This window comes from Bradyrhizobium sp. SZCCHNS30572 (genome assembly GCF_032484415.1).
Classification (GTDB): Bacteria; Pseudomonadota; Alphaproteobacteria; order Rhizobiales; family Xanthobacteraceae; genus Bradyrhizobium.
This window is the reverse complement of record NZ_JAUESY010000012.1, coordinates 161,965-277,307: the sequence shown is the minus strand read 5'-3', so window position 1 is coordinate 277,307 and position 115,343 is coordinate 161,965. Positions and strand designations below refer to the sequence as shown.

The 115,343-nt window shown below is 65.7% G+C and carries 96 protein-coding genes (2 of these 96 only partly in view); 56 read left to right on the top strand and 40 right to left on the bottom strand.

Features of this window, described 5'->3' with window-relative positions:
• The 10 genes from QX048_RS32030 to QX048_RS31985 form a co-directional block, all read left to right on the top strand.
• Positions 1 to 4, top strand: the 3' end of a protein-coding gene (locus QX048_RS32030) for an SDR family oxidoreductase (protein ID WP_315712830.1). The gene continues 737 nt to the left of window position 1, outside the view; 4 of the gene's 741 nt are visible here — the last part of the coding sequence; its start codon lies beyond the left edge, outside the window; the stop codon is at positions 2 to 4.
• Between the two features lie 69 nt (positions 5 to 73).
• Positions 74 to 1,339: a class I SAM-dependent methyltransferase gene (locus tag QX048_RS32025; protein ID WP_315753257.1), complete on the top strand. Its 1,266-nt coding sequence runs from the start codon at positions 74 to 76 to the stop codon at positions 1,337 to 1,339.
• A gap of 145 nt (positions 1,340 to 1,484) precedes the next feature.
• Complete coding sequence (locus tag QX048_RS32020) at positions 1,485 to 2,327, top strand: ABC transporter permease (protein ID WP_315712833.1); 843 nt, start codon at positions 1,485 to 1,487, stop codon at positions 2,325 to 2,327.
• 32 nt (positions 2,328 to 2,359) lie between these two features.
• Positions 2,360 to 3,109 carry an ABC transporter ATP-binding protein gene (locus tag QX048_RS32015; RefSeq protein ID WP_315712834.1) on the top strand — a complete coding sequence of 250 codons (750 nt, stop codon included), beginning with the start codon at positions 2,360 to 2,362 and terminating at the stop codon, positions 3,107 to 3,109.
• Positions 3,110 to 3,151: 42 nt separating this feature from the next.
• Positions 3,152 to 4,219 (top strand): glycosyltransferase family A protein, encoded by a 1,068-nt coding sequence (locus QX048_RS32010; protein WP_315825079.1) that lies wholly within the window; start codon positions 3,152 to 3,154, stop codon positions 4,217 to 4,219.
• Entirely contained in the window at positions 4,216 to 6,324 is a 2,109-nt protein-coding gene (locus QX048_RS32005; RefSeq protein WP_315825080.1) for a TIGR04372 family glycosyltransferase, read from the top strand. Before QX048_RS32010 ends, QX048_RS32005 begins: the two co-directional genes overlap by 4 nt.
• A 192-nt stretch (positions 6,325 to 6,516) precedes the next feature.
• Entirely contained in the window at positions 6,517 to 9,408 is a 2,892-nt protein-coding gene (locus QX048_RS32000; RefSeq protein WP_315825081.1) for an NF038122 family metalloprotease, read from the top strand.
• A 365-nt stretch (positions 9,409 to 9,773) separates the two neighbouring features.
• Positions 9,774 to 13,565, top strand: coding sequence for a S8 family serine peptidase (locus QX048_RS31995; RefSeq protein WP_315825082.1), 3,792 nt, complete (start codon positions 9,774 to 9,776; stop codon positions 13,563 to 13,565).
• 150 nt (positions 13,566 to 13,715) lie between these two features.
• Positions 13,716 to 14,873, top strand: a complete 1,158-nt coding sequence (locus tag QX048_RS31990) for a glycosyltransferase family 4 protein (RefSeq protein ID WP_315825083.1) — start codon at positions 13,716 to 13,718, stop codon at positions 14,871 to 14,873.
• Positions 14,870 to 15,871 (top strand): glycosyl transferase, encoded by a 1,002-nt coding sequence (locus QX048_RS31985; RefSeq protein WP_315825084.1) that lies wholly within the window; start codon positions 14,870 to 14,872, stop codon positions 15,869 to 15,871. The genes QX048_RS31990 and QX048_RS31985 overlap by 4 nt, the downstream gene beginning before the upstream one ends.
• A 4-nt stretch (positions 15,872 to 15,875) precedes the next feature.
• On the opposite strand, the gene QX048_RS31980 is transcribed toward QX048_RS31985, so the two are convergent.
• The 4 genes from QX048_RS31980 to rfaD are packed head-to-tail and all read right to left on the bottom strand — an operon-like array spanning position 15,876 to position 21,557.
• On the bottom strand, positions 15,876 to 17,789 hold the full coding sequence (locus QX048_RS31980; protein ID WP_315825085.1) for a nucleoside-diphosphate sugar epimerase/dehydratase: 1,914 nt from the start codon (positions 17,787 to 17,789) through the stop codon (positions 15,876 to 15,878).
• Positions 17,786 to 19,069 (bottom strand): O-antigen ligase family protein, encoded by a 1,284-nt coding sequence (locus QX048_RS31975; RefSeq protein WP_315753270.1) that lies wholly within the window; start codon positions 19,067 to 19,069, stop codon positions 17,786 to 17,788. Before QX048_RS31975 ends, QX048_RS31980 begins: the two co-directional genes overlap by 4 nt.
• The gene (gene rfaE1 / locus QX048_RS31970) at positions 19,066 to 20,538 is read right to left on the bottom strand and encodes a D-glycero-beta-D-manno-heptose-7-phosphate kinase (RefSeq protein ID WP_315825086.1); all 1,473 of its coding nucleotides are present in this window, start codon (positions 20,536 to 20,538) and stop codon (positions 19,066 to 19,068) included. The genes QX048_RS31975 and rfaE1 overlap by 4 nt, the downstream gene beginning before the upstream one ends.
• 38 nt (positions 20,539 to 20,576) lie before the next feature.
• Positions 20,577 to 21,557, bottom strand: a complete 981-nt coding sequence (gene rfaD, locus QX048_RS31965) for an ADP-glyceromanno-heptose 6-epimerase (protein WP_315753274.1) — start codon at positions 21,555 to 21,557, stop codon at positions 20,577 to 20,579.
• Positions 21,558 to 21,705: 148 nt separating this feature from the next.
• Here rfaD and waaF point away from each other — a divergent pair, with 148 nt between their 5' ends.
• From waaF to QX048_RS31950, 3 genes are all read left to right on the top strand, one after another.
• Entirely contained in the window at positions 21,706 to 22,818 is a 1,113-nt protein-coding gene (gene waaF, locus QX048_RS31960) for a lipopolysaccharide heptosyltransferase II (RefSeq protein ID WP_315825087.1), read from the top strand.
• A 63-nt stretch (positions 22,819 to 22,881) separates the two neighbouring features.
• Complete coding sequence (locus QX048_RS31955) at positions 22,882 to 23,421, top strand: D-sedoheptulose 7-phosphate isomerase (protein ID WP_409998677.1); 540 nt, start codon at positions 22,882 to 22,884, stop codon at positions 23,419 to 23,421.
• Positions 23,422 to 23,949: an HAD family hydrolase gene (locus tag QX048_RS31950; protein ID WP_315825089.1), complete on the top strand. Its 528-nt coding sequence runs from the start codon at positions 23,422 to 23,424 to the stop codon at positions 23,947 to 23,949.
• On the opposite strand, the gene QX048_RS31945 is transcribed toward QX048_RS31950, so the two are convergent.
• Positions 23,931 to 24,977, bottom strand: a complete 1,047-nt coding sequence (locus QX048_RS31945) for a glycosyltransferase family 4 protein (protein ID WP_315825090.1) — start codon at positions 24,975 to 24,977, stop codon at positions 23,931 to 23,933. The genes QX048_RS31950 and QX048_RS31945 overlap by 19 nt on opposite strands.
• Positions 24,978 to 25,106: 129 nt before the next feature.
• Here QX048_RS31945 and galE point away from each other — a divergent pair, with 129 nt between their 5' ends.
• From galE to QX048_RS31925, 4 genes are all read left to right on the top strand, one after another.
• The gene (gene galE, locus QX048_RS31940) at positions 25,107 to 26,120 is read left to right on the top strand and encodes a UDP-glucose 4-epimerase GalE (RefSeq protein WP_315753283.1); all 1,014 of its coding nucleotides are present in this window, start codon (positions 25,107 to 25,109) and stop codon (positions 26,118 to 26,120) included.
• 102 nt (positions 26,121 to 26,222) lie between these two features.
• Positions 26,223 to 28,028, top strand: coding sequence for an ABC transporter ATP-binding protein (locus tag QX048_RS31935; protein ID WP_315825091.1), 1,806 nt, complete (start codon positions 26,223 to 26,225; stop codon positions 28,026 to 28,028).
• 33 nt (positions 28,029 to 28,061) lie between these two features.
• Positions 28,062 to 28,763: a fumarylacetoacetate hydrolase family protein gene (locus QX048_RS31930; RefSeq protein ID WP_315825092.1), complete on the top strand. Its 702-nt coding sequence runs from the start codon at positions 28,062 to 28,064 to the stop codon at positions 28,761 to 28,763.
• Between the two features lie 1,288 nt (positions 28,764 to 30,051).
• The gene (locus QX048_RS31925; protein WP_315771443.1) at positions 30,052 to 30,456 is read left to right on the top strand and encodes a hypothetical protein; all 405 of its coding nucleotides are present in this window, start codon (positions 30,052 to 30,054) and stop codon (positions 30,454 to 30,456) included.
• 142 nt (positions 30,457 to 30,598) lie between these two features.
• Here the strand turns inward: QX048_RS31925 and QX048_RS31920 are convergent, their stop codons facing one another.
• The 3 genes from QX048_RS31920 to QX048_RS31910 form a co-directional block, all read right to left on the bottom strand.
• Positions 30,599 to 31,528: an aspartyl/asparaginyl beta-hydroxylase domain-containing protein gene (locus QX048_RS31920; RefSeq protein ID WP_315825093.1), complete on the bottom strand. Its 930-nt coding sequence runs from the start codon at positions 31,526 to 31,528 to the stop codon at positions 30,599 to 30,601.
• A 220-nt stretch (positions 31,529 to 31,748) separates the two neighbouring features.
• Positions 31,749 to 31,904 (bottom strand): hypothetical protein, encoded by a 156-nt coding sequence (locus QX048_RS31915; protein WP_315712861.1) that lies wholly within the window; start codon positions 31,902 to 31,904, stop codon positions 31,749 to 31,751.
• Between the two features lie 176 nt (positions 31,905 to 32,080).
• Complete coding sequence (locus tag QX048_RS31910) at positions 32,081 to 32,773, bottom strand: PilZ domain-containing protein (protein WP_315768732.1); 693 nt, start codon at positions 32,771 to 32,773, stop codon at positions 32,081 to 32,083.
• Positions 32,774 to 33,443: 670 nt separating this feature from the next.
• Between QX048_RS31910 and cpaB the strand changes: the two genes are divergently transcribed.
• The 4 genes from cpaB to QX048_RS31890 are packed head-to-tail and all read left to right on the top strand — an operon-like array spanning position 33,444 to position 37,782.
• Complete coding sequence (cpaB, locus tag QX048_RS31905; RefSeq protein ID WP_315825094.1) at positions 33,444 to 34,259, top strand: Flp pilus assembly protein CpaB; 816 nt, start codon at positions 33,444 to 33,446, stop codon at positions 34,257 to 34,259.
• Positions 34,260 to 34,276: 17 nt separating this feature from the next.
• Positions 34,277 to 35,746 carry a type II and III secretion system protein family protein gene (locus QX048_RS31900; protein ID WP_315712866.1) on the top strand — a complete coding sequence of 490 codons (1,470 nt, stop codon included), beginning with the start codon at positions 34,277 to 34,279 and terminating at the stop codon, positions 35,744 to 35,746.
• Between the two features lie 33 nt (positions 35,747 to 35,779).
• Positions 35,780 to 36,517 (top strand): CpaD family pilus assembly protein, encoded by a 738-nt coding sequence (locus tag QX048_RS31895; protein WP_315712867.1) that lies wholly within the window; start codon positions 35,780 to 35,782, stop codon positions 36,515 to 36,517.
• Entirely contained in the window at positions 36,514 to 37,782 is a 1,269-nt protein-coding gene (locus tag QX048_RS31890) for a CpaE family protein (protein WP_315712868.1), read from the top strand. Before QX048_RS31895 ends, QX048_RS31890 begins: the two co-directional genes overlap by 4 nt.
• A 132-nt stretch (positions 37,783 to 37,914) precedes the next feature.
• On the opposite strand, the gene QX048_RS31885 is transcribed toward QX048_RS31890, so the two are convergent.
• The 3 genes from QX048_RS31885 to QX048_RS31875 form a co-directional block, all read right to left on the bottom strand.
• Positions 37,915 to 38,784: a tetratricopeptide repeat protein gene (locus QX048_RS31885; RefSeq protein ID WP_315712870.1), complete on the bottom strand. Its 870-nt coding sequence runs from the start codon at positions 38,782 to 38,784 to the stop codon at positions 37,915 to 37,917.
• 84 nt (positions 38,785 to 38,868) lie between these two features.
• Positions 38,869 to 39,114: a PilZ domain-containing protein gene (locus QX048_RS31880; protein WP_315712872.1), complete on the bottom strand. Its 246-nt coding sequence runs from the start codon at positions 39,112 to 39,114 to the stop codon at positions 38,869 to 38,871.
• Between the two features lie 136 nt (positions 39,115 to 39,250).
• Complete coding sequence (locus QX048_RS31875) at positions 39,251 to 41,173, bottom strand: FAD-binding monooxygenase (protein WP_315825095.1); 1,923 nt, start codon at positions 41,171 to 41,173, stop codon at positions 39,251 to 39,253.
• 100 nt (positions 41,174 to 41,273) lie between these two features.
• Between QX048_RS31875 and QX048_RS31870 the strand changes: the two genes are divergently transcribed.
• The gene (locus QX048_RS31870) at positions 41,274 to 41,726 is read left to right on the top strand and encodes a MarR family winged helix-turn-helix transcriptional regulator (protein ID WP_315825457.1); all 453 of its coding nucleotides are present in this window, start codon (positions 41,274 to 41,276) and stop codon (positions 41,724 to 41,726) included.
• A 174-nt stretch (positions 41,727 to 41,900) separates the two neighbouring features.
• On the opposite strand, the gene QX048_RS31865 is transcribed toward QX048_RS31870, so the two are convergent.
• The gene (locus QX048_RS31865; protein ID WP_409998680.1) at positions 41,901 to 43,451 is read right to left on the bottom strand and encodes a flavin-containing monooxygenase; all 1,551 of its coding nucleotides are present in this window, start codon (positions 43,449 to 43,451) and stop codon (positions 41,901 to 41,903) included.
• Between the two features lie 60 nt (positions 43,452 to 43,511).
• Here QX048_RS31865 and QX048_RS31860 point away from each other — a divergent pair, with 60 nt between their 5' ends.
• The gene (locus tag QX048_RS31860; protein WP_315753612.1) at positions 43,512 to 44,237 is read left to right on the top strand and encodes a hypothetical protein; all 726 of its coding nucleotides are present in this window, start codon (positions 43,512 to 43,514) and stop codon (positions 44,235 to 44,237) included.
• 175 nt (positions 44,238 to 44,412) lie between these two features.
• The gene (locus QX048_RS31855) at positions 44,413 to 45,144 is read left to right on the top strand and encodes an alanyl-tRNA editing protein (protein ID WP_315825096.1); all 732 of its coding nucleotides are present in this window, start codon (positions 44,413 to 44,415) and stop codon (positions 45,142 to 45,144) included.
• Positions 45,145 to 45,262: 118 nt separating this feature from the next.
• Here QX048_RS31855 and QX048_RS31850 read toward each other — a convergent pair whose 3' ends face one another.
• Positions 45,263 to 46,231, bottom strand: a complete 969-nt coding sequence (locus QX048_RS31850) for an AraC family transcriptional regulator (RefSeq protein ID WP_316172207.1) — start codon at positions 46,229 to 46,231, stop codon at positions 45,263 to 45,265.
• A gap of 494 nt (positions 46,232 to 46,725) precedes the next feature.
• Between QX048_RS31850 and QX048_RS31845 the strand changes: the two genes are divergently transcribed.
• Together QX048_RS31845 and QX048_RS31840 are read left to right on the top strand one after the other, a co-directional pair.
• The gene (locus QX048_RS31845; protein WP_315712876.1) at positions 46,726 to 48,411 is read left to right on the top strand and encodes a PAS domain-containing methyl-accepting chemotaxis protein; all 1,686 of its coding nucleotides are present in this window, start codon (positions 46,726 to 46,728) and stop codon (positions 48,409 to 48,411) included.
• A gap of 92 nt (positions 48,412 to 48,503) precedes the next feature.
• Positions 48,504 to 48,758 (top strand): hypothetical protein, encoded by a 255-nt coding sequence (locus tag QX048_RS31840; RefSeq protein WP_315825097.1) that lies wholly within the window; start codon positions 48,504 to 48,506, stop codon positions 48,756 to 48,758.
• Positions 48,759 to 48,870: 112 nt separating this feature from the next.
• Here the strand turns inward: QX048_RS31840 and QX048_RS31835 are convergent, their stop codons facing one another.
• The gene (locus QX048_RS31835) at positions 48,871 to 49,362 is read right to left on the bottom strand and encodes an ATP-binding protein (protein WP_315825098.1); all 492 of its coding nucleotides are present in this window, start codon (positions 49,360 to 49,362) and stop codon (positions 48,871 to 48,873) included.
• Between the two features lie 466 nt (positions 49,363 to 49,828).
• Here QX048_RS31835 and QX048_RS31830 point away from each other — a divergent pair, with 466 nt between their 5' ends.
• From QX048_RS31830 to QX048_RS31815, 4 genes are all read left to right on the top strand, one after another.
• Positions 49,829 to 50,209, top strand: coding sequence for a hypothetical protein (locus QX048_RS31830; RefSeq protein WP_315825099.1), 381 nt, complete (start codon positions 49,829 to 49,831; stop codon positions 50,207 to 50,209).
• A gap of 179 nt (positions 50,210 to 50,388) precedes the next feature.
• The gene (locus tag QX048_RS31825; protein ID WP_316200834.1) at positions 50,389 to 52,887 is read left to right on the top strand and encodes a TonB-dependent receptor; all 2,499 of its coding nucleotides are present in this window, start codon (positions 50,389 to 50,391) and stop codon (positions 52,885 to 52,887) included.
• Positions 52,888 to 53,154: 267 nt separating this feature from the next.
• Entirely contained in the window at positions 53,155 to 53,433 is a 279-nt protein-coding gene (locus QX048_RS31820; protein ID WP_315825101.1) for a PepSY domain-containing protein, read from the top strand.
• Between the two features lie 47 nt (positions 53,434 to 53,480).
• Positions 53,481 to 54,056, top strand: coding sequence for a cytochrome b/b6 domain-containing protein (locus tag QX048_RS31815; RefSeq protein WP_316159257.1), 576 nt, complete (start codon positions 53,481 to 53,483; stop codon positions 54,054 to 54,056).
• A 9-nt stretch (positions 54,057 to 54,065) separates the two neighbouring features.
• Here QX048_RS31815 and QX048_RS31810 read toward each other — a convergent pair whose 3' ends face one another.
• The gene (locus tag QX048_RS31810; RefSeq protein WP_315753598.1) at positions 54,066 to 54,245 is read right to left on the bottom strand and encodes a hypothetical protein; all 180 of its coding nucleotides are present in this window, start codon (positions 54,243 to 54,245) and stop codon (positions 54,066 to 54,068) included.
• Between the two features lie 294 nt (positions 54,246 to 54,539).
• On the opposite strand from QX048_RS31810, the gene QX048_RS31805 reads away from it, so the two are divergent.
• On the top strand, positions 54,540 to 55,562 hold the full coding sequence (locus QX048_RS31805; protein WP_315712887.1) for a hypothetical protein: 1,023 nt from the start codon (positions 54,540 to 54,542) through the stop codon (positions 55,560 to 55,562).
• 282 nt (positions 55,563 to 55,844) lie between these two features.
• Here the strand turns inward: QX048_RS31805 and ahcY are convergent, their stop codons facing one another.
• From ahcY to QX048_RS31790, 3 genes are all read right to left on the bottom strand, one after another.
• Positions 55,845 to 57,266 carry an adenosylhomocysteinase gene (gene ahcY / locus QX048_RS31800; RefSeq protein WP_315712889.1) on the bottom strand — a complete coding sequence of 474 codons (1,422 nt, stop codon included), beginning with the start codon at positions 57,264 to 57,266 and terminating at the stop codon, positions 55,845 to 55,847.
• 121 nt (positions 57,267 to 57,387) lie between these two features.
• The gene (gene metK / locus QX048_RS31795; RefSeq protein WP_315712890.1) at positions 57,388 to 58,584 is read right to left on the bottom strand and encodes a methionine adenosyltransferase; all 1,197 of its coding nucleotides are present in this window, start codon (positions 58,582 to 58,584) and stop codon (positions 57,388 to 57,390) included.
• Positions 58,585 to 58,641: 57 nt separating this feature from the next.
• Positions 58,642 to 59,991, bottom strand: coding sequence for a hypothetical protein (locus QX048_RS31790; RefSeq protein ID WP_315712892.1), 1,350 nt, complete (start codon positions 59,989 to 59,991; stop codon positions 58,642 to 58,644).
• A 155-nt stretch (positions 59,992 to 60,146) separates the two neighbouring features.
• Between QX048_RS31790 and QX048_RS31785 the strand changes: the two genes are divergently transcribed.
• The 4 genes from QX048_RS31785 to QX048_RS31770 all read left to right on the top strand — a co-directional run bounded on the left by QX048_RS31785 (position 60,147) and on the right by QX048_RS31770 (position 64,341).
• The gene (locus QX048_RS31785; protein ID WP_315825103.1) at positions 60,147 to 61,814 is read left to right on the top strand and encodes a caspase family protein; all 1,668 of its coding nucleotides are present in this window, start codon (positions 60,147 to 60,149) and stop codon (positions 61,812 to 61,814) included.
• A gap of 183 nt (positions 61,815 to 61,997) precedes the next feature.
• Positions 61,998 to 62,375, top strand: a complete 378-nt coding sequence (locus QX048_RS31780; RefSeq protein ID WP_315712895.1) for a DUF2147 domain-containing protein — start codon at positions 61,998 to 62,000, stop codon at positions 62,373 to 62,375.
• A gap of 57 nt (positions 62,376 to 62,432) precedes the next feature.
• Positions 62,433 to 63,125 carry an SGNH/GDSL hydrolase family protein gene (locus tag QX048_RS31775; protein ID WP_315825104.1) on the top strand — a complete coding sequence of 231 codons (693 nt, stop codon included), beginning with the start codon at positions 62,433 to 62,435 and terminating at the stop codon, positions 63,123 to 63,125.
• 85 nt (positions 63,126 to 63,210) lie between these two features.
• A complete protein-coding gene (locus QX048_RS31770) occupies positions 63,211 to 64,341 on the top strand; it encodes an acyltransferase (protein ID WP_315825105.1) in 1,131 nt (376 codons plus the stop codon).
• A 42-nt stretch (positions 64,342 to 64,383) separates the two neighbouring features.
• Here the strand turns inward: QX048_RS31770 and QX048_RS31765 are convergent, their stop codons facing one another.
• From QX048_RS31765 to QX048_RS31740, 6 genes are all read right to left on the bottom strand, one after another.
• The gene (locus tag QX048_RS31765) at positions 64,384 to 65,502 is read right to left on the bottom strand and encodes a cobalamin-independent methionine synthase II family protein (RefSeq protein WP_316200833.1); all 1,119 of its coding nucleotides are present in this window, start codon (positions 65,500 to 65,502) and stop codon (positions 64,384 to 64,386) included.
• A 448-nt stretch (positions 65,503 to 65,950) separates the two neighbouring features.
• Complete coding sequence (locus QX048_RS31760; protein WP_315825106.1) at positions 65,951 to 66,667, bottom strand: ABC transporter ATP-binding protein; 717 nt, start codon at positions 66,665 to 66,667, stop codon at positions 65,951 to 65,953.
• Positions 66,667 to 67,413, bottom strand: coding sequence for an ABC transporter ATP-binding protein (locus QX048_RS31755; RefSeq protein WP_315712902.1), 747 nt, complete (start codon positions 67,411 to 67,413; stop codon positions 66,667 to 66,669). Before QX048_RS31755 ends, QX048_RS31760 begins: the two co-directional genes overlap by 1 nt.
• Positions 67,410 to 68,447, bottom strand: coding sequence for a branched-chain amino acid ABC transporter permease (locus tag QX048_RS31750; RefSeq protein ID WP_315825107.1), 1,038 nt, complete (start codon positions 68,445 to 68,447; stop codon positions 67,410 to 67,412). The genes QX048_RS31755 and QX048_RS31750 overlap by 4 nt, the downstream gene beginning before the upstream one ends.
• Positions 68,448 to 68,454: 7 nt before the next feature.
• The gene (locus QX048_RS31745; RefSeq protein ID WP_315825108.1) at positions 68,455 to 69,324 is read right to left on the bottom strand and encodes a branched-chain amino acid ABC transporter permease; all 870 of its coding nucleotides are present in this window, start codon (positions 69,322 to 69,324) and stop codon (positions 68,455 to 68,457) included.
• Positions 69,325 to 69,563: 239 nt separating this feature from the next.
• Positions 69,564 to 70,742, bottom strand: a complete 1,179-nt coding sequence (locus QX048_RS31740) for an ABC transporter substrate-binding protein (RefSeq protein WP_315768767.1) — start codon at positions 70,740 to 70,742, stop codon at positions 69,564 to 69,566.
• A 344-nt stretch (positions 70,743 to 71,086) separates the two neighbouring features.
• On the opposite strand from QX048_RS31740, the gene QX048_RS31735 reads away from it, so the two are divergent.
• The gene (locus tag QX048_RS31735; protein ID WP_315825109.1) at positions 71,087 to 71,326 is read left to right on the top strand and encodes a hypothetical protein; all 240 of its coding nucleotides are present in this window, start codon (positions 71,087 to 71,089) and stop codon (positions 71,324 to 71,326) included.
• A 15-nt stretch (positions 71,327 to 71,341) separates the two neighbouring features.
• On the opposite strand, the gene purU is transcribed toward QX048_RS31735, so the two are convergent.
• On the bottom strand, positions 71,342 to 72,205 hold the full coding sequence (purU, locus tag QX048_RS31730) for a formyltetrahydrofolate deformylase (protein WP_315825110.1): 864 nt from the start codon (positions 72,203 to 72,205) through the stop codon (positions 71,342 to 71,344).
• A 155-nt stretch (positions 72,206 to 72,360) separates the two neighbouring features.
• On the opposite strand from purU, the gene QX048_RS31725 reads away from it, so the two are divergent.
• Positions 72,361 to 73,194: a uroporphyrinogen-III synthase gene (locus QX048_RS31725; protein WP_315768773.1), complete on the top strand. Its 834-nt coding sequence runs from the start codon at positions 72,361 to 72,363 to the stop codon at positions 73,192 to 73,194.
• 58 nt (positions 73,195 to 73,252) lie between these two features.
• Here QX048_RS31725 and QX048_RS31720 read toward each other — a convergent pair whose 3' ends face one another.
• The 3 genes from QX048_RS31720 to QX048_RS31710 all read right to left on the bottom strand — a co-directional run bounded on the left by QX048_RS31720 (position 73,253) and on the right by QX048_RS31710 (position 76,073).
• Positions 73,253 to 74,200: a GDP-L-fucose synthase family protein gene (locus tag QX048_RS31720; protein WP_409999193.1), complete on the bottom strand. Its 948-nt coding sequence runs from the start codon at positions 74,198 to 74,200 to the stop codon at positions 73,253 to 73,255.
• Positions 74,184 to 75,266, bottom strand: coding sequence for a GDP-mannose 4,6-dehydratase (gene gmd, locus QX048_RS31715; RefSeq protein ID WP_315825111.1), 1,083 nt, complete (start codon positions 75,264 to 75,266; stop codon positions 74,184 to 74,186). The genes QX048_RS31720 and gmd overlap by 17 nt, the downstream gene beginning before the upstream one ends.
• Positions 75,267 to 75,398: 132 nt before the next feature.
• On the bottom strand, positions 75,399 to 76,073 hold the full coding sequence (locus QX048_RS31710) for a Crp/Fnr family transcriptional regulator (protein WP_315753574.1): 675 nt from the start codon (positions 76,071 to 76,073) through the stop codon (positions 75,399 to 75,401).
• Positions 76,074 to 76,402: 329 nt separating this feature from the next.
• Between QX048_RS31710 and QX048_RS31705 the strand changes: the two genes are divergently transcribed.
• The 9 genes from QX048_RS31705 to QX048_RS31665 all read left to right on the top strand — a co-directional run bounded on the left by QX048_RS31705 (position 76,403) and on the right by QX048_RS31665 (position 86,596).
• Positions 76,403 to 77,224 (top strand): ABC transporter ATP-binding protein, encoded by an 822-nt coding sequence (locus QX048_RS31705; protein WP_315712912.1) that lies wholly within the window; start codon positions 76,403 to 76,405, stop codon positions 77,222 to 77,224.
• Positions 77,221 to 79,152 (top strand): long-chain fatty acid--CoA ligase, encoded by a 1,932-nt coding sequence (locus QX048_RS31700; protein WP_315825112.1) that lies wholly within the window; start codon positions 77,221 to 77,223, stop codon positions 79,150 to 79,152. Before QX048_RS31705 ends, QX048_RS31700 begins: the two co-directional genes overlap by 4 nt.
• Before the next feature lie 121 nt (positions 79,153 to 79,273).
• The gene (locus QX048_RS31695; protein WP_315753570.1) at positions 79,274 to 80,167 is read left to right on the top strand and encodes a branched-chain amino acid ABC transporter permease; all 894 of its coding nucleotides are present in this window, start codon (positions 79,274 to 79,276) and stop codon (positions 80,165 to 80,167) included.
• Positions 80,168 to 80,170: 3 nt separating this feature from the next.
• A complete protein-coding gene (locus QX048_RS31690) occupies positions 80,171 to 81,244 on the top strand; it encodes a branched-chain amino acid ABC transporter permease (protein ID WP_315825113.1) in 1,074 nt (357 codons plus the stop codon).
• A 58-nt stretch (positions 81,245 to 81,302) separates the two neighbouring features.
• Complete coding sequence (locus QX048_RS31685) at positions 81,303 to 82,589, top strand: ABC transporter substrate-binding protein (protein WP_315753568.1); 1,287 nt, start codon at positions 81,303 to 81,305, stop codon at positions 82,587 to 82,589.
• 166 nt (positions 82,590 to 82,755) lie between these two features.
• Positions 82,756 to 83,592: an ABC transporter ATP-binding protein gene (locus QX048_RS31680; RefSeq protein ID WP_315753566.1), complete on the top strand. Its 837-nt coding sequence runs from the start codon at positions 82,756 to 82,758 to the stop codon at positions 83,590 to 83,592.
• A 126-nt stretch (positions 83,593 to 83,718) separates the two neighbouring features.
• On the top strand, positions 83,719 to 84,939 hold the full coding sequence (locus tag QX048_RS31675) for a phenylacetate--CoA ligase family protein (protein WP_315825114.1): 1,221 nt from the start codon (positions 83,719 to 83,721) through the stop codon (positions 84,937 to 84,939).
• A gap of 137 nt (positions 84,940 to 85,076) precedes the next feature.
• Positions 85,077 to 86,267: a CaiB/BaiF CoA-transferase family protein gene (locus QX048_RS31670; RefSeq protein WP_315753562.1), complete on the top strand. Its 1,191-nt coding sequence runs from the start codon at positions 85,077 to 85,079 to the stop codon at positions 86,265 to 86,267.
• Between the two features lie 167 nt (positions 86,268 to 86,434).
• Complete coding sequence (locus tag QX048_RS31665) at positions 86,435 to 86,596, top strand: hypothetical protein (RefSeq protein ID WP_315712919.1); 162 nt, start codon at positions 86,435 to 86,437, stop codon at positions 86,594 to 86,596.
• A gap of 39 nt (positions 86,597 to 86,635) precedes the next feature.
• On the opposite strand, the gene QX048_RS31660 is transcribed toward QX048_RS31665, so the two are convergent.
• Entirely contained in the window at positions 86,636 to 86,842 is a 207-nt protein-coding gene (locus tag QX048_RS31660; RefSeq protein WP_316186983.1) for a hypothetical protein, read from the bottom strand.
• A gap of 650 nt (positions 86,843 to 87,492) precedes the next feature.
• Between QX048_RS31660 and QX048_RS31655 the strand changes: the two genes are divergently transcribed.
• Positions 87,493 to 90,552, top strand: a complete 3,060-nt coding sequence (locus QX048_RS31655) for an autotransporter domain-containing protein (protein ID WP_315753560.1) — start codon at positions 87,493 to 87,495, stop codon at positions 90,550 to 90,552.
• Positions 90,553 to 90,618: 66 nt separating this feature from the next.
• Here the strand turns inward: QX048_RS31655 and QX048_RS31650 are convergent, their stop codons facing one another.
• The 6 genes from QX048_RS31650 to QX048_RS31625 all read right to left on the bottom strand — a co-directional run bounded on the left by QX048_RS31650 (position 90,619) and on the right by QX048_RS31625 (position 97,357).
• Complete coding sequence (locus QX048_RS31650) at positions 90,619 to 92,139, bottom strand: tripartite tricarboxylate transporter permease (RefSeq protein WP_315712921.1); 1,521 nt, start codon at positions 92,137 to 92,139, stop codon at positions 90,619 to 90,621.
• Positions 92,140 to 92,258: 119 nt separating this feature from the next.
• Entirely contained in the window at positions 92,259 to 92,801 is a 543-nt protein-coding gene (locus QX048_RS31645; RefSeq protein ID WP_315712922.1) for a tripartite tricarboxylate transporter TctB family protein, read from the bottom strand.
• Between the two features lie 32 nt (positions 92,802 to 92,833).
• Positions 92,834 to 93,820 (bottom strand): tripartite tricarboxylate transporter substrate binding protein, encoded by a 987-nt coding sequence (locus QX048_RS31640; RefSeq protein ID WP_315825115.1) that lies wholly within the window; start codon positions 93,818 to 93,820, stop codon positions 92,834 to 92,836.
• Between the two features lie 132 nt (positions 93,821 to 93,952).
• The gene (locus QX048_RS31635) at positions 93,953 to 94,750 is read right to left on the bottom strand and encodes an enoyl-CoA hydratase/isomerase family protein (RefSeq protein WP_315753554.1); all 798 of its coding nucleotides are present in this window, start codon (positions 94,748 to 94,750) and stop codon (positions 93,953 to 93,955) included.
• On the bottom strand, positions 94,750 to 95,943 hold the full coding sequence (locus QX048_RS31630) for a pyridoxal-phosphate-dependent aminotransferase family protein (RefSeq protein ID WP_315753552.1): 1,194 nt from the start codon (positions 95,941 to 95,943) through the stop codon (positions 94,750 to 94,752). The genes QX048_RS31635 and QX048_RS31630 overlap by 1 nt, the downstream gene beginning before the upstream one ends.
• Positions 95,944 to 96,151: 208 nt before the next feature.
• A complete protein-coding gene (locus QX048_RS31625; protein WP_315753550.1) occupies positions 96,152 to 97,357 on the bottom strand; it encodes an alanine--glyoxylate aminotransferase family protein in 1,206 nt (401 codons plus the stop codon).
• Positions 97,358 to 97,484: 127 nt separating this feature from the next.
• On the opposite strand from QX048_RS31625, the gene QX048_RS31620 reads away from it, so the two are divergent.
• The 5 genes from QX048_RS31620 (at position 97,485) to QX048_RS31600 (ending at position 103,571) form a co-directional block, all read left to right on the top strand.
• Positions 97,485 to 98,243 (top strand): GntR family transcriptional regulator, encoded by a 759-nt coding sequence (locus QX048_RS31620; protein ID WP_315825116.1) that lies wholly within the window; start codon positions 97,485 to 97,487, stop codon positions 98,241 to 98,243.
• Between the two features lie 113 nt (positions 98,244 to 98,356).
• Entirely contained in the window at positions 98,357 to 101,314 is a 2,958-nt protein-coding gene (locus QX048_RS31615) for an FAD-binding and (Fe-S)-binding domain-containing protein (RefSeq protein ID WP_315825117.1), read from the top strand.
• A 167-nt stretch (positions 101,315 to 101,481) separates the two neighbouring features.
• Positions 101,482 to 101,910, top strand: a complete 429-nt coding sequence (locus tag QX048_RS31610) for a GlcG/HbpS family heme-binding protein (RefSeq protein ID WP_315753544.1) — start codon at positions 101,482 to 101,484, stop codon at positions 101,908 to 101,910.
• 206 nt (positions 101,911 to 102,116) lie between these two features.
• On the top strand, positions 102,117 to 103,121 hold the full coding sequence (locus tag QX048_RS31605) for an SDR family oxidoreductase (protein ID WP_315753542.1): 1,005 nt from the start codon (positions 102,117 to 102,119) through the stop codon (positions 103,119 to 103,121).
• Positions 103,122 to 103,208: 87 nt separating this feature from the next.
• A complete protein-coding gene (locus tag QX048_RS31600) occupies positions 103,209 to 103,571 on the top strand; it encodes a VOC family protein (protein ID WP_315753540.1) in 363 nt (120 codons plus the stop codon).
• Position 103,572: 1 nt separating this feature from the next.
• Here the strand turns inward: QX048_RS31600 and QX048_RS31595 are convergent, their stop codons facing one another.
• Positions 103,573 to 104,397 carry a GNAT family N-acetyltransferase gene (locus QX048_RS31595; protein WP_316172206.1) on the bottom strand — a complete coding sequence of 275 codons (825 nt, stop codon included), beginning with the start codon at positions 104,395 to 104,397 and terminating at the stop codon, positions 103,573 to 103,575.
• A 211-nt stretch (positions 104,398 to 104,608) separates the two neighbouring features.
• Between QX048_RS31595 and QX048_RS31590 the strand changes: the two genes are divergently transcribed.
• Both QX048_RS31590 and QX048_RS31585 read left to right on the top strand, forming a co-directional pair.
• The gene (locus QX048_RS31590) at positions 104,609 to 105,094 is read left to right on the top strand and encodes a hypothetical protein (RefSeq protein ID WP_315753536.1); all 486 of its coding nucleotides are present in this window, start codon (positions 104,609 to 104,611) and stop codon (positions 105,092 to 105,094) included.
• 145 nt (positions 105,095 to 105,239) lie between these two features.
• Positions 105,240 to 106,349 carry a DUF418 domain-containing protein gene (locus QX048_RS31585; RefSeq protein WP_316200832.1) on the top strand — a complete coding sequence of 370 codons (1,110 nt, stop codon included), beginning with the start codon at positions 105,240 to 105,242 and terminating at the stop codon, positions 106,347 to 106,349.
• 697 nt (positions 106,350 to 107,046) lie between these two features.
• Here the strand turns inward: QX048_RS31585 and QX048_RS31580 are convergent.
• From QX048_RS31580 to QX048_RS31570, 3 genes are all read right to left on the bottom strand, one after another.
• Entirely contained in the window at positions 107,047 to 107,826 is a 780-nt protein-coding gene (locus QX048_RS31580; protein WP_315753532.1) for an enoyl-CoA hydratase/isomerase family protein, read from the bottom strand.
• Positions 107,827 to 107,898: 72 nt separating this feature from the next.
• Positions 107,899 to 108,636 (bottom strand): esterase/lipase family protein, encoded by a 738-nt coding sequence (locus QX048_RS31575; protein WP_315753624.1) that lies wholly within the window; start codon positions 108,634 to 108,636, stop codon positions 107,899 to 107,901.
• Positions 108,636 to 112,061 (bottom strand): acyl-[ACP]--phospholipid O-acyltransferase, encoded by a 3,426-nt coding sequence (locus tag QX048_RS31570; RefSeq protein ID WP_315825120.1) that lies wholly within the window; start codon positions 112,059 to 112,061, stop codon positions 108,636 to 108,638. The genes QX048_RS31575 and QX048_RS31570 overlap by 1 nt, the downstream gene beginning before the upstream one ends.
• A 292-nt stretch (positions 112,062 to 112,353) precedes the next feature.
• Here QX048_RS31570 and QX048_RS31565 point away from each other — a divergent pair, with 292 nt between their 5' ends.
• On the top strand, positions 112,354 to 112,773 hold the full coding sequence (locus tag QX048_RS31565) for a hypothetical protein (RefSeq protein WP_315825121.1): 420 nt from the start codon (positions 112,354 to 112,356) through the stop codon (positions 112,771 to 112,773).
• A 16-nt stretch (positions 112,774 to 112,789) separates the two neighbouring features.
• Here QX048_RS31565 and QX048_RS31560 read toward each other — a convergent pair whose 3' ends face one another.
• The gene (locus tag QX048_RS31560; RefSeq protein WP_315825122.1) at positions 112,790 to 114,877 is read right to left on the bottom strand and encodes a molybdopterin oxidoreductase family protein; all 2,088 of its coding nucleotides are present in this window, start codon (positions 114,875 to 114,877) and stop codon (positions 112,790 to 112,792) included.
• Between the two features lie 361 nt (positions 114,878 to 115,238).
• Between QX048_RS31560 and QX048_RS31555 the strand changes: the two genes are divergently transcribed.
• Positions 115,239 to 115,343 carry the start of a GntR family transcriptional regulator gene (locus QX048_RS31555; RefSeq protein ID WP_315713634.1) on the top strand. Its footprint extends 582 nt past the window's final position, so only the first 105 of its 687 coding nucleotides appear in the window; it begins with the start codon at positions 115,239 to 115,241; its stop codon lies beyond the right edge, outside the window.

Sequence of the window (115,343 nt, the reverse complement as noted above, 5' to 3'; positions counted from 1 at the left end):
GTAAAACCCGCCGCAAATTCCTCTTCGGCCGACCGTCCCGCCTGCGGGATCGCCAACCCAGGATCGACACCTCATGCAGCACGTCAAGCACAAGACCGATTGCCGCCTTTGCGGCTCGACCTCGCTCGATCACGTGCTGCCGATCAGGCCTTCGGCGATCGGCGACGCGTTCGTGACGGCGGACCGGCTGGGCGAGAAGCAGGACCTCTACCCGCTCGACTGCTATCTTTGCCTCGACTGCGGCCATCTGCAGAATCTCGACGTCGTCGATCCCGACATCCTGTTCCGCGACTACACCTACCGCACCTCGGTCTCGCTCGGCCTCGTCGAGCATTTCAAGCGCTATGCGCAATCGGTGGTGTCCTCGCTCGCCATCCCCAAGGGCAGCCTGGTCGCCGAGATGGGCAGCAATGACGGCTCGCTGCTCAAGGCGTTCAAGAACGAGGGCATGCGCGTGCAGGGCATCGACCCCGCCCGCGACATCGCGGCGACCGCCACCAAGGAAGGCGTGCCGACGATCCCGGATTTCTTCACCAGCGCGCTGGCGGCCCGCATCAAGTCGGAGCAGGGCGAAGCCAAGCTGTTCTGCGCCAACAACGTGTTTGCGCATATCGACAACATGTCCGACGTCGTGAAGGGCATCCGCCTCCTGCTCGCCGACGACGGCGCCTTCGTGTTCGAGGTCTCCTACATCGTCGACATGATCGACAACATGGTGTTCGACACGATCTACCACGAGCACGTCTCGCATCACGCGCTGATCCCGCTCGAGACCTTCCTGAACCGGCACGACATGACGCTGTTCCACGTCGAACGCACCGGCACCAAGGGCGGCTCGATCCGCGCCTTTGCGCAGCCGAAATCGACCGGCAAGCGGCCGCGCTCCGCGGAGCTGTCGACGCTGATCGCCGAGGAGGAACGGCGCGGCGTCACCAAGCCGCAGATCTACCGTGACTGGTTCGTCGCCATCGAGAACTGCAAGCGCCGGGTGCTCGCTACTCTCGACGAGGCCATCGCCGCGGGCAAGCTGGTCGCGGCCTACGGCGCCTCGACCACCACCACCACCCTGCTCTACCATTTCGAGCTGGAGAACCGGATCAAGTTCATCGTCGACGACAACCAGCTCAAGCACGGCCGCTTCAGCCCGGGCGCCCACATCCCCGTGCTGCCCTCCAGCGAGCTCGCGACGCGAAAGCCCGACATCGTCGTCGTCCTCGCCTGGATCTATGCGGACCCGATCCTGAAGCGCAACCAGGCCTACCTGGACGCAGGCGGTCGATTCCTGGTGCCGCTGCCGGAGCCGCGGATCGTCGACGCCTCGGGCTCGGTCGCGATCTGAGCCGCGGCGGCGGCCTGAGCTGACCGGTTGACAGTGCCCTCGTAACATGGTCCAGCAAGCCCCGGCGATGGGCCGCCGGCGCGGCGGGGGTCCAACCGCATTCAGCTGGTAAGACAAACACTTACGGCTCTCGCGAGGTACAAGGATGACCACCCTGACCGATGGACAGGTCGAGCGGTTCGTGGTTGCGGATCGGCGTCGCATCTCCTGGGCGCGCTGCCGCGAGGACATCGCGCCTTTCATCACCCGTCACGTCACCTGGCGCGCGCTCGCTGCGGGTGACATCCGATCGAAATACCGCCGCACCATGCTGGGCCCGTGGTGGATCACAGCCACCAACGCGATCACCGCCCTGATCATGGGCACGGTGGCTGGCCGCTTCCTCGGCGCCGACATGAAGACCTACCTGCCCCACTTCATGGTCAGCATGACCATCTGGAGCTTCATCTCGTCCTCGCTCAGCGAGGCCTGCTACACGATGATCAATGCAGGCGGCATGATCAAAGCCGTCGACATGCCGATCCTGATCCATGTCATGCGCATGGTTCAGCGCAACCTGATCATCTTCCTGCACAACATCGCGGTGATCCCGTTCATCTGGCTCGTCTATCCATGGTCGGTCGGGTTCGGAATGGTCCTCGCCATCCTCGGCCTGATGATCGTCTACGTCTTCGTCGTCAGCGCCTCGGTGATCGTCTCGATGATCTGCGTGCGCTATCGCGACGTGCCGCCCGTCATGGCGGCGGTGCTGCAGCTCCTGTTCTTCATCTCTCCGATCATCTGGGAACCGTCGAGTATCCGCGGCGGCGAGCTCATCGTCACGCTCAATCCGATCGCCTATCTCTTGTCGGTCACGCGCGGTCCGCTGATGGGCGACGTTCCCGGCCTTGCGACCTGGGCCGGTGCCATTGGATCGGTCGCGGTCCTGACCGCCGCCATGATCTATATCTACACGCGCTATCGGTCGCGCGTCGTGTATTGGGCCTGACATCATGGCCGGGAGCTCTGGATCCGCCTCGAATGACTCTCATTGAAGCCAAGCAAATCGGCATCGAATTTCCGGTCGCGCCGCCGAACGCACGATCATTCCGGCATCTGGCCATCAAGGCGGCCTCGCGCGTCGGCGGCCGGGTCTCGAAGAGCGACGGCTCGTTCCAGTTCGTCCAGGCGCTCGATGACATCAGCTTCACCCTGAAGCAGGGCGACCGGCTCGGCCTGATCGGCCACAACGGCGCCGGCAAGACCACGCTGATCCGCGTGCTCGCCGGCATCTACGAGCCGACGCGCGGCTCGCTGCGGACCGTAGGGCGTAACGTTCCGATGTTCGACATCGGTCTCGGCATGGACGAAGAGGCCTCGGGCTACGAGAACATTCGCACCCGCGGCCTCATCCTCGGGCTCTCGCCCGAGGAGATCGAGCAGCGCGTGCCCGAGATCGCCGAATTTGCCGAGCTCGGCGACTATCTGGAGCTGCCGATCCGGACCTATTCCTCGGGCATGCTGCTGCGTCTCGTGTTCTCGATCGCAGCCTCGATTCACGGCGACATCATCCTGATGGACGAGTGGATCGCGGTCGGTGACGCGCAGTTCCGCAAGAAGACTCACGGCCGGCTGCAGGACATCACGATGCGCTCGGGAATCGTCGTGCTCGCCACCCATGATCATGGCCTGCTGCGCGACACCTGCAATCTCGGGCTCTATCTCGATGGCGGCCGCGTGCGGGCCTTCGGCGCCCTGGACGACGTTCTGAAAGAGCTGCCCAAGGTTTGAGCGGCCGGGCTCGACAGCATGCGGCAGGAAGCTCGCTGAACCATGACCACGACGCCCGCCCGCGCTGCCTCCCCGACCGTTACGCTGGTCGTCCCGAACTTCAACCACGCCCACTACCTGCCCGAGTCGCTCGGCAGCATCGCGAACCAAACCCGCGCCCCCGACCGCGTCATCATCATCGACGACTGCTCGACGGATGACAGCATCGCGGTCATTTCACGCTTCGTGGCGGAACGGCCGAGCTGGCGACTGATCCGCCACGAGACCAACCAGGGTGTCGTGCGCGGTCAGAACGAGGCCCTGGCGATCGCGGACACCGAATGGATCGGTTTTCTCGGGGCCGACGATGCGCTGCATCCGGCTTATCTCGAAAAGGCGATGGCGCAGGCGACCACCCATCCCGAAGCCGGTCTGGTCTTCGCCTGCTGCGAGATCATCGGCCCTCAGGGACCGTCCGCAAAACGGATGCTGCGGCCGGTGATGCTGCCGGCTTCCGCATCGGCGATGCTGACGCCGGCCGACGTTCGCCACGCGCTGCGTTTTGGCGACAACTACTTTTCGGGCACCACCTCGCTCTACCGCCGCACGGCCTTGCAGGCGCTCGGCGGATTCGACGTCAAGCTCGGCTCGTTCTCGGACGCGTTTCTCGCCCGGCGGCTGGCATTGACCTATGGCTGCTGCTTCATCGCCGAGGCGCTCGGCTACTGGCGCATTCACGGCCAGAACTATTCGACGGCGACCGCAACCGATCCGGCTTCGCTCAACGCCAAGCTCGCGGAGATCGGCGCGCTGATTGCGCAAAGCAGGCTGTTCCCAAAGGGGTATGAGGATGTGTTCGCCCGGCGCAATCGCTTCGGCGCCGCGCGGATGGTACTGGGCGGCGATACGGCAGCGTCGGCCAAGGCAGCGCGCGTATCCGCCTTGCTCGACGGCAATGCGCTCGATACGCACCTGCTTGGGCTGATGTTGAGCCTCGGCGCAAGCGGCCGCCTTGCTGCGCTGGCTTGGATCACCTTGCGGACGCGGCCGATGTCGCTGTCTCGCCTGCTCGCCCAGGCCGCCACGCGACGGGCGATCTTGTCCACCACGCCCGGCTATCGCGCGCCATGACGGTCCGCGCCCCCTTCGGCTCTCTCCGGCGCCGCCTCGGCGCGAAGGCGGCGCCTGCGCCGATCCGCGCGATGCCGACGGCGCAACCATCGCCGCAGGCGCCGCGCAGCCGCTGGTCGCCGCGGACGTGGCTGACGACATCCGCATTTCGTCTCTACGCGTTCCTGAGCGCGCGGCGCCGGCAATTGCTGCCGCTGACCACTCGCGCCGCGAACATCTTCGACAGCAGGCTCATCGTTGCGCCGGCCGGGGCGACGCTGCTCCGGCTGATGGACCGGCAACTGGCAAGGGGATCGCGCCTTGGCCGTTTGCTGGCGCTGACGACCTCGACCACGTTGGCCGCCGCCGCGCAGGTTCATCTGGCCGCAAGCCGCAAGCCGAGCGCGCTGCGTGCGGTGCGGATCTTGAACCTGATCTTCCGCAGCAACGTGCGTGCGCGAGCCGGTGTGGGCGCGCAGGCCTATTTCACCACGCTGGCGCTGTGCAGCGCCTATGACCGGATCGTGCGCGACGTGCCACGGCCCGAGACGATCGACAGCTTCGCGATCAATTTCGCGGTCGGCGTCGCCCACATGTATCGCGACAATCTGCCGGTCGCGGCCCATTTCCTGACAGCGGCTGCGGCCTCCGGCGACGGCAACGCGCTGCGCAAGCTCGGCGCCGTCCACGCCTTGGCCGGCGACCACGTCCGGGCCGCCGCCTGCTTCAGGGCGTCGGTCGCGCGCGATCCCCGCTCGGTGATGGCGCACCAGAACTATGCCGGCGGCTATGATCCGTCGACCTACACGCCGAGCGCCTGGGAGCTGGAGCATGCCGGCGAGCTCCTGATCTACGACAATCTGATCCAGCTCGGCGAGAACTTCTATCACCAGGGCCGTTACGAGGACACGTTCCGCTGCTATCAGGCCGCGCTCGACCATCAGGACGCCTTGGCGGCCAAATGGTCGATTCCCGGCGCGCTGATCGATCGGATTGCCGGCGCCAGCAGCATCTTCGATCCCGCGCTCCCGGTCCGGCTGCTCGGCTACGAATGGGTGACGCTGATCGGCCACATCGGCTTCATCGACTGCCATTTGCGCATGGCCGCGCTCGGCATGCTGCCGCGCGCCAACTACGTCCTGCTTGCTCCGGCGAGCAAGGTGGTCAACCAACCGTTCCTCAGGCTGTTCGCGCCGCATGTCACGATCGTCGAGGACCCCGCTCTCGTCGACGACCTGCTGCCCTATCAGCGGCTGGTCGGCGACCAGTTCATCGCCGTCCGCGGCCAGGACGGCCTGGCCGAGCCATGGGCCCACGCGGCGTCGCGCGCGCAGGTCGCCTGGGCCGAACAGCGGCGGCTGCCGATCGTGAAGGTCCCATCGGAGCTGATGGACACCGGGGCTGCCAGGTTGCGCGCCGCAGGTGTCACCGCGGACTGGTTCGTCGCGATGCACATCCGCGAGGGCGGCTATCATGGCGACGGACCCGGCACCACGCGCCAGCATCGCTCCGCCAATGTCGGCGACTACCTGGACGCCATCGCCGCGATCACCTCACGCGGCGGCGCCGTGGTCAGGCTCGGCGATCGCAGCATGACGCCGCTGCGCGGCATGGCCGGCGTGTTCGACTACGCGCACAGCGACATCAAATCGGCGGAGATGGACCTCTATCTCTGCGCCGCAGCTCGTCTGTTCGTCGGCACGACATCGGGCCTGACCACGGCCGTGCAGGCGCTGGGAACGCCGATGCTGCTGGTCAACTGCATCTCCAACGACTGCCAGTTCTGGCATGACCGCACCGACTTCACCGTGCGGCCGGTCTATGACCGGCGTGGACGGCGCTACCTCTCGCTGCGAGAGACCTACCGCCAGCCGCTGCAGGCGCTGCTGATCGACACCGCCGTGCTGGCCCGTCACGGGCTCGAAATCCACCCCAATACCGCACAGGACATCACGGCAGCCGTCCGCTACAAGCTCGATTGCCTGGACGGAACCGGCATATCCCTGGGTGAGGGAGGCCCGCAGCTCGATCGCTATCGCGCAGCGCTCAGCAGCAACCCCTACAATTTTGGTGCTGCGCTACCGGTCCCCGCGTTCCTGGACCGTCTGCCCGAGCTGCTGCATTGAACGCGTAACCCGGCCTCGGTTCGATCAACGCCCGCGACGGCCATCGCGGGTCGTTTTCCAGTGCTTCGGGGCTCCCGTTAACCTCCGAGCAAGATCGATGCCCTGTAACTTGGGATGGTCGCGATTCGGCTCGGCAGCGCGTCGATACGGTCGAGCCATGCGCCGCTCATGCGATTAGCCGGAACTGAGGCAATGCCCGGAGTGTCCACCTTACAGTCGGTCACGACCTCACCTCCGTACGACGCGGGGGTCCCTCCGCCGTCGAATCCCGTGGAGCTGCCCGACGAGGCGGTCCAGGCCCAGCTCGCGCAGGGCGACTTCGGCGGGATCGGCGCGGTCACCGCGGTGAGCGCCGGCGGACTGACAATCAATCTGCTGTTCGACACGGCGGCGATGAATGCACCGGCAAGCTTTCGCGCCGGCATTCAGCAGGCCGCCGCGATCCTCACCTCGATGATCTCGGATCATATCACCGTCAACATCAAGATCGACTATAGCGGCGTCGGCGGCGGCGCGGCGGCCGGTCCTGACGGCGGCCAGTGGATGAGCTATTCGAGCGTCAGGTCCAACCTGATCAACTATGCCAGCCCAGGCGATACCACCTTCAATGCCCTGCCGGCGGGATCCAGCATCCAGGGACAGTCCTACGTCGCGGTGTGGAATTCGCAGCTGAAGCTGTGGGGCGGCCTCGGCGCCAACGATGCAACCACGGACGACGGCAGCGCGACCTTCGCGACTGACATCAATTCAAACCTGCTGGTCGGCGTGGCGCTGCACGAATTGACGCACGCGTTCGGCCGCGTGCCCTACGGGCCGCAGCCGGACGTGTTCGACCTGTTCCGCTTCTCCAGCCCGGGCGTCCGGCTGATGACCGGCGGCGCGACGGCGGGGACCGCGTATTTCTCGGTCGACGGCGGCTATACGAAGCTCGCGGATTACGGCCAGTCCTCGGACCCCAGCGACTTCCTGAACAGCGGCGTGCAGGGCGGCAACGATCCGTTCAACGAATTCTACACCTACAGCACGCTGCAGACGCTGACGGCCGTGGATCTCAAGCAGATGGACGCGCTCGGCTTCCATCTCGTTTCCGCAACGCCGGTGACGATCGAGGCGCTGGGATCGACCAGCCTGGTGCAGCTCGGACTGAGCTACTTCCTCAATCCGGTCGGCGGCGGTACCGGACCGCAGATCAAGTTCGGCGGCAGCGTCGTCCAGCCCGGACAAATGGGCGGCTGGACCCCGATCGCGGGCGAGACCAGCGGCAGCGGCTATCAGGTCGCCTGGAAGATGTCGGGGGCGGATCTCTACACGGTGTGGAATGTCGACAGCAGCGGCAACTACACCGGCAATGCCATCGGCGCCGTCTCGGGAGGCACGGCTGCATTCGAGGCGTTCGAGACGTCGTTCCATGAGGACTTGAACGGCGACGGCATGATCGGCATTCCCACGACGGTCATCGAGGCCGTGGGATCGACGAGTCTCGTCCAGGCCGGCAACGGCTATTTCCTCAATCCCGTCGGCGGCGGCACCGGCCCGCAGGTCAAGTTCGGCGGCGCCAACCTGGTGGTCGGTCAGCTCGGAGGCTGGACGCCGATCGCAGCCGACGTCGTGGGCAGCGGCTATCAGATCGCCTGGAAGATAGCCGGCGCCGACCTCTACACGGTCTGGAATACCGACAGCAGCGGTGCCTATACGACGAATGCAATCGGCGCGGTCAGCGGGACCAACAGTGCGCTGGAAGCGCTGGAAACCAACCTCCACCAGGACCTGAACGGCGACGGCACGATCGGCATTCCGACCACCGTCATCGAAGCCCTGGGATCGACCAGCCTCGTCCAATCCGGATCCAGCTACTATCTGAACCCGGTCGGCGGCGGCACCGGTCCGCAGGTCACGTTCGGCGGCTCCGTTCTCGTCGTCGGTCAGCTCGGCGGCTGGATGCCGATCGCGGCGGACACCGTCGGTGGCGGCTATCAGATCGCCTGGAAGATGACGGGCGCGGACCTGTATACGGTCTGGAATACCGATAGCAGCGGCGCCTATACGAGCAACGCGATCGGCGCCGTGAACGGCAACAACAGCGCGCTGGAAGCATTGGAGACGAACCTCCATCAGGATCTGAACGGGGATGGCACGATCGGCATCCCCTCGGCCGTGATCGAAGCGCTGGGATCGACGAGCTTGGTGCAATCCGGTTCGACCTACTTCCTCAATCCGGTCGGCGGCGGCACCGGGCCACAGATCGTGTTCGGCGGCAGCGTCGTTACCGTTGGTCAGCTCGGCGGCTGGAACCCGATCGGCGCAGAGAGCTCCGGCGGCGGCTACCTGGTCGCCTGGAAGATGGCGGGAGTCGACCTCTACACGGTCTGGAATACCGACAGCGGCGGCGCTTACGTCAGCAATGCAATCGGCGCCGTTCCGGGCGGCTCGGCGGCGCTGGAGACGCTGGAGACCAGCTTTCATCAGGATCTGAACGGCGACGGCACCATCGGTGTGCCCGCGCACGTCGCGGCGAGCACGCAAGCCGTGACGCTGGCCGGTGGCCCGGACGTGGTCCTGACGGTGCCCGGCAGCTTCGGCGGCTCTCTGATCGGGTTCGGCAGCAGCGGCGATCAGATCGACCTCAACGGCATCGCCTTTCATTCGCTGCAGGCGCATTTCGACGACAGCAGCGGGCTGCTGTCGCTCAGCGACGGCGCGAGCAGCACCTCGTTGCATTTCCTCGGACCGCTGTCGCAGGACAGTTTCCGCTTCGCCAATGACGGCCAGGGCGGCACGATGATCTCGGCGGCCGCGGGTCCGGCGAGCGGCCCCGCTCCGCAGGCCGTCTCCCTGGCAGGACACGACACCTTCGTCTTCGCCGAGCATTTCGGCCAGGTCAGCGTCGCCGACTTCCATCTGGGCAGCGACGCGATCGTCATCAGCCACGACCTTTTCGCAAGTCAGGCGGCGCTGCTGGCGTCGATTCACGACGATGCGGCCGGCAACGCCGTGATCACCGATGCCGCGCAGGACACGATCACCGTCCAGCACGTCACGACGGCAGACCTGCTGAGCCATTTGTCCAGCTTCCACCTGGTCTGATCGGCGCGCCAGCGGTCTTCGGGGCAGGCTGGCGGGAGCGATTCGCTGCAGCGCACGCTCCGATCCCCGCGACTGTCCGGAGCTGCCGCCCCCGAACACAATCGGGGGTTGAAATCGATCGAACAGATCGAACAATGACGTATGGCCGGAGCCGCCATTCTTCGGTACCATTTTATACAAGATCGAGGGGCATCACTGCGCGATGCTTCAATCCCATTTCGCCTGTCGGCCTCGAGGACAGGATCACCATCGCTGCATGCATGCTTTACGAATCTGGCCGTACCGAAGACATTCCTGACCGTTGGCGAGAAGCTGCCGAGTCCCTCATTTTCGATCCTGTTGCTGGCGGCCGTCACGAGTCGCATGTGCAGCAGCCTGCCGCGCCCGCCGAGTACGAATTCAAGCCGGCCTCCGCCATCGCGCAGACGCCGCTTGGCCCGGCCGGGCAGATCGATCCTGCCCCCCCTGCGCCGAGCGCCGATGCTCCGAGCGAGGCGCCCGGCCTCCTCGCGCACGGCGACGGCGAGGCAACGGTGGTCGCACAACTCTTCGACGTGAGCGCGCGGGCCCAGACGTCGGCCCAGGAGACGGCCGAGCTAACGGCTCGGACGGTAGTCGCCGGCTCGACCTGGCAAGTCGCCGAGACGTCCTTCCATCCGGCCCCCGCGATTGCGGGCAACGTCTCCGTCGAACCGGCGTATGCCGGGCCGAGCACCAACGAGAGCGGATTCGTCCTCTCGATCAGCGTCGAGATGTGGTCGAGCGCCAGCGCATCGCTGCAGACATGGTCGTTCAGCAGCCTCGGAAAGCCCGCGACAGCGCAGGCCGGACCGAGCGGCGCGCCCGCGCCGTCGCTTCAGGACGCGGTGACGGAAGCCATCGCCTCGGCGGTCAGTGCACAAGGTGCGACCAGCGCCCAGGTCGTTCAGGCGCTCGGCGGCAACTCCACGGGCGTGACGGGAGCCGGCATCAAGATCGGCGTCCTCTCCAGCAGCTTCAACAATCTCGGCGGCGCCGCTGCGGACGAAGCCAGCGGAGCCTTGCCTTCGGCCTCCAAGATTCAGATCCTCAAGGATATGCCATCGGGCGGGACGGACGAAGGCCGTGCGATGATGCAGGTCATCCACGACATTGCGCCTGACGCCAGTCTCGCCTTCTATACCGCGTTCCAGAGCGAACAGGACTTCGCCGACGGCATCATCGCGCTCGCCAATGCCGGCTGCAAGGTCATCGTCGACGATGTGAGCTATTCGGACGAGCCGTTCTTCCAGAACGGCGTTGTCGCCCAGGCCATTCAGACCGTTCAGGCCATGGGCGTGACCTATGTGACGTCGGCCGGCAACAACGGCAGCACGGCCTATCAGACGTCGTGGACCTCGATCTCCGGCAGCATCGGAGGAATGTACTACGATGGCAATGCGCTGAGCTTCGGCGGCAACATCGCGCAAACCATCACCGTGACCGCGGGCGCCAACCTGCTCGTGCAATGGGACGAGGCTTGGGGTCAAGCCGCATCGCATCTCTCGGTCAACGTGTACCAGAATGGACAATATCTCGGACACGTTCCCAACAGTTATCAGAACCCGTGGATCGGCCTGCATTTCGCGGTCTCCGGCACCTACCAGATCGTCATTGCGGACGTTTCCGGCCCCACGCCATCGACGATCAAGGAGATCCTGGCAGGCAACGGCCTCCCGGTCTCCATCAGCGGCGCCAATATCGGAACTGTCTTCGGTCACGCGATGACCCCGGGGGTCATCACCGTCGGAGCCGTCGATGCCGCCAACACGCCTGCCTTTGGCGCAACACCGGTCTCGGAAAGCTTTTCATCGTCCGGCGCCGGGACCGAGATCCTGTTCGCCAACGACGGCACGCGCCTTACGACGCCGCTCCAGCTCAGCCCAGTCGTGGTCTCCGGCATCGACAACATCTCGACGACCGTCACCGGAATGACCGACTTCTACGGCACCTCCGCAGCCGCACCGAGCGTTGCCGCGATCGCGGCCTTGATCCTGACGGCCAACCCGACGCTGAGCTACGCCAACGTCTCGGAGATCCTGCAGCAGACGGCGGTGCCGATGGCCAATCCGGCGGTCGCCGGCGCGGGTCTCGCCCAGATCAATCCTGCCGTCGGATCGGCCCCCTATTTCGCCAACACCATCGTCGAGGCGCTCGGATCGATCAGCCTCGCCCAGGTCGGCGTCATCTACGATCTCAACACCATCGGTGCGAGCACATCGGTGGCGCTGCGGTTCAACGGCGCCAACGTCGTCGTTCACCAGCTCAGCAACTGGACGCCGATCGGCGTCGAAGCCAATGGAAGCGGCGGCTACGAAGTCGCCTGGACATTCCAGGGGCAGGATCTCTACACCGTCTGGAACGTGGACAGCAGCGGCAACTACATCGGCAACGCGATCGGCGCCGTCTCCGGAAGCTCGTCCGCTTTCGAAACATTCGAGACGGCGTTCCATCAGGATTTGAACGGCGACGGCACGATCGGCATTGTCAGCACGGTCATCGAGGCCGCGGGGGCCACGAGCCTGGTCCAGTCCGGCAACGGCTATTTCCTCAATCCGGTCGCGGGCGGGACAGGACCGCAGATCAGCTTCAACGGCAGCACCGTCAGCCCCGGGCAGCTGGGCGGCTGGACTCCGATCGCTGCAGAGGCCGTCGGCGGCGGCTATCAGATCGCCTGGAAGATGGCGGGCAGCGACCTCTACACCGTCTGGAACGTCGACAGCAGCGGCAACTACACGGGCAACGCCATCGGCGCGGTCAATGGCGCCAGCAGCGCGCTCGAGGCGCTGGAGCCGAACTTTCACCAGGACCTGAACGGCGACGGCACGATCGGCGTTCCGAGCACGGTCATCGAGGCCGCGGGATCGACAAGCCTGGTGCTGGCCGGGTCGAGCTATTTCCTCAATCCCGTCGGCGGCGGCACTGGTCCGCAGATCATGTTCGGCGGCAGCATCGTGACCGTCGGTCAGCTCGGCGGCTGGGCGCCGATCGCCGCGGAGCCGTCCGGCAGCGGCTATGAGATCGCCTGGAAAATGGCGGGCGCCGATCTCTACACCGTCTGGAACACCGACAGCAGCGGCAACTATACCGGCAACGTCATCGGCGCGGTTGCGGGAAGCTCCGCAGCCCTGGAAGCGCTGGAGCCCAGCTTCCACCAGGATCTGAACGGCGACGGCACCATCGGCGCCCCAAGCGTGACACCGAGCGGCAGCGTGATCGAAGCGCTCGGGTCTACCAGCCTGTCGCTGTCGGGCACGACCTACCTGATGGCGCCGGTGTCGGGAGGCACCGCAACGCAGGTCATGTTCGGCGGCAACGTCATCGTTGCCGGCCAGCTCGGCGGCTGGGCGGCGATCGCTGCGGAGGTCTCGGGCGGCGGCTATCAGGTCGCCTGGAAGATGGCCGGCGCCGACCTCTACACGGTCTGGAACACCGATAGCAGCGGCAACTACACCGGCAACGCCATCGGCGCCGTTTCCGGCAGCTCGACGTCCCTTGAAGCCCTCGAGAGCAGCTTCCATCAGGATCTGAATGGCGACGGCACGATCGGGATCCCGACCGTCAGCTCGGTGACGGCGAGCGCAGAGACGGCCACGACGTCGGGTGCGACCGACCTGGTCCTCGCCGCGCCTTCCTTCAGCGGCAATCTCATCGGATTCGGCGGCACCGCCGCTCAGATCGATCTCAAGAGCATCGCATTCACATCGCTTCAGATGCATTTCGACGAGACGAGCGGAATGCTGTCGCTGGGCGACGGGTCCAACAGCGCGTCGCTGCACTTCGTCGGCCCATTGTCGCAGGACAGCTTTCACTTCGCAGCGGACGGCCAGGGCGGCACTCTGATCTCCGGGACCTCGATCTCCGGCGCGGCATCCTCATCGGTGTCGCTGCAGGGACACGACACCTTCGTGTTCGCTGAGCATTTCGGTCAGGTGAACATCGCCGACTTTGCGGTCGGCACCGACAAGATCGTGTTCAGCCAGAGCATCTTCGCGGACCCGTCCACGCTGCAGGCCGCCATCCATGACGACGCCGCGGGCAACGCCGTCATCACCGATCCGGCACTCGACACCATCACGATTCAGCACGTGTCGACGGCCGAGCTGCTGTCTCATCTGTCGAGCTTCCATCTGGTCTGAGACCGGCGGCATTCGAGGCGTCGTCTCCGCCATTCGGCGGGCGAAGGGTGCCCGGCGGGCGGTTTCCGCCCGCCGCAGGACAGATAACGGCTCGCGCGAGGGCCGCTCTTGCCCTATACGGCGCTTCGATCATCCTACACCGTGAGTTTGATGCCCCCGCCCCGCTCCGCTTCGCCGCGCCGCCTGCTCTATGTGGCCAACGAGGATTACGCCTTCCTGATGCATCGCCTGCCGATGGCGCGCGCGGCGCGCGAGGCCGGCTACGAGGTGCATGTCGCGACCAACGTCAATGCCGGCGCCGCCGCGATCGCCGCCGAGCGGTTCGTGCTGCATCCGATCCCGTTCCAACGCGGCGGGCTGTCACCGTCATCAGCCCTGCCCACGATCCGCGCGATCCGCGCCGTCGAGGCTGCGATCAGCCCCGACGTGGTGCATCATTCCGGATTGCAGTCGAGCGTGCTCGGCTCGCTCGCCGCGCTTGGACGCACCACTCCGGTCGTCAACGCCATGACCGGCCTCGGCTATGTGTTCACATCGGCGAGCTGGCGCTCGCGTCTGCTCAAGCAGGGCCTGCTGTGGCTGCTGCCGCAGCTCATGAACCGGACACCGAGCTGCGTGCTGGTCCAGAATCCCGACGATCGAGAGGCGCTTCAAGCCATGGGCGTCCGGGGCGACAAGATCACGCTGATCCCGGGCTCGGGCGTCGACACCGACCGCTTCCAGCCGCTGCCAGAACCGGACGGGCCGATCACCTTCGGCTTCGCAGGACGGCTGCTGACCGACAAGGGCGTCCGCGCCCTGGTCGCCGCGCACCGCATGCTGCGCCAGCAGGGCCGCGACGACCAGTTGCTGATCGCCGGCTCGCCCGATCCGGCCAATCCCGCCTCGGTCTCGGCCGAGGAGGTCGAGGCCTGGCGGAAGGAACCCGGCATCATCCTGCTCGGCCAGATCAAGGACATCACCGAGCTCTGGCGCCGCTGCCACGTCGCCGTGCTGCCGTCGCATCGCGAAGGACTTCCGGTCAGCCTGCTGGAGGCCGCCGCCTGCGCCCGGCCGCTGATCTCCACCAATGCACCCGGCTGCCGCGAGATTGCGATCCACGACCAGACCGGACTCACCGTGCCGGTCGAGGATGCGGCGGCGCTCGCGCAGGCGATGGCGCAGCTGGCGGCGTCGCCCGAGATGCGCGCACGTTATGGCGCGGCGGCCCGTCAACTGGTCGAGGACAAGCTCTCGGCCAGGATCATTGGCCGTTCGGTGGTGGCGCTCTATGATCGCCTCATCTCGGCCGCAGAGGTCTGCGGATGATCGCCGATCCCACCGCGGTCCTTGCCGCCATCGCCGTGCTCGCGGCCGCGATGTGCGCCATCCTGATCGTGCTGTTGCGTCCAGTGCTCCAACGCTACGCGCTGGCGCGGCCGAATGCGCGCTCGTCGCACAAGATCCCGACGCCGCAGGGGGCCGGCATTGCCGTGATCGGCGCCACGATCGTTGTCGGCGGCGCGTTCGCCTCCGTGGCCGGTTTCGCGCCGCTGCTGATGCTGTTCATCGCCGTGCCGATGCTGGCGCTGGTCGGCCTGATCGACGACATCAGGCCGATCCCGGTGCTGCCGCGCCTGGTCCTGCAGGGATTGGCCGTCGGCCTCGTCGTATTCACCGCGCCTGACGATCTCAGGCTGTTTCCGATCCCGCTGGCGGTCGAGCGCACGCTGCTGCTGATCGCCGGCCTGTGGTTCGTCAACCTCGTCAACTTCATGGACGGGCTCGATTTGATGACCGTGGCCGAGGCAGTGCCGATCACGGCGACGCTCGTCCTGTTTGGCCTCTCCGGTGAACTGCCCTGGCCGGCGACCGCCATCGCTGCGGCGCTGGGTGGCGCCATGCTCGGCTTTGCGCCCTTCAACCGTCCCGTCGCAAAGGTCTTTCTCGGGGATGTCGGCAGCCTGCCGATCGGGCTGCTGCTCGGCTGGGGCCTGCTCCATCTTGCCTGGCAGGGCGACGTCGCAGCGGCGCTGCTGCTGCCGCTGTATTATCTGATCGACGCCACTTTCACCCTGTTGCGACGGATGGCACAGCGCGAGCCGTTCTGGGCGGCGCACCGCACGCATTTCTATCAACAGGCCACCGATAACGGCTTCACCGTCTGGCGCGTCGTCAGCGAGGTGTTCATCCTCAACGTCGTGCTTGCGACGCTCGCAGCCATCTCGGTCGCGCAGCGTTCCATGACGGCCGACGCCATCCTGCTCGTCTTCGGTCTCGGCGCCGTCACCTGGGTGCTGAGCCGCTTCTCGCGGCGGCGCCATTGAAGACTCAGGCCGCGCTCGAGCCGAATTCCGGCACCGCATCCTTCAGCACCGACTTGATCGTCACCGGATCATTGCGCGCGATCGCCTGATCGAGCGCCGCGATCCAGGCCTTCAGCGTCGGCATCGGCGGCTCGTTCGGGTTGGCGGCCATGATGCCGGCGACACCGATCTCGACCGGCGGCTCCTCGCTCGCAAACAGGATCTCGTTGAGGCGCTCGCCGGGCCGGATGCCCGTGAACACGATCTCGACGTCGTAGCCCGGCTGCAGGCCGGACAGGCGAATCATGCGTTCGGCCAGTTCGACGATACGGACCGGCTGGCCCATGTTCAGCACATAGACCGAGACGTCCGGGCGCTGCGGCGCCAGCGCATGCGAGGCCGCAGTGATCACGAGATCGCAGGCCTCGCGGATGGTCATGAAATAGCGCACCATGTCCGGGTGTGTCACCGTGACAGGACCGCCCGCCTCGATCTGGGCCTTGAACTTCGGCACCACCGAGCCGTTCGACGCCAAAACGTTGCCGAAGCGCACCGAGATCAGCCGCATCGGCGGCCGTCCCACCGGCCGGTCGGCGAGCTGGCGATCGAGCGCCTGGCAGTACATCTCGGCGAAGCGCTTGGTGAGGCCGAGCATCGACACCGGCTCGATCGCCTTGTCGGTCGAGATCATCACCATGGCCTCGGCCCCTGAGGCCACCGCGGCATCGGCCACGTTGATCGAGCCGAAGATGTTGGTCTTGACGCCCTCGCTCCAGTCGCGCTCGAGGATCGGCACATGCTTCAGGGCGGCGGCATGGAAGACCAGATCCGGCTTGAACTCGCCGATCAGCGCGAACACCCGGTCGCGATCGCGGATGTCGGCGATGCGCCCCTCGACGGCGACGGCAGCCTCGGGATCGGCCGCGAGCACCTCGGTGATCGCGTAGAGCGCCGGCTCGGAATTCTCCAGAATGAGCAGCCGCGCCGCGCCGAATGCCACGACGCGCTGGCAGATCTCGGCCCCGATCGAGCCGCCGCCGCCGGTGACGACCACCGCCTTGCCACGCACCAGCGCTTCGAGACGTCCGTAATCGATCTTCTCGCTCGGCCGCAGCAGGAGGTCCTCGACCGCGACCGGCGCGAGCCTCGGCGCATCGCCGCTCTCCAGCGACGGCAGGCGGCTCACGATCAGGCGCAACCGGCGCGCCCGCATCAGGAAGGTTTCCGGATGACAGTCCGGATCGAACGCCGTCGGCATCATCAGGGCGCGCGCGATCGGCCGGTCGCGGCGGGCGAAGTCGGCCGCGACATCCTCGACATCGTCGATGCCGCCCAGCACCGGCACGCCGCGGATCAACTGCCCCCGGTCGGCGGCCGATGGCGAGAGAATGCCGATCGGCCAGATCCGCTTGACCGCGCCGCTCTCGATGCCGCGCAGCACGACCTCGGCGTCGGCAGCACGGCCGATCAGGAGCGCGGGGGCAGCGTCCTCGGACCGAGCGTGCCGTCGCACCCGCGTGTAGCGGAAGTAGCGATAGGCGAAACGCAGCGCGCTCAACGCAAAGATCTCCAGGAACCAATAGAGAATGATCGTGAGCTTGCCGAAGAAGAAGGTGCCGCGGACGTTCGGCGCAACGATGATGTAGTCGAGAACCAGCAGCGCCAGCGTCAGCACGGTCGCGACGCGGACGATGTTCAGCGCGTCCGGCAGCGAGATGAACCGCCACTTCGTCGTCAGAAGGCTCGAGAAGTAGAAGACGACGAAGCTGAAGGCGATGAAGTACGGCAGGATCTGCAAGAGCAGCGGCACCCGCTCCCAGAAGGTGCTGGCGCCTTCGAAGCGGATATAGAACGCCGCGAACAGCGCGACGACGCTGACCAGGAGGTCATGCGCGGCAATCAGCATATTCCGGTAGGTCAGTTGAGACGGACGCGTCATGGTTCGAGCGTCCCCTGCCCAGCATCAGGCGGCGTCCGCGATCGCCACACCATTCCGCCGGCCACGCCGACGCCGATCACGTACATCCACCCCTCGTGGAAATCGAAGATGTGGGAATTGAACAACGAGGTGAAGATGTTCTGCACGACGACGAGCAGCCCGATCCAGGGCACCAGCCCGTCGCCGCGGAACAACAGAAGGTGCACGGCCCACATCGCGTAGAGAATCACGATCCCGAGCGCCCCCCATTGGACCGCCACGTAGAGCGTCTGATTGTGCGGATTGCTGACGACCTGGCTCGAGGAGAGGTCGCGCGACCCGCTCGCGGCCAGCTCGAACAGATGACGCGTCGAGCCCGAGCCGTGCCCGATCAGCGGCGCGTCGGCCAGGAACCGCAACGACTTGCGCCAGAACTCGAGCCGCTCGCCGATCGACGTCACCGCGCGATCGTTCCTGTAGTCCTGATATTGGCTCGTGAACGTCGCCACCTTGCCCTGCAATTGCGGGGACACGGTCCATGCCGCAAGGCCCAGCGCAAGGGCAACGGCCGCGATCAGCAGGTTGGCACGCCATTTCAAGTGGATCAGCCCGAACACCGCAAGCAGGATCGGGATCGTCACCAGCGCGGTACGCGAGACAACGATGAAGATCATGTTGGCGAGGAACGCGATCATGATCGCAGTGAGCAGGCCGGCCGGAAGGAAGCGGCGGGCGCGCAGCAACTGGGCGATCGGATAGGCCAGCGCCACGGCGCAGAGCGAGAACTCCTGGCCCTGGTCGATGTAGTTCTTCACGAAGATGCCGCGATCGGCATTGGCCTTGAGCGCGAGCGCAGGATTGAACGCGACCGCGGTCGACACCACGACCATCAGCACGCAGGAGGCGAGAAACGCGGTGAAGACCCACAGGCCGCGCTCCGACCGCTGGAAATGGTAGAGCAGCGCGGGCAGCACCAGAAGCTTGGCCGCAGGTCCCACCGCGTAGAACCGCGCGCCCCATGCGACGTCCGACCACAGCGTTCCCACCAGCGCCAGCAGGAACAGCGCGATCGGCGCCAGCGCGATCGGCCGCTTCAGGACCTGCAGCAGACGCTCGACATCGAGAAACGGCACCATCGTGATCAGCATGACGACGCCGAGGATCGACACCAGCGAGGTCGACCACGGCAGCGAGGCCGCCAGCAGAATCGCCACGACATCGACCGTCGTCCGCCACGCCGCCGGATCGCGCCAGCGGCGCGCCAGCAGCGCCGGGCCGGGATGACCTGCCAGCGCGCTCATCGCGCCTCGCTCCGGGCGCGATCGACCAGCGCGGTCGTGCTGTGCCCTTTCAGGATGTCGATCAGGATCACCTCGCCGCCGCCGGCCTCGACGACCTCATGCCCCACCACCTGCTCGCGCGTATAGTCGCCGCCCTTGACCAGGACGCTCGGCCGGACCAGCTCGATCAAGCGGAGCGGCGTGTCCTCGGCGAAGATGGCGACGAGGTCCACCGCCTCGAGCGCGGCCAGGACCTCGGCGCGCGCGCGCTCGTCCTGCACGGGCCGGCTTTCGCCCTTCAGCCGCTTGACGGAGGCATCGCTGTTCAGCCCGACCACGAGCCGGTCGCAGGCGGCGCGCGCCGCGGTCAGCACCTTGACGTGGCCGGGATGCAGAATGTCGAAGCAGCCATTGGTAAAGCCCACGCGCAGGCCCTCTCCCCGCCAGACCTCGACGCGGGCGGCGAGCTCGTCATCGCTCTCGATGATCTTCTCCTCAGCGGCACGATAGGCATGCGGCAGGATCTTTCGGCGCAGCTCGGCCGATGTCACGCTGGCGGTGCCGTGCTTGCTGACGGCCACCGCCGCCGCGGCGCTCGCCATCCGCAACGCATCCGCCCAGGCGGCGCCCGCCGCGAGCGTCGCGGCAAGCACGGCAACAACCGTGTCGCCGGCGCCGGAGACGTCGCGCACCTTCACGGGATAGGCCGGCACGTGAATCGGATCGCCCTCGCGCGGGACCAGCGTCATGCCGCGCTCGCTCTGCGTCACCAGGATCGCCTCGCAGTCCGCGAGATAGATCGCGTCCTGCGCGGCCGCGGCGATCTCCTGTTCGGTCTCGGCGCGGCTGCGGGTCGCTTCCGAAAACTCCTTGCGGTTCGGCGTCAGCACGCTCGCGCCGCGATAGATCGCGAGATTCGCGCTCTTGGGATCGACGATGACGCGCTTGCCGGCCTTGCGCGTCGCGTCGATCACGTTGCGCAACACGCGCGCCGTGAGCACGCCCTTGGCGTAGTCCGACAGCAGCACGATATCGGCCCGCGCGATCAGTGGCAGGATGGCCTCGATCAGCTTCTGCTCGATCTCGCCGGCCGCCGGTGCGGCGCGCTCCCAGTCGGCGCGGAGCATGTGGGTGGAGAAATGCTCGGAGACGAAGCGCACCTTGCGCGTCGTCGGCCGCGAAGGATCACGGACAAGCACGCTCTCGATGCCGCCCTCCTTGGCGAGCTCGGCCTCCAGCTGGTCGCCGGCCGCATCCTGCCCGACGAGACCGACGAAGATGCAGCGGGCGCCGAGCGCGGCGATGTTGCGCGCGACGTTGCCGGCACCGCCGATATTGGTCTCGCTTCGCTGGACCGCGATGACCGGCGCCGGCGCCTCGGGGGAAATCCGCGACACCTCGCCATAGACGAACTCGTCCAGCATCAGGTCGCCGATGCACAGCACCGTCTGGCGGGCGATCGCTTGCGAGAGATCGTCAAAGTCGAACATCAGCGGCAGTCTCGGTGCAATGGTCGGAACCAGATCGTCTAGCGGAAGCGGTCGGCGGAATCGAGATAGTTCCGGATATAGCCAGCGACCGCATCCTCGAGCGACGTGAAGCCGCCGTTGTAGCCGGCCGCCAACAGCCGGTCGACCTTGCTCTGGGTGAAATACTGGTAGCTGCCGCGAATCGCTTCGGGCATGTCGATGTACTCGATCCGCGGCGTCGCACCGAGCGTAGCATAGGCCGCCAGCATCATGTCCTTGAAGCTGCGCGCCTGGCCCGTGCCGACGTTGAACAGGCCCGAGACGGAGGGAGAGGCCAACAGCCACAGCATCACGCGGACGACGTCGTCGACATGGATGAAGTCGCGGCGCTGGTCGCCGTCGGCGATGCCTTCGCGGTGCGACTTGAACAGTTGCAGGGTGTGTCCGGCCTTGATGTCGTCGAAGCGACGGGTCAGCACGCTCATCATCGATCCCTTGTGGTACTCGTTGGGACCGAACACGTTGAAGAACTTCAACCCGGCATATTGCGGCGGCAGCCTCTCGCCGCGCTCGGCGCGCGCAGCCACCGCCATGTCGAACAGATGCTTGCTCCATCCATAGAGATTCATCGGCCGCAACGTCTTCAGCGCCGCCAGCGACGGCTCATCGACGAAGCCCTGCGCGCCGTCGCCATAGGTCGCCGCCGACGAGGCGTAGATGAACGGCGTGGTGTTGGCCGTACACCAGTCGAGCAGGCGCAAGGAACTGCGGAAGTTGCGCTCCATCACGAGATCGCCGTCGACCACCGTGGTCGCGGAGATCGCGCCCATGTGCAGGACGGCCTCGAGCCGGCGACCCTTCAACCAGGCGTCCAGATCGGAAGGCGGCACGACGTCGGCCAGCTGCCGCTTGGCCAGGTTGCGCCACTTGCCCTCGCTGCCGAGCGTGTCACAGACCACGACATCGGTCCGGCCGGCGTCGTTCAGCGCCGCGACCAGATTCGATCCGATAAACCCGGCGCCGCCGGTCACCAGCAACATTCCGCAACCCGTCCTGATCCCGAAAACCCCGGCCCTCGCGTAGCGCATGCGGCGGCAAAGTGTAAGCGCTTTGGTGACGGCCCGCTCGGCCCACTTTACCTGCGGCGGCCGAGCGGCTACCAGCGCGCCTGAGCTAGGCAGACAAAGAATGAATTCGAATTCGGCCAAGGTCGAGGTGGACGCGGCGGACACCAGCCCGATCCTGATCATCCCCTATATGTGGATCGGCGATTTCGTGCGCGGCCACACCGTGGTGCGGGTGCTCAAGGAGCGCTGGCCGAATCGGCCGGTCGACCTGCTGGTGACGTCGCTGTGCGCGCCGCTGGTCGATTACATGCCCGGGGTCCGCTCCGGCATCGTCTGGGACCTGCCGCGCAGCCGGCTGGCGCTCGGCCGGCAATGGCAGCTCGCCGCGATGTTGCGCGAACGTCGCTATCGGACCGCCCTGGTGATGCCGCGGACCTGGAAATCGGCGCTGGCACCGGCGCTGGCCGGCATCCCCGAGCGGGTGGGCTTCGTCGGCGAGGTCCGCTTCGGCCTGCTCAACCGCTGGCGCTGGGGCGAGAAGGCGCTGCCCCGCTTCATCGACAAGAATGCCGCGCTGGCGCTGCCCGACGGGGCGCCGCTGCCGCCGGAATGGCCGGTCCCGCAGCTGCGGGTGCCGCCTGAGGACGTCGCGCGCTGGCGCGAGGCCAATGGCCTGGGGACCCGCCCGGCCGTGGCGCTGGCACCGGGATCGGTGGGTGCCGCCAAGCGCTGGCCCTATTACGGCGACGCGGCCCGGCTGCTGCGCGAGGCCGGCCTCGACGTCTGGGTGGTCGGCGGCCCCGGCGAGAAGGCGCTCGCCGCCGAGATCGTCGCCGCCGGCGGCCCGGACGTCCGCGACCTCACCGGAACCGACCTGCGCAACGGTATCCTGGCCATGGCGACGGCCAGCGTCGCCATCTCCAATGATTCGGGGCTCATGCACATCGCCGCGGCGCTGGGGACGCCGACCATGGGCATCTTCGGTCCGACCAGCCCATACCATTGGGCGCCGCTGAACGGCCTCGCGGCGACGGTCCAGACCAGGACTCATATCCCCTGCCAGCCCTGCCACCGGCCGGTCTGCCGGATGAACGACCACCGCTGCATGCGCGACATTCCGGCGACCGATGTCGCCGCCATCGCCCAGCAGGTCCTTGCCGACGCGGCAATACCGGTCGTGCACCAGCTTGCGAAGCGACACCGCGCCCCATACACCGACCCTGACGTAACCTGAGCCGCCCGCGTGACCCGCGCCCTCAACCCGATCGCCAACCATCTCGCCCGCTCCCGCGCCGCCATGGAACGCGCGGCCGACGATGCCGCGATGCTCGCCAGCGCCGGGCGGATCGCAACGAAAATCATCTCTGCGCTGCGTCGCGGCCACAAGCTGCTGATCGTCGGCAATGGCGGCAGCGCGGCGGACGCGCAGCACATCGCCGCCGAGATCGTCGGCCGCTACAGGCAGGAGCGGCCCGCCTATGCCGCGATCGCGCTGACGACCGATACCTCGGCGCTGACGGCGATCGGCAACGACTACGGCTTCGATCACGTCTTCGCCCGCCAGGTCGAAGGGCTCGGTACACCGGGCGACGTGCTGCTGGCGATCTCGACCTCCGGTCGATCGCCGAGCATCCTCAACGCGCTGCGCAAGGCGCGCGAGCGCGGACTGGTCACGGTCGGCTTCACCGGCGCCAAGGGCCTCCCGATGGGCGAATTGTGTGACGAGCTGCTGGTGGCGCCGAGCGACGACACGCCGCTGATCCAGCAGATCCATCTCGCGACGGCGCATGGCATCTGCGAGATGATCGAGGCGGCGCTGATGCAGGACGAGGGCTAGATGACGACCGCTCAGCTCAAGCCGGCGGCGTTTCTCGACCGCGACGGCGTCATCAATCACGACGACAACTACATCGGCTCGCCGGATCGCATCCGCTGGATGCCGAACGTGGCGCAGGCGATCCGGCGGCTCAACGACTCCGGCTATCACGTGTTCCTGTTCACCAACCAGTCCGGCGTGGCGCGCGGGCTGTTCTCGGAGGATGACGTCACGGACCTGCACGACTGGATGCGGGCCGAGCTCGCGGCGCAGGGGGCTGTGATCGACGACGTCCGCTATTGCCCCTACCACACCGAAGGCTCGGTCGAGCGCTATCTGCGCGAGCATCCCTGGCGCAAGCCGGCGCCCGGCATGATCCTCGACCTGATGCAGCACTGGCCCATCAGGCGCGAGGGCAGCTTCGTGATCGGCGACCGCGCCTCGGACATCGCGGCGGCCGAAGCCGCCGGCCTGCCCGGCTTCCTGTTCGCCGGCGGCGATCTCGATGCGTTCGTCGCCGACATCATCGCTCAGACCAGTTCGCGATAGACGGCTGCGATCTTGTCGGCCTCGGCCTCGAGGCTGAACCTCTCCACCACCCGCTGCCGCGCCCGCGCGCCCATCGCCAGTGCGGCATCCGGATCCCGCATCAACGGCTCGAGCGCTGCGACCAGCGCATCGACGTCGCCGGGCGGGACCAGCACGCCTGTGACGCCATCCTCGACCACGATCTCCGCCGCGCCGGCGCGCGCCGCGACCAGCGCCGCTCCTGCCGCCATTGCCTCGATCAGCGTGAGACCAAAGCCTTCGTTGCGCGAGGTGAAGGCGTAGATCGTGAGACGCTGGTACCAGCGCTGCACGTCGGCGATGTCGAGCTCGCCGGTGATGACGATGCGCTGCTCCAGGCCCGCGGCGGCGATCTGCTTCTTCAGCTCGCTCGCGAACGGCATCTGCTCGGGCGTCACGGCGCCGACCAGCACCGCGGAAAAATCCGGAAAACGCGGCAGCAGCCGGCACATCGCCGCGACGAACACGTCGCTGCCCTTCTGCGCGCGGACGCGGCCGAAGCAGCCGATGGCATATTTGCCCGGCAGTCCGCTCTCGGCGAAGGCCGCGGCGCGATCCGCCGGCGGGGAATACACGTCGGTGTCGACGCCATGCGTCACCACCGTCGCTTCGCGTTTCAGATAGGACGCCGAGATGTCGCTGGTCGCGATGATCGCGTCCATGCGGCGGATCAGCCAGCGCGTGATCCAGCTGTGATGGCGCTGCGCGGCCGAGGTGAACACCAGCTTCAACGGCCAGCCGAGCGCCCGCATGATCACGCCGACGATCATCTCGTCGTTGCGGCGGGCATGCCAGATCAGCGGCCGCCGCCGGCCCCACAATTTGAACAGATCGCTCGCGCGCATCCGCGCGATCCCTTCGGGCGCGTAGGAGCCGAGCCACGCCGCGCGCACCAGCCTCGCCAGCTTCGGCGCCACCATCCGGTTGGTCGCGGTCACGCCGGAATAGCGCCGGTGCAGGTTGGGCACGATCACGTCGAGATCTGCGGCGGAAAACGGCTCGGCTTGCACACTCAACTCCAATTGCAGCGGTTCCCTATACGCAACATTAAGCATCGCCGCCAGTTCGCTATGCACGCAACAGGTCGTTCATTTCGCGGGCGTTAGTCTGCCGGAAACAAACAGGGATCGCGTCAAACAATGACCGTGCTCGTGACCGGCGGCGCCGGCTATATCGGCAGCCACATGGTGCTCGCGCTGGCGGAAGCCGGCGAAAGCGTCGTGGTGATCGACAACCTTTCGAGCGGCTTTTCCGCCTTCGTGCCCGACGGCGTGCCGCTGTTCATCGGCGATGCCGGCGATGAAAATCTCGTCGACGGCGTCATCGGCCAGCACGGCGTCGACAGCATCATCCATCTGGCGGGCTCGGTCGTGGTGCCGGAATCGGTGCGCGATCCGCTGCTCTACTATCGCAACAACACCATGACCACGCGCAGCCTGTTGAATGCGGCGGTCAAGCGCGGCGTCAGCCGCTTCGTGTTCTCCTCGACCGCGGCCGTCTACGGCAATCCGAACGAGGTGCCGGTGCCCGAGAGCGCGCCGACCCGTCCGACCTCGCCCTACGGCACCTCGAAGCTGATGGCCGAGATCATACTGCACGACGTGGCCTCGGCACATGACCTCAACTACGTGGTGCTGCGCTACTTCAACGTCGCCGGCGCCGATCCGTTCGGACGAGCCGGGCTTGCCACCGTCGGCGCGACGCACCTGATGAAGATCGCGATGGAGGTCGCCACCGGCCAGCGCGCCAAGATCGACGTCTACGGCACCGATTATCCGACCCCCGACGGCACCTGCATCCGCGATTTCATCCATGTCTGCGATCTCGCCCAGGTGCACCGCTCCGCGCTGGCCTATCTGCGCGCCGGCGGCAGCTCGGTCACGCTGAATTGTGGGTACGGCCGCGGCTATTCCGTGCTCGAGACCATCGAGGCCGTCCGGCGCGTCTCCGGCCGCGCCATTCCCGTCCAATACGCGCCGCGGCGCCCCGGCGACATCATGAGCATGGTCGCCGACACCAGCCGTCTGAAGGCGCTGCTCGACTGGACGCCGATCTATGACGATCTGGAAACGATCGCCGCCCATGCGCTGGCCTGGGAGGAGAAACTGTTCCTGGAACGCCACAGCGGCACGCTGCAGCGGGCCTCGGCCTAGAATCAACGACTTAGCCGGACGCCGGGGGGCTTGAAAAAGCCGCCCCGAGCGGGCAAGCACTGCTGTCCGCCCGGCGATTTGTCCCGGCGGCCAGGGACCAGAATGGCCGAATTTCCGAAGAAGATCACCGACGATCCCTATGGCGCCGCGATCCTGATCCGCCGCCTCGTGATGGAACAGGGCATCCTCTACTGGCGCCGCTATCTCACCGCCTTCGCGCTGATGGCGGTCTCGGCCGGCGCCAGCGCCGGCGCCGCCTACATCCTCGGCCAGGTCATCAACAAGGCCTATGTCGACAAGAGCATCCCCGGCATCGCGGTGCTCTCCGGCGTCACCGTGCTGCTGCTGTTCGTCAAGGGCGTCTCGACCTACGGCTACGCGGTGATCCTGTCGAAGATCTCGAACGCGATCCTCGCCAACAACCAGCGCGCGCTGTTCGCGAAGCTGATGAGCGAGAGCATCGGCTTCTTCTCCGAGCGGCACTCGTCGGAGTTCCTGGCACGCCTCACCGCCGGCGCCAAGTCCATCACCGACGTCCTGACCATGCTGATCAACGCGATCGGCCGCGACCTGCTGCTCTTGATCAGCATGATCGCCGTGATGGTCGCGCAGGACCCCTGGATGTCGCTGCTCGGCCTCGTCGTCGTGCCGCCGGCCATGCTGGTGCTGCGCAAGCTGGTCAAGCGCATCAAGGGCCTCGCCCACAGCCAGTTCACCGGCAATGCCGACATCCTGGAGACCATGCAGGAATCGCTGCAGGGCATCCGCACCGTCAAGGCGTTCACGCTCGAGGACGCGATGCGCGCGCGCATCGACGAGAACATCGCGGTGGTCGAGCGCAACGCCAACAAGATGGCCCGCGTCTCCAACCGCTCCAACCCGCTGATGGAGATGCTCGGCGGCTTCGCGGTCGCCGGCTGCCTGATGTATGGCGGCTATGCCGTGGTCGCGCTCAACGCCACGCCCGGCCAGTTCTTCTCCTTCATGACCGCCTTCCTGATGGCGACCGAGCCGGCCAAGCGGCTGGCGCGGCTCAACATCGATCTCAACAGCCAGCTCGTCGGCGCCCGCATGCTGCTCGAAGTGGTCGACAGCCCCGCCAGCGAGCAGCCCGACGACGACAAGCCGGCGCTGAAGCTGACGCAGGCCAGGATCGAGCTGCGCGACGTCTCCTTCGCCTATCGCGACAACGAGCCGGTGCTCAACCGCATGAGCTTCACAGCCGAGCCCGGCAAGGTCACCGCGCTGGTCGGCCCGTCCGGGGGCGGCAAGTCGACGGTGCTGGCGCTGCTGCTGCGCTTCTACGAGGCGACCGCGGGCGACATCCTGATCGACGGTCAGTCGATCTCGAACGTGTCGCGCCGCTCCCTGCGCGAGCAGGCCGCCTATGTCGGCCAGGACGTCTATCTGTTCCGCGACTCGATCCGCGCCAACATCGCCTTCGGCAAGCCCGGCGCGACCGAGGCCGAGATCATCGAGGCGGCGAAGGCCGCTTGCGCGCACGACTTCATCATGAGCTTCCCGCTCGGCTACGACACGCCGGTCGGCGAGCACGGCACCCAGCTCTCCGGCGGCCAGCGCCAGCGCATCGCGGTCGCCCGCGCGCTGATCCGCAACGCGCCGATCATCCTGCTCGACGAGGCCACCGCGGCGCTGGATTCCGAATCCGAGCGCCAGGTGCAGGAGGCGATCGAGCATCTCTGCCAGAACCGCACCACCATCGTCATCGCGCATCGCCTGCACACCATCATGAACGCCGACGCCATCCTGGTGGTCGAGGCCGGCGACATCGTCGAGCGCGGCCGGCATGACGATCTGTTGCGCCGTGGCGGCCGCTATGCTTCGTTCTTCCGCCTGCAACAGCGCGACATGGGGCCGAACGTCATCCCCATGACCGCGACGTCCTGACCCGCTTATTTCACCGCACCCGAGATCCATTTCATGAGCGCCTCCACCGTCATCCCGGCCTTCCCGCAGCCTTCGCTTCCCGTCGTCGGCGAAGCCGGCGTCTTTCCGGTCCGCCGCATCTGGTGCGTCGGCCGCAACTATCTCGAGCACATCCGCGAGATGGGCAATGACGAGCGCGACCCGCCGTTCTTCTTTGCGAAGCATGCCGACATGCTGGCGCCGGACGGCGCCGTGATCCCCTACCCGCCGCTGACCACGGACATGCATCACGAGGTCGAGCTGGTGGTCGCGCTGAAGAGCGGCGGCCTCAACATTCCGACCGACAAGGCGCTCGACCACGTCTACGGCTACGCCGTCGGCATCGACCTCACCCGCCGCGACCTGCAGCTCGCCTCCCGCAAGATGCAGCGCCCCTGGGAGGTCGGCAAGTCGTTCGACCATTCCGCGCCCTGCTCGTCGGTGGTGCCCGCGGCCAAGATCGGCCACCCGTCGAAGGGCAAGATCTGGCTGTCGGTCAACGGCACCGAGCGCCAGAGCGGCGACCTCTCCGAGCTGATCTGGAACGTGCCGGAGATCATCTGGAAGCTCTCCCAGCAGGTCGAGCTCGCCGCCGGCGACATCATCATGACCGGCACGCCCGCCGGCGTCGCGGCGGTCGTCCCCGGCGACAAGATCGAATGCGGCGTGGACGGCGTGGGCACGCTGAAGGTCTCGATCGGGCCTGCGGCGGCGTAAGCGGCGCCCACGGTCCCTCGCAACACTTCCAAAAAGGCCGCGCTCTGCGCGGCTTTTTTCGGTCTGGCGCCCGATCGCAGCCAAGCACCGGGGTCACCCTCCCCTGGAGGGGGAGGGTCGCCTCACGAGGAGCGCAGCGACACGTGAGGCGGGGTGGGGTGATCTCTCCGCTCGCACCGGCGTCCGCTGAGAGATCACCCCACCCCGCTCGCCCGCTTCGCGCGCGAGCGACCCTCCCCCTCCAGGGGAGGGTCAGACCTGCTTTGCGACATCATCTGATCCACAATCTCAAACAGCGTTCAGGCTGAGACGAGCATCCACGCTCTCGCGACGCAGTCCGCGCCCTGAACGGCTTTCCTTCATTGAAGCCCAATCGCAGCCGAGGACTGGTTCACCCTCCCCTGGAGGGGGAGGGTCGCCTCACGAGGAGCGAAGCGACACGTGAGGCGGGGTGGGGTGATCTCTCCTCTGGCACCGGTGCGCGTGGAGAGATCACCCCACCCCGCTCGCCCGCTTCGCGCGCGAGCGACCCTCCCCCTCCAGGGGAGGGTGGGCACCGGCCGAGCGGCAACGCTGATCCACAATCTCAAACAGCATCAAGGAAGAGACGAGCACCCACCTTCTCGCGACGCATTCCGCGCCCGAGTGATGCTCCAATTCCCGCCCTCTCCAGATGGAGGGCGCAGGGAAGGCCGGGCGCTGGCCGCGCCCGTGGCCCGCCTCCAGAAAAAAAGCAGGCGGCAGTCACCACAGGTCTGGCCGAACACACCCGGCCTTCCCCGCGCGATGGTTTTAACGGGCTATAGCGCGCTCTTCCTGGTGCACCGGGCTTTCTGGCCACCATCCGCTGCGCAAAGCGAAGCTTTGTCGCAACGTTGATACTAGCGTCGGAGTATCAGAACCACACGCCTTCACCGTCCGCGAGGCAAACGTTCGTCCGTGCTCATCACACGCCGCCGCCCCGCGTCCACCGCTCCCCGCTGCCAACGTCCGTGACGACCGCGAACCGTCCCCTACCGTGCAACGGGATGGGGCGGACCATAATGCTGATTTGGCGAAATTGTCAAGCAGCTCGTATCTTTTTAGAAGAGGTCGGCAGTCCCCTGATGGTGATCCGCACAGCGGACAGTTCTTAGCTCCGTTAGATTCCGCTTAACGAACCATCGCTGCGCCGATAGCGGCCGGGCTTGACGTAGGCAATAACACAATCATCGAGATCTCAACGTCTTGGCCATCCATTTGCCGTTCGCGTCGATTGCGGCAAGGTACCTGAGCCCAGGTGGAGTAGATGCAGAGAAAATTGATAGTGGCGTTGGCAGCAGCACTCGTTGGCGTCTCGGGTGGCACGCCCTCAACCAACGCGCAAGATGCCGGGCGCGCTAACTGTGAAAGCCAACTTTCCACGTTCGTCTTGAAGATCGACAATCTACTGGCGCAGCACCCTCGAGACTTGAATGAAGTTCTTTCGGTCGTGCACCGTCACCTTCCCGCGGAAGGTTGTACGGCCGACGTGGCGTCGAAGGCGATGAAGACTTCGGCGTTCTTCAAGGGAGAGGAACGAAATGACCACAGCATCCAGTTCTCGCTCTTCAATGGGACCTCGGCGGCGCGTGGCGCTGCGGTCCTGCTCGTACTGAACGATTCCGGCCAATGGAGCCCGCCATTTGCGATTTGGCACCCGCCATACCCCTGACCACGGCAGAGTGACCGCGAACGTCCGTTCCGAACCCATCTTTGGAACGCGTAGGGCGGATTAGCCGAAGGCGTAATCCGCCGTCCCTCCGCGGAGAAGAAGCGGCGGATTACGCTCCGCTAATCCGCCCTACTCCCCAATCTCACCGAAACGCCGACACCACGATGGCGCCGACGATCGCCACCGTCAACGTGTACTTCGCCGCATAATACACCGTCCTGTTCCACGCCTTCACCTTCCGCGTGGCCAGATGAAGCTCATACAGCTTGCCGAACACCTTGTTCAGCACGCCGACGTGCTCGCCGTCGACGTTCTGCGTCGCCGAGGCCTTGACGATGTGGTGGCTGACCCAGCGGTTGATGGCGGCGATGAAGCCGAGCTTCATCGGGCGCTCGACGTCGCAGAACAGGATGATGCGGTTGACGTCGGTGGCGTTCTCGGCGCTGTGGATGAAGGTCTCGTCGAACATGAAGGCTTCGCCGTCCCGCCAGACGCAGGGCACGCCGTCGACCAGGATGCGGCACTTGTCGGAGTTCGGCGTGACGAGCCCCAAGTGATAGCGCAGCGAGCCGGCGAAGGGATCGCGGTGGGCGCCGAGCTTGCCGCCGGGCGGCAGCATCGCGAACATCGCGCCATGCACGTTCGGGATGGAGTTCAAAAGCTCGACCGTCTTCGGACACAGCGTACGCGCCGACGGTAGGAAGTCGTCGTACCATTTCAGATAGAAGCGCTTCCAGCCGCTCTTGAAGAACGAGTAGAAGCCCCAGTCGTTGTTGGCGGCGGCGGCGCGGATGAAGCCCTCGTCGAACAGGCGTACCGCTTCCTCGCGGATGGTCTGCCAGTTGTCGGTGAGCCTCGAGAGCTCCGGAAACTGCTCCACCGGGATCACCGGCGTGTTGGGCACAGCCGAGCCGGCATACATCAGCACATTGTAGGGGGCGAGATAGGTGGAGTGGTCGCCGAGCTGGCGGGCGAAGCGCAGCCGCTGCTTGCCGCGGAAGTGGACGTAGATGGTGGCCCCGATCAGGATGTAGAGGCCGATGAGCTGTGGCGCGAAGAGCTGTCTGAGCATGTCCGGGACCCATGATCCGGCCGCTCAGAGCTTGTTGCGCAGATGTGTCGCCTTCTGGGCGAGATCGAAGGGGTGCTCTGATGCCGGCCAAGGGCCTCAATTTAGCCGCAAGCGCGACCGGCCGCATCCCTTCGCACGAGGGTTGTGAACGGGAATCGGGGTTGAAAGTTCTGCGGCGTGACCCGGCTGCAACAGCCGCCGGCCCCGGCTCGCGATCGCGCTAAGCCCGCGTCAGCTCCTGCAGGCCCTTGAAGGTCAGCCGCTTGGGGTCCCGGACGCCGGCCAGATACATGCGGCGGATGAAGGCGGCCACCGCGTCGCGGTCGCAGCCGGTGAGGACGACGATGGCATCCACCGCGGTCTTCTGGGCCTCCATGGGACTGGTCCTCCTGGCAATGCACCCGGCACGCGCAAGCTGTCACGATGCCGATTAACATCGCGTTAACCGTGCGGACGGCCGCCGGTTCCCATGCCGCGATTCCTGCCGCCGCTCCATACGCGAAACCGCGCAGGCCGGAGCGGCCGCCGTCGAGCGCCGCAGGAGCGCCGCCGTCACACCAGGAAGAAGTCCTCCGGCGCCCCGATCAGGCGGTCATCGCCGTGGACCACGAGCTTCCGCCGCATCGGGCGCACCGGCGGCGTGATGACCCGCCGTTCGAGCTCGTTGGCGCCTGGCAACTGGTCGACGAAGCGGACGGCGAAGCCGTCGGGGAAATGCCTGATGACACGGCCGATGCAACTGCCCACCGCCAGCGGCGTGCCGATCTCCGGCTGGATCTCCGCCGAGACCGCGGCGCCGGACATCGAGGCATCAATCACGAAGCACGGGATGCATCTGCCGTCGGCGAGCGTCAGCGCCGAATGCGGCGAGTTCGGCACGAAGCGCGCATCGCGGCGGGAATCGCGGATCGACGGATCCTTCTGCTTCTTCTCCAGCCAGACCAGCTTCTCGGCGAGCTTGGCGCGCTCGGCGCGCGTCATCTCCAGCTCGAGCAGAAAGCCGCCATGCACGGTGTCGCTGATCTCGCCTTCGAACTTGCCGAAGTCGCGGAAATACGAGGTCAGGCGATCGCCGACCTTGCCGACCACGGGCACCTCGAGCAGCGCGCGGAACGGCGACACCCGCGTGGTGCGGCAGGCGAAGGATCGCAGCCGTCCTTCCGGCGAATACCAGTTCGGAAGCGTGTAGGACCCGACCGTCTGAATCCTGACCGCGCGCTGCTTCAGGAATCGAGCAACCGACATTGCACGTCTCCCCTCGAACCCATGATGTCCCCGATGGCCCGGCCCCCGCCGAGGCACGATATGCCTGTTACAATTTCTGCGTGCATTTTCGGTCGAACTAACTCGAAATGGGCAAAGCCGCCATGGCCCGGACCGTGCGCGCAAATTCTTGAGGAAATCTGAATCCGAAACGGAAATCCCGCTCAACGGAATCGTATGTCCAACCCGTTTCTGCTTTCTGAAAATGTCGACCCGTCGGATTACGGTGCGGCGCGGCACTTGTTCGTCCGGGCACGAGCGGCTGATCGCATCAGCCGCGGCGCCATCGCGCCACGACGCACACCGTCTCACGATGAGCGTGCGTTCGCGTCCAACGCGATTAGTCAATGATTCACTCTGACGCGCGGCCACTGAGGCGCAGCTGCAACTCACAATTTCATTCAATCAGATGAGCAACTATCAGCGCGCGCAACCGCGCTGCCAGCAAACAGCTAACACGTTCGTGTCGTTTCGCTATTTGCTCGCTAACAACCTGTTCACCACTTGCGCAATCGGTCCGCACGGCAGCGGCTGCCGCCTATGCTGTTCAATTTCGCATATACTATTGCCGCTTAGTCGTAAGTGAGGGGGACGGCTGTCAGTCGGCTCGCGCGTCGCCCCGGGCGTATGAGTAAGCAAAGTAGTCACGCGTATGATGACCGCACGCATCGTGGTGTTAACCATCGCTCTCGGCGCGGGCGGCGTTGCGGCCTATCTGGTCAGCAATTCCGACGGCCAGCGGCAGGCGCCCGTGGCGCCGGTCGTGCAGTTGCCGACGGTCGAGGTGCTGGTCGCCAAGACCGACATCGGGCTCGGACAGGCGATCAAGCCCGGCGACCTGATCTGGCAGACCTGGCCCGAGGCCGCGAGCAACATCTTCATCCGGCGCGGCGATCGTCCCGAGGCGGCCAATCAGCTGGTCGGCACCATCGCCCGTTCGCCGTTCGTGATCGGCGAGCCGATCCGCGAGCAGAAGCTGGTGAAGGCGGACGGCTCCGGCTTCATGGCGGCGATCCTGCCCGCGGGCATGCGCGCGATCTCCACCGAGATATCGCCCGAGACCGGCGCCGGCGGCTTCATCCTGCCGAACGACCGCGTCGACGTCATCCTGTCGAAGCGCGACAAGAACCCGGACAAGCCCGGCGCCGCCGACTTCGTCAGCTCCGAGATCATTCTCTCCAACGTCCGCGTGCTCGCGATCGACCAGGCGCCGAAGGAGAAGGAAGGCCAGAACACCGTCGTCGGCAAGACGGTGACGCTCGAGCTCAGGCCCGAGCAGGCTGAGACTTTGGCACGCGCGCGACAGGCCGGCTCGCTGGCGCTGGCGCTGCGCAGCATCGCCGACGTGAACGCCGCCGACGGCAACAAGACCGAGACGCAGCAACAGCAGCAGCAGATGGCGCGACGGGGCAGCGCCATCGAGATCATTCGCTATGGGGTCACGAGCTCGCTCACGGCGCAGAAGTGACCGAAAGGACGAGGAAGATGATGGGTGGGCATCAACGCGCAAAATTCGGGACGTGGGTCGTCCGCGCGCTATCGACATCGGCCGTGATCGGGCTTGCGCTCAATCCGGCGCTGACGCCGGTGAAGGCGGCTGACGACAGGCTGGAGACGCCGGTGGTGTCGGTCGGCTCGTCGAAGGTGCGTTTCCTCTCGCTCGGCATCGGCAAGTCGGTGGTCGTCGACTTCCCGCAGGACGTCAAGGACGTGCTGGTCGCCGATCCCAAGGTCGCCAACGCGGTCGTCCGTTCGGCCCGGCGCGCCTACATCATCGGCGCCGCAGTCGGCCAGACCAACGTCGTGTTCTTCGACGGCGAGGGACAGCAGGTCGCGGCCTATGACATCGCGATCAAGCGCGACCTCAACGGCGTGCGCCAGGCGCTGAGCCAGAGCATTCCCGGCGTCAAGATCGACGGCGTCGGCGAAGGCGTGATCCTGACCGGATCGGTGTCGAGCCCGGTCGAGGCGCAGCAGGCCGGCGAGATCGCCGCACGCCTCGTCGGCGGTGCCGACAAGGTGGTCAACTCGATCGTCGTGCGCGGCCGCGATCAGGTGATGCTGAAGGTCAACGTGTCGGAGGTCCGGCGCGAGATCGTCAAGCAGCTCGGCATCGATCTCAGCGCCAGCCTGAACTACGGCACCGCGGTGGTGAACTTCAACAACACGAACCCGTTCACCGCCTATGGCAAGTCGCTGGTCGGCCCCAACGGCCTTTCCGCCACCGGCGGCGGCTTGTCGTCGGTCTCGGCGACGCTGCGCGCCATGGAGACGGCCGGTGTCGTCAAGACGCTCGCCGAGCCAAACCTGACCGCGATCTCCGGCGAATCCGCGACCTTCATCGCGGGCGGCGAATTCCCGATTCCCGGCGGCTATTCCTGCGATCCCACCACGCGGGTCTGCAGCACGTCGATCACCTACAAGAAGTTCGGCATCTCGCTCAACTTCACGCCCGTCGTGCTCGGCGAAGGCCGCATCAGCCTCCGGGTGATGACGGAGGTGTCGGAGCTGTCGAACGACAACGCGATCACGGTGTCCTATGCGCTGACCTCGGCCTCGACCTCGTCGGTGACGATCCCCGCGATCCGCACCCGCCGCGCCGAGACCACGGTCGAGATCCCCTCCGGTGGCTCGATGGCGATGGCCGGCCTGATCCAGAACCAGACCAAGCAGGCGATCAACGGCCTGCCCGGGCTCAACCAGCTGCCGGTGCTCGGCCAGCTGTTCCGCAGCCAGGACTACGTCAACAACGAGACCGAGCTGATGGTGCTGGTGACGCCCTATGTCGTGCGCGCCGTCGCCCAGAAGGAGCTGTCGCGTCCGGACGACGGCTTCGCGCCGGCCACCGACTCGGAGTCGGCGCTGCTCGGCCGCATGAACCGGCTGTACGGCATCGCCGCCAGGGTCGACGCGGCCACGGGGCAGCCGGCCGGCTTCGGCTTCATCATCGACTGAGATTGCGGGACGACGGGGCACGGGGGAACGATCATGTCGGCAACATCCATACCAGACGGCAGGCGCGCGCTGCGCCGGATCGTCGCCATCGCGGGGCTGGCGCTCACGCTCGGCGCCTGCAACACCACCACCGGTGAGGTCGTCGCGACGATCCCGGACGACTACAAGATCCGCCATCCGATCGCGATCGAGGAAGGCCGGCAGTCGACCGTCGTCTTCATCGGCAGCGGCCGCGGCGGCCTGACCTACCAGCAGCGCGTGGATGTCGCGGGGCTCGCGCGCTCATGGCTGCGCGAAGGCACCGGCGGGATCATGGCGGAGGTGCCGACGGGCACGTCGAATGCGCGCGCCGCGGCCGACGCCTACCGCGAGATCCGCGCCGTGCTGACCGCCGGCGGCGTTCCCTCGCACGCGATCACCCTGCGCAACACCATGCCCGACGATCCGCGGCAGCTCGCCGTCATCCGGCTGAGCTATCCGAAGATCGCCGCCGTCGCCGGTCCCTGCGGGCTGTGGCCCGACGACCTCGGGCCGAACTTCAGCAATCCCGGCTACAGCAGCAACCAGCACTATCAGAATTTCGGCTGCGCCACGCAGCGCAACCTCGCTGCGATGATCGACAACCCGGCCGATCTCGAGCAGCCGCGCTCGGAGATGGCCGCCTACACGCCGCGCCGCTCCGCGCTGTTCGAGAAGTACCGCAAGGGCGAGTCGACGGCGGTGGCGTATCCGGAGTCCGACAAGGCCAAGCTCAGCGATACAGGCAAATGATCAACGCGTCCCGTCAGAGCCAGGATGAGCAGCCCGGCCCCACCGGCCCGGCCCTCGACGATCACATCGCGCCGGTCCCGCGCGTCTCGGTGCAGGCATTCTGCGAAACCGACCAGACCTCGGCCGCGATCCTCGCCGCGAGCCAGGACCGCCGGCTCGGCAAGGCGCACATCACGATCAAGGCGGGCGGCATGCCGCGCGCCATCGAGACCTATCATTCGCAGCCGACGCCGAACGTCATCGTGATCGAGACCAGGCCCGGCGGCGACATTCTCGGCGGCCTCGACGATCTCGCCAGCGTCTGCGATCCCGGCACCCGCGTGGTGCTGATCGGCAGCCCGTCCGACGGCGTCGCCTATCGCGAGCTGGTCCGGCGCGGCGTCAACGACTACGTGCTCGGCCCGGTCGAGACCATCGACGTGATCCGCTCGGTCTGCAGCCTGTTCTCGGCCTCGGAGGCCGTCATCACCGGCCGCATCATCGCCGTGGTCGGCGCCAAGGGCGGCGTCGGCGCCTCCACCGTCGCCCACAACGTCGCCTGGAGCATGGCGCGCGACCTGACGCTGGATTCGGTCGTGATCGATCTCGACATGGCGTTCGGCACCGCGGGGCTGGACTACAACCAGGATCCGCTGCAGGGCATCGCCAACGCCGTGTTCCAGCCGGACCGGCCGGATACGGCGCTGATGGAGCGCCTGCTCGCCAAATGCACCGAAAATCTCAACCTGCTCGCCGCGCCCGCGACGCTCGACCGCGTCTATGATTTCGGCGCCGACGCGTTCGACGCGATCTTCGACACCCTGCGCATGACCCAGCAATGCATCGTGCTCGACGTGCCGCACCAATGGTCGGCCTGGACGCGGCATGCGCTGATCAATGCCGACGACATCCTCGTGGTCGCCGAGCCCGATCTGGCGAACCTGCGCAACGCCAAGAACCTGCTCGGCGTGCTCAAGGCCTCGCGTCCCAACGACCGGCCGCCGCTGTACTGCCTGAACCAGGTCGGCATGCCCAAGCGGCCGGAGATCGACCTGAAGCGCTTCGCCAAGACCGTCGAGGCCGAGCCGGTCGCGGTCATCCCGTTCGACTGCAAGCTGTTCGGCACCGCCGCCAACAACGGCCAGATGATCGCGGAGATATCGGGGCTGAGCCGCACGCCAAAACTGTTCCAGGACATCGCGAACCGGCTCACCGGACGGATCGACCACAAGCCGCAGCGCGGCTCGCTGCTGGCGCCGATCGCGAAACTGCTCGGCGCGAAATAGCGCCTGAGATCATGATGCGATTCCAGGGACTCGCATCATGATCTCATCTCCGTGTTTGAGCATGATCTCCGCGCAAACGCCTTTGGCGTTTGTCGCGAGGGAAAACCGGTTTCAACCTTTCCGGATCATGCTCTAGTCGTCGGACCGGCTGAGTGCCCGCGCCAGCGCCTTGTCGGGCTCGCCGGCCACCGGACGGTCGCGACGCGGCGACAGCTCGCGCTGCGCGATCTTGCGGCGCTCCAGGATGCGCTTGACATAGGCGACGCTGGCGCTGGCCTGCTCCGGCGGCAGCCCCGAACGCGCGATGCTCTCGGCCTCGCTCATCCGGCCCTGCAGGCCGACGATGACGGCGAGATTGGTCCGGACCCGCGGGCTGGCATCGGGGTGCGCGCTGGCCTTGCGCAACTGCTCCTCGGCCTTCGGCAGTTCGTTCGAGAGCGCATAGGAGAGACCGAGATTGGACAGCACGGAAGGATCGTCAGGGGCGATCTTCAGCGCCGTCATGTAGTATTGCCGGGCCTCCTCGTTGCGCCCCATCTGGTCGAGCGTGGCGCCCTGCGCCGACAGGATGCGCCAGTCGGGATCCTCGGGCGAATGCGCGCGGCTGAGCACGTCGAACGCCTGCTGGAAATTGCCGTTGTCGGCAAGCGCGCGGCCAAAGGCCGCCAGCAGCGCCTTGTTGCCGGGATTGGCGATCGTCGCCTGCTCGAGCACGGCGACCGCCTGCGAGCGCTGGCCGGTGCCGCGCAGGGCGCTGCCATAGCGCAGCGCCACCTCGGGATCGTTGGGATTGGCGCGGAAGCGCTCGCGGAGCTGGTCGATCTCGGCGCGCGGGTCGGCGGCGGCCGCGCGGCTCTTTTCGGGATTGCCGCCCAGTGCCCCCGTGACCTCGCTGAGATCGGTGGTCTGGCAGGCGCCGAGACCGAGCAGCACGGCCGTGAACGACAGCGCGAACGCGGCCGGCCGGAGCAGAGGGAGAGAGCGAAGGGGCCGCGTACGCATGCAACTGAACTACTTCGGGACCAGATGATCTGCACGCTGGCAGATTAACCCTAAGGTCCCGTTAAGCGGGCGCGGCCGGCCCGCTCAATCGATGAATTCGGCGCCGAACTCGCAGCCGATGCGCCAGGCCAGCCGGCACTTGCGCTGGTGGTCGGGCGCGAAGACGATGGTGAACTGCGGGGGAATCTCGACGAATTCGGCGATCACCTTGACGCCGCCGTCGGAAATATCCGTGACCGTGCAGTCCCGCGGCAGGCTGCCGTTGCCATAGTGAATCTTCGCGATCCTCCTGCACAGCCGACGTTCACTCTTGCGACGGTTCGCCAACATCAACATTTCGACGTCTCACCCACTCAATCGTCCAATCCGGAGACCTCGTTTGTAGCGAGGAAACCTTGGGATCTGGCTAGCGCCAAGCCCGGAAATCCGGCGACCGGATTTGGGTTTCGTTTACCCTCTGCATCCCTCAGCGGACCGGCAGCAGCACACGATCGAAATACGCCGACAGCCTCCCGACGTCGTCGAGCGGCAGGACGTCGGCGACATACTGATCGGGCCGCACGATCACGATGCAGCCCGCGGCGCGATCGATGCCGCGCATCGCAAAGATGTCCTGGCCGCTCTTCAGATCGGCACAGAACATCTTCTCGTAGTCGATAAGACCGTAACGGCCCTTCCGCGGCAGCAGCAGCTCCGGCATTCGTTCGAGCGCGAGTTCGCGATGCCCCTGCTGGAACACCGCGCGCAGATCGATCACGGAGTCGATGTCGGCGCCCACCTGGGTGTGGCGGCGCACGGGCGAGGCCGAATCCTCGCTGAGGAATGTGCACAGGCGGCGGATCGCGGACCCCGGCGCGGCCGGATCCTCCGCGGCCGCGAAAGCGAAGATGCGGAAGCGGCCGTCGGCTTGCACGACATGTCCGAGCTGCGCCGGCTTGGCGTCGCCGAGCCGGATGACCGGCGCCGAGTGAAAGCGCTTGCCGATGACGAAGCCGGTGGCGAGCGGCTGGAAGGTGTCGTCGCCGGTGAGGACGGAGGGCCGATAGTGCGTGGCGGTGCCCGCCGTGTAGCGGCCGTGACGGACGAAATAGTCCTGCGTCTTGGCCGCGTCGGCGCCGCCCTGCTTGGCGGCGGAGGCAAGAATTCCTGACCATTCGCGATCGAAATCGATCAGCTCCTGGGCGATGGCCCGCCGTTCGGCCGAATAGCTGTGCAGGAGCTGCGGCGCGCAACGCCTGCCCAGCACGGCGGCGAGCTTCCAGCCGAGATTGAACGTGTCCTGCATCGACACGTTCATGCCCTGCCCCGCCTTCGGGCTGTGGGTGTGGCAGGCGTCACCGGCGATGAAGACGCGCGGCAGCCGCGTTGCCACCTCGGCCTCCGGCACGTCGTCGAACTTGTCGGTGATGCGCTGGCCGATCTCGTAGACCGACCACCACGCGACCTCCTTCACCTCAAGCGTATACGGCGCGAGAATGCGCTGCGCCTTGGCGATCACCTCGTCGACGGTGATGTTGCGCCCGGCCACGCGCTCGCCGACCTCGAGCTTGGCGAGCTCGACATACAGCCGGACGAGATAGCCGCCCTCGCGCGGGATCACCAGCAGGCTGCCGTCCTTGGCGGACTGGATCAGCGATTTGAAGCGGATGTCGGGAAAATCGGTCACGGCGAGCACGTCCATGACGCCCCAGGCGTGGTTGGCGGAATCCCCGTGCAGTTCGCGGCCGATCGCCTTGCGCACGACGCTGCGCGCGCCATCGCAGCCGACGACGTAGCGCGCGCGCACCGTCTCCACCTGGCCTTCATGCTCCGGGTCTATGCGATCGAAGCTGACGGTCACGCCGTGCGCGTCGACGCCTGCGGCCGGATCGATCCGCAGATCACGCAGTCGCCGCGCGTAGTGCGGCTCGAGCTTCGCGGCCGAACGGCGCATCACGTCCAGGAAGAAATCGTGGACCCGAGCCTGGTTGAGCACGACATGCGGCATCTCCGACAGGCCATCCTCGACGTCCTGCACGCGACCGCTGCGCGCGATATGCTTGCTGTCCTGGTCGCTCGGCTTCCAGAACGTGGTCTCGTTGATCCAGCACGCTTCCCTCAGCACTTTCTCGGCAAAACCATAGGCCTGGAACATCTCCATGGTGCGGCAGGCGATGCCGTCGGCCTGGCCGAGCAGCAGCCGGCCCGGCTTCTGCTCGACGATGCAGGTCCTGATGTCCGGAAAAGCGGAAAGCTGGGCAGCGAGGTTCAACCCGGCGGGGCCACAGCCGACGATGAGGACATCGGCCTCGGGCGGCAGCGGGCCGGTCGCGCCGGCGCTCGCCACACGTTCGGCCGCGTCGAAGATCTCGGGATCGCCCGGCTGGAAGCCGTTGAGATGAAACTGCACGTGACCACCTTCCCTCGCCATTCTTATTGATCAGTATGCTGATCATCAGTATGCTTGTCAAGCTGGTGACAGGAGATTCGAATTGACCGAGATGCGGGACATGCCGGGGCACCTGGCGCGCCGGTTTCAGCAGATCGCCGTGGCGGTGTTCCTGGCGGAGGTGGAAGCGGCCGGCTTCGACCTGACGCCGGTGCAATATGCGGCGCTGGCGGCGATCGCGGCCAACCCGGCCATCGACCAGATCACGCTCGCTGGCCTGATCGCCTATGACCGCACCACGATCACCGGAGTGATCGACCGGCTCGCACAGAAGGGCCTCGTCGTCCGCCGTGCGAGCGCGCGCGACCGCCGGTCACGGGAGCTGTTGATCACCGATGAGGGGAGAAGGACGCTGGAGGCGATCACGCCGGCGGTCGAGGCAGCGCAGCGGCTGATGGTGCGCGGCCTCAGCGAGGCCGAGGCGAAGGAGTTGGTCCGCCTCATGCAGAAGGCGATCGCCGCCGGCAACGATCTCAGCCGCGCGCCGCTGCGGGAGGGGGCGGCGGAGCGGTAAGCCCAAGCAAAACTGCTGGTTGCTTACCCGTCATGCCCCGGACCGGTTCCGGGCATCCGCGTTCTTCCAAGCCCAACGACATCGATGGCCGGATCCAGCCCGGCCATGACGATGTGGAGAGAGCCGCCCCAAGCTGACGTCATAGAGGCGAGCGCCGCTCGTGCCCCCCTGCCCTCACGAATACCGCATCACGCCGTCGTCGACCTTGCCGAAGCGCAGCGAGACGATATCCAGCGCGTAGTTCTGGTACAGCCGCCACGGCCGCTTGGAGCCCTGTTTCGGCAGGTCGGCGACCGCGCGCTGCACATAGCCGGAGCTGAAGCTCAGCGACGGCAGCGGCGTAACGGTGGAATCGTCATTGTGCGGCACGCATTGGCGATAGCCGTGCCGGTCCATGTAGTTCAGGAGACGGCAGACATATTCGCAGGTGAGGTCGCATTTCAGCGTCCACGACGCGTTGGTGTAGCCGAGCGTCGCCGCCAGATTCGGCACGTCGGAATACATCATGCCCTTGTAGTTGAGCGTCTTGGCGAAATCGACGGTGCGGCCATCCACGACGACCTCGATGCCGCCGAGCACCTGCAGCACCAGCCCGGTCGCGGTGACCACGATATCGGCCTCGATTTCGCGGCCGTCGGTGAGGCGCAAGCCGCGCTCGGTGAAGGTCTCGATCCCGGCCGTCACCACCGAGGCGCGCTGCTCGCGAATGGTCTTGAACAGGTCGCCATCCGGCACCAGGCACAACCGCTGGTCCCACGGGTTGTAGCGCGGCGTGAAATGGGTGGCGACGTCGTAATCGGGACCCAGCGCGGCGCGCACCCCGCCCAGGATCAGCTGCTTGACCCGCTGCGGCTTGCGCCGGCTGAGCTGGAAGAAGTACATCCCGAACAGCACGTTGCGCCAGCGGATCAGGTGATAGGCGAGGCCAGCGGGCAGATGCCGGCGCAGCTTGTTGGCGAGCGCGTCCTGCGCCGGGCGCGACACCACATAGGTCGGTGAGCGCTGCAGCATCGTCACATGCGCGGCGGACTTGGCCATCGCCGGCACCAATGTGACCGCGGTCGCGCCGGAGCCGATCACGACGACGCGCTTGCCGGCATAGTCGAGATCCTCCGGCCAGGCCTGCGGATGCACGATGCGGCCCTTGAAATCGGCCATGCCCTTGAAGTCCGGCAGATAGCCCGACTCGTAGCGGTAGTAGCCGGAGCACATGAACAGAAAGCCGCAGGTCATCGACACTGTCTCGACCGTGCCCTGCTCCGTCCGGCGCTCGGCCTCGACGGTCCAGCGTGCGTCCGCGCTCGACCACGACGCGCGCCGGACCCGATGGTTGAACCGGATGTGGCGGTCGATGCCGTTCTCGGTCGCGGTGTCCTGGACGTATTTCAGGATCTGCGGCCCGTCGGCGATCGCCTTCGGATCGGTCCACGGCTTGAACGAATAGCCGAGCGTGTACATGTCGCTGTCGGAGCGGATGCCGGGATAGCGGAACAGGTCCCATGTGCCGCCGATCGCGCCTCGCCCCTCCAGGATCGCGAAGCGCTTGCTCGGGCACTTGTGCTGCAGATGATAGGCGGCGGCGATGCCGGACAGCCCGGCGCCGACGATCAGCACGTCGACATGCTCTGTTGACATGAGGTGTTCCTGGCGTTTCCTGGTGCGGCTTTCTTGCTCTGGCTGCGGACAGTCGCAACCCGGCTCGTCGCTGTCAAATCGCCGGCGCATTCGTCGTCGGTCAACCCTCCTCCGCTATCAGCGGGAAACACCCTCGATACGGATCTGGTGATGAACGCTCCCCACCCGCGCGACGACAGGCCCGGCGACAGCGACAGCCGGGACGGCAGTGGTGCGCCGTCGCAGCGCATCGCCCTGGGCTTTTCGCTGTTCGCAATCGGGCTCGCAGCCTGGTCGCTCTTCCCGAGCTTTCCGGCCGGCCAGCTGATCGCGGTCGTCACCGTCATCCCGCTGGTGGCGCTCATCCTCACCTTGCGCTTTCCCGGGCGGTTCCGCATCGGCCTCGGCTCCGGCTACGGCGCCAATCTCGGCACCGGTTGCATCGTGGCGGCCGGCACGCTTGCCGCGCGCACGCTGTCGGACATCAATCTCGTCGACTGGCTGCCGCTGACAGCCTTCGCGACCGCGGTCGCGATCATTTTCCTCATCGTCGCCGCGCGGTTCGAAACCCAGCTCCGCCGCCGCGGCTGGCGGCTGCTGCTCGCCGCTCTCTTCGTCGCTGCCTATGCGTTCGGGACGCTTGGCCAGTTCAACACCGCGCTCGACCACTCGGCGCCGGCGCTGCTGCGCAGCCGCGTGCTCGCCAAGCATCTCGGCCACAGCCGGCTCGCCACGCATCAGGTGACGCTCGAGCCGTGGGGCCCGTTCGCGCGAGCCACCGATGCCCATGTTGCGCAGGCGCTGTACGAAAGGTTGCAGCCGGGCGACACCGTGTGCCTGCGCCTGGGCGATGGCGCGTTTCGCATGGCGTGGTTCACGGTGGCCGCATGCCGTTGAGACCCGGCGCTGCGGCCGAGACAAGAACGGCCATTTGCGCAGCGCGGCGATGCTGCGTATCGTCGTAGCTTCGTGGCCCGCATGAGCGCAGCGATATGCGGGGCCTCACGCGCCGTCTCGATGAACCCGGACGTCGCTCCGCTCATCCGGGCGATGCGATTGCGAGCCGTTCTGCATGACCGACTTCCTGCCCCGCCCTTTCGCTGTCGATCGTCCCGACGTGCTGGAGCTCGACATCACCGCGCTCGACGCGCGACCCGGCGCGGTGCTGGTGGCGCGCTCGCCGTTCTATCCCGGCGGTGGCGGACAATTGCCGGACCGCGGCACGATCACGTGGAACGGGATCGTCCGCGTCGTCACCGGGTTCGAGCCGACCGCCGACGGCATCTGGCACCTGATCGGTGATGACGCCATCCCGGACGGGGCGATCGAACTGCACGTCGATCCGGCGTTCCGGCAGCGCATGAGCGAGCAGCACACGGTGGCGCATCTCGTCAACAGCGCCGTCTACACCCTGTTCGACGGCGCGCTGCTGACCGGCGTCCGCATGACCGAGACCGACGAGTTCAGCGTCGACTTCGACCTGCCCAAGTTGGCGCCGGAGCAGCTGCGCGCGGTGGAGGACGCGGTCAACGCGGCGATCTCGGACGATCGCCCGGTACGCGCCTTCGACATGCCCTATGACGACGCGCAGGCGACCGCGGGCCTGTTTCGCGCCAAATCGGTCGCCCCGCCGCGCCAGGCCGACGGCCTGATCCGCATCGTCGACATCGACGGCCTCGACCGCCAGGCCTGCGGCGGCACGCACCTGGTCTCGACGGCGCAGGCGCGGCGGATCCGCATTCTCAAGGTCGACAACAAGGGCCGGCAGAACCGGCGGTTGAGGATCGGATTCGTCACGGCTTGAGAATCGCGCGGCTCGCGATGAAACGGCCGGCGTCGCAATGCACATTGTCAAACGCGTATATCATCGCTCGACGTCCGATACGATTGTAACGCAGGCGCGTCCGTGATCCCATGGAAGCTCACGTCTTCCTTGCGTTCCGCAACGTCTCCGAGGGCAACTCACCCATCATCTGGCGGTACTCGCTGGCAAAGCGGCCCAGATTGCCAAAGCCGCATTTGAAGGCGATCGACACGACGCTTGTGTTGGCATCGGGCCGTCGCAGAAGTTCAGATGCCCGCTGAAGTCGGACGCGCTTGGCAAACTGGCCGGGTGATCCGCGTCCCGACTCCGAGAACTCGCGGAAAATCGACCGGACGCTGACCCCCGCGATCGCGGCAATCTTCTCGAGGTCCAGAGGCTCGTCCCAATGTGCCTCGATATAGGACTCGACGGTATCGACAACCATACGGTTGACTCGCTGGGGCGCATTCAGCAGGCGGCTGCTAAAGCTGTGCCGATTTGCAAGCAGGAGCCGGATCATCAAGCTCCGCTCGAGCTCTGCGATGGCTATCGGCGAGTAGTCCGCTCCGAACATCTGCAACTCACCGGCAAGCCTGAAAACGTCCTGGCGGACGAGAGCCATGACAGCAGGATCGGTTGGGCCTTCGTCAAAGGTCAGATTCGTGTCTCTGTCATCGCCGAGCATGGCTCTCAACAGCTGGTGCAGAGGCGCGCTTTCGACCCTGACCACCAGTTGGCAGTAGCCGGCAGGAAATTCGAGATCCAGTCTTGAATCCCCGGATATCAGGGGACTCCAGGCGACGATCGCCTGGTGGCCTCGCGCAGTCCTGTATCCGGCAGTGCCCTGGATCGAGAAGAACTGTCTGTAGATCGTCGATTCCGGAAACGACACCGACGCCGCGCCCGCATATGAGCAGAACGCCAGCCCCGCGGTGCTGAGCCGCGCAAGATTGGCCTCGATGCCGAAGCTGGAGTCGGAGCTGTCGAAACGATCGACGGCGTAGATGCTGAACAAGCGATCGCGCGCGAACTCGCGATCACGCGAGCGAAACAGCGGATATCGATCGAGATATGAGATTTGACCCAAACAGCTCCTCCGCCCGATCGGCATCACCACCTGGTCAACCCTTGTGCAATCGTCAGGCGCGTGAGCACAAGGCCGTGCGTTAGGGCACGTGGCAAGCACGAATTTCATTCAGTTCCACGGTTCGGACAACGTCCCGGCGCGAGGGGGCGTACGATTTTCGCGGTGATAACCGAACACCCCGTATTGTTACGGACAGAATGCGGCCTCGCGGGGCTGGCCGTGGTCTGCGCCGGGTCGTCCAATGGCTCGCTCGGAACAACGGCGTACCAAGCGGCCAAATGCGATGGGTATCGGGGTCATCGGAGCGGCAGCATACGGCCGATCTGTCGGGGATCGGACAAATACTTGGATAATTCGATTCGACTACGATCCGCTCACTCTGGACCAGAGTCGGGCCTCGCGGCGGCGTTTGGCCCCAGCGAACCAAGGTCCTGGAAATCGACAGACGTGCATGTGCCGAAACCCCGGCAGAGCAGACCTAGAGAGGAAAGAGAATGTTCGGCCGCAGACACGCCAAGGGTGACGCACAGGCCATGCTCGACGCGATCAGCCGCTCGCAGGCCGTGATCGAGTTCAACATGGACGGCACGATCATCACGGCAAACAAGAACTTCCTCGATACGCTCGGATACCGGCTGGATGAGATCCAGGGCAAGCATCACAGCATGTTCGTGGCGCCGGCCGAGCGGGACAGCGCGGCCTATCGCGAATTCTGGGCGGCTCTCAACCGCGGCGAATTCCAGGCCGCAGAATTCAAGCGGATCACCAAAGGCGGCGGCGAGGTCTGGATCGAGGCGTCCTACAATCCGGTTCTCGACGGCAACCGCCGACCGGTGAAGGTGGTGAAGTTCGCGACCGACATTACCGCGAAAAAGCTGCGCAGCATGGCGGACGGCTCCAAGATCGCTGCCATCGATCGCGCCCAGGCCGTGATCGAGTTCAAGCTGGACGGAACGGTCGTGACGGCGAACCAGAACTTTTGCGACGTTCTGGGTTATCGGCTCGACGAGATCCAGGGCCGGCATCACAGCATGTTCGTCGAGCCGTCACAGCGCGACAGCGCGGCGTATCGCGAGTTCTGGACGGCCCTCAATCGCGGCGAATATCAAGGCGGCGAATACAAGCGCATCGGCAAGGGAGGCAAGGAGGTCTGGATTCTCGCCACCTACAATCCCATGCTCGATACCGCCGGCAAGCCGTTCGGCGTGGTCAAGTTCGCGACCGACGTCACCGCGCAGAAGCTCAGGAACGCGGATCTGGCCGGCCAGATCGATGCGATCGGCAAGTCGCAGGCTGTGATCGAGTTCAACATGGACGGCACGATCATCACCGCGAATGACAATTTCCTGCATGTGCTCGGCTACACCCTGGCCGAGGTCAAAGGCAAACATCATAGCATGTTCGTGGAGCCTTCGGAGCGCGATGGTGCCGCATATCGCGAGTTTTGGGCCGACCTGAACCGGGGGCAGTATCAGGCGGCGGAATACAAACGCATCGGCAAGGGCGGCAAGGAGGTCTACATCCAGGCCTCGTACAATCCGATCCTCGATCTCAACGGCAAGCCGTTCAAGGTCGTGAAGTATGCGACCGACGTCACCAGGCAGGTGCTGGTGCGCATAGGCAACGAGCGCGTCCGTGCGATGATGGAATCCGTCGCAGCAGGCTCCGAGGAGTTGAACGCGTCTGTGCGGGAGATTTCCGAAGCCATGACCAAGTCCCGCGAGACGGCGATGGGCGCCGTCGGTCAGGTGGCATCCGCCGACGGCCAGGCGCAACGGCTGTCCGAAGCCACGCAGGCGATGAGCGGCATCGTCGAGATGATCAACAACATCACCGGGCAGATCAACCTGCTCGCGCTCAACGCCACCATCGAATCCGCCCGCGCCGGCGAAGCCGGGCGTGGCTTTGCGGTCGTCGCCGCCGAGGTCAAGAACCTCGCCAACCAGGCCAAGCAGGCCACCGACAAGATCGCCCAGGAAATCGAGAACCTCAACGGCATCTCGGGCGACGTCGTGACGGCGCTCAACTCGATCAAGCAGGCGATCAACAGCGTCAGCGAATACGTCACCTCGACGGCGGCGGCGGTGGAAGAGCAGAGCACGGTGACGAACGAGATGTCGTCCAGCATGGCCCGCGCCGCAGCCGAAGCTCAGGCCTTGGCCGCCCGGACCGCGGCTTAGCTGCGCGCGACCAGGGCGGCGAAGCCCGGCGGGCCGCCGCCCCATTAGCGATCGAATGCGGGCGTTCACAAGAAGGCGCTGACGAGAAGACCGTGGCCGACATCATTCATTTTCCTGCCCCCGATTCCTCGCGATTCGTCGAACAGCACGCCGTGGCGGCTTGTCGGGCGCTCCTGCGTCCCCAGACCGAACGCCTCCAGCAAGAGTTGCAGCAGTGGCGCAACGCCTTGGATGAGTTGGATCAGCACATCGGCGCGGCCCCGTCATTCGCCGCGCTGCTGTCTGAGAGCGCAAAGGTGCGCGAGCTCATCTCCGCTGCCGAAAGCGCGCTGGACGCAATCTTCTGAGACCAGGCGGTGATCGCCGCGGCACGGCTGACGGTTGCGCGGCGACGCGCACCGCCAGGATTGCCGCCAACAAGCCAGCGGGACGACAGCAGTCCCGGTCGCCGCCGCAAGGTCACGGCCGATGCAAGATCACGTCGAATCCTTCCTCCGCGGTCGGCGCCACGAAGTATGAAGTGAACAGGTCGAACTCCTCGTCGGTCACGGTGAAGGCGTGGCGGCCTTCTGCGTTGCGCGCGCGCAGCCGTGCCTTGCAGACCTCGTCGGGGACGTCGAGGTGATGCAGCTGGTGCGGCACGCCCGCGGCTTCGAACAGGCCGCGCATCCAGGCCCGGCTCGCCGGCGTGTTGGCGGGGAAGTCGAGCACGACCGAAACGCCGGCCCGCAACAGCGCGACGACGTGCGGCCCCATCACGCTGCGCAGCCGTGACGAATTGCGCACGTAGTCCGCCAGGCTGCTCTGCTCGCCAGGATAGAGCCGCGACAGCCAGTCGTCCTCGGCGACCACGACGGTGGCCGGGCGATGGCCGAGCTCCGCGGTGAGCGTCGATTTGCCGGCAGCGATCTTGCCGCACACGAGGTGCAGCGTCGGTTGGTTGGGAGACACGGATACAGACCTCGCATACGGCGCCGCTTCGGGCGCCAAGAGCATTCACAGGCAATTCTCGCAGGCGGAAGCGCCCGGCCCGACGGATCAGGCCGGGTCGGTAATTCGGCTGCTGACGGCAGCGCCTGCGATGCGAATGCGGAAGGTCATGAGGATATATTTGACAGATGTCGCTGACGGCGTCCAGGCCCGGCCGTCATCCGTCGCGAGACCGCACCGCGATTGAGTTCGACTCGCAAGAATGGCCCGCGCGCATTTCAGTCGGGCCGGCCGCTCGCGAATGAGTTGAACTCACTTCACTGTGGCCGAATTGATCCACTGCGACGGGAGTCGAGCCGGCCGCGTGTCGTCCATTGCCAACCGGATGTCCGCTCCTGTAGGTAGTTGCGAGGGACGGGGGCGTCAGTCGGTGGCTCGTCAAGGGCGTCAACTACAAGGCATCGCATCAGCACGACGTGAGGCGCGCATGCGCTCAGCACGGCGGCGCGCAGCGCTGTCGCGGCTCGGCGGCGCTCTCGTCTGGTTTGCGGCATGGGCCCTGATCTTCCAGTCCGCGCTGGCGCTCTCCGCGATGAGCGCTGCGGTTGCTGCTCCCGATGCCGTCGCCATCATCTGTCAGAGCTCCGTCGACGGTCCGACGTCGGACGACATCGGCACTGCGGCCAAGCAATGCGCGAGTTGTCCGTTCTGTGCGCTCGGGCGCGGCGTCACAGTCCCGCACGTCCCCGCCGTGGCGCGGCCGATGCCGGTGGTCGTGGCGATCCTGATCGAGCGGACAGACCTCGTTGCGGCGCCTCGGCCTGCGCTCGAACTGCCGGTCGCTCGCGGACCACCGGCGGCCCTCTAGGCCGATACTCCAGACATCTCATCCCGTCACGATGCGGCCGGTCTCGTCCGCGCGCGCTGTGGGCTGCCGTCCGGTGGTCGCCGCAGCCGTGCCCGCAGCCGCCTCGTCGCGACATGTTCACGTGGCCACGGCGCGCTCGCAGCCGGGCGCCTCTCCCATTCCTATTCCGAGATCCCCTCATGGACCATTGTTCGACACCCGTCCGGCAGCGGTTGCTCCGCTCAACCACCGTGCTCACATCGCCGGCGCTGCTGGCATTCGCCCTTTCGAGTCCCGTGCTCGCGCAGGACCCATCGCAGGCTCGCTCCGCCGCCACGCTGCCGCAGGTGACGGTCGCTGTCCCGAAGCCCCGCCCGGCCGCCCGAACGGCAGTCCGCCGCAGGGGCGCACATGCGGCGACCAATCCGGCCGGCGCGCCACCGCCGCAGGCGGCCTCATCCGACGGCGTCGGCGCGCCTCCCGGCGCCACTTCGGTTGCACCGGATGACATCCTGGCGAAGCGGGCCACCACGAACGACACGGCTGCGCTGTTTGCGGATGTCCCCGGAGTCAGCCTCTATTCGGCCGGAGGGGTCTCCAGCCTGCCGGCGATCCATGGCCTCGCCGACGACCGCCTGCGCATCAAGGTCGACGGCATGGACACCATCGCCTCGTGTCCCAATCACATGAACCCGGCGCTGTCCTATATCGATCCGGCCCAGGTCGCCGCGGCCAAGGTCTGGGCGGGCATCACGCCCGTGAGCGTCGGCGGCGACTCGATCGGCGGCACCGTCGCCGTCAGCTCGCCGGCGGCCCTGTTCGCGGCGCCGGGGCAGAGCCTGCTGACCAAAGGCAGCATCGGCACGTTCTACCGCAGCAACGGCAACGTGCGCGGCGTCAACCTGTCGGCCACCATGGCCACCGAGAACTACAGCGTCAGCTACAGCGGCGCTGCGGTCAAGGCCGACAACTATACGGCCGGCGGCAACTTCAAGAACTTCACCCTGAGGAGCTCCATCACGCCGGTGCTTCCCCTCGATCAGGTCGGCTCATCCGCCTACGAGACCAGGAATCATCTGATGGGCATCGCCTGGAGCAAGGACGGCCAGCTCATCGAGCTGAAGGCGGGAGTGCAGGAGGTGCCCTATCAGCTCTACCCGAACCAGCGCATGGACATGCTGGGCAACGATGCCTACAGCTTCAACCTGCACCATCTCGGCCGGTTCGACTGGGGCGATCTGGACACCCGCCTCTATCACCAGTCCGTCGATCACTATATGAACTTCGGCGGTGATCGGCTGTTCTCGTATGGCACACTCAGCCCGCCGAACACGACGGGTCCGCGCTATCCGGCCAACGGCATGCCGATGTATACGCGCACCAAGACCAACGGCCTGACCTCCAAGGCCGACATCACGCCGTCGCCCCGCGACGTGGTCCGCGTCGGCGTCGACCTGCAGACCTACCGTCTCGACGACTGGTGGCCGCCGGCCCCCGATTGCGGCGTCGGCAACTGCATCGGCGGCATGGCGCCGCTGACGTTCTGGAACATCAACGGCGGCAAGCGCGACCGAGCCGGCGTGTTCAGCGAGTGGGAGGCGAAGTGGAGCCCGTCCTGGCTGTCGCTGCTGGGCGTGCGGTTCGAACGCGTCGAGTCCGACACCGGACCGGTCGTCGGCTACAACACCAGCACCACGCCGCTGACATCGGGATTCATGTCCGGCATGTACGAGACGAGCTCGGTCGGCTCCCGCGCGGCGTTCAACGCCGTGGATCGCTCGCGAAAGGACAACAATGTCGACCTGACGGCGCTGTTTCGAAACACGCCGAGCGCCCATCTCACCTTCGAGTTCGGCGCGATGCAGAAGACCCGCTCGCCGAATCTCTACGAGCGTTATTCCTGGTCGCGCAACACCATGGCGCTGGAGATGAACAACTTCGTCGGCGACGGCAACGGCTATCTCGGAAACCCCAATCTGAGACCCGAGGTCGCCCATACCGTGAGCTTCACCGGCGCCTGGCACAGCGCCGACCATGAGGCCGAGATCCGGCTCACGCCCTACTACACCCATGTACGCGACTACATCGATGCGGTGCAGTGGAAGGCCGCCACCAACACCGCCGCCGTGCCTGCCGTCGCCAACCAGTTCGTGATCATGAAATACATGAACCAGCAGGCACGGCTGTACGGCTTCGATCTGTCCGGCAAAGCGCCGCTGGGCAGGACGCCGATCGGCGATTTCGGCCTGAAAGGAGTGTTGAGCTATACCAACGGCCGGAATCTCGACACCGGAAGCGGTCTCTACAACATCATGCCGGTCAACGGCAGGCTGACGCTCACGCACCGGCTCGACGGCTGGGACAGCGGCCTCGAGCTGGTGATGGTAGGCCGCAAGTCCGACGTCTCCGTCGCGCGCAACGAGCTCAAGACCCCGGGCTACAGCCTGGTGAACCTGCGCAGCAACTACACCTGGCAGAGGCTGCGCATCAGCTTCGGCGTCGAGAACCTGTTCAACAAGCTCTACTACCTACCGCTCGGCGGCGCCTATATCGGCGAGGGCGCATCGATGTCGTTCAACAAGGAGGCCGGCACCGTCGCTGCCACCGGCGGCGGCGTATCGGGCACCGCGACGATGTGGGGCACCGCCGTTCCCGGCCCCGGACGTTCGTTCTATCTGGGTGCGAACCTGGAATTCTGACGCCGGCATTCGCATCTCGCCCTGTCCCGCCAGCGGGACAGGGCGAGAGCGGGCGCCAGACGACACGGCGTCGCGACGAGCGGCACGAGCGAGACGTAACGTCGCGCATCACGCCGTCTGCGATTCTCGGCCGAAATCGCGGCTCTCACGAACTTGGAAAAGCTCTAAGAGCGATTCCAGCCGCCGCTCCGTTGACACATCGGGGCGGTTGCCGTCTCCACTGATCCCACGATGCATCGTATTTGAATTTGCTCATTGGAGGGATTGATGAGACTGACCATCGCGGCCGTGCTCGGTGCCGCACTCGCCGGCTTCGCCATCTCGCCGGCTCTGGCCGACGGCTACAAGGACTGCACCAAGCTCGACAAGGCCCAGTGGAAGCCGGCCGCCGAGGCGGAAGCCAAGGCCAAGGAAGCGGGCTACGAGGTGCGCCGCTCGAAGATCGAAGGCTCCTGCTACGAGGTCTACGGCGTCAAGGGCGGCAAGCTCCATGAGCTGTTCTACAGCCCGGAGGATCTCAGCCTGAAGCACACGATCGCCAAGTAGTTGGCGCAAGCGTCGTCCAGCGTGCTGGATGACGTGACGTGAGAGCCATGCACGGCACAGCCCCCCGAGCCAGCCTGAAACGCCAGGACACCGCCGACACCGTGCAGGTCTGGGACCTGCCGCTGCGGCTGTGGCACTGGATGCTGGCCGTGCTGGTGCTCATCGCCTGGGTGACGCCGAACGTCCATGACGGCCTGCACCGGATCGCGGGCTACGCGATCCTCGGCTTGCTCGCCTTTCGCCTGATCTGGGGCATTATCGGTACGCGCCATTCGCGCTTCCGCAGTCTCAAGCTCCGGCTGCGCGCGACGCCGGCCTACCTGTGGAATCTGCGGCGCGGCAAGACCGGGCGCTATCTCGGGCTGAATCCCGCGGGCACGGCGATGCAGCTCGCACTGCTGCTTCTGCTCATCGTCTCCGCGATGACCGGCGCGATGCAGGTGACCGTGCGCTTCTTCGGCATCTGGTGGGTCGAGGACACCCACGAGGTGACGTCATATCTCCTGATCCCGCTGGTGGTGCTGCATGTCGCCGGCGTCGTGCTGGTGAGCCGCCTGCAGCGCGAGAATCTCGCCCGCGCCATGCTGACGGGGCGCAAGCTGCTGCGGCGCGGCTCGCGCTGACCGGGCGGCTCAGCCGCGCACGGCGTAGGGCGTCTGCGCCAGACGGTCGGCCCCCACGGCGAGATCGCGCTGCGCATCGGCCAGCGCCTTGCGTTCGCGCTTTTCCTCGGGCAGCGACCAGATCGAGTCCTCGGGCGCGTAGTCCCGGATCAACCTCGTGCCGCCGACGATGATCTCGATGGTGCTCATGACGTCAGCTCCACGAACCAGTTTCAAGAGAGTACGCGGCGCGGCTGGCGGTGGCAACCGAGCGTCAGCCAGAGGCCCTGCGGTCTCCAGCATCTGTCATCGCCGAACGATCGTTCGCGGCGAATCGCGCCACACACGGAACTCACGAGCGTTGCACGCAGGCCACAGTTCTCGCAAAAGCTGCGCGGGCGCGGAGATGCGTTATTGCGCCGGGCCGTCTTGCGCCGAACAATCGCAGGTATCGGATGCCTGACCGCCCCTCACCAGCAGGGGCTCGGATTTTGGGGAGCCCGGATGATGAGCTCGCAGCAGCTTTTGGCGCGTGCGTTGTGTCGGTCCGTTGTCCTGGTAGCTTGTGCGGCGGCATGGCCCGCGGCCGCCGCCGAGATCGAGGCAGCGACGCCGCCCGTCGCCGCGGAGCCGATCGCGACGTCGCCGCAGCCGACCGCAGCCGAGACTGCGCTGACGACCGCGTCGATCACTCCATCGGCTGTCCTGCCGGCGGACGAACAGGCCGCGCCCGGCGCGGCGACCGAACCGCCCCGGCCCACTGTCGCCAGCGCCGACCGCATCGAGATCCTCGACGAGTGCCCCGACATCGATGCCTGCATCGATCGCTATCTGTGGGCGCTGTACGAGCGCGCGCCGAAGCTCGACAAGATCCGCGAGACCGAGCGCCGCGTCGTCACGGTCAAGCGGAAGGGACGCATGGTGAAGGTGACGCGCAGCTTCACCAAGCTCGTCGACAACGACTTCACCTGGAAGGATCCGAAGGCGGCCGAGCGCATCGGCCGCAGCATGATGGAGTATGTGATCGGCGGCATGGACCGCGGCTTCAAGCTGAAGCTGTTCCACACCTTGCATGCCGCCGAGGCCGCAGGGCTCGCGCCCGGCATCACCAGCGGCTTCCGCGACGACTACCGGCAGGAGATCGCGAGCGGCCTGAAGGCCGCCAGCAACCGCTCCTATCACGGCGGCAGCCTGCGCGGCGGCTACGGCCACGGACTCGCGGCCGACATCGTCAGCGTCAACGGCGCGACGCGCGCACAGCGCTGGGTGGCGACCGAGGCGCTGTGGAAATGGGTCGATGCCAACGGCAAGACGTTCGGCATCGGCCGGCCCTATCTCGATCACGACCCGCCGCATGTCGGCCCGGTCGACGGCGAGGAATATGCCAAGCATCGCGCGCCGGCCGTGAAGGTGGCAGCGGCGGAGACGAAGAAGCACAAGCGGATCGCGGCACGGCCTGAGCATCATGCGGCGAAGCGTACGAAGGCGATCCGCGCGTCGGCGCTGGCCTCGCGGCGAACGAGCTGATTGTCACGTTCACCGCAGGTCGCGGCGTTCCGCTGATTTCATAGAGCGCGCCGCGATCTCCGTCATTGCGAGGAGCAAAGCGACGAAGCAATCCAGAGTCCCGTCCACGACTCTGGATTGCTTCGCGGAGCTTGTCATCGGGCCGCGCACCCGCGGGGACAAGGTGGCTCGCAATGCCGATCGGAGGCAGGCGCAGATTCAACTCACAACTACGCCGAAGCAAGCAAAAGGCCGGGGCAATGCCCCGGCCTTCGCCATGTCAGCCGCGCGGTGGGCCGGATATCAGTAGCGGTAGTGGTCCGACTTGAACGGGCCTTCCGGCTTGACGCCGATGTAGGAGGCCTGGTCGGGGCGCAGCTTGGTGAGATTCACGCCGATCTTGGCGAGATGCAGCATCGCCACCTTCTCGTCCAGCGACTTCGGCAGCACGTAGACTTCCTTCTTGTACTTGCCGTCCTTGTTGTTGGCGTAGAGCTCGATCTGGGCCAAGGTCTGGTTGGTGAAGGACGCCGACATCACGAAGGACGGGTGGCCCATCGCATTGCCGAGGTTCACGAGGCGGCCTTCGGACAGCAGGATCATGCGCTTGCCGTCAGGGAAGGTGATCTCGTCGACCTGCGGCTTGATGTTGGTCCACTTCAGGTTCTTCAGCGAGGCGACCTGGATCTCGTTGTCGAAGTGGCCGATGTTGCAGACGATGGCGCGATCCTTCATCGCGCGCATGTGCTCGATGGTGATGATGTCCTTGTTGCCGGTGGCGGTCACGAAGATGTCGGCGCGCGGCGCGGCGTCCTCCATCGTCACCACCTCATAGCCCTCCATTGCCGCCTGCAGCGCACAGATCGGGTCGATCTCGGACACCATGACGCGGCAGCCGGCCTGGCGCAGCGAGGCGGCCGAGCCCTTGCCGACGTCGCCGAAGCCGGCGACCATCGCGACCTTGCCCGACATCATCACGTCGGTACCGCGGCGGATGCCGTCGACCAGCGACTCGCGGCAGCCATAGAGGTTGTCGAACTTCGACTTGGTGACGCTGTCGTTGACGTTGATCGCGGGCCACAGCAGCGTGCCGGCCTTCTGCATGTCGTACAGGCGGTGCACGCCCGTGGTGGTCTCTTCCGAGACGCCCTTGATCGACTTGGCGATCTCGGCGAAGTAGCCCTTCGGCTTCTCCTTGAGCTGCTTCTTCAGCAGCGCGAAGAACACCTCCTCTTCCTCGGACGCCGGCTTGTCGAGGAACGCCGTGTCGCCGTTCTCGGCGCGCAGGCCGAGATGGACATACATGGTGGCGTCGCCACCGTCATCGAGGATCATGTTGGGATGGCCGCCGCCGTGCCAGTCGAACAGCTTGGCGGTGTAGTCCCAATAGTCGACAAGCGTCTCGCCCTTGACGGCGAACACCGGAATTCCGGCGGCGGCGATCGCGGCCGCCGCGTGGTCCTGGGTCGAATAGATGTTGCAGGAGACCCAGCGGATGTCGGCGCCGAGCGCCTTCAGCGTCTCGATCAGCACCGCGGTCTGGATGGTCATGTGCAGCGAGCCTGCGATGCGCGCGCCCTTCAGCGGCTGCTTCGGGCCATACTCCTCGCGCGTCGCCATCAGGCCGGGCATCTCGGTCTCAGCGAGCGAGATCTCCTTGCGTCCGAACTCGGCGAGCGAAATGTCCTTGACGATGTAGTCGTTGAAACCTGGCTTGGCGGTCATGTGGGGTTCCTGTCTGTAAAAGGCGTCATTCCGGGCGCGCGTCAGCGCGAACCCGGAATCCATCACTTCGAGATTCCGGGTTCAGCGCTGTCGCGCGGCCCCGGAATGACGGCACTAAGAGCTACACCGCACGCTTGAGCGCCTCGACGAGGTCGGTCTTCTCCCAGGAGAAGCCGCCCTCATTGTCCGGCGTACGGCCGAAATGGCCGTAGGACGAGGTGCGCGCATAGATCGGGCGATTGAGGTCGAGGTGGGTGCGAATGCCGCGCGGGGTCAGGTCCATCGCCTGAGCGGCCGCCTTCTCGAGCACCTCCTCCGGCACCTTGCCGGTGCCGTGGGTGTCGATATAGATCGACAGCGGCCGCGCCACGCCGATCGCATAGGCGAGCTGCAGGGTGCAGCGGTCGGCGAGACCAGCGGCGACGATGTTCTTTGCGACGTAGCGCGCGGCATAGGCGGCGGAGCGGTCGACCTTGGTCGGATCCTTGCCGGAGAACGCGCCGCCGCCATGCGGGGCAGCACCGCCATAGGTATCGACGATGATCTTGCGGCCGGTCAGACCAGCGTCGCCATCGGGACCGCCGATGTAGAACTTGCCGGTCGGGTTGATGTGCCAGATCGTCTTCGGCGTGATCCAGCCTTCCGGCAGCGCCTTGCGCACATAGGGCTCGACGCGCTCGCGGACCTGCGCCGAAGTCATGTCCTCGACCAGATGCTGGTGCGACACCACGATCTCGCGCACGCCGACCGGCTTGCCGTTCTCATACTGCACGGTGACCTGGCTCTTGGAATCCGGACCGAGCACCTTCTCGACACCGGCGTGGCGGGCTTCCGAGATCAGCCGCAGGATCTTGTGGGCATAGAAGATCGGCGCCGGCATCAAATCCGGCGTTTCATTGGTCGCGTAACCGAACATGATGCCCTGGTCGCCGGCGCCCTCTTCCTTGACTTCGCCGGGCTGCAGCGCGTCGACGCCCTGGGCGATGTCGGCCGACTGCGGATGCAGCAGGATCTCGATATCGCAGGTCTTCCAGTGAAAACCTTCCTGCTCGTAGCCGATGTCCTTGATGGCCTCGCGGACGACGTGCTCGATGTGCTCGTTGGTGACCGAAGCCGGGCCGCGGGTCTCACCGGCGATCACGACCTTGTTGGTGGTGGCGAGCGTCTCGCAGGCGGCGCGGATCTGCCAGGGGTCGATGCCGGCCTTCGGCCCTTCACGGTAGAACAGGTCGACGATCTCGTCGGAAATACGGTCGCAGACCTTGTCCGGGTGGCCTTCGGACACCGACTCCGAGGTGAACAGATATGACGCGCGCATCAAGCAACCCCTTCTTCGCCGCCCACGGCGGTCGTTTGTATTGATCCCTAAGGAATGTCAGTCGCGACGCCGCGAGATGACGTAGGATTCATCGTAGAACCACAGCCCGTTGTGCTTTCGCAGAACCTCTCTGGCGGCGTCGAGCGCGCGGGACGAGTGGGCCACCTCGGTCAGGCGGTCTTCCTCGATCTGCGCGACATACACCGCCGCGTTCCAGGCTGCAAAGGCCGTCGAGGTTCCGATCGCACCGGTGACCTCGTTGGGCAGAGCCTCCATCTCATACCTGAAAATCGAGCGATTGTCCGCATAGGCGTTAAAATTTAAGTCCCGCCCACTGGAGCCGAGCTCGTATTTCACGGCGCGCAATAGCTCATGGCGGCTGACCGAGAAAGGATTTTCTCCCGGCCAGACCGCCTGGATGATGTCCAGGCCCGGATCCTGGCCGTGGGAGTGGATTCCGATCAGCCGGCCGCCCGGCTTCAGCGCCCGCGCCAGCGGTGCGATGATGCGCTTGGCGCGGAAATTGACCGAGGACCGGGCCCGGTAGGGCTGCGAGGCGATGATCAGGTCGAAATTGGCCTCGACCCGACCGGCCCGCGGGATGATGCCGTCGAGCAGGAAGCGGTGATCCTCGCGATACAGCACCAGGGCGATCGGCCGCTCATAGACCGGCATGCCGGTGCGCGGGGAGACGTTGGCGCGCCAGTTCTGCTCCAGAAACGGCTTCAGCGCCGTGATCTGGGCCTCGAAATCCCCGGACGAATCGCCCTGCAGCACGACCTCGTGCCAGATCATCGAGGCGGCTACCGAAGGCGACGCCGGCGTCAGCCAGGGCGCCTCGGCATAGTTCATGTTGGTGAACACGAACACGCTGGCCGGATGCTCGAACAGCCGGTCCGGGACCTTCTCCAGTGTCAGCCTGACATCCTCGAGGCTCAGCTCCTTGCCGGCCACATAGAACGGAATGTGTGGAAAACGGCCGTGCATGGTGCGCAGGACCTTCGACAGCACGGTGCCGTCGCCGACGCCGGCGTCGAACAGCCGCAGCGCCGGCGGCCGCGGATGGATGCTGGCGAGTTCGAGACCGACGCGCTCGGCCACCACCCGCTTCTCGCTGCAGGTGTGCACGAACAGCAGGTATTTCTGACGGTTCTCGAAGAAGCGGAAATTGCTCTTGGGATCGCGCTTTTCGGGCACGACGTCGAGCCGCGGCGGCGGCAGCGTGCCAGTCGAGGCCGCGATATAGGCCTGGATGCGATCCAGCGTGTCGATGGTGATGCGCTTGCCCTCGCGCAGCCGCTGCACGAGCTTGCCGTCGTTCACGGCGCGCCGGCCGAACGTCGATTCCGCCATGTCCGACTGGCGGCAGAACTCCGTGATCTGGGCGAGCAGCTGGTCGTTCTTCATTCGGCTCGACGGGTGGGAAACAGGAGTGGGCAACGCGCCCTTGGCCCAACCTCCTAGCACCATCTGCCCACCATTGGAAAGAGCCTGAACCCGGAACCTTCCGGACGCAACAAACCGGATAGGTTCCCGCCTCTCGTCCCCCACGGTCCGTGCCGATGCGCCGCTCCCTCCTGCTGCTGATACCGCTGCTGGCTGCCCTCTGGGCGTCTCCCGGCCTCGCCCAGTCGAAGTCCCAGCTTGGCGCCCTCTGTACCACCGAGACGACGCCGGCCGACCAGATGATCGCCGCCTGCACCAAGATCATCGCGCTGAAGGTGTTCTCCGGCAGCCAGCTCGCCACGATCTATTTCTGGCGCGCGGTCGGCTGGAACAAGAAGGGCGACTACACCCACGTCATCGCCGATGCCACCGAGGCGCTGCGGCTGCAGCCGGCGCAGGCGATCTACAATCTGCGCGGCTCGGCCTATTACGACAAGGGCGAGTACGAGATCGCGATCGCCGACTTCAACGACGCCATCAAGATCGGCGCGCCGAGCGGCACGCTCTTCCACAACCGCGGCAACGCCTATCGCGGCACCGGCGACTACGCCAGGGCGATTGCCGACTATGACCAGGCGATCAGGCTGACGCCGAAATCCGCGCTGTCCTGGCAGAATCGCGGCATCTCCAAGGAAGCGACCGGCGACCTCGACGGCGCGCTCGGCGACATCAACGAGGCGATCCGGCTCGATCCGGCGCTGGCCTCGCCGCTGATCAACCGCAGCATGATCTGGCGCGCCAAGGGCCATCTCGACCGCGCCGTTGCCGACGCCTCCGAGGCGGTCCGGCTGGCGCAGAATCCGCCGGCCAACGTGATGACACCGCCGGGGAGCGTCGTCATCTCAGCCCACGTGCATCGCGCGCTGGCCTATGAGGCCAAGGGCGAGTTCGATGCGGCCAAGGCGGATTACGCCGCGGCGCTGAAGCCCACCGCATCCGATGCCGGCAGCAAGGCCAGCCAGGCCACCGCCAGGGTGCGGCTGTCGCTGCTGTCGGAGCCGGCGGCGCGCCCCCAGCAGCGGCCGGAATCCCCGGCCCCCTCCTCGGCCGCAGCGGTGCCGACCGGGCAGCGCATGGCGCTGGTCATCGGCAACGGCGCCTACACGCACGTGCAGCCGCTGCCCAATCCGCCGCGCGACGCGCGAGCCATCGCCAGGAGCCTGCGCGACATCGGCTTCACGGTGACGGAGGGCCTCGATCTCGACCGCGCGGCGATGCAGGCGAAGACGCGCGACTTCCTGCGCGAGGCGGCGCGGGCGCAGGTCGCAGTGGTGTTCTATGCCGGCCACGGCGTGCAGATCGACGGCCGCAACTATCTCGTCCCCACCGACATTGCGCCGTCTGCAGGCAGCGACGTGGTCACGGCGATGGTCGACATGGACCAGATCCTGGCCGGGCTCGACGACCAGGTCCGCACCAACATCCTGATCCTCGATGCCTGCCGCAACAATCCGTTCGCCCCGCCGGAGACGGCAGGCGCCGGCCCCGGCCGGGGTCTCAGCGCCAGCGGGCTCGCCGCACCAACCTCGCTCGGTACCGGCGCGACGTCCGGGGCCGGCACGCTGATCGCGTTCGCGACGGCGCCGGGCAAGGTCGCGCTCGACGGCGACGGCGACAACAGCCCGTTCTCGGCGGCGCTGACCCGCCACATCGGCACGCCCGGTCTCGAGGTGCAGCAGATGCTGACGCGCGTTCGCGCCGAGGTCGTGGCCGGCACCAAGAACAAGCAGGTGCCGTGGTCGAACTCCTCGCTGCTCGGTGAGGTCTATCTGGCGGCGAGATAGACCTGCGGCTGGGCAGGCGCTGCTCCAGCCCGACCGTCACGGCCCTCGGGGAGTCAGGTGCAGCATGCCCGAATCCTGATATGCTGCCGCACAATGGAGACGAAGCGTATCGCCGTCGGCCCGCCCAATCGCCGACACGATCCGCCGGCAACAAGCTCGTCTCGAAGGATCAGGGAGGCTCGCATGATCGGTCGTTTCGTTGTTGGACTTGGTCTGTCAGTCGTGCTGGCCGCAGGCCCGGCGCTCGCCGACGATGTCACCGGCGTCTGGCTGCGCGAAAGCGGCGCCTCCAAGGTCAAATTCGCGCCCTGCGGCGGCGCCGTCTGCGGCACGCTGGTCTGGATCAAGGAAGGCACCGACACTCCCGCCAAGGTCGGACAGCGGCTGTTCTCCGGGATGAAGCCGACCGGCCCCAATGCCTGGGCCGGCAGCTACAGCAATCCCGATGACGGCAAGACCTATGATGCCAAGATGACGCTCACCGGCGGCACCCTGACGACCGCCGGTTGCGCCTTTGGCGGCGTCATCTGCCGTTCGTCGACCTGGACGCGGGCGAATTAGAGCTCCGTTTGCGAATTCAGACTACGGTCGGGTCGCATCAAGGCATCGATCGTCCATATGGCAGCAAAGACGCAGGCGCGGCTGGGATTCGTGCTGTTTGCGGTGATTGCCGCAGCAGCCGCGACGTTCGTGCTGGCGCGCCGCTCCGCGACGCCGTCGGGCAGCGACCACCGCACGGTTCGCCAGCTCATCGTCCACTACAATCTGCTGGCACGCCCCGACGACCCGATCGTCGTGCTCGGCGACAGCATCGTCGAGTCGGCGACATTGCCGGCCAGCGCCTGCGGGCATCCGGTCGTCAACGCCGGTCTCGCCGGCGCCGGGACGCGCAGCGACCTGGCCGGCTGGCTCAAGCCCGCACTCGGCCCGAAACGGCCGTTCGCGATCATCGTCTCCCTCGGCGTGAACGATGCGCTGACCGCCAAGTCCGACTCCAGCGAGGCCTTCGCCGGGCGCTACGAGGCCCTGCTGCGCGAGCTGTCAAAGCTCACCACGCGCATCTTCGTCACCGAGTTTCCCTCCGTCGAGGCGCGCGGGCCATTCACGCCAGCCATGGAGAAGGCCGCCATGGCGAGCATCACCGACTATCGCGCCGTGCTGCCGGACCTCGCAAGGCGCACCGGCGCGACCTTCCTGCCCCTGCCGCCGATGGAATCGCCGTTCACGCTCGAAGGCATCCACCTGAATGCCACGGGCTATCGGTCCTGGGACCAGGCGATCCTGCAGGGAACCGAGCAGGCCTGCCGCTGATCCCGCAGGCTGCGAAAACAATCCTTCACTTCGCGCCGGCTAGGATTGGGGCGCACATCCCGTCGAGACGGTTAACGATCACCGCATGGCCCCGCTTCACACATCGACATCGCCTGGGACTCACAAGCTCCTCGGGCTGGAGCTGCTGCGTTTCCTCGCCACGATCTCGGTTCTGCTGTGGCACTACCCGCACTTCGCCTACATCGCCGATGCCCCTGTCGATCTCATCCGCAGCGAGCTGCCGTTCTACAATGTCCTGTTTCCGTTCTATGAGCTCGGCGAATACGGCGTCGTGATCTTCTGGTGCATCTCGGGCTTCATCTTCTTCTGGAAGTACAGCGCGATCATCTCGGATGGCACGGTCGATGGCTGGACCTTCTTCGTCAACCGGCTGTCGCGGCTCTATCCGCTGCATCTCGCAACGCTGCTGCTGGTCGCGGGGCTGCAGGCCCTCTATGTCGCGCAGCACGGCTTCTTCTTCGTCTACCAGAGCAACGACCTCGCTCATTTCGTCGCCCAGCTTTTCATGGCGAGCGACTGGCTGCCGCCGACCGGGATCAGCTTCAACGGCCCGATCTGGTCGGTCTCGATCGAGGTCCTGGTCTATGCGGCGTTCTTCCTGGCGCTGCGTTTCGTCACCACATCGCCGCTCTTGAACCTGGCGATGATCCTGGCCGGCATCGCGAGCGGCACACTGGTCGGCAAGTGTTTCGTGTTCTTCTATGCCGGCGGACTGGCCGCCATGGTGCGGCAGAGCGTCGCCGATGCCCCGTACCGCGCGCGGCTGGAAGCGTTCGCCGCGTGCGCCGTCGTTACAATCCCGCCGGCCCTCTGGCTCTCCGGCGTTGAGCTTGCCGAGCGCTCCGCAGCGCTCCTGCTCGTTTATACACCCATCCTCTTGTTCGTCTGCGCGACGCCCATCACGCTGCCACGGCGCACCGAAGTCCTGCTGCAGGCCGCCGGCAACATGACTTATTCGTGCTACCTGTTGCACTTCCCGATCCAGCTCACGATCGCGCTGGCTTTCGGCGCGCTTGGACGAGCGATCCCCTACGGCAGCCCCTCGTTCTGGGTCGGCTTCATGGGGCTGACCCTGACCGCGGCGTATCTCACCTATTCCGGGTTCGAGGCCCCGGCACAGCGGCTGATCCGCCGTGCGCTGCTGCGCAAAAAAGAAGCGGAGCGGATTGCTCCGGCCCCGCTTCCGCATCACTGATCAGCACACCCGATGTCGAGGCGTGCAGTGTTCACGGCGCGCTTACTTCCCCCAGATCTCCTCCGCGAGCTCGACGCAGAGGCGCAGCTTGGCCCACTGCTCTTCATCGGAGAGGATGTTGCCTTCCTCGGTCGAGGCGAAGCCGCATTGCGGCGACAGCGCGAGCTGGTCGAGCGGGGCGAACTTCGAGGCCTCTTCCAGGCGGCGCTTGATGTCGTCCTTCTTCTCGAGCTCGCCGACCTTCGAGGTCACGAGACCGACGACGACGACCTTGTTGCCCTTGGGCAGGAAGCGCAGCGGCTCGAAGCCGCCGGCGCGCTCGCTGTCATACTCCAGGAAATAGCCGTCGTAATTGGTATTGGCGAGCATGGTCTCGGCGACCGGCTCGTAGCCGCCCGAGGAGATCCAGGTCGAACGGAAATTGCCGCGGCAGACATGCGTGGTGATCGTCATGTCGGCGGGCCGCTCGGCGATCGCGTAGTTGATGATGCGCGAATAGATCTGCTGCAGACCGTCGGGATTGTCGCCGCGCTCGCGCGCCTTCTTGAGCTCGTCCTGCGAGCACAGATAAGCCCAGACCGTATCGTCGAACTGCAGGTAGCGGCAGCCGGCGTCGTAGAAGGCCTTCACGGCCTTGCGATAGGTCTTGCCGAGATCCTCGTAGAAGGCGTCGAGATCGGGATAGACGTCCTTGGAGATCGACTTGCGGCCGCCACGGAAGTGCAGCACCGCCGGTGACGGGATCGTCATCTTCGCCGTGACATGCGCGGTGTCGGCGTGCTTCTTGAGGAAGCGGAAGTGGTCGAGCATCGGATGACTATCCGGGAAGTCGAGCTTGCCGATCACGCGCACCGCGTCATGACGAGTCTGCACGCCGGTGAACTGGATGCCGGTGTCCGGGTGAAACAGCTCGCATCCGGTCAGCTTGGCGAGAAAGTCGAAGTGCCACCAGGAGCGACGGAACTCTCCGTCGGTGGCGAGCTTGAGACCGGTCGAGGCCTGGCGATGCACGACCTTCTCAATCTCCATGTCCTCGATCTTTCGGAGATCGTCGGCCGAGATCTCGCCCTTCTCGAGCTTGGCGCGGGCTTCCTTGATCTTCTGCGGCCGCAAGAGGCTGCCGACTTCGTCGGCGCGGAATGGGGGCTTGGTGCGTTGCATGTGCTCACTCCTTGGAAGGCGTCGATTCGTTGGATAGGGTTGTTGGACCGGCTGCGATCTGTCCTGGCTGGTTACCTGGGCAAAGCGTGATGGACTGGGTCCATCCCCTACCCCGTATCCGGTCGGTATACAATTCTATCGAGGAGAGATCGTGGAGGGGCATGGCGCAATCCATGGCCCGAGCAATGGGCTGACCTACCCTGACCTCGTTCAATGGGGCATCCTGAGGTGAACCCATCAAATCCGCCTCCAGGTGAAGTGCCATCGCGACAACGGCGCTGGCCAGCCTTCCTGCTGTAACGACCGGATCCTGCATACCGGTGTCCACGGCGGCCGCACCATACCGCCGGATCTTCCGGCATGGCCTTCACGCTGACTGCGCGAGCCACACCGTCCCTGCAACCAAGGATGACGCTTCGCCCTGTAGCGTTCAAGCCCGACGATCAGGTCAATGCGCGGCCGCGCTCGCGACGCCGAGGTGCCGCTCCAATGGCGCCGGATCGGCCTTCAAGGCGCTCGACGGCGCGTCATGCACGATGGTGCCACGCTCCAGGATGACGACGCGGTCAGCCAGCGCGAGCAGCTTCTGCGCGTGCTGCTCGACGATCACGGAGCACAGGCCGCCGGCGCGGCTGATGGTGCCGATCGCGGCCAGCAGCTCCTCGACGATGATCGGCGCGAGGCCCTCGGTCGGCTCGTCGAGCAGCAGCACCTTGGGATTCAGGGTGAGCGCGCGGCCGATCGCCAGCATCTGCTGCTCGCCGCCGGAGAGCTGATTGCCGAAATTGTTGCGTCGCTCCTTGAGCCGCGGAAACATCTGGTAGACGCGCTCGATCGACCAGGGTCCCGGCTGCGCCACCGCCGTCATGTTCTCCTCCACCGTGAGCGAGCGGAAGATGTTGCGCTCCTGCGGCACCCAGCCGATGCCGGCGCGGGCGCGCTGGTCGGCGCGAAGAGCCGTGATGTCGGTGCCGGCGAGCGCAAGCTTGCCGGAGAAGCGGCGGGTGACGCCGACGATGGAGTTGATCAACGTGGTCTTGCCAGTGCCGTTGCGGCCGAGCAGCGCCAGCACCTGGCCCTCGGGCAGCTTGAGCGACATGTTCGGCAGCACGACCGCCTGGCCGTAGCCGGCGCGAAGATTTTCAATCGCGAGCAGATCGGTCATCACGCAGCCTCGCCGAGGTAGACCGCCTTGACCTGCGGATCACGCGCAACCTCGTCGGGCGTGCCTTCAACCAGCAGAGCGCCGGAGACCAGGACCGAGATGCGGTCGGCAAAGGAGAAGACGAGGTCCATGTCGTGCTCGATCAGCAGCACCGTGACGTCGCGCGGCAGCGCGGCGACCGCGGCGAGGATGTCCTTGCGCTCGCCCTCGGGCACGCCGGCGGCGGGCTCGTCGAGCAGCAGCACGCGCGGGCGCGCGGCGATCGCAACCGCGATCTCCAGCAGGCGCTGCTTGCCATAGGGCAAGGTCGAGGTACGGTCGTTCATCACGTCGAGCAGCCGGAAGCGCTCGAGCGTCTCGGCGATCTCGGCATTGATGTCGTCGCGCGTGCCCATGCGCCGCCACCAATTGCCGCCGCCGCCGAGCCGCTCGGAGACCGCAAGCCCGATGGTCTCCAACGGCGTCAGGTCGGGATACAGCTGGTTGATCTGGAAGGTGCGCGACAGGCCACGCAGCACGCGCTTGTGCACCGGCAGATCGGTGATGTCCTGGCCTTCGAGCAGGATGCGGCCCGCGCTCGGCTCCAGCACGCCGGTGAGCTGATTGATGACCGTGGTCTTGCCGGCGCCGTTCGGACCGATCAGCGCGTGGCGCGCGCCGGGCGCGATCTGCAGCGACAGGTCGCGGGTGACGTGAAGGCCGCCGAAATGCTTGTCGAGGCCGCGGGTTTCCAATGCGTAGGTCATGGCGCCTCGTTATCGGTGAGGGCCACCGCGGCCTTGCGGCCGGCGATCTGGCGCAGGACGAGGTTGGGCAGCCACAGCGCATAGGCGTGGATGCGGTGGCGGCCGACCAGCACGATGACGACCAGCACCAGGCCGATCCAGAACATCCAATATTGTGGCGTGATCCACTGGAACAGTTCCTGCAACATCCGGAACACCGCCGCGCCGATCAGCCCGCCATAGAGATAGCCGGAGCCGCCGATGACCAGCATCAGAACCAGATCGGCGGAGCGCTCGAACGAGAACACGTCGAGCGAGGCCAGTGCCGTGGTCTGGGTGAACAGCGCCCCGGCAATGCCGGCATAGAACGCGGCTACGGTGTAGATCGCGATCAGGCGCTTGTTGACGGGAATGCCGACGGCGGCGGCGCGCAACGGATTGTTCTTGATCGCGCGCAGCGACAGGCCGAACGGCGAGTGGACGATGGTCCGCGCCAGCAGGAACAGCACGAACAGCACCGCAAGCGAATAGAAGAAGCCGGTCCTGCCGAACATGTCGAAGGCGAACACGCCGAAGATCGGCTGGATGTCGATGCCCTGGAGACCGTCGGTACCGCCGGTGATGTTGGAGAAGCGCTCCGCCAGCGCCTCCATCAACAGCGCGATGCCGAGCGTCACCATCAGCCGCGTCAGGTCGACGCCGCGGATGACCAGGAAGCTGGTGGCGAAGCCAAGCACGGTGGCGGCGAGGCCGGCCACGATCAGCGCCAGCACCGGCTCGTTGATGATGCCGTGCACCGAGAGCAGGCCCGCGCAATAGGCCCCGACGCCGAAGAAGGCGGCGTGGCCGAGCGAGACGATGCCGGCATAGCCGAGGATCAGGTCGAGCGACAGCGCGAACAACGCCAGTCGCAGGATCTCGGTCATGATCAGGTAGCGCGAGGGAAACGCCAGTCCGACCGCCAGCACGACGATCCAGAAGGCGAACTCGCTCCAGTGCCAGCGGCCATGCTGCCTGGCGTGAAATCCGACCTCGGCTTGTGCGTTCGTGGTCATGCGATCCTCACCGCGTCGCCGTGCGACCGAACAGGCCGTTCGGACGCCAGATCAGGATCACGATCATGATGGTGTAGATGACGAAGGGGCCGAGCTTCGGCACGTAGTATTTGCCGGCGACGTCGCCGATGCCGAGCAGCAGCGAGGCCAGGAACGGCCCGGTGATCGAGGACGAGCCGCCCACGGTGACCACGATCAGGAAGTAGATCATGAACTTCAGCGGGAAGTACGGATCGAGGCCGAGGATCTCGGCGCTGAGCGCGCCGCCCAGGCCAGCGAGCCCGCAGCCGAACGCGAAGGTGAAGGCGAACACCTGCGGCACGTTGATGCCGAGGCCGCTCGCCGCGCGGGGATCATCGACGGCGGCGCGCAGTCGGCTGCCGAACCGAGTCTTGGAGAGCACCAGCTGCAGCCCCACCGTGAGCAGCCCGCAGATCACGATGATCATCAGCCGATAGCGGCCGATGCCAACGCCGAAGACGTCGAACTGGCCCTGCAGCACGTCGGGCAGATTGATGAAGATTCGCGAGGAGCCCATGATGTAATCGACCGCGGCCACCGTCATGAAGACGAGCCCGATCGAGAACAGCACCTGGTCGAGATGGCTGCGCGCATAGAGATGCTGATAGAGCGCCCGCTCCAGCAGCGCGCCGATCATGGCGCTCGCGACGAAGGCCAGCGGCAGCGCCGCGAAGAACGGCCATCCCATCCGGTTGACGAGCACGGCGCAGACATAGCCGCCGGCCATGGCGAAGGCGCCATGGGCGAGGTTGACGAAGTTCATCAGGCCGAGCGTCACGGCGAGCCCGCAGGCCAGCACGAACAGCAGCATGCCGTAGGCGACGCCGTCGAACAGGTTGGTGAGGATAGCGGTCATGGAGTCTAGTTTCAGTCCCCGGTCATCCCTTCATCCGAAGGGCATGCATACAACGCTTGCTCGGTCTGCGCCTCTCCCGCTTGCGGGGGAGGTCGGATCGCATCGGAACGATGTGATCCGGGTGGGGGAAATCTCTCCACATGACGCGTGTGCCGTGGGGTGCCCCCTCCCCAGCCCTCCCCCGCGGGCGGGGGAGGGAGCGCACGGTCCTCGCGCGTCCCTCGATGACGCCTATCGCGTCACTTCTTGGCCTTGCCCGGATCCTTGACGGCGTCGAAGGTCTGGAACTCGACGTTGTAGAGCTCGCCGTCGACCTTCTCGACCTTGCGGATGTAGACGTTCTGAACGATGTCGCGCGTCTCCGGATCGATCGAGATGGGACCGCGCGGGCTCTCCCAGGCCATGCCCTTCATCGCAGCAATCAGGGAATCGCCGTCGGTCTTGCCACCGGTCTTCTTCAGCGCCTCGTAGATCAGATGGATGCCGTCGTAGCCGCCGACCGCCATGAAGCCTGGACGGCTGTTGAACGCCTTCTTGTAGGCCGCGACGAACTCCTTGTTCTTCGCCGACGGATGCGCCGCCGAATAGATGTGCGCGGTGACGGCGCCGAGCACGGCGTCGCCCATGTCGTTGAGCAGGTCGTCGTCGGTGACGTCACCCGGTCCGATCACCTTGATGCCGCTCTTGTCGAGGCCGCGCTCGGCATATTGTTTCATGAAGTTGCCGCCCTGGCCGGCCGGCACGAACACGAACATGGCGTCCGGCTTGGCGTCCTTCATGCGCTGCAGGAAGGGAGCGAAGTCGGGGTTCGCCAGCGGAACCTTGATTTCCTCGACGATCTCGCCACCGCCAGCGGTGAAATGCTCCTTGAACGAGGCCAGCGCGTCGTTGCCGGGCGCGTAGTCCGAGGTCAGCGTGGCGACCTTCTTGATGCCGTTCTTGACCGCCCAGTCGCCGATGATGGTGGAGGACTGCGGCAGCGTGAAGCTGGTGCGGACGATGTAGGGCGACTTCTCGGTGATGATGGAGGTGCCGGCCGCCATGACGACTTCCGGGATCTTGCCCTGGGTGGCGAGCGGCGCGGCGGCGAAGGCCGCCGGCGTCACGCCAAAGCCGGCGATCACGTTGACCTTGTCGTTGACGATCAGTTCCTGCGCCAGACGCTTGGTATTGTCGGGCAGCGCCGCGTCGTCCTTGAGGATGACCTGGATCTTCTTGCCGGCGACGGTGTCGCCGTTCTGCTGCATGTACAGCTTGATCGCGTTGTCGATCTGCTTGCCGGTCGACGCCTGGCCGCCGGTCATCGGCACGATCAGGCCGATCTTGAATACGTCTTCGGCCCGCGCCGCACCCGACGCGAGCGCAGCCGCGGCAAGAGCCGCACTGGCGAGCGTCAGTGTCTTGCTTCGCACGAACATTGAAACTACCTCCCTGGTCGGATCAGGACCGCAGCCCCCGGCCATTGTTGTCTTAACCGTGCGATCTCGTTCACGATATCGCGGGCGCATCGCTGCGGACTCGGGACCCCGTTGTCAATGGCGATCATGGGAGGCTTCGTGAACGGTAGGTTTCCGCAACGGACCACCAATCCGTGATTGGTATATTAATACCCAAATCATCGAACGGCCAAATTTTGCCAATTGATGGCAAGTCGTTAGGGTCCAGGCCGCGGGTCGCCCGCAGCACGAAAGGTCACCCATCAATGCCGGCCAGACACCCCCACCGGACCAGACTGTTTCCGGCCGCGATGATGCTTCTCGCCATGGCCGGGCCGATCCTTTCCGGCTGCTCGTCGATCAATGAGAAGGTCGGCGCGGGGATGGGCGATCTGATGCCGCAATGGGCCGGCGGCCTGCCGGCCGACGCGCCACCCCGTCCAGGAACCCCGGAATACGACCGTTTCATGCAGGAGCGCGAGCGGCAGCGGCAGATGCCGGCCGCCGAACGCGACAAGGAGACGCAGTCGAACGCCAACGCGCAGGCGACCGTCCCCGGCCGCTGACGGGCGGTCGCGACATCAATCCATGAAGACGACGGTCTTGCGCCCGTTGAGGATGACGCGATCCTCGAGGTGATAACGGATCGCCCGCGCCAGCACGCGCCGCTCGATGTCGCGGCCCTTGCGCACGAGGTCCTCCGGCGTGTCGCGATGGCTGATGCGCTCGACATCCTGGTCGATGATCGGACCCTCGTCGAGATCCCGGGTCACGTAATGAGCTGTGGCGCCGATCAGCTTGACGCCGCGCTCATAGGCCTGGTGATAGGGTTTTGCGCCCTTGAAGCCCGGCAGGAACGAATGATGGATGTTGATGCAGCGGCCCGACAGGCTCGCCGACATCTCGTCCGACAGAATCTGCATATAGCGCGCCAGCACGACGAGATCGGTCTTCGTCTCATCGACCAGCTTCAGGATCGCCTGTTCCTGGTCGCGCTTGGTGTCCTTGGTCACCGGCATGTGGTGGAACGGGATGTCGCCGAAATCGAGCCCGGCATAGGTCTCGCGCGGATGGTTGGAGACGATGGCGGTCGGAATCATCGCGAGGTCGCGGGTCCGCCAGCGATAGAGGATGTCGACCAGACAATGGTCGAACTTCGACACCAGCAGCATCACCCGGCGCTGCCCGGCGCGGTCGCGCATCTGCCAGTCCATCGCAAAGCGCTCGGCGATCGCGGCGAAGCCGGTCTGCAGCGCCGGCAGGTTGACGGCGAGATCGGCGGCCGTGAACACCACCCGCATGAAGAAGTGACCCGTCTCGAAGTCGCCGAACTGCTGGGCATCGAGAATGTTCTGGCCATTGTGGGCGAGGAAGGTCGAAACGGCCGAGACGATCCCGGGACGATCCGGGCAGGACAGGGTCAGGACATATTGGTGGTTGGACATGGCGATGACGTACCGGGCGGATGATATGAGGGGAATGATGCGGCAGGCTTGGCGCCCGTTCGGGCCCTGCTCTACCACCCTCCGCGCCCTTGCGCCAACGCTCGGCGCGGGGGCAGGATGAACAAAACATCAACTCTCAAACTTCGAGCATCGCCATGGCTGACAGGCTGACCGGCAACCGCATCCTGATCCTGGAAACCCGCGAGGAGGCGCAGTTCTCGCGGCTGCTCGCCGAGCAAGGCGCCGACGTGCTGCAATGTCCGATGTTCACGATCCAGGATGCGCCGGACCCCGCGCCGATCGAGGCCTGGATCCGCCGCTGCATCGAGCGGCCGTTGGATGATCTCGTGCTGATGACCGGCGAGGGCCTCAGGCGGCTGATGACCGTGGTGCGCCGGATCGGCGTCGAGGCCGAGTTCATCGCCGCGCTCGGCAAGGCCCGGAAGTTCACCCGCGGCCCCAAGCCAGGGCGTGCCTTGCGCGAGCTCGGCTTGGAGGCGCAGGTCACCACGGAGAAGCCGACCTCGGAAGGTGTTGCCGAACTACTGGCAAGCTACGACCTCAAGGGCCATCGGCTCGGCCTGCAGCTCTATCCCGACAAAGATCATTCCGCGCTGATCGGTGCAATCAAGGCTGGTGGCGCCGAGGTCGATCCGGTGCTGCCCTATGTCTATGACGCCAAGGCGGCGGATGCGAACATCCTCATCGCGATCGACGAGATGATCGCCGGCCATGTCGATGCGATCGCGCTGACGAGTTCGGGCCAGCCGCGGCGGCTGTTCGACGTCGCCAAGGCGCACGGCGTGGAGGATCGACTGCGGCAGGGCTTGGCGCGTACGCCGATCGCCTCGGTTGGGCCCGTGGTCACGGAGGAGCTGGCTGCGCATGGGCTGGCGCCGTCGATCACGCCAGCGGGCGAGGCCTATTTCATGAAGCCGCTGATCTCGGCGATGGCGACCGCGCTGGGCGCGAAGGCGCAGCGGGTTTGATCGCGCTCCTGGAGAGCCGTCATTGCTTCGGCGCTTCGCGCCTCGCAATGACGGAGAACTAACCCTGCCCTGTCTCGCGCAGGAACGCCTGATAGGCCCGCGCGATGCCGTCCTCCAGCGTCGTCGTCGCGCGCCAGCCGAGCGCGGCGAGGCGCGAGACGTCGAGCAGCTTGCGCGGCGTGCCGTCAGGCCGCGAGGCGTCGAAGCTGATCCGTCCCTGATAGCCGACGGTGGCCGCGACCACGCGCGCGAAATCGGCAATGGTGATGTCCTCACCGGTGCCGATGTTGACCAGCCCGGTGTCCGAATAGGTCTTCATCAGGTGCACGCAGGCATCCGCCATGTCGTCGACATAGAGGAATTCGCGCCGCGGCGTTCCCGTGCCCCAGACGACCACCTCGGGCGCATCGGCGAGCCTGGCCTCGTGGAAGCGGCGGATCAGCGCCGCGACGACGTGGCTGTATTCGGGATGATAGTTGTCGCCCGGACCATAGAGATTGGTCGGCATCACGTTGATGAAGTCGGCGCCGTACTGGCTGCGATAGGCCTCGACCATCTTGATGCCGGCGATCTTGGCGATCGCATAGGGCTCGTTGGTCGGCTCCAGCGGCCCGGTCAGCATGGCGTCCTCGCGCAGTGGCTGCGCGGCAAGCTTCGGATAGATGCAGGAGGAACCGAGAAACATCAGCTTCTCGGCGCCATTCACATGCGCGGCGTGGATGACATTGGCAGCAATGGCAATGTTGTCGTAGATGAACTCGGCGCGCAGCGTGTTGTTGGCGACGATGCCGCCGACCTTCGCCGCAGCAAGGAACACTACCTGCGGCCTGGCGCGCGCGAACCATGCGAACACCGCCGCCTGGTCGCGCAGATCGACCTCGCCACGCGGCACCGTGAGCAACTCGACGCCTTCGCTCGCCAACCGCCGCACCAGCGCGCTGCCGACCATCCCGCGATGGCCGGCGACGAAGACACGCTTGCCGCGGAGATCAAACGGCGTGGCCACTGCTCGCCTCCCGCCGCGCGGCGCACAGATCGCTGGCGACCATCTCCTTGACCAGTTGGGCGAAGCTCGTCCTTGGTTTCCATCCGAGCTTGTCGCGCGCCTTGCTGCAATCGCCGATCAAGAGGTCGACCTCGGTCGGGCGGAAATAGGTCGGGTCGATCCGCACCACCGCCTTGCCGGACTTGGCGTCGATCCCGGTCTCCTCGACCCCCTTGCCGCGCCATTCGATGCGGCGACCGACCTCGGCGAAGGCGAGTTCGACCAGTTCGCGCACCGAATGGGTCTCACCGGTCGCCAGCACGAAATCGTCGGGCGTATCGGCCTGCAGGATGCGATGCATGCCCTCGACATAGTCGCGCGCATGGCCCCAGTCGCGTTTGGCCTCGAGATTGCCGAGATAGATCGTCTCCTCCAGGCCGGTTTCGATGCGGGCGACGCCGCGGGTGATCTTGCGGGTCACGAAGGTCTCGCCACGGATCGGGCTCTCGTGGTTGAACAGGATGCCGTTGCAGGCGAACATCCCGTAGGCCTCGCGATAGTTCACCGTGATCCAGTAGCCGTAGAGCTTGGCGCAGCCATAGGGCGAGCGCGGATAGAACGGCGTGGTCTCCCGTTGCGGGATCTCCTGCACCAGGCCGTACAACTCCGAGGTCGAGGCCTGGTAGAAGCGCGTCTGCTTCTCCATTCCGAGAATGCGAATGGCTTCCAACAAGCGCAGAACCCCGAGCGCGTCGGCATTGGCGGTGTATTCCGGACTCTCGAAGCTGACGCCGACGTGGCTCTGGGCGGCGAGATTGTAGATCTCGTCGGGGCGGATCTGCTGCACCAGCCGGATCAGGTTGGTGGAATCGGTCATGTCGCCGTAGTGCAGCAGGAACGGCACGTTGCCTTCGTGCGGATCCTGGTAGAGATGGTCGATCCGCGCGGTATTGAAGGACGATGACCGCCGCTTGATCCCGTGCACCGTGTAGCCGAGACCGAGCAGATATTCGGCCAGATACGCGCCGTCCTGGCCCGTGACGCCCGTGATCAGCGCCACGCGGCCGCTGCAGTCCTTCCCCGCCATGCTCACTCCAACACCGTCGCGCCCCCTCGGGCCGAAGTTCCCGGCGAGCAGTCCACAGCCGAAGCCGCCGGTCAAGCTCGACGGAAAACAGGCGTTGGATCAATCCCGTATCGGCGCAACGAGAAGCAGGACCTAATCCCCGTAGCAGCGCAGGCGGTCGAGATCGAGCACCGTCACCCCGCCATACTCCACCCGCAGCAGGCCCTCGCGCTCCAGCGTCTTGAGACACTGATTGGCGTTCTGCCGCGACAGGCCCGACAGCGCGCCGATCTCCTCCTGGGTGATCTCCAGATGGCGGGTCGTATTCGGGTAGAGGATCGGATTGAACAGCGAGGCAATGCTGCGGGCGAGCCGCGCCGTCGCATCCAGCGTGCGGCCGACCTCGACGAGGCCAATGAACTGGCCGAGCCGCTCGTTGAGCTGGGTGACGAGGAAGCGGTTGAAGCCGACGCTGTTCTCGAACAGCCGCATGAAGGTCGGCCGCTCCATCAGCGCGACGCGCGTATCGCGCAGCGCCACGACGTCATAGCGGCGCAGCTCGTTCTTCAGCACGCTGCCCTCGCCGAACCAGGCGCCCGCCGACATGCCGGCGAATGTCGTCGCCTTGCCGCCGCGCGACACCGTGCTCATCCGCGCGAGACCGGTGACGATCCCGGTCCAGTAGTCGAATTGATCGCCGCGAAGGAAGATGTGCTCGTTGGCCGCAAACGACCGCTCGACGATGCCGGCCGCAGCCGTGTCGATTTCCTCGGGCTTCAGATGGCGGGACCAGGGCGCGATGCGCAGAAGGGTATCGGGAGAGATCAAGCCGGCATCTCGTCTCGTCGAAGCTCGCGGCGACCATATTGCATCGCAACAATCCTGCAGTGAATATTGCCTGGGAATTGTCAGGCGCAAGACAATTCCTGATAGCGCTTTCCCCTATCGAGGACCACCGTCTTCGACTCGCGCCTCTGGACACCGACGAGGCGCATCGAGATGCGGCAAAATGCGCCCGCCCGGGCGGCCCGTCATTCGTCGGATGGCGCGGAACCGATGCCCGGGATAGGATTGCACCCAATGCGACGAACTCAACGTCGCGCGACACGATGCCTTGAAGAGCGCGCCAAGCGCCGAAGACAGTTCGGGAGGACGACTTGGACTATACGTTGGAAGCGCGCGGAGTGTCGCTGCGTTTCGGTGGGGTGCGAGCCCTGACCGACGTCAGCTTCGGCGTGCGCGAGGGCGAGTTGTTCTCGATCATCGGCCCGAACGGCGCCGGCAAGACCTCGATCGTCAACTGCATCTCCGGCCGCTACAAGCCGACCGAGGGCCGCCTGTTCCATCGCGGCCGCGACATCACCGGCCTGCCACCGAGCGCGCGCGCCAACATCGGCATCGGCCGCACCTTCCAGAACCTCGCGCTGTTCCACCACATGAGCGTGCTCGACAATATCATGGTCGGGCGCCATCACCTGCTGAAGAACAATTTCCTCACCGGCTCTCTGTATTGGCTCACCGGCGCGCGGCGCGAGGAGCTGAAGCATCGCGAGAAGGTCGAGCAGATCATCGACTTTCTCGACCTGCAGTCGGTGCGCAAGGCGCCCGCCGGCACCCTCTCCTACGGTTTGCGCAAGCGCGTCGAACTGGCGCGCGCCATGGCGCTGGAGCCGCATCTGATCCTCCTCGACGAGCCGATGGCCGGCATGAACTTCGAGGAGAAGGAGGACATGGCGCGCTACATCGTCGACCTCAACGAGGAATTCGGCATGACGGTCGTGATGATCGAGCACGACATGGGCGTGGTCATGGACATCTCCCATCGCGTCATGGTGCTCGATTTCGGCCGCAAGATCGCCGAGGGCGACCCGGCCGCCGTGCTCGCCGATCCTCACGTCAAGCGTGCCTATCTCGGCGAGGAGGACGAACTGCTGGTCGATCCCGACGAGGCGCCGTCCATCGCGGAGGACGCGGCATGATGGACTATGCGGGTCGCGTCAAGCAGGCCGACACCTATCCGAAGCTGCTACGGCTGAACGCGAAAGAGCACGGGACGGAGATCGCGCTGCGCGAGAAGAATCTCGGGCTGTGGCGCACCTTCACCTGGGCCGACTACCAGGCGCGCGTGTGCGATTTCGCGCTCGGCATGGTGGAGCTCGGCCTCGGCAAGGACGACGTGATCGGCATCATCGGCGACAACCGGCCGGACTGGGTTGCCGCGGAGGTCGCGACGCATGCGATCCGGGCCATGAGCCTCGGGCTCTATCGGGACGTGCTCGACGACGAGGCCGCCTACCTGCTCAATTACGGCGAGGCGCGACTGGTGTTCGCTGAGGATGAGGAGCAGGTCGACAAGCTGCTCAACCTCGCCGAGCGCGTGCCGGCGCTCAAGCACATCGTCTATTCCGATCCGCGCGGCATGCGCAAATATGACGATCCCAGGCTGCTGCCGGCGGACAAGCTCGCCGAGCTCGGCCGCAACCGGGCGGCGCGCGAGCCCGATCTCTACGACCGCATGGTCGATGCAACCGTCGGCGACGACGTCGCCATCCTCTGCACCACCTCGGGCACGACCTCGCATCCAAAGCTCGCGATGCTCTCGGCCGCGCGCGTGCTCAAGCATTGCGCCACCTATCTCGCCTTCGATCCCAAGGGACCGGAGGACGAATACGTCTCGGTGCTGCCGCTGCCCTGGATCATGGAACAGGTCTATGTGCTCGGCAAAGGTCTGCTCTGCCGGATGAAGGTCAACTTCGTCGAAGAGCCCGATACGATGATGAACGACTTCCGCGAGATCGCGCCGACCTTCGTGCTGTTCGCACCGAGGGTGTGGGAGCAGATCGCGGCCGACGTCCGTGCCGCCGTCATGGACGCCTCGCCGCTGAAGCAGCGGCTGTATCATCTGGGCATGTCGACCGGCCTTGCCGCGCTGGAGAGGGGCCAGCATTCGAGCCTTGCCGACATGCTGCTGTTCCGGGCACTGCGCGACCGGCTCGGCTTCACCCGGTTGCGCTCGGCCGCCACCGGCGGCGCCGCGCTCGGGCCCGACACGTTCAAGTTCTTCCGCGCCATGGGCGTGCCCTTGCGCACGCTCTACGGCCAGACCGAGCTGCTCGGGGCCTACACGCTGCACCCGGCCGACGAGGTCGATCCGGACACGACGGGCGTGCCGATGGCTGAGGACATCGAGATCAAGATCGACCAGCCCGACAGCCAGGGGATCGGCGAGATCCTGGTACGCCATCCGAACATGTTCCTGGGCTACTACAAGGCCCCGGAAGCCTCGGCCGCCGACGTCAAGGACGGCTGGATGCATTCGGGCGACGCCGGCTATTTCAACGAGGCGAAGCAGCTCGTCGTCATCGACCGCATCAAGGATCTCGCCGAGACCGCGCGCGGCGAACGCTTCTCGCCGCAATATATCGAGAACAAGCTGAAGTTCTCGCCGTATATTGCCGAGGCCGTCGTGCTCGGCGCCGGCCGCGAGCATCTCGCCGCGATGATCTGCATCCGCTACTCGATCATCTCGAAATGGGCGGAGAAGAACCGCATCGCGTTCACCACCTACTCCGATCTCGCCTCGCGCAACGAGGTCTACGCGCTGTTGCAGAAGGAGGTCGAGACCGTCAACGCCCACCTGCCGCCGGCGCAGCGCATCGCCCGCTTCCTCCTGCTCTACAAGGAGCTCGACGCCGACGACGGCGAGCTCACACGTACGCGCAAGGTGCGTCGCAGCGTCATCAACGAGAAGTACGCCGATATCATCGACGGCATCTATGGCGGCAAGCCTGCCATCCCCGTCGATACCGTCATCCGCTTCCAGGACGGCACCACCCAGCGCATCCGCACGACGCTGAAGGTGGTGGATCTGGGTGGACATGGCGCCATGGCGGAGGCCGCGGAGTGATGCGCCTTCTGCCACATGAGGTCGTCATGCGCGGGCTTGACCCGCGCATCCATCCTCTTCCGAAAATCTCCTTCGCGATGGATCGCCGGGTCAAGCCCGGCGGTGACGAGTGAGAACGATCATGAACACCGCCTTCCTCATCCAGCTCCTGGTCAACGGCCTCGTCGTCGGAACGCTCTATGGCGTGGTCGCGATGTCGTTCGTGCTGATCTACAAGGCGACCCAGGTCGTCAATTTCGCGCAAGGCGAGCTGCTGCTGATCGGCGCCTGGGTGTGCTGGGCATTGCTGACGAAATATCAGGTGCCGTTCTGGGTCGGCATGCCGCTCACGCTGGTCTTCATGTTCGCGTTCGGCATCGCGATCCAGGTCGTGATCCTCCGTCCGATGATCGGGGAGCCCATCATCTCCGTCATCATGGTCACGATCGGCCTGTCGACCGTGTTCCAGGCGGCGCTGAAATGGATGTTCGGCGTCAACCCCCAGCCGTTCCCGCCAGTGTTCGCCAGCACGTCCGTCGACCTGTTCGGACTTCAAATCCAGACGGTCTACGTCATGAGCCTCGTGGTATCGATCCTGATGATGCTCGGCATGGCTTGGTTCTTCAAGGCCTCCAAATATGGCCTGGCGATGCGGGCGACCGCCTTCGACCAGCAGGTCGCGCAATCGCTCGGCATCTCCGTCAAGAACGTGTTCGCGATGGCCTGGGCCATCTCGGCAACGGTCTCGGCCGTGGCCGGTGTTGTCGTCGCCGTGGTCAACGGCGTCTCCTCCGGCCTGTCGGCCTACGGCATCAAGGTTTTTCCGGCGGCGATCCTCGGCGGCCTCGACTCGGTCGGTGGCGCCGTGCTCGGCGGCATCATCATCGGCCTCCTCGAGAACATCGCGCAGTATGTCGACAGCCAGTATCTGCACTGGGGCAATCTGTACGAGATCGCGCCATTCTACGTGCTGATCATCATCCTGATGATCAAGCCCTACGGCCTGTTCGGCACCAAAGACATCGAGCGGATCTGAATCATGGTTGCGCGCTCCACGATACCCGCCGGCGACTTCCGCACCTCCTACGCGGCCGACACCACGATCTTCCCGACCAGAACCAGCCGCAATTTCGCGATCGCCGGCGTGATCCTCCTGTGCTTCGCGCCGCAGGTGTTCTCCGAATACTGGCTGTCGGTCTCGATCCAGATCGGCATCTTCGCCATCGCCGCACTAGGCCTCAACATCCTGGTCGGCTTCACCGGCCAGATCTCGATCGGACAGGCCGGCTTCTTCCTGCTCGGCGCCTTCACCTCGGCCTATATCAACAACACCTACGCGATCCCGGTGTTCTTCGCGATCGCGCTCGCCGGGGTGATCACAGCACTCGTCGGGCTGATTTTCGGACTTCCGGCGGCGCGGCTGAAGGGTCTCTATCTCGTCATCGCCACCCTCGCCGCGCAATACATCCTGCTCGACTTCTTCTCCCGCGCCGAGTGGTTCTCCGGCGGCTCGGTGCCGGCCTCCGCCAATCCGTTCTCGATCTTCGGCTATACGCTGCGCGGCGACCGGCAATATTTCTACGTCGTGCTGGCCTATGTCGTGGTGTGCTACCTCCTGGTCACCAACCTGATGCGCACCCGCGACGGCCGCGCGCTGATCGCAATCCGCGACCACTATCTCTCGGCCGAGATCATGGGCATCAACCTGACGAAGTACCGGACGCTGTCGTTCGGCCTCGCCGCGTTCTTCGCCGGCATTGCCGGCGCGCTCTACGCGCACTACCAGCTGGTGATCTCGCAGGAAGGCTTTGGCATCGAGCGCTCGATCCTGTTTCTCGCCATGATCATCATCGGCGGCACCGGTTCGATCATGGGCACCCTGATGGGGACAGCATTCGTCGTTCTGCTGCCGGAATCGATGGAATGGCTGAGCCACCACCTCAAGGGCGGCGCGATCGACAAGGCGCTCGCGCTCAACAACAACATCACTTTTTTGCGCGAGATCGCGATCGGCCTGATCATCATCGCCTTCCTGATGTTCGAGCCCGACGGGCTGGCGCATCGCTGGCGCCAGATCAAGACATACTGGAAGCTCTATCCGTTCTCACATTGAACTCAACCAACAGGGACCGGCGACAATCCGGCCCGAACGCATCACAGGAGGAAGCACTATGACGATGAAATCATTGCTCGGCTCGGCGGCGCTGGCGCTGCTCGCAGGCGCCTTCGCCTCAACGGCGCAGGCGCAGCAGATCGCAATCGGACATCTGCAGGATCTCTCGGGCGGCACGTCCGACGTCGGCACGCCCTATGGCCAGGCCGTGATGGACACCTTCGCCTGGGTCAACAAGAACGGCGGCATCGGCGGCAAGCAGCTCGCGGTCGACAGCAACGACTACGGCTACCAGGTGCCGCGCGCGATCGCGCTGTACAAGAAGTGGTCGGCCCCGGACAACAAGGTCGCGGCGATCATGGGCTGGGGCACCGCGGACACCGAGGCGCTGACCGGCTTCCTCGCCAACGACAAGATCCCTGACATGTCCGGCTCCTACGCCGCCGCGCTGACCGACCCTGAAGGCACCAGCGGCAAGGCCAAGGCCGCGCCGTACAACTTCTTCTACGGCCCAAGCTACTCGGACGCACTGCGCGCCGAGCTGACCTGGGCGGCCGAGGACTGGAAGTCGAAGGGCAAGCCCGGCAAGCCGAAATTCGTGCACATGGGCGCCAACCATCCCTATCCCAACGCGCCGAAGGCCGCGGGCGAAGCGCTCGCCACCGAGCTCGGCTTCGAGGTGCTGCCGCCGCTGGTGTTCGCGCTGGCGCCCGGCGACTACAGCGCGCAGTGCCTGAGCCTGAAGAGCTCCGGCGCCAACTACGCCTATCTGGGCAACACCGCGGCCTCCAACATCTCGGTGATGAAGGCCTGCAAGAATGCCGGCGTCGACGTCCAATTCCTGTCCAACGTCTGGGGCATGGACGAGAACGCCGCCAAGACCGCGGGCGATGCCGCCGACGGCGTCGTCTTTCCGCTGCGCACCTCGGTGGCCTGGGGCGGCGATGCGCCGGGCATGAAGACGGTGCAGGAGATCTCCAAGATGTCCGACCCGACCGGCAAGGTCTATCGACCAGTGCACTATGTCGCCGCGGTCTGCTCGTCGCTCTACATGAAGGAGGCGATCGAGTGGGCTGCGAAGAACGGCGGCGCCACCGGCGAGAACGTCGCCAAGGGCTTCTACCAGAAGAAGGACTGGGTGCCCGCAGGGATGGAAGGCGTCTGCAGCCCCTCGACCTGGACCGACAAGGATCACCGCGGCACGATGAAGGTCGACCTCTATCGCGCCAAGGTGACCGGCCCGACCGATGGCGACCTCAACGATCTCATGGCCAAGGGCACGATCAAGCTCGAGAAGGTCAAGACCATCGAGCTGCCGCGCAAGGCGGAATGGGCGGGTTGGTAAGTTGCCAGGCGGCCGCTGAATCAACTCAGCAGCCGCTCCGCACGCCATCGTCATCCCCCGCGAAAGCGGGGGATCCGGTACGCCGCGGCTTCTCCACCGAGCATCGGCGGCTCTGGAATACTGGGCCCCCCGCCTACCGCGGGGGACGACAGTGAGGTGAACGGATATGGTTGAGACCCTCGATAAGCCCAATGCAAATGCGACCGCGAGCGCAGCCCCCCTGCTCTCCGTCCGCAACATCGAGGTCGTCTATGACGACGTCATCCTGGTGCTGCGCGGCCTCAGCCTCGACGTGCCCAAGGGCGCGATCGTTGCGCTGCTCGGCGCCAACGGCGCCGGCAAGTCGACGACGCTGAAGGCGATCTCCGGCCTCTTGAAGACCGAGGACGGCGAGGTCACGCGCGGCGAGATCATGTTCGACGGCACGCGCATCGACGGCATCGATCCGGAGAAGATCGTCCGCCGCGGCATCTTCCAGGTCATGGAGGGCCGCCGCATCGTCTCCGACATGACGTCGCTGGAGAACCTCAAGCTCGGGGCGTTCACGCGATCCGATCGCGAGGTCAACCGTGACATCGAGATGGTGTTCAACTATTTCCCGCGGCTGAAGGAACGCACCGGCCTTGCGGGTTATCTTTCCGGCGGCGAACAGCAGATGCTGGCGATCGGACGGGCGCTGATGGCGCGGCCGAAGATGATCCTGATGGATGAGCCGTCGATGGGCCTGTCGCCGCTACTGGTGAAGGAAGTGTTCGCGATCATCAAGGAGATCAACAGGGATCTCGGCGTCACCATCCTGCTGGTCGAGCAGAACGCGCGCGCGGCGCTGTCGGTGGCCAGCCACGGCTACATCATGGAACAGGGAAAGGTGGTGCTCGACGGCACCGCCGACAGCTTGCGCGACAACGAGGACGTCAAGGAATTCTACCTCGGCGGCGCCGGCGACCAGCGCAAGAGCTTCAAGAACCTGAAGAGCTTCAAGCGGCGGAAGCGGTGGCTGTAGCCGAACTCTCTCCTCGTCATGGTCGGGCTTGACCCGGTCATCCACGCACGAGCCGCAACGACGAACGACGTGGATGCCCGGGACAAGCCCGGGCATGACGACCGCAAGATTCAAGGACTGGGTACGATGACCCACTACGACGCCCTCGAAACCCGTGATCCCGCAGCCCGCGAGCAGGATCTGTTCGGCCGCCTGCCCGACGTGCTGCACGCGGCGATGAAGGCGCCGGCCTATGCCGCGCTGCTGCAGGACATCGATCCCCAGGACATCACGACGCGCGCTGCGCTCGCGCAACTGCCGGTGCTGCGCAAATCCGAGCTGCCTGCCCTGCACAAGGCGGCCCCGCCATTCGGCGGCTTCGTCGCGCAGGCGCCCGGCGCGTTCTCGCGTCTGTTCACGTCGCCGGGGCCGATCTTCGAACCGGAGGCGGCGCACAGCGATCCCTGGCGCGGCGCCCGCGCCCTGTTCGCCTCGGGCTTCCGCAGCGGCGATATCGTGCTCAATACCTTCAGCTATCACCTCACGCCAGGCGGCTTCATCTTCGACGCCTCGGCGCGTGCGCTCGGCTGCGCGGTGATCCCGGCTGGCCCGGGCAACACCGAGGCGCAGTTCGAGCTGATCGAGGCCTATCGCCCGATCGGCTACAGCGGCACGCCCGACTTCCTGAAGATCCTACTCGACAGCGCCGCCAGCGCCGGCCGCGACGTGTCCTCGCTCAAGCGCGCGCTGGTGTCGGGCGCGGCGTTCCCGCCGTCGCTGCAGGCCGAGATCAAGGCGCGCGGCATCGATGCCTATCAGGCGTTCGGCACCGCCGATCTCGGCATCGTCGCCTACGAGACCGCAGCGCGCGACGGCATGGTCGTCAACGAGGACCTGATCTTGGAGATCGTCCGCCCCGGCACCGGCGATCCGGTGGCGCCAGGCGATGTCGGCGAGATCGTCGTCACCTCGCTCGATCGCCACCATCCCTGGATTCGGCTTGCCCTCGGCGACCTCACCGCCGCCCTGCCCGGCACCAGCGCCTGCGGCCGCACCAACATGCGCATCAAGGGCTGGATGGGCCGCGCCGACCAGACGACCAAGATCAAGGGCATGTTCGTGCGCCCCGAGCAGGTCGCCGAGATCGGCAAGCGCCACCCGGAGCTCGGCCGCCTCCGCCTGGTCGTCACCCGCGCCGGCGAGACCGATGCGATGACGCTGAAGGCGGAATGCGCCTCGCCATCAGATGGCCTGCAGGACGCGCTCGCCGCCAGCCTGCGCAACATCACCAAGCTCGGCGGCAGCATCGAGCTGATCGCACCAGGCACGCTGCCCAACGACGGCAAGGTGATCGCCGACGAGCGGTGAAGTCCTCGCGTTGTTCCCGTAGCAGGAAGCCCTGCGCCAGCGGCATGAGCGGGGCGGCCCGCACCACCCGCACGCAATTGTCGCCTCCCGCGCGCTCTCCTATACAGCCATGTCACGTTCTCTCGGAGTTCGTCCGCATGGCCTTTCCGCGCGCGTCCAAAGCCCTGTCCCGCTTCACTGTCCTCGATTTGACGCGGGTGCGCGCCGGCCCGACCTGCGCACGGCAGTTCGCCGATTGGGGCGCCAACGTCATCAAGATCGACGCCATGATGGAGGATGGTGGCGAGGCCCTGGGCGGCCCGCGCCGCGGTTCCGACTTCCAGAACCTGCATCGCAACAAGCGCGCGATGACGCTCAACTTGAAAGACCCAAAGGGCGTCGAGGTGTTCATGCGGCTGGCCAAGCGGGCCGATGTCGTCATCGAGAACTATCGCCCTGATGTGAAGACCAAGCTCGGCATCGACTACGAGGCCGTGCGCAACGTCAATCCGCGCATCGTCTATGGCAGCATCTCCGGTTTCGGCCAGGACGGCCCCTATGCGAAGCGGCCGGGCTTCGATCAGATCGCGCAGGGCATGGGCGGGCTGATGTCGATCACCGGCGCGCCTGGCGAGGGCCCGATGCGCGCGGGCATCCCGATCGCCGATCTCTCCGCAGGCCTGTCCTGCGCGATGGGCATCCTCACCGCACTGCTCGAGCGCGAGGTCTCCGGTGAGGGCCAGTGGGTGCAGACGTCGTTGTTGCAGGCGCAGATCTTCATGCTCGACTTCCAGGCCGCACGCTGGCTGATGGAGAAGGAGGTCGCCCCTCAAGCCGGCAACAACCATCCGACCAGCATTCCGACCGGCGTGTTCAAGACTTCCGACGGCTACATCAACATCGCCGCCACGGGGGGGCGGATCTGGGAGCGGCTGTGCCAGACGCTCGGCGCGCCCGAATGGATCGACAATCCGGACTACGCGACCGCGCCGGCGCGCTCCAAGAACCGCGATGCGCTCAACGCCGAGATCAATGCGCGCACGCTGGCGAAGACGAGCGAGCAATGGGTCGCCGAGCTCAATGCCGCCGGCGTGCCCTGCGGGCCGATCTACGCGATCGATCAGATGTTCGAGGACCCGCAGGTGAAGCATCTCGGCATGGCGCAGCAGGTCGCCAGCGACGACGGCCGCGACATCACGCTGGTGGCGCAGCCCTTCACCTTGTCGCGCACGCCGAGCCGGATGGCGGCACGGCCGCCGGAGTTCGGCGAGCAGACCGAGGAGATCCTCTCCGAGTTCGGCTTCACCGATGGCGAGATCGCCGATCTCCGGCTGCACCGCGTCGTGTGAGCAGGTGCAATATGACCAAGCTGCGGCATCCCGCCGCTGTGGCCCAGATGTCACCACGTTGGAACTTCGACCTGGGCGGGATTGAGGCCAGAGGGAGACCGCGTTAATCTCTTCGCATCAGTTGATCGCGGACCCCTTCGGCCCGCGCGTGTGAGGAGTAGCCTTCCATGAGCGCGACGGAATTGAACGAGTTTCTGACGGCGATGGACATGGTGCGCGACGTCAACGCGGCCGCTCTGAATCACGTCGGCGTTCTGCCGTTCGACGAAACGATGCTCGACAACGAGTCCGACTGGTACCACATGCCGGTTGCGGAGAAGGCCCACTGAGGCTGACTCGCCTCGGGTCCGCGCGCCCGCTGACCTGCATCATCTTTGCTCGAAGCCTTCGTTCCGAAAGCCGGACGGAGGCTTTTTCTTTTCGAGGGCGGCGGGATGAGCTGCAAACTCTGATCCGCCGAACGCAAAAAAAAGCCCGACGCACGCGCCGGGCAAGGTGATCGTCTCGGGAGGAAACATCAGGGCGCGATGACCAGAGATCAGGCACCGCGCGTGAGCAGAACGATATCTGCCCATGAATGGAGCCTATCACCGCTCTGCCTAAAATGCTGTCATCGCAAAGACACAACCTCTGGAGAAGCGCCCGACGGCTTCGAACATCGGTACGATTGTTTTGGTGTTCCCAGCCAAGCCCTATCCACCACAATCCGCAAACCAATTACGGCATGGTCCCAATCAGAAACTCGCAACTGATGCCGATGGTCGTTGGAGCCTCAGCGTGTGGCCTGTTCACCCGCCGCGTTTGGCCGGCTCGGTCCGCGAGGCTGACGCGCAGGGAGAATCTGGGCAATTCAGGTGCTCGTCGCGGTCTATCCGCAGCGTCCGAGGCAGGATCGCTGATGCCACAGCCCATGCTGCACAAGCCCGCCGCATGCGCGCCATTCGGTTGCGGAACGACCACGCACAACCGGAGGCGGAGGCTGGTTCGTATCGAATGTTGCACGACGGTCACAGGCAGCGACGAACTTAGGCCGTCTCGAAATCCACCCAAAAAATCACAGTACCCGCCGAGGCGATCTTGGCTGCGATATGCCGTCTGGCACGATTGGAGGCGCCTGACGGCGCCTGCACGACATGGATTCAATCGCGAAGATGCAAAGGCTGACGTGCTGATCGCAAACCGATCCGGTCCCCATACGGTCTCGCGCTCGAGGCGGTTGTGCTGGTTGTCAGCGGCCGCGCTGGTCACCCCGGTGCTTGCGGCGGCGCCAGCCGTTGCGCAGGCCACCAGAGGCGGCGCCGGCGGCAGCAGCCAGGACACCTTCGCCAATGGCGGCGCCAGCTCGGCCACGGCCGTTGGAAATGTCGGCGCCAATGCACCTATTCCTACCCGAGGCGGCGGCGGTGGCGGCGCCGGCACACTCGGCGGGGCCGGCGGCAGCGATTCGACCGGTGCCGCACCGGGTGGCAGCGGCGGGATCGGTCCGGGCGCCAACGGACTAAGCGGTCAAAGCGGCTTCTCGATTCACAGCGGAGGCGGAGGTGGCGGTGGCGCACATGGCGCCGTCGTAACCACGGACACGAGCAACTCCGCAGCGCTGTCCGGCGGCAATGGTGGACGTGGCGGCGCCACCACCGGGGATTTCGGCGGTGGCGGCGGCGGCGCCGGCGGATACGGGGTGGTCGTCGATGGCAACGGGCTCACCTACAGCAATGGCAGCAGCATCACGGGAGGCAAGGGCGGCAATGGCGGCGCGGCTGCCTCGCTAAATGTCGTCGTGAATGGCTGGGGCGGCAATGGCGGCCAGGGCGGTTACGGTATCTTTCTGACGGGAAGCAGCGTCGTGCTGAACAACGCCGGCACCATCAAAGGCGGTGGCGGCGGAAATGGTGGTGACGCGCCATCCAGCACCCAACCGAATGCGAGTGGCGACGGTGGTAGTGGTGCCGCCGGCGTCGCCTTCGCCGCGGGCGGCACGCTGATCAACTCCGGCACCATCACCGGCGGCGACGCAGGCGTGGCCGGCGCGACGGATACCAGTCACTCCGGCACGGCTGGAACGGCCGGTGCGGGCGTCATCGGCGCCAATCTCGCGATCATCAACAGCGGCACGATCTCGCGCGGTAACGGCTTCGGATTGTTCGCAGCCCCCGCCGCCATCAGCTTCACCGGCGGCAGCAACGTGCTGGAGATCTGGGCGAGCTCGATCATCAATGGCAACGTCGTCGGCACCGGCACCGATACGTTCCGGCTCGGTGGCGCCGCGAACGGCAGCTTCGACGTTTCCACGATCGGCGCGACCGCACAATTCCAGGGCTTCTCGAGTTTCGTGAAGACGGGCACCGCGACCTGGACGCTGGCCGGCACGACGACCGCGGTTACGCCGTGGAGCATCAACCAGGGCGCGCTCGCGGTGTCATCAGATGCCAATCTCGGCGATGCTTCCGGCAGCATGTCGTTCGGTGGCGGCACGCTGCAATATCTCGCCGGCTTCAGCTCCAGCCGGACCGTGACCCTCAATGCCGGCGGCGGCACGTTCGATACCAACGGCAACAACGCGACACTCAGCGGGACGATTTCGGGCACGGGGGGGCTCACCAAGGTCGGCGTAGGCATCCTGACCTTGTCAGGCACCAGCAGCTACACCGGGGCGACGACCATCGACGGCGGCGTGCTCGACGTCGAAGGTGCGATCACGAACACCTCTGGGGTGACCGTGAATGCCGGCGGCACCCTGACGGGTGCGGGTCTCGTCGATCCGCCGATGACGGTCGGCATCAATGCCGGCGGCACGCTGGCGCCGGGCAATGGCACCGCCGGCTCGTCGATGACCATCGTCGGCAATCTCGCCTTCCAGTCCGGTGCGTACTATCTGGTGCAGCTCGATCCGACCACGGCCTCATTCGCGAGCGTCACCGGAACGGCCACCCTCGGCGGCGCCACCGTCAACGCCGTGTTCGGCACCGGCGGCGGTTATATCGACAAGCGCTACACCATCCTGACCACGAGCGGCGGCATCTCGGGCGGCTTCGGATCGGTGGTGAAGACCAACCTGCCCTCCGGCTTCAAGACCAGCCTGAGCTACGACGCCAACAACGTCTATCTCGATCTGATCCTCGCCTTCGCCGTGCCCGGCGGACTCAACGGCAATCAGAAGACGGTCGGCGATACGCTGTCGGCGTTCTTCGATCGCACCGGCGATATTCCCGTCGTGTTCGGCAAGTTGAACCAGGCGGGCCTCACGCAAGCGTCCGGCGAGAGCGCCACCGGCGTGCAACAGACCACGTTCAACGCCATGAGCCAGTTCGCCAGCCTGCTGACCGATCCCTTCGCACAAGGTCAAGCCAGCGGCGGGGGCGCGATCAGCTATGCTGACACATCCCGCAAGCGCACCGATGCTTTCGCGATGCTGACTGACGACAGGCCGGCCGAGTTTGCGCAGCGCTGGAATGTCTGGGCGGCGGGCTTCGGCGGCTCGCAAACGACCAGCGGCAATGCAGTCGTCGGCTCCAACGATACCACCAGCCGCATCGCCGGCACCGCCGTCGGCGCCGACTACCGGATCGCACCGCGCACGATTGCGGGCTTCGCGCTCGGCGGCGGCGGCACCAGCTTCAGCGTCAACGGCCTCGGCTCCGGCCGCTCCGATCTGTTCCAGGCCGGCGCCTATCTGCATCATCATATCGGCCCGAGCTATCTGAGAGCGGCCCTGGCCTATGGCTGGCAGGACGTCACCGCGGATCGCACCGTCACCATCTCCGGTGTCGACCGGCTGCGCGCGACCTATCAAGCCAATGCCTGGATCGGCCGCATCGAGGGCGGCACGCGCTTCGTCGCTCCCATAGGCGGCATCGGCCTGACGCCTTACGCGGCTGCGCAGGTGACGAGCCTGCGCCTACCGGCCTATGTGGAGCAGGCCATCTCCGGCACGTCGACCTTCGCACTGAGCTACACCGGCAAGACCGTCACCGACACACGCACCGAGTTCGGCCTGCGCACCGACAAGTCCTACGCGCTGGCAGACGGCGCCCTCACCTTGCGCGGCCGCCTCGCCTGGGCGCACGACTTCAATCCCGATCGTTCGGTCGCGGCGACGTTCCAGACGCTGCAGGGCGCAAGCTTCGTCGTCAACGGCGCCGCGCAGGCGCGCGACTCCGCGCTGACGACGACCTCGGTCGAGATGAGCTGGCAGAACGGCTGGAGCGCCATGGCGACGTTCGAAGGCGAGTTCTCGAGCGTCACCCGTTCCTATGCCGGCAAGGGCAGCGTGCGCTACTCGTGGTAGGAGCGGCGTAGCCGATCGAGCGCAGGCGTCCAGCTGGCAGGGCACGGGTGATCAGCGACAACCGTACTAAGCCTCGGCCTTCGCGGCCGGCGCTCCCGACTTGCTGAAGGTCGCGATCACACGATCGATCAGCGGCCAGAACAGCAGCACGATCGCCAGCGTCGTGATGGTGCCCACCAGCCCGTTCGCCCAGAACACCTTCATGTTGCCGCCGGAGATGATCATCGACTGCCGGAACGCGTCCTCGGCACGGCTGCCGAGCACCAGCGCCAAGGTGAACGGCGCCAGCGGGATCTTGATCTTCTTGAAGACATAGCCGACGACGCCGAAGCCGAGCATCAGCCAGACGTCGAACATCGCGTTCTGGATCGCGTAGGCGCCGATGGCGCAGGACACCACGATCATCGGCGCCACGGCCGCGAACGGCACGCGCAGGATCGAGGCGAAGATCGGCACGGTGGAAAGCACGAGCACGAGGCCGACGACATTGCCGAGATACATCGAGGCGATCAGGCCCCAGACGAAGTCCTTGTGCTCCACGAACAGCAGCGGGCCGGGATTGAGGCCCCACACCATCAGGCCGCCGAGCAGGATCGCCGCGGTGCCCGAGCCGGGGATGCCGAGCGCCAGCATCGGCAACAGCGCCGCCGTGCCCGAGGCATGCGCTGCGGTCTCAGGCGCGAACACGCCCTCAATGCGTCCCTTGCCAAAACTGTCCGGATTCTTGGAGAATCGCTTGGCGAGGTTGTAGCCCATGAAGGAGGCCGCGATCGCGCCGCCCGGCGTGATGCCGAGCCAGCAGCCGATCACCGAGGAACGCAGCAGGGTCATCCAGTATTTCGGCAGGTCCTTCCAGACGGCGAGCACCGTGCGCAAGGAGATCGCGGCGGCGTGACCGCGCAGCGCCAGGCGTTCCTCCATCGTCAGCAGGATCTCGCTGATGCCGAACAGGCCGATGACCGCGACCAGGAAGTTGATGCCGCGCAACAGATCGGTCGAGCCGAAGGTCATCCGCAACTGACCGGACACGGTGTCCATGCCGACGCCGGCAAGCAGCAGGCCGAGCGCCATCGCAATGACCGTCTTGTGCTTGTCCTCGCGTCCCAAGCCCACGAATGAGCAGAAGGTCAGGAGATACACGGCGAAGAATTCAGGCGGACCGAACTTCAACGCAAACGACGAGATCCAGGGCGCCAGGAAGGTGATCAGCATCACCGCGACCAGCGAGCCGATGAACGACGAGGTGAAGGCGGCCGTCAGCGCCTCCGCCGCCTTGCCCTGCTGCGCCATCGGATAGCCGTCGAAAGTGGTCGCCACCGACCACGCCTCGCCGGGAATGTTGAACAGGATCGAGGTGATGGCGCCGCCGAACAGCGCGCCCCAGTAGATGCAGGACAGCATCACGATGGCCGAGGTCGGGTCCATCGAGAAGGTCAGCGGCAGCAGGATGGCGACGCCGTTGGGCCCTCCCAGCCCGGGCAGCACGCCGACGAAGACGCCGAGCACGAGCCCAACCATCATCAGCAGCAGCGTCTTCCAGGTCAGGAGGACCGCGAACCCGTGCAGCAGCAGACCCAAGGCTTCCATGATTTCATTCCAACTGTTTCCTCGTCATTGCGAGCGCAGCGAAGCAATCCAGAGTCGAGTGCGCAGCCCTGGATTGCGTCGTCGCGTTGCTCCTCGCAATGACGGCGGAGAGACCGGTGTCAGTACCCGAACGCCGCTTCGAGCGGGCCCTTCGGCATGATCACGTCGAACACGACATCGAACGTCACGAACATCACGGCGCTGAACAGGAACGCCGTGAGCAGCGATTTCCAGATCGCGATCTTGCCGACGAGACGCATGAACCCGGCGATGAGCAGGAAGCTCGCGACATAGATGCCGAGAAACTGCATCGCGATGCAGAACAGCAGCGTCGGCACGAACACCGCCATCACACGGCGCAGCTGCGCGCGCGTCACGAAGGTCTCGACCGCTTCTTTGCTCGACAGAAACGCCGCGCCGATCCCGTAAAGGCTGGCGCCGCCGAGGATCACCGACAGATAGAACGGAAAGTAGCCGGGCTCCGGACCGGTCGAGTCCCAGGACGCGCCGGTCCGCCAATTGTCCCAGGCGAGTACGGCCGCGAGCGCGAGCAGCAGCAGCGAGACCGCGACGTCGACGGTCCGGGTGGAGGTGACGGCCGGAGAATTCTCCTCCGGCGCGGTCGGATCGTCGACGGCAATCTCGAGCTCAGCGTTGGACATCGATCCTCCTCATCCCCTCGCCCCGCCCAGCCTCACTTGGCGACGAAGCCGGCTTCCGTCATCAGCTGCTTGTTGAGCGAGCCGTCCTCTTCGAGGAACTGCAGCATGTCCTTGCCGGTGAGGAAGATCGGCTTCAGCGCCTGCTTCTCCATGTAGTCCTTGTACTCCGGTGTCTGCACCAGCTTGCTGAACAGGTCGACGTAGAACTCCTGCTGTTCCTGCGTCACCTTGCCCGGCAGGAACATCGCGCGCAGCATCAGGTATTGCACGTCCAGCCCCTCCTCCTTGCAGGTCGGAATGTCGTTCCAGGACTGCGTCTCCGTGACCTTGGTCGTGTAGGAGATGCGCTCCTTGTCGAACACGCAGAGCGGACGCACCTGGCCGGCGCGCCAGACTTCGAGATTCTCGGAAGGATTGTTGACGTTCGCTTCGGTGTGCCCGCCGACCAGTTGGGTCGCAGCCTCGCCGCCCGACTTGTAGGGCAGATAGGAGAACTTGGCTCCGGTCTTCTTCTCCATGAAGACCGTGAGCACGTGATCTTCGCGCTTGGAGCCGGTGCCGCCCAACTTGAACGGCGAGCTCGACGCCTTGGCAGCCTCGATGAACTCCTTCACCGTCTTGGGGCCGTTGACGTTGTCCCACAGCACGAACTGATCGAGTGCGATCACCGCGACCGGCGACAGCTCGTGCCAGTCGAACGGCAGCTTGGCCGACAGCGGCAGCATGTAGATCAGCGAATAGGCGATCAGGATCTTGTTCGGATCGCCGTCGCTGGACTTCATGTACATCAGGGCTTCGGCGCCCGACGCGCCGCCCTTCAGCGACACGACAACCGGCTGCTTCAGAAGATTGTTCTTCTGAATGGCAGCCTGCATCATCCGCGCCATCTGGTCTGATGCACCGCCGGCGCCTGCGGCGACGACAATCTCGACCGGCTTGGTCGGCTCCCAGCCGGCAAAGGCGGGCGCAGTTGCGAAAAAGGCCGCCGTTGCGGCCGCGATCTTGATGAGTTTGCGCACGTGTTTCTTCCCCGTTCGAAGCGCCAGCTTGCATCCTACCAGGATACTGCTGGCTTATTGTGGTCAGTTCAAGAACACAAGCATGATGCGGCCTCATGTTCCTCGGCATAAGGTCGCAAGCACGGCATTGGACTACTTGCCTTTCCAGTTCGGCGTCCGCTTGTTGAGGAACGCCTCCATGCCCTCGCGGAAATCCTCACTCATATAGGCGCGCAGGATCAAATCCTCGCCCTCGTCCCGCGACAGGGTCCGGCGAATGCGGCGCACCGCCTCCTTGGTCACCTCGAGGGTGATCGGCGCGTGCGAGGCGATGAGCCTCGCGGTCTCCAGCGCGCGTGTCTGCAGCGTCTCGACGTCAGGCACGATCTCGTTGAGCAGACCGAGCGCGAGCGCCTCCGGCGCCTCGACCAACCGTGCCTTGAAGATCAGATCCTTGGTGCGCGCCGGTCCGATCAAGGAGACCACGCGCGAGATGTTCGACATCGACAGGCAGTTGCCGAGCGTGCGCGCGATCGGAAAACCGATACGTGCCGTCTCGGTGCCGATGCGAATGTCGCAGCAGGCGGCAATGCCGGCGCCGCCGCCGGTGCAGGCGCCCGCAATCGCCGCAATCACCGGCACACGGCACAGCTCCAGCGTGCCGAGCACGCGGTCGATCCGCGCCTCGTAGTCGAGCGCATCCTGCGCGGTCTTGAAGGCGCGGAATTGCGAGATATCGGTGCCGGAGGCAAACGCCTTGTCGCCCGCACCGGTCAGGATCAGCGCCTTGATCGACCGATCGGCGTTGATGGCCTCGCAGATCGAGGCCATCCGGTCGTACATCGCGAAGGTCATCGCGTTGCGCGCCTGCGGCCGGTTGAAGGTGATCTTGGCGATGCCGTCGTCGACGGCATAGATCAGATCGTCGGAGCCGGTCACAGGCGCGGTCATCAGGCCACCTTCGGGATTGGCGCCGCCTCGCGCGCCTTCAGGACGTCCATTGCCGCGAGCACGCCACCGGCACGATGCGGCACATTGGCGAGCGCAAGGCCCATCTCGACGCCGGCGAGCGTCCCCATCAGCATCAGGTCGTTGAAATGACCGATGTGGCCGATGCGGAACACCTTGCCCTTGATCTTGTTGAGGCCGGTGCCGAGCGACATGTCGAAGTTTTCCAGCACGGTCTTGCGGAACTGATCGGCGTCATGGCCTTCGGGCATGACCACGCCGGTCAGCGCCGGCGAATGCGCCTGCGGATCGGCGCATTGCGTGTCGAGGCCCCACGCCTTCACGGCGGCGCGCGTCGCAAGGCTGTGGCGGCGGTGGCGGGCGAACACGTTCTCGTGCCCCTCCTCCTCCAGCATCTTCAGCGCCTCGTTGAGGCCCATCAGCAGATTGCAGGCCGGCGTGTACGGGAAGGTGCCGAGCTTGTTGAAGGTGATGATCTCCTGCCAGTCCCAGTAGGAGCGCATGCCGGGATTGGCCTTGGCGGCGGCGAGCGCCTTCTCCGAGACGGCGTTGAAGCCGAGGCCCGGCGGCAGCATCAGGCCCTTCTGCGAGCCCGCAACGGAGACGTCGATGCCCCACGCGTCGTGCTCATACTCCATCGAGCCGAGGCCGGAGATGGTGTCGACCATCAGGAGTGCCGGGTGGCCGGACCGGTCGAGCGCCTTGCGCACCTCGAGCGGCGGCGTTAGGCAGCCGGTCGAGGTCTCGTTGTGCACGACGCAGACGGCCTTGATCTTGTGCGCCTTGTCGTCGACCAGACGCTGCTCGATCGCCGCGATGTCGGCGCCATGACGCCAGTCGCCGGGGATGAAGTCGACGTCGAGCTTGAACTTGTCGGCGATGCCCCGCCACAGCACAGCGAACTGGCCGGTCTCAACCATCAGCACCCTGTCGCCGGGCGCGAGCGCGTTGACGATCGCGGCTTCCCACGCGCCGGTGCCCGACGACGGATAGATGATCACCGGCTGCTTGGTGCGGAAGATGCGCTGGCTGGCCGCCAGCACGGCGAAGCCGAGCTCCGCGAACTCCGGACCGCGATGGTCCAAGGTCGGCATGTCCATCGCGCGCAGCACGCGGTCGGGCACGTTGGTCGGTCCCGGAATCTGAAGAAAATGCCGTCCCGTGTGCACAGTCATTGGCGTCCATCCCCGGTCATTTGGTTGGTGCGCGGACGTGGCATCCCACGCGCTGGCCGCGCTTTTCTCCCGCCAGACCGCTGGCGTCAATAAAGAAGACGCAAGCACCGATCGCTCCGGGCTGACATCCCTCAGATGCACACAAATCCCCTTCTTCTGTGCAGTGCGGCATAGCGGGACGCCCCAGCTTGCTGCACGCGGTTTGGCCTCATTTCACCGCCGCAAGCTGGCGCGGCGCATTGCCCTGCGATGGCTCATCCAGCAGCACCATCGCGGCATCGACACCGCCCGCGCGATGCGGCACGCCGACCGCACGCAGCCCCATCTCGACTCCACTCAGCGCCGCCATCAGGGTCAGCGCATTGCACTCGCCGAGATGGCCGATGCGAAACACCTTGCCCGCGACCTTGGACAGGCCCGAGCCGAGCGACATGTTGTAATTGTCGAGCACGACCTGGCGGAACTGATCGGCGTCATGGCCCGGCGGCATCAGCACGGCGGTCAGCACCGGGGAAAAATCCTTCGGCTCCTGGCACAGCACCTCGAGACCCCAATGCTCGACCGCGGCGCGGGTCGCGGCCGCAAGCCGCTGGTGGCGCGCGAACACCTGGTCGAGTCCCTCCTCGAGCAGCATGGCAATCGCTTCGCGCAGGCCATAGAGCAGGTTCGTCGCCGGGGTATAGGGGAAGAAGCCGTTCGCGTTCAGCTTCAGCATGTCCTCCCAATCCCAGAACGAGCGCGGCATCTTGTTGGCCTTGGCAACAAGGCGCGCCTTGTCCGAGACGGCGTTGAAGCCGAGCCCCGGCGGCAGCATGAAGCCCTTCTGCGAGCAGGACACGGCGACATCGACCTTCCACTCGTCGAAGCGGAAGTCGGCCGAGGCGAGACCGGAGATGGTGTCGACCATCAGCAGCGCCGGATGCTTGGCGCGGTCCATCGCGGCGCGCACCTCACCGATCCGGCTGGTCGCGCCGGTCGAGGTTTCGTTGTGCACGACCATCACCGCCTTGAGCCGATGACCGGCGTCGGCGACCAACGCCTCCTCGATGACGGCAGGGTCGACGCCACGGCGCCAGTCGCCGGGAATGAAGTCGACCTCGATTCCCCACCGCGCCGCCATCTGCCGCCACAGCGTGGCGAAGTGGCCGGTCTCGACCATCAGCACCTTGTCGCCCGGCGACAACGTGTTGACGATGGCAGCCTCCCAGGCGCCGGTGCCCGAAGACGGATAGATGATCACCGGGCTCGTGGTCTTGAAGATCGCCTGCGAGCCGCCGAGCACGGCCTTGCCGAGTTCGGCGAACTCGGCGCTGCGGTGATCGATCACCGGCATGTCCATCGCCCGCAGCACCCGCTCGGGCACCGGACTCGGGCCCGGAATATGCAAGAAATGACGGCCTTGGGGACGGGTCACGACAGAGCTCCGGGCGACGACGGCATTCTGGCACCCATGATTGCATTCAATCCTTCAGCATGCAAGAGCTCAATCGCATGCACGCACGAGGTCGACCACATCTGTAACTACCGCTACAATGCGTAAGATGAATTCCACGATTCCCGATATCGAGACGCCACCCTTGACCGGGCCAAGCGGTCGATCCGTGCCTGCGCGGGACGAAACCTCGCTGCATGACGAGATCCTGGCGCGGCTGCGCGACTACATCGTCGAGGGCCATGTCGCCGACGGCGGACGCCTGTCCGAGCGGCAGCTTTGCGAAATGCTGGGGGTGTCCCGCACCCCCTTGCGCGAAGCGCTCAAGGTGCTCGCAGCCGAGGGGCTGGTCGAGCTGCTGCCCAATCGCGGCGCCCGGGTGCGCCCGCTCAGCGCCGCCGACATCCACGAACTGTTCGACCTGATGGGAGGCCTGGAAGGCCTCGCCGGACGCCTCGCCTGCGAGAAGATTTCAGATGAAGCGATCGCGGAAATCGAGCAATTTCATCATGATATGTACGGATTCTACATGCGGCAGGACATGCAGGGCTATTTCCGCATGAACCAGTTGATCCACCGGGCGATCGTCGACGCCGCCGCCAACACCACCCTTCATGCGACCTATGAGAGCCTGGCGGGCCGCATCCGCCGGGTTCGCTTCTCGGCCAATTTCGCCCGCAAGCGCGAACGCTGGAGCGAGGCCATGCGCGAGCATGAGTTGATCCTCGATGCCCTGCGCCGGCGTGCCGGAAGCGAGTTGTCCGACATCCTGTTCCAGCATCTGCGCAACAAGGGCGCGGCTGCGATCGCGTACTTCGCCGAGAGCCAGCCGCCGCTGGCGGCAGCCAAGCCAGACAAGGTCGAATAACGCCGGGGATTGCGCAAATTTGCATGCAATCAGATTGACGCATTTGCGGAAATGAATGACACCGGGCGGAACAGCGCCCGCCGGACGACAGCCGGGCCCCACCAGGGATCACCATGCCGAACGCCAAAGCCGGTCCGTCCAGGCTCGAACAGAAGCTCCGCGCCGAGATGACAGGCGACGTCTTCTTCGACCGCTTCAACCGCGGCCGCTACGCCACAGACGCCTCGTTCTACCAAGTCATTCCGGCGGGCGTGGTCGTGCCGCGCACGATGGACGAGGCGCTGCGTGCGCTCGCCATCGCCCGCGACGACGGCCGCATCGTCACGCCCCGCGGCGGCGGCACCTCGCAATGCGGCCAGACGGTCAACGAGGGGATCGTCGTCGACTTCTCCAAGCACCTGAACCGCATCGTCTCGCTCGATGTCGAGGGGCGGACCTGCGTGGTCGAGCCGGGCATCGTGCTCGACGACCTCAATCGCCAGCTCAAGAAGCACGGCCTGTGGTTTCCGGTCGACGTCTCCACGGCGTCGCGCGCCACGATCGGCGGCATGGCCGGCAACAATTCCTGCGGCGGCCGCTCGCTGCGCTACGGCACGATGCGCGACAACACCATCGCCATCGACGCCGCGCTGGCCGACGGCACGCTGGCGCATTTCGGCGAGGTGGCGCGAGACCTTCGTGACGTCAGCGCGCCGGAGAGCGCGCGCACGCTGTTTCGCGACATGCTGGCGCTGGGCGAGCGCGAGGCCGCGGAGATCGCCGACAGGTTTCCCAAGGTGCAGCGCCGCGTCGGCGGCTACAATCTCGACGCACTGACGCCGCGCAACGCCGCCAACAACCTGGCGCATCTGCTGGTCGGCTCCGAGGGCACGCTGGCCTTCTCCACCCGGATCGAGCTCAAGCTGTGGCCGCTGATCCGCACCAAGGTGCTCGGCGTCTGTCATTTCGGCAGCTTCTATCAGGCGATGGATGCGGCCCAGCATCTGGTCAAGCTGAAGCCGATCGCGGTCGAGCTGGTCGACCGCACCATGATCGGGCTGGGCCGCGACATCGCGATGTTCCAGCCGGTGATCGCGGCGGCGGTGCGCGGCGATCCCGACGCGATCCTGGTGGTCGAGTTCGCGGAGGAGACGAAGGACGAGAACCTCGCCAAGCTGAAGCAGCTCTCCGAGCTGATGGGTGATCTCGGCTTCTCCTGGAGCAACGAGATCTGCAAATGGGGCGGCGTCGTCGAGATATCAGACCCTGCGCTTCAGACCGCCGTCGCCGACTTCCGCGCCGCCGGCCTCAACGTGATGATGTCGATGAAGGAGGCCGGCAAGCCGGTGTCGTTCGTCGAGGACTGCGCCGTGCCGCTGCCCCACCTCGCCGACTACACCGCGCGGCTCAACGAGGTGTTCGCCAGGCACGGCACGCGCGGCACGATGTACGCGCACGCCTCCGAGGGCTGCCTGCATGTGCGCCCGGTGCTGAACCTGAAGCTGGAGAAGGACGTCAAGGCGATGCGCGCAATCGCCGAGGAAGCTTTCGCCATGGTGCGCGAGTACAAGGGCTCGCATTCCGGCGAGCATGGCGATGGCATCGTGCGCTCGGAATTCCACGAGCAGATGTTTGGCAGCCGCATCGTCGCCGACTTCAAGGAGGTCAAGCAGCGCTTCGATCCGGCGAACGTGCTCAATCCTGGCCGCATCGTCGATCCACCCAGGATGGACGACCGCTCGCTGTTCCGCTATCCGCCGGACTACCGCATCGTCGACGACATCAAGCCGGTGCTCGACTGGTCGGCCTATCCGGGTGCCGCCGGCGGCTTCCAGGGCGCGGTCGAGATGTGCAACAACAACGGCGCCTGCCGCAAGCTCGACGGCGGCGTGATGTGCCCGTCCTATCGCGCCACCCGCGACGAGAAGGATGTCACGCGCGGCCGTGCCAATACCTTGCGGCTCGCGATCTCCGGCCAGCTCGGTCCCGGCGCGCTGTCGTCCGACGAGATGATGGAGACCTTGAAGCTCTGCGTCTCCTGCAAGGCCTGCCGCCGCGAGTGCCCGACCGGCGTTGACATGGCCAAGATGAAGATCGAGGTGCTGGCGGCCCGGGCGACGACGCATGGCCTCACGCTGCGCGACCGGCTCGTCGCCTATCTGCCGCGCTATGCCGATATGGCTGCCCGCATCGCGCCGCTCGTGAACCTGCGCAATCATGTTGCGCCCCTGCGCGTGCTGATGGAGCGCGTTGCGGGCATCAGCGCCAAGCGCAAGCTTCCGGCCTTCCGCACCGACACCTTCCGCGTCGACGCCGACGCGTTCGGTCCGGCTGATGGCCGCGAGGTCGTGCTGTTCGGCGACACCTTCAACCGCGTCTATGAGCGCGAAAATCTCGACGCCGCGCTGCGCGTGCTGATCGCCGGCGGCTATCGCGTCTACGTGCCCAAGCCGGCCGATGGCGGCCGCGCCCTGTGCTGCGGCCGCACCTTCCTCTCCGCCGGCCTCGTCGACGAGGCCCAGTCCGAGCTGCAGCGCCTGGTCGAGACCTACGCGCCGTTCGCCTCGCGCGGCGTGCCGATCATTGGCCTCGAGCCAAGCTGTCTGCTGACGCTGCGCGACGAACTGCTGTCGCTGCGCAACGACGCCACCGCGAAAACGATCAGCGCACACGCGCTGCTGCTGGAAGAGTTTCTGGCGCGCGAGGCCGAGAGCGGCAGGCTGGCGCTGCCGCTCGCCCCCCTGCCCGGTAAGGCCTTGTTGCACGGCCATTGCCATCAGAAATCCTTCGCCGCTTTCAAGCCTGTCGAGCAGGTGCTCCGACTCATTCCGGAGCTCACGGTCGAGACCATCGAATCCTCCTGCTGCGGCATGGCCGGCGCGTTCGGCTATGGCGCGGAGACCTACGAGGTCTCGCAGCAGATGGCGGAGGCGTCGCTGCTGCCCGCCGTGCGCAACGCCGACGCCGCAACGTTCATCGTTGCCGACGGCACCTCCTGCCGCCACCAGATCCAGGACGGCGCCGCCCGCGGTGCCGTTCACGCCGCGCAGCTCCTGGCGATGAGCCTGGAGCGGGCGCAAGCATCAACGTAGGTCACGAGAGACCGGACGCCGCGGAGCGCGACCTCAATGTTCGTCATTGCGAGGAGCGTAGCGACGAAGCAATCCAGACCTTTTCTTTCGTCCTGGATTGCTTCGCTTCGCTCGCAATGACGGATGATAGAGCCGACTTTTCATCACAAATCGCAAAGGACACCGACATGGCCGATCTCAAGCTCGACGCCGCTCGCAAGATTCTGGATGCCACGCTCGCGAAGGGCATCGAGAAGAAGCTCAAGCCGCTCGCCGTGATGGTGCTCGACGCCCGCGGCTGCCTGAAGGCGGCCGCCGCCCAGGACGGCACCAGCCTGATGCGGGCCGAGGTCGCGCATGGCAAGGCTTATGGCGCGCTGGCGCTCGGCCTCGGCTCCCGCGCCCTGTTCCAGCGCGCCCAGGAGCAGGCCTATTTCATCGACGCCGTGAACACGCTGGCCCAGGGCCGCATGGTCCCGGTGCCCGGCGGCGTGCTGATCATGGACGGCACGACGCTCGTCGGCGCCGTCGGCGTCTCCGGCGACAGCTCCGACAATGACGAGATCTGCGCCGTCGCCGGTATCGAGGCCGCCGGCCTCAAGGCCAATCCGGGCTGAGCTCCGGTCGCACCTGCAAAGCTCAGCGAGCTTTTCCGTCCCACAATCTCGAGGGGGCTGGCCGCCCTCTCGAAGCCTGATCGATCATGCGTCGAATTCCACGGCTCAGATCGCGGCTGACGGAGAATTCATTCGGCCGGCTTGACCGGCCCGAAACATTGCCGGCTGCTGCACGTTTGTACGACGGGGCGCGTGGAGAACCGGACATGCCTCGCAGACGAGCTCGCACCATCATCATCACTGGCGCCTCCGCCGGCGTCGGCCGTGCCATCGCGAACCGCTTCGGCGAGGCCGGCGATCGCATCGGCCTGATCGCGCGCGATGAGCATGCGCTGCGCGACGTCCAGCGCGAGCTGCAGGCGCGGTTTGCCCATGCCGAATACGAGGCCGTCGATGTCGCCGATGCGCAGGCCCTGTTCGACGCTGCCGAGCGGCTCGAGCAGCGCCTGGGTCCGGTCGACATCTGGATCAATGACGCCATGGAAACGGTGTTCTCGACCGTGGCCGACATCACACCGGAGGAATTCCGCCGCGTCACCGAGGTGACCTATCTCGGTTTCGTGCACGGCACGATGGCGGCGCTGCGATCGATGCGCCGACGCGGCGAAGGCCGCATCATCCAGATCGGTTCGGCGCTCGCCTATCGCGGCATTCCGCTACAGGCGGCCTATTGCGGCGCCAAACATGCGATCCGGGGCTTCACCGACTCGCTGCGGGCCGAGCTGATGCACGAGCGCTCAGGCATCACGCTCTGCATCGTCGATCTGCCCGCGGTGAACACACCGCAATTCGACTGGGCTCGCGCGCACCTTGCGCATACGCCACGGCCAATGGGCCGGCCGGTGGAGCCTGAGGTGATCGCTGACGCCGTCTATCGCGTTGCCGATGGCGGCTTCCGCGAATATTGGATCGGCTGGCCGACGCTGCTGACCATCCTCGGCAACGCCATCGCCCCGGCTTTGCTCGACCGCTACCTCGCCGCCAAGGCGATCGCCGGGCAGCAGACCGACGTGCCGCTGGTGCCCGACCGCACCGACAATCTCGATCACCCGGTTACACGCCTGCACCGTACCCGCGGCTCGTTCAGCCGTGGCGCGGCCCTGCACGCGATGCTCGTGCCCGGCGATGTGGCCCGCGCCGCGACCGTCGCAATCGGGGCCGCTGTCTTCTTTGCGCTGGGAGCGACGCTGAGCCGGCGGGGGAGGCGCTAGGCCGCGCGTTGCAACGCGGTGCTTGCGTGACACCGGCGAGATGCGCTTTTCTGCTCCGCGCTATCCATTCCCGTCCGGAGCGCCTGCATGACCATCGAAAGCATCAGCGCGATCACCATTGCCACCCATGACATGGCCCGCGCGGTCGCCTTCTATCGCGCGCTCGGCTTCGACGACATCCCGTATGGCGGCGCCGACACCCCGTTCACGACCTTCCGAGTCGGCGCGGGCTATCTCAACCTGATCGCTATGCCGGAGGACAAGCAGTGGAGCTGGTGGGGCCGCATCATCTTTCATGTCTCGGACGTCGACGCCGTCTACGCCAAGGCGCTGGCCGCCGGCTTCTCGCCCTCCACCACGCCGCGCGACGCCGAATGGGGCGAGCGCTACTTCCATCTCACCGATCCCGACGGTCACGAATTGAGCTTCGCGCGGCCGCTCGACAAATGAGCTAGCCGAGCTCGAAAGTGGTGACGCCGAACAGCCGCTCGATGCGTAGTGGCGCGATCGGGCGGGTGTACATGCGCGCGGTCTCGAACACCGGCTTCAGCCCGAGACTCTCCGCCAGCGCCACCGCCTCCGGGTTGATCGCCGGCACATCGAGGAAGACCTCGGAGTCGCCGATCTCGCTCAGCAGCGCCGAGACGATGGCCTCGGCATCGGCCCGGCTGTGCGCGACCAGCGGACCGATCTTAGAGCCGGTGCGGCACGGCCGGATCACGCCCCAGGCGGCAAGCGCGCCATCACGGATGACAGCGCGGCCGACATGGCCGGGGGCTCCGATCCAGGCCTGCAGGAACGCGCGGCGCGACGCCGGAAACACAGCCGCGTCGGAGGCCTCGATGTCGGCCAGCGGCACGTCGCTCAGCGCAACGAAGTCCGATCGCGCAGCAGCGGGCAGCACCGTAGCGGCCTTCCCACTGTAGCGGACATTGGCATAGGCATATTTGAAGCCGGACTTTCGATAATTGTCCTGCTGCGCGACGACACCGTCGAGGCCGACGACACGCGATCCCGCATGCGCCATCGCAGCCTGCCAGAGCCGCAGGCCATAGCCATGCCCGCGCAGATCAGGACGTACGATGTAGAAGCCCAGAAACGCGAAGCGTCCGTCGTAGTTGACGCAGGACACCGTCGCGACCGGCACACCGTCACGTTCGGCGATGAGAAATCCCTGCGGATCGACCACGGAAAAGCACGCGGCATCGGACAGGCCGGGATTCCAGCCCTCGGCCGCCGCCCAGTCGATGGCCAGCGGAATCTCTTCCGGCCGCATCGGCCGGATGAGAAGACCGTCGGTTGCAATTGGGCCACTTTGCATCATCTCACAACGCTAGCGCCAACTGCCGTCCTTCGCAGCAACAAAGATGCCCTTGGGCGGGAATATTGCGATCGTTGCGCACAACGCTGCGCAGGGCTAACGTTCATCTCCCATGATACGACGAAACGCACAAACCGATCGCATGCGCCCTCGGTGGCTGACATGGATGCTGCGTGGCCTCATGGCCAGTGCCGCATTGCTCGCGACGGGGTCAGCTTTCATCGCCATCTTCAATCCACCGGCCGCCGTTCTATTTCTTTCAATACTCACCTCGCCGCTGTTCATGAATACACGGCCACCTCCGATGTTCGAGAACGACGTTGCGGACTCCTGGCTCAAATCAGTGGAGAGCGGAAAACGGCTCACGGCCCACCTTCAGGCGGAATTCCCATCCGGAACACCAGCCGCGATGTTGACAGCAACGCTGCTGAAGCAAGGATTCGAACCGTTCCCGGATTGCGTCCGCGACGGACATATCGTGGTGCGGCTGGGAGAGATTCATGCACCATGCCGAACGTCCGAGACCGCCAATGTCCATTTCTATCGATGGGGCAATCCAGCCTGTGTGCAGACGATCGACGTGACCTGGAAGTCAGACGATGCAGGAGCGATCACAGAGGTGACAGCAAGCCATCATGACGCCTGCCTGTGAACGCGGAAGTCAGTCCATTCCCTGCTTATGAGTTCTCAGCCCTATGACTGCGACGATCGGATCAGCTAATCCGACGGGGCCTGCCTCTGGTGGCGACCGGCTGCCAGCCATCGACATCCTCCGGGGCCTCGCCCTCTTTGGCGTCATGGCCATCAACGTCGTATTTGAGTTCCGTATCTCGATCTTCCAGCAATTTCTGCCGACGCCGAGAGCGCACGAAGCGGGCACGACCTTCTTCGCCGGATCGTCATCACCGGAGACGGTCAAGCTTTTGTGGGCCATCGTCGGAGACTCGCCCTTCAATCGCGCCATCGAAGATGGTCTCGCGCGCGCCGTCTCCATGAAGGCGCTTGCCCTGTTCTCGCTGCTGTTCGGCATCGGGCTGGCCATGCAGTTCGACCGGATCGCTCCGGAGCGACGTATCCCCCTGCTGCTCCGGCGGCTGCTCGTCCTGCTCGCGATCGGCATTTTGCACCTGACGCTGCTGTGGAATGGTGACATCCTGACCGAATATGCGCTTGCCGGACTGCTCGTGCTGCCGTTCCTGTTCGCGCCAAGCTGGCTGGTGATCGCGAGCAGCCTCACCCTGCTCGGGCTGTACTTCACCAGCTGGCTTATTCCCGTGCTGCCGCTACTAAGCTCCTCCTGGATGATGCAGCATGTTGTCGATGCCAATCGCATCTATGCCAACGGCAACTTCTCGCAGATCCTGGTGTTCCGGCTGTCCGAAATCAGCGCCATCGCGCCGCTGCATTTGTGGATCTTTCCGCGCACGCTCGGACTTTTCCTCGCCGGCATCGTCATCTGGCGATCCGGCCTTCTGCGCGATATGCCGCATCACCGCGTCATGCTGCTGCTGACGGCCCTGGCCGCACTCGCTGTCACGATCGACGCCGGCGCATCGCTTGCGACTGTGAGCCTGGCGCTTGCCTATGGTGCGCTGATCCTTTCGGCTGCAAGCACCATCTGGGGCGCCCGCCTGCTCGGCTGGGCGGCTCTCGTCGGCCGGATGGCCTTCACCAACTATCTCATGCAGTCCGTCATCTTCGGCGTCGTGTTCTACGGCTATGGCCTCGGCCTGTTCGGCCGGCTCAGCGTCTCGCTCGCACTTGGCATCGGCGTGGTCGTCTATGTGCTCCAGGTGATCGCGAGCTGGTGCTGGCTGGGGCTGTTTCAGTTCGGCCCCATCGAATGGCTGTGGCGCAGCCTGATGTACAACAAGCTGCAGCCGATGCGGCTTCGGCCGCACTCCTGACACGACTTTGCCCGTCGGGTTACTATGTCGCACCCCGGTGGGTGTTGTCTTGTCGGGCAAATCAGCTGCACATTTCACGGCGTCGCGGCTTACGAGAGGGGCGCCTCGCGATCGTCACAAGCGTTGGGCCGGTGATGCGATGGCCGTCGCGGCATCAGGCGCGTTTGCGCAAGACGACTGGTGGCGTGGCGGACGGCGAAATCGTGTGGTCCTGACATCCCGACGCTGATGTCAACTCGCGACGAGGCTTTGCTTCGCGCGGGGATGGTGGCCAGAAAGCCCGGCGCACCAGGGAGATCACGTATAAGCCGTAAGCCCGTCGCGCAGGGAAGGCCGGTAGTTGCGGCCAAACCTGTGGTCACTGCCGCCTGCTTTTCTTCCTGCAGGCGGGCATGGGGGCGGCGAGCGCCCGGCCTTCCCTGCGCCCTCTTCGTTCAGAGGGCGAAATCTGACGCAAGACTCGGACGCGAAGCGTCGCGAGATCGCGGATCCATGTATCACCCTATGTGGACAAATATTGTTGGAGCAAAGAACCTTTCCACCCCTCCACTGTCATCGCCCGCGAAAGCCGGCTATCCAGTATTCCAGAGGCCGTGGTCATCGAACCGGGAGGCCTCGGCGTACTGGATGCTCCGCCTTCGCGGAGCATGACAGCGGCAACAACAGAGCCGCCGTCACACACTCTACCCGCAGCGAGCTACTTCCCCGGCCACACCGGCTTGCGCTTCTCGGCAAACGCCCTCAGGCCCTCCTTGGCATCCTCGGTCATCGCCAGCAGCGCGATCTGGCTTTCGAGATAGGCGATGGACTCGTCGAACGACATCGAGGCGATGGCGCGCATGGCGTATTTGCCGCGGCGGATGGCGGTCGGCGACTTGTCGACGAGACGGCCGATCAGCCAGTCCATCTTGCCGTCGAGCTCGGCGGCGGGAACGACATGGTTGAGCAGCCCGGCAGCCTGTGCAGTCTTGGCGTCGAACGGCTCGCCCGTGAGCGCCCATTCGTTGACGAGACGCGGCGGCGCGATACTCTGCAAGAGGCTCAGGACCTGCATCGGGAACACGCCGACCTTCACCTCCGGCAGGCCGAAGACGACGTGATCGGCTGCGACCGCCATGTCGGTCATACACAGCAAGCCCATGCCGCCGGCCATACAGACGCCGCCGACGCGCGCAATCGCCGGCTTGGTGGAATTCTGCGACAGCCGGAGCAAGTCCGCGTAATCGACATTCGGGCGGGAGAAATCCATCGCGAAGGCCGCGCCGGAGTTCTGCAGGTCGGCGCCGGCGCAGAACGCCTTGTCTCCTGCGCCGGTCAGCACGATCACGCGCACCTCGGGATCGTCATGCGCCGTGCGATAGCCGCGCGAGATCCCGGCGATCACGTCGCCATTCAGCGCGTTGCGCTTCTCCGGACGATTGATGGTGATCCAGAGGGCCTGCCCGCGCTTGTCGAGAATCACGCTGTCGTCGGTCATCGCCTTGCCTGTCGCTTGATGTCGGATGCGAGATTGTCGCGGGATAGCTGCCGCGGGCAAGGAAAACTTGCGTCAAGAGGCCGCGCGGCGGCCGATCTCGGCGATGACCCCGTGCAGCAGCGGACGCACCGGCTCGAACTGGCCAGTGCGCAGGAACGCGATGGTCTGCCGGAACGACGTCGGATGCACCAGCAGGCCCATGTGCGACGCCTTGATGGTGGTGTGGTCCGTCATCCCGGCGAGCTTGCAGCTCTCGACGGAGACGCGGCCGTCGTTCGGCCACGGCAGCAGGAACAGCCCGGCGATCGGATCGAGGAAGCGGTTGCCGGCGATCACGCCGATCTCGTAGTCGGCGGGTGGCAGAGAGGCGAGCGTGACGTCCTTCGTGGTCACCAATTGCAGGCCGGCTGGACCGAAATAAGCGCGATAGAGCCCGACGTTCTGCAGCCGGTCGGCAAGCTCGCTGCCGCCATTGGGCGTTCCCAACATGACGACACGGCCGAGCCGCGCCGGCCGATGCTTCGCAATCGCGACCCGTGCCAGCAGCCCGCCCATCGAGTGGGTGACGAAGTGGATCGGACCGTCGATCCTGGCTGTGAAATCGGCGATCGCCGGGCGGATGTCGTCGGCAAGAAACTCGAGCGGTTTCTTGCGGCTTTCATAGTCGAGGTTCAGCGTCGCAAAACCTGCGCGCTGCAACCGCTTTTCCAGTGGACGCAGCATCAATGATCGGCCGGCGATGCCATGCAGCAGCACAACCCCCGCGCCGCGGGGGCCACTGTGCTGAGAACGCCGGCGCAGCGATGCGATCACGCGACTTCCCGCTCCTCCGGCTCGCGCTCCGTCGTAGCGGTTGCCGCACTCGCCTCGGCAAGTGCCTTGGCGCCGACATAGTCGGTCTTGCCGGAACCGAGCAGCGGGATCTTGTCGACCACCATCACGACGGCCGGCACCGCAAGCTCCGGCGCACCTTGGCCTTTGGCCTGGCGCTGCATCGCGGAGCGTTCGGCATCCTTCTGCGTCGTGATCAGCACGATGCGCTCGCCCTTGCGCTGATCGGGGATCGACACCGCGACCGAAGCCGCCTGCGGCCACAAGGTCGCGGCGATCTGCTCGACCACCGTCAGCGACACCATCTCACCGGCGATCTTGGCAAAGCGCTTGGCGCGGCCCTTGATCGTGATGAAGCCCTGCGCGTCGATGGTGACGATGTCGCCGGTGTCGTGCCAGCCCTCCGGCAGCGCCTCGAGCACGCCGGGATTTTCGGCCCTGACATAGCCGAGCATGACATTGGGCCCCCGGACCGAAAGCCGCCCGCCCTCCTCGATGCCCGGCACCTTGTCGAGCCGGTACTCCATCAGCGGCGACAGGCGCCCGACGGTGCCGACCCGGTTGGCCATCGGCGTGTTCATCGCCAGCACCGGCGCGGTCTCGGTGACGCCATAGCCTTCGAGCAGGCGGATGCCATAACGCTCCATATAGATCTGCCGTGTCCGATCCTTGACCGGCTCGGCGCCGGCGATGACCAGCCGCAGCGTGCGGAAATCATAGGCATGAGCGGAGCGTGCGTAACCAGTCAGGAAGGTGTCGGTGCCGAACAAGATCGTGGCGCCAGTCTGATAGATCAGTTCGGGCACGATCCGGTAATGCAGCGGCGACGGGTACATATAGATCGGAATGCCCGCCAACATGGGCATCATCATGCCGCCGGTGAGGCCGAAGGAGTGGAACACCGGCAAAACATTGAACACAAGATCGTTAGCGTTGGCATCGACCCTCGCCAATGCCTGGGCGGCGTTCGCGAGAATATTGCGATGGGACAGGACGACGCCCTTTGGCGTGCCTTCGGAGCCGGACGTGAACAGAATCACGGCGGGGTGGTCGGCATTGCGGGCGACGCGCGGCCTGGTGCCGTCGATCATTCCCTTGATCTTGTCGGCCAGGCTGACCGAGGCCTTGACGTCCTCAAGATAGACCAGACGGGCCTGCCCCTCGATCGCCGCGATCAGCTTGTCGAGCTTGCCCTTCTCGATGAACGCGCGCGACGTCAGCACCGTCGCGACCTGCGCCGCCTTCATCGCCGCCAGCACGTTCACCGGGCCGGCGGAGAAGTTCAGCATGGCCGGCACGCGGCCGATCGACTGCAGTGCCATGAACACCACGGCGACGCCGGCGGAGTTCGGCAGCAACAGGCCGATGTTCTCGCCCACCATCGTGCCCTGCTCGAGCTTGCGGCTGAGCACCTGCGAGCCAAGCAGCAGCTTGCGATAGGTCAGCTTGGTGCCGAGCGGATCCTCGATCATCACCTTGCCGGTGTCGTGGTCGCGATGGGCATGGGCGAGCGCCTCGAACAGTGTCCGATCCAGCATGGCGTTCTTGACCATGGCTTCGATCATCACGTCCTGCAGCGCAGCGCCAGCCGCGTTGCGGCGGGTCTTGCCCTTGAGAGCTGCATCGATGGTGAGCTTCACCGGCGGCAGGATCGTCACCGTCACCTTGGGAAACCACGAGCGCTTGATCTGGCCATCCTTGAGATAGCTGAGATGCGAGCGCTGCGCGCCCTCGATGCGGACGGGCACCACGACGGCATCGGCCTTGTCGGCGATCATCGCGGTGCCGTCATAGACCTTCATCAGCGAGCCCGACACCGTGATGCGGCCCTCCGGGAAGATCACCACCGGTTCCTGGCTGGCGACCAGCTTGATCAGGTCGCGCGCGCCGAGCGGCTTGGTCGGGTCGATCGTGATGTGGCTCACCAGTTTCAGGAAGATCTTCGCCCACCAGGCCTTGGAGATCCCGGTGTCGACGGCAAAGGTGGTATCGATCGGCAGCACCGCGTGGAGCAGCGGACCGTCGATCAGGCTGACATGGTTCGGCGCGATCAGCATGCGGGTGCCGACCGGCGGCAGGTTCTCCAGCCCACGCACCTCAGTGCGGAACAGCGCGCGGAACAGCATCGCGCCGAAGTCGCGCACGCCCTCCCTGCCCCATTTGGTGAGCACGAACCAGACGGCGCCGAAGTTCGCCAAGGCCAGACCGAAGAAGATCCAGGCGATCGAGACGCCTGCAGCCTGCAGGCCAGCCACGCCCAGCGAGCCGACCACCATGAAAGCGGCCTGCAGCACGTTGCCGGCGGCGATGACCCGGGCGCGCTCGGTGGGCTCCGACCACGCCTGCACAGCGGCGAACGCAGGAACCACGAAGAGGCCGCCGCCGAAGGCGAACAAGGCGAAATCGAACAGCATGCGCGAGCCTGACCAGGAGCCGATGAATCCCAGCGGCGTGATTCCCTTCGCGATCTCCGTCGTGCCGATCGCCCAGGACAAGTCGAGGCCGAGCACGCCCATGATGATGGCGCCGATCGGCACCAGCGCGAGGTTCGGCCTGACGTGGCTAAGATGCGCGGCGAACAGCGAGCCGATCGCGATGCCGACCGCAAAGATGGCGAGACACAGGGTGACGACGCCCTCGGTACCGCCGACGACGTCCTTGACCAGGGCCGGCAGCAGCGACAGCACGACGGCACCCACCAGCCAGAACCAGGACACGATCACCATGCCGTCCCACAGTCGGGGCGCGGCATGTAACGACTTCAGAAGGTGCAAGGTCGAGGTCCAGGGGTTGGCTGTGATCCGCAGATCCGGCGCGGACGGCACCGTGTGCGGGATGCGCGAGGCGGAGGCCCAGGAGATGACGGCAAGGCCGATCACCGCGAGAGCGACCCAGCCCATGTGCGAGGAGCCGGAGACAAGCTGGCCGCCGGCGATGGTGCCAATCAGGATGGCCATGAAGGTCGCACCTTCCACTAGCGCATTGCCGGTGGCGAGCTCGCCGACCGTCAGCTGGTCCGGCAGCATGGCGTATTTCACCGGGCCGAACAGCGCGGCGATGACACCGAACATGCCGAGGGCGACGAACAGCAGCGGGATCGAATGCATGAAGAAACCCAGCGCCGCGAAGCCGGCAGCGAATATCTCGGCGAACTTCAGCCTGCGCGCGACGATGCCCTTGACGTACCTGTCGGCCAACTCGCCGCCGAGTCCCGAAAGAATGAAGAATGGGAAGATGAACACCGCACCGGCCACGGTCACCAGCGCATCGCCATGCACGGCCATGGCGCCATAGAGCAGCATGATGACGAGCGCATTCTTCAGGACGTTGTCGTTCAGCGCCGAGGAGAATTGCGCCCAGAACAGCGGGGCAAAACGGCGCGACGACATCAACTGCTTGATCATGGTCGTTTCCTGGTGTGCTGCGGCGGCTCGGCCGCAAGGATGGCAAGAGTCTTGAAGGTTGGTGATGAAATGAGGTGGTGCCGGTGATGCACCCTGTTAGACGCGGTCATGCGGTCTGCCGTTCTGTTGTCGGCCGCCGACCAGCACGAAGAGTAGCCCGAAGGTCGTGTGCAAAAGGCTTATCCAGACCGAGGGCAGCTGGACGGAGGTTATGGGACGCGAGGACATGGTGACCGCTTCCTTGCGTATGAGCCGGGGATTTGAGCCGTGATCAACTCAGCTCACTCAGGTAGTGGAAGCGGCCGAACAGGCCACCGCGGCGAGGCCGGCGTCCCTCGCGAGCAGCTGCGCGAAAAAGCCGGTCTCCGGGCACCCGCCTTGCGCGCCGCGCGGCCAGCAGGCCGGCAACGTCACAGGCGTTGGCGATGCGCTCAACGCGTGCCGCCACAAGGTGAGACGCAGCCCGAGCCAAACCGTTCAGCAACGGCTGGAGATCGACGACGGGAAAAAGCTGCGGACCGCGAAAGCTGAGAACCTGCATGGGATTACTCCTCTAATTTTGAGCAACGCTCAAAATTCATATCTCAAAAATGAGCGCCGCTCAAGAAAATTCGATAAGGCGGAGCGATTGGGTAAACGAAGTCTTCCCGGCCGCGGCCAGTACACCAAGCAGGGCATCAAGCCATTGATTATAAAAAAATATTTCCGATGACCCGCCTAGGTCGGCGTCACCCGGCCGATTTGCGCAGCCAGACCTTGTTGTCGTGAAAGGCCGCGCCCCCGATCGGCGCGACGGTGTCGGCAGCGGTGAGCACGTTGATGCCCCGCCCCCCGACATGGGCGCGATTGGGATGGATGGATTCGGCGATCAGCACCCCGCGCCGGACTCCGTCGAACAGCCGGGCCGCAAGCGAGGTCTGGCCACGCTCGTTGCCGAGCGTGACGATATCGCCGTCGACGATGCCGAGCGGGGCTGCATCGAGCGGATGGATCATGACGGAGGGTCCCCCTTCCCGCGCCTGCGACGATGGCGTCTCGTTGAAGGAGGTGTTGAGGAACGAGCGCGCGGGGCTGGTCGCAAGCCGAAACGGATGCTGCTGATCGACCTCTTCGGTCACCGCCCAATGGTCGGGCAACGACGGCATGCGTTCAGGATTGCCCATGACGCGGCCGAATGGTGGATGCGCCCAGTCGGCCTTGAAGTGAAATTTCCCGTCGCTGTGCGCGAAGCCGTCGAGATAGTGCGAGGTGCGGAAGTCCGGCTGAAGGTCGCGCCAGACATCGGCCTCGAGCCCGGCGATATCGCCATGGCCGCTCTTCTTCAACGTCGCATCGATCAGCTCGCGCGGCGACATCTCGAAGCCCGGATGCACCGCCCGCAGCCGGCGCGCCAGGCCCTGCAGCACCTCATGATTGGACCGGCACTCGCCGGGCGGGTCGATCAGCTTCGGTCCGATCGAAATGTGCTGATGGCCGCCGCCGTAATAGAGATCGTCATGCTCCATGAACATCGTGGCGGGCAGCACGATATCCGCCATCTGCGCCGTCTCGGTCATGAACTGCTCGTGGACCGCGACGAAAAGATCCTCGCGCGCAAATCCGTTGCGAACCAGCTCCTGCTCGGGCGCCACCGTCATCGGATTGGTGTTCTGGATCAGCATCGCCTTGACCGGCGGACCGCCGCACAACGCTGCTCGATCCCCGGTGAGGATACGCCCGATCTGCGACTGATCGAGAAAGCGGGTGGAATGATCGACAGCATCATGGCCCTCGATGATCGTTTCATCGAAATGCCACAGCGCCGCGTTGTTGAAGAAGGCTCCGCCTCCCTCATACTGCCAGGCGCCGGTCACCGCGGGAATGCACGATGCCGCATGCATCTGCGCCGCGCCGTTCCTGCTGCGGGTGAAACCATAACCCAGTCGGAAGAAGGTCCGCTTCGTCTCTCCGACCAGACGGGCGAACGCCTCGATTTCGGCCACGGGAACGCCAGAGATTTGCGATGCCCATTGCGGCGTCCGGGTCTCCAGATGCGCTTCGAGTTCGGCAGGACAATCCGTGTACGTCTCCATATAGGCGCGGTCGGCATAGCCATCGCGAAACAGCACGTGCATCACGCCGCAGGCAAATGCGCCGTCGGTCCCAGGTCGCAGGATGACCTTGATGTCGGCCTGCTTCATGGTCTCATTGTCGTAGACATCGATCGCCGCGATCTTGGCGCCTCGTTCCTTCCGGGCGCGCGCCGCATGAGTCATGACATTGACCTGCGTGTTCACCGGGTTCGTGCCCCAGATCACGACCAGATCCGAGAGCGCCATCTCCCGCGGATCGACGCCGGCAATCTTCCCGGTGCCGATGGCAAAGCCGATGCGCGCGACATTGGCGCAGATCGTCGAGTAGAACCGCGAGTACTTCTTCACATGGGTGAGACGGTTGAGGCCATCGCGCATCACGAGACCCATCGTGCCCGCGTAATAATACGGCCAGACCGACTGAGCGCCAAAGTCGCGCTCCACCTGGAGAAACCGCTCGGCGATCACGTCCAACGCCTCGTCCCAGGTGATGCGTGCAAATTGCCCTGAGCCTTTCGGGCCGACGCGACGCATCGGATGCATCAGCCTCTCAGGATGATGAATCCGCTCGGCATATCTCGCGACCTTGGCGCAAACCACGCCAGCCGTATAGGTCTGCCGTTTCGAGCCGCGAACGCGGCCGATCGTCTTCCGATCGAGCACTTCGACGTCGAGCGCGCAGGCCGACGGACAATCGTGCGGGCAGGTAGAATGGCGGATATCGACCCGAGTCTGCTGGTTCATGCCCGATTGGTAGCATCAAAGAATGCATCCGCCGAGAGCATTCGCGAGGCATTCGCACGAACGAGATTCGTGCGTGTCTGCTCCACCGCAGATTTGCTTCTGGATGTGGACAAGTCGCCGCCGACAACGGCCGATCCGGCGTTAGGGGCGAGATGAAGACGGCAAGAAAAGACGATAGGCTCTGTTGCGTGCTCGTGGTTGCTGCCTGCGTACAGCGCAGTGCACCATCGCGAGTCCTCAGCTGACGGCAATTTCGATTGCAAAGCCAGTTTCATATATTAATATATCAGCTGAGGAAACGAAGATGTCCGGTCGACCCCCGAGGAAATTGGCCGCAGCGCCACGGCCCGTGGTCGCCCGCATGCGCCGCAATGGTCGCCCCCGCGGCGCGACAGCAGCGTCACGCATCTACACCGATCTCAGGTCCGAACTCGTGTCGCTCGTGCGCCTGCCGGGCGAACCGATT

Coding starts and splice junctions, on each gene's coding strand:
- QX048_RS32025 (WP_315753257.1), top strand. CDS start 74: ATGCAGCACGTCAAGCACAAGACCGATTGCCGCCTTTGCGGCTCGACC.
- QX048_RS32020 (WP_315712833.1), top strand. CDS start 1,485: ATGACCACCCTGACCGATGGACAGGTCGAGCGGTTCGTGGTTGCGGAT.
- QX048_RS32015 (WP_315712834.1), top strand. CDS start 2,360: ATGACTCTCATTGAAGCCAAGCAAATCGGCATCGAATTTCCGGTCGCG.
- QX048_RS32010 (WP_315825079.1), top strand. CDS start 3,152: ATGACCACGACGCCCGCCCGCGCTGCCTCCCCGACCGTTACGCTGGTC.
- QX048_RS32005 (WP_315825080.1), top strand. CDS start 4,216: ATGACGGTCCGCGCCCCCTTCGGCTCTCTCCGGCGCCGCCTCGGCGCG.
- QX048_RS32000 (WP_315825081.1), top strand. CDS start 6,517: ATGCCCGGAGTGTCCACCTTACAGTCGGTCACGACCTCACCTCCGTAC.
- QX048_RS31990 (WP_315825083.1), top strand. CDS start 13,716: ATGCCCCCGCCCCGCTCCGCTTCGCCGCGCCGCCTGCTCTATGTGGCC.
- QX048_RS31985 (WP_315825084.1), top strand. CDS start 14,870: ATGATCGCCGATCCCACCGCGGTCCTTGCCGCCATCGCCGTGCTCGCG.
- QX048_RS31980 (WP_315825085.1), bottom strand. CDS start 17,789: ATGACGCGTCCGTCTCAACTGACCTACCGGAATATGCTGATTGCCGCG.
- QX048_RS31975 (WP_315753270.1), bottom strand. CDS start 19,069: ATGAGCGCGCTGGCAGGTCATCCCGGCCCGGCGCTGCTGGCGCGCCGC.
- rfaE1 (WP_315825086.1), bottom strand. CDS start 20,538: ATGTTCGACTTTGACGATCTCTCGCAAGCGATCGCCCGCCAGACGGTG.
- rfaD (WP_315753274.1), bottom strand. CDS start 21,557: ATGTTGCTGGTGACCGGCGGCGCCGGGTTTATCGGATCGAATCTGGTC.
- waaF (WP_315825087.1), top strand. CDS start 21,706: ATGAATTCGAATTCGGCCAAGGTCGAGGTGGACGCGGCGGACACCAGC.
- QX048_RS31955 (WP_409998677.1), top strand. CDS start 22,882: ATGGAACGCGCGGCCGACGATGCCGCGATGCTCGCCAGCGCCGGGCGG.
- QX048_RS31950 (WP_315825089.1), top strand. CDS start 23,422: ATGACGACCGCTCAGCTCAAGCCGGCGGCGTTTCTCGACCGCGACGGC.
- galE (WP_315753283.1), top strand. CDS start 25,107: ATGACCGTGCTCGTGACCGGCGGCGCCGGCTATATCGGCAGCCACATG.
- QX048_RS31935 (WP_315825091.1), top strand. CDS start 26,223: ATGGCCGAATTTCCGAAGAAGATCACCGACGATCCCTATGGCGCCGCG.
- QX048_RS31930 (WP_315825092.1), top strand. CDS start 28,062: ATGAGCGCCTCCACCGTCATCCCGGCCTTCCCGCAGCCTTCGCTTCCC.
- QX048_RS31925 (WP_315771443.1), top strand. CDS start 30,052: ATGCAGAGAAAATTGATAGTGGCGTTGGCAGCAGCACTCGTTGGCGTC.
- QX048_RS31920 (WP_315825093.1), bottom strand. CDS start 31,528: ATGCTCAGACAGCTCTTCGCGCCACAGCTCATCGGCCTCTACATCCTG.
- QX048_RS31915 (WP_315712861.1), bottom strand. CDS start 31,904: ATGGAGGCCCAGAAGACCGCGGTGGATGCCATCGTCGTCCTCACCGGC.
- QX048_RS31910 (WP_315768732.1), bottom strand. CDS start 32,773: ATGTCGGTTGCTCGATTCCTGAAGCAGCGCGCGGTCAGGATTCAGACG.
- cpaB (WP_315825094.1), top strand. CDS start 33,444: ATGATGACCGCACGCATCGTGGTGTTAACCATCGCTCTCGGCGCGGGC.
- QX048_RS31900 (WP_315712866.1), top strand. CDS start 34,277: ATGATGGGTGGGCATCAACGCGCAAAATTCGGGACGTGGGTCGTCCGC.
- QX048_RS31895 (WP_315712867.1), top strand. CDS start 35,780: ATGTCGGCAACATCCATACCAGACGGCAGGCGCGCGCTGCGCCGGATC.
- QX048_RS31890 (WP_315712868.1), top strand. CDS start 36,514: ATGATCAACGCGTCCCGTCAGAGCCAGGATGAGCAGCCCGGCCCCACC.
- QX048_RS31885 (WP_315712870.1), bottom strand. CDS start 38,784: ATGCGTACGCGGCCCCTTCGCTCTCTCCCTCTGCTCCGGCCGGCCGCG.
- QX048_RS31880 (WP_315712872.1), bottom strand. CDS start 39,114: ATGTTGGCGAACCGTCGCAAGAGTGAACGTCGGCTGTGCAGGAGGATC.
- QX048_RS31870 (WP_315825457.1), top strand. CDS start 41,274: ATGCCGGGGCACCTGGCGCGCCGGTTTCAGCAGATCGCCGTGGCGGTG.
- QX048_RS31865 (WP_409998680.1), bottom strand. CDS start 43,451: ATGCGCCGGCGATTTGACAGCGACGAGCCGGGTTGCGACTGTCCGCAG.
- QX048_RS31860 (WP_315753612.1), top strand. CDS start 43,512: ATGAACGCTCCCCACCCGCGCGACGACAGGCCCGGCGACAGCGACAGC.
- QX048_RS31855 (WP_315825096.1), top strand. CDS start 44,413: ATGACCGACTTCCTGCCCCGCCCTTTCGCTGTCGATCGTCCCGACGTG.
- QX048_RS31845 (WP_315712876.1), top strand. CDS start 46,726: ATGTTCGGCCGCAGACACGCCAAGGGTGACGCACAGGCCATGCTCGAC.
- QX048_RS31830 (WP_315825099.1), top strand. CDS start 49,829: ATGCGCTCAGCACGGCGGCGCGCAGCGCTGTCGCGGCTCGGCGGCGCT.
- QX048_RS31825 (WP_316200834.1), top strand. CDS start 50,389: ATGGACCATTGTTCGACACCCGTCCGGCAGCGGTTGCTCCGCTCAACC.
- QX048_RS31820 (WP_315825101.1), top strand. CDS start 53,155: ATGAGACTGACCATCGCGGCCGTGCTCGGTGCCGCACTCGCCGGCTTC.
- QX048_RS31815 (WP_316159257.1), top strand. CDS start 53,481: ATGCACGGCACAGCCCCCCGAGCCAGCCTGAAACGCCAGGACACCGCC.
- QX048_RS31810 (WP_315753598.1), bottom strand. CDS start 54,245: ATGAGCACCATCGAGATCATCGTCGGCGGCACGAGGTTGATCCGGGAC.
- QX048_RS31805 (WP_315712887.1), top strand. CDS start 54,540: ATGATGAGCTCGCAGCAGCTTTTGGCGCGTGCGTTGTGTCGGTCCGTT.
- ahcY (WP_315712889.1), bottom strand. CDS start 57,266: ATGACCGCCAAGCCAGGTTTCAACGACTACATCGTCAAGGACATTTCG.
- metK (WP_315712890.1), bottom strand. CDS start 58,584: ATGCGCGCGTCATATCTGTTCACCTCGGAGTCGGTGTCCGAAGGCCAC.
- QX048_RS31790 (WP_315712892.1), bottom strand. CDS start 59,991: ATGAAGAACGACCAGCTGCTCGCCCAGATCACGGAGTTCTGCCGCCAG.
- QX048_RS31785 (WP_315825103.1), top strand. CDS start 60,147: ATGCGCCGCTCCCTCCTGCTGCTGATACCGCTGCTGGCTGCCCTCTGG.
- QX048_RS31780 (WP_315712895.1), top strand. CDS start 61,998: ATGATCGGTCGTTTCGTTGTTGGACTTGGTCTGTCAGTCGTGCTGGCC.
- QX048_RS31775 (WP_315825104.1), top strand. CDS start 62,433: ATGGCAGCAAAGACGCAGGCGCGGCTGGGATTCGTGCTGTTTGCGGTG.
- QX048_RS31770 (WP_315825105.1), top strand. CDS start 63,211: ATGGCCCCGCTTCACACATCGACATCGCCTGGGACTCACAAGCTCCTC.
- QX048_RS31765 (WP_316200833.1), bottom strand. CDS start 65,502: ATGCAACGCACCAAGCCCCCATTCCGCGCCGACGAAGTCGGCAGCCTC.
- QX048_RS31760 (WP_315825106.1), bottom strand. CDS start 66,667: ATGACCGATCTGCTCGCGATTGAAAATCTTCGCGCCGGCTACGGCCAG.
- QX048_RS31755 (WP_315712902.1), bottom strand. CDS start 67,413: ATGACCTACGCATTGGAAACCCGCGGCCTCGACAAGCATTTCGGCGGC.
- QX048_RS31750 (WP_315825107.1), bottom strand. CDS start 68,447: ATGACCACGAACGCACAAGCCGAGGTCGGATTTCACGCCAGGCAGCAT.
- QX048_RS31745 (WP_315825108.1), bottom strand. CDS start 69,324: ATGACCGCTATCCTCACCAACCTGTTCGACGGCGTCGCCTACGGCATG.
- QX048_RS31740 (WP_315768767.1), bottom strand. CDS start 70,742: ATGTTCGTGCGAAGCAAGACACTGACGCTCGCCAGTGCGGCTCTTGCC.
- QX048_RS31735 (WP_315825109.1), top strand. CDS start 71,087: ATGGCCGGGCCGATCCTTTCCGGCTGCTCGTCGATCAATGAGAAGGTC.
- purU (WP_315825110.1), bottom strand. CDS start 72,205: ATGTCCAACCACCAATATGTCCTGACCCTGTCCTGCCCGGATCGTCCC.
- QX048_RS31725 (WP_315768773.1), top strand. CDS start 72,361: ATGGCTGACAGGCTGACCGGCAACCGCATCCTGATCCTGGAAACCCGC.
- gmd (WP_315825111.1), bottom strand. CDS start 75,266: ATGGCGGGGAAGGACTGCAGCGGCCGCGTGGCGCTGATCACGGGCGTC.
- QX048_RS31700 (WP_315825112.1), top strand. CDS start 77,221: ATGATGGACTATGCGGGTCGCGTCAAGCAGGCCGACACCTATCCGAAG.
- QX048_RS31695 (WP_315753570.1), top strand. CDS start 79,274: ATGAACACCGCCTTCCTCATCCAGCTCCTGGTCAACGGCCTCGTCGTC.
- QX048_RS31690 (WP_315825113.1), top strand. CDS start 80,171: ATGGTTGCGCGCTCCACGATACCCGCCGGCGACTTCCGCACCTCCTAC.
- QX048_RS31685 (WP_315753568.1), top strand. CDS start 81,303: ATGACGATGAAATCATTGCTCGGCTCGGCGGCGCTGGCGCTGCTCGCA.
- QX048_RS31680 (WP_315753566.1), top strand. CDS start 82,756: ATGGTTGAGACCCTCGATAAGCCCAATGCAAATGCGACCGCGAGCGCA.
- QX048_RS31675 (WP_315825114.1), top strand. CDS start 83,719: ATGACCCACTACGACGCCCTCGAAACCCGTGATCCCGCAGCCCGCGAG.
- QX048_RS31670 (WP_315753562.1), top strand. CDS start 85,077: ATGGCCTTTCCGCGCGCGTCCAAAGCCCTGTCCCGCTTCACTGTCCTC.
- QX048_RS31665 (WP_315712919.1), top strand. CDS start 86,435: ATGAGCGCGACGGAATTGAACGAGTTTCTGACGGCGATGGACATGGTG.
- QX048_RS31660 (WP_316186983.1), bottom strand. CDS start 86,842: ATGGGCAGATATCGTTCTGCTCACGCGCGGTGCCTGATCTCTGGTCAT.
- QX048_RS31650 (WP_315712921.1), bottom strand. CDS start 92,139: ATGGAAGCCTTGGGTCTGCTGCTGCACGGGTTCGCGGTCCTCCTGACC.
- QX048_RS31645 (WP_315712922.1), bottom strand. CDS start 92,801: ATGTCCAACGCTGAGCTCGAGATTGCCGTCGACGATCCGACCGCGCCG.
- QX048_RS31635 (WP_315753554.1), bottom strand. CDS start 94,750: ATGACCGCGCCTGTGACCGGCTCCGACGATCTGATCTATGCCGTCGAC.
- QX048_RS31630 (WP_315753552.1), bottom strand. CDS start 95,943: ATGACTGTGCACACGGGACGGCATTTTCTTCAGATTCCGGGACCGACC.
- QX048_RS31620 (WP_315825116.1), top strand. CDS start 97,485: ATGAATTCCACGATTCCCGATATCGAGACGCCACCCTTGACCGGGCCA.
- QX048_RS31615 (WP_315825117.1), top strand. CDS start 98,357: ATGCCGAACGCCAAAGCCGGTCCGTCCAGGCTCGAACAGAAGCTCCGC.
- QX048_RS31610 (WP_315753544.1), top strand. CDS start 101,482: ATGGCCGATCTCAAGCTCGACGCCGCTCGCAAGATTCTGGATGCCACG.
- QX048_RS31605 (WP_315753542.1), top strand. CDS start 102,117: ATGCCTCGCAGACGAGCTCGCACCATCATCATCACTGGCGCCTCCGCC.
- QX048_RS31600 (WP_315753540.1), top strand. CDS start 103,209: ATGACCATCGAAAGCATCAGCGCGATCACCATTGCCACCCATGACATG.
- QX048_RS31595 (WP_316172206.1), bottom strand. CDS start 104,397: ATGCGGCCGGAAGAGATTCCGCTGGCCATCGACTGGGCGGCGGCCGAG.
- QX048_RS31590 (WP_315753536.1), top strand. CDS start 104,609: ATGCTGCGTGGCCTCATGGCCAGTGCCGCATTGCTCGCGACGGGGTCA.
- QX048_RS31585 (WP_316200832.1), top strand. CDS start 105,240: ATGGCCATCAACGTCGTATTTGAGTTCCGTATCTCGATCTTCCAGCAA.
- QX048_RS31580 (WP_315753532.1), bottom strand. CDS start 107,826: ATGACCGACGACAGCGTGATTCTCGACAAGCGCGGGCAGGCCCTCTGG.
- QX048_RS31570 (WP_315825120.1), bottom strand. CDS start 112,061: ATGATCAAGCAGTTGATGTCGTCGCGCCGTTTTGCCCCGCTGTTCTGG.
- QX048_RS31560 (WP_315825122.1), bottom strand. CDS start 114,877: ATGAACCAGCAGACTCGGGTCGATATCCGCCATTCTACCTGCCCGCAC.